The organism is Roseovarius litoreus (assembly GCF_900142765.1).
GTDB lineage: Bacteria > Pseudomonadota > Alphaproteobacteria > Rhodobacterales > Rhodobacteraceae > Roseovarius > Roseovarius litoreus.
This window is the reverse complement of record NZ_FRCB01000002.1, coordinates 167,872-281,261: the sequence shown is the minus strand read 5'-3', so window position 1 is coordinate 281,261 and position 113,390 is coordinate 167,872. Positions and strand designations below refer to the sequence as shown.

The window sequence follows — 113,390 nt, the reverse complement described above, 5'->3', positions numbered from 1 at the left end:
CGATCTCGATTCGTGAATTCGTCCAGGGGAACCCGAAATGCTGCCCGGCAGCGGTTTGACGGTTCAACTCGCCGGGGGGGATATCGTCTCCCATGCCGTCGACCTGGTTGTCGGTCCACCAAAGCTCGCCTGTTGCGGGGTTGAAGTCTTGCCCAACCGAGTTCCGCACGCCGCGGGTATAGACCTCGCGGCCCGTACCATCAGTATTGATGCGGATGATGCCACCGATGCCGATTTCATCATACATCTCGATCTTCTCGACAGGCTGCACATTGTAGGGCTGACCGAGCGAGATATAGAGCTTCCCATCTGGTCCGATATCACAGACACGCGCCGTGTGGTTGAAGCTTTCTTCTTCTACCGGAACCAGCTCACCCTGGGGGACGACGACACCGACTGCCGGGTCTGGCCCTTCGAAAAAGAACTCTGCCGCGGGGAACACAAGCACACGGTTGCGCTCGGCGATGTAGAGAAAGCCGTCAGGTGAAAAGCAGGGACCGTTGGGGATGTCGAAGGTGATCGATGGTGCAAAGTCCATCACCTGGTCCGCCACCCGGTCACGGTCGCGATCGACAATCGACCACACCTTGTCTTTCCGCGTACCTGCAAAAAGAACCGTTCCCTGCGGCGCCATGGCCATCGAGCGCGCATCCGGCACAACGGCATAGAGACTTGCTTCGAATCCATCGGGCAGGTTGATTTGCTCAGCGATTTTCTTGAGCGCCTCCGCCCTATCCCCTTCCTGATCGACGAACGTGAATGTCGCGCCCGTCTTTTGCATATTTGTAAGTTTGTCCATATTGTCTTGGGCCATTGCCGGTCCAACCAGCATCGTTCCAAGCAGAAGGCTCGTAAGCATCTTCTGGTGCATCATATTTCCTCCCATGATCTTCACGGGATCGTTTGACGATCTTGCGCCGTCCACCCCGTGATCAGCAATCATCACTTGAGTTTTGATCACCTGTCAACTTTTTTGACCAATTTGCAGGGGTGCGCCGATTTTGGCTTGGCCGCATCCCTGCACAGCTTCGGCATCTGCGCGCGGGTCGGTTGAGTGATATCACCGCCGCGCCAGCGCCGCGTGCAAGCCGTTTCTGTCAATCGGGCGACGCCACGACCCACGGGGCTGCGATTGCGATCTGCACCACGTCAGCGATCCTCAGCCCGCGCAGTCCAACCGTAATCGACATAGTCCCAGTCGATCCGATCCCCCCTCAGGGTGATCGAGTTGAACCCTTCCGCCGTTTCGAAATACGCGCCGTTCCACCAATTTCCGCACACGGCCCCACCGGTCAGAAAGGTGGTGCCGCGCCAATGCAAGGCCTCGGTGACATGGAGATGCCCCTGAAGCACAAGGATCAGATTGTGATCCGCGAAAAGCTTCAGAACCTCGGTATTGTTGATCACCACACGGTTGGGCGGCGCCTCAAAGGTGGCGCCCCGGGTTGCGCCGAAGAACGACGTCAGAAGCGGCATGTGGAGGACAAGCACGATCGGGGTAGCCGCGTGTATGGACGACAGCAACTCCCGGAGCCATGCGATTTGCTCGGATGACACCCAGCCATGGTACTGGTGCGTGTCATCGGACACGCGCAGGGAATCAAGCAAGATGAAGCGATAGCCAAGCGCGTCGAACGTGCCATGACTTTGCCTCAGGCCAAGGCGCTGTTTGAAGTCCCGGCGCGGGTCGGCCAGCGCGTCAGAACCGTCCGATGGCCGCACGCCCACGAGATCGTGGTTCCCGATCACCGCGTGATGCTCGGCCTCGATCGCGCGCACCATATCCATGTAGGCGTCCCATCGCGGTGCCGCCTGCTCGGGACGTAAGCTGGCACCGCCCGCGATCAGATCACCACCGCACAGGACCAAATCCGCCCTTTGCGCATTGATCGCCATGGCAGCCATCGCCAGTGCGTGGGATGTCTCGGCCGTGCCGTCGGCATGAATGTCCGTGTAAAAAACCAGCCGAAGGTCCCCCCTGTCAGAGCCCCGAATGCGCCATGACGTGCCCGCAAGGCCTGGCGACCCGATCAGGCTGCCTCCTGCAGCGATCGCCTTCAGAAAACCGCGTCGCGACATTCCCGACATCATCCGACCCCGCGCTGGCGCAATGCCCGTGTGCAGGCGTACCCCCCAAAAAGGAAGGCACCCACAGCTCCTGCGAACAGCAACGCCATCTGCATTGGGCTGAACCGGACGATCAGGTGTTTGCTGACCGCGCTGTGGTAAGGCTTCGAGAGGTCGGCGGCCGCCTTCACATCAGCTTCGTTCTGGGCGGACCATTCATAACTGGAGCCGCGGATCACCCCGCCGAAATAGTCCTGAAGAATGCGATTTTCCCAGTATGCCGTCGCGAAATAACGCGCTTGCCTGTCGCGTTGCTCGGTGTTCGAGGCCCGCCTCATATGGCTGTCTCGTCTGACCAGATGAACCCTTGCCTCGTGCAGAAAAGGATCCGCCAGAGGCGAATAGAGCGTAAGAAATTCCTGATACCTTTCCCGCTCGCGATACTGGTCGAGTATGCGCCTGCCCTCGTCTGCGCGCTCCATTGACGCGCGGCGCAGATCTTCGACTTTCAGCCTCGAGCGAAAAAAACCATTGGTCGCATCGCCATGAAGATACCCGTACTCGACCATGATGCTGCGATCCGGATCGATCCCCCCCAGCCCCGGCACATTGGACGCGTACCAAGCGATCCGATCCGGGGTGTTTTGCAGGCAAAGGCCCAGATAACCCAGCATGACCGCGCTGAGATAGCAAAGGCGTCTCACGCTCACCAAATCAGGCCAGCCTGAAATCATCCTTGGCCGAACGCCCGCCGCGATGCCGATCTGCACCAGCACCACGGCCTTCATGTTCAGCACGATATCTCTCAGGTCGAAGTAACGCCCGGGCACCAGCCACTGCAGGGTTTCGTCCATCATCCCCACCAGCGTTCCCACGATCGCGGCGGCCAGATAGATGCTGTAATCACGGACCCGATGGCTGAAGGCCCGGAAAAGCAGAAGCGACAGAACACCGTATTGAACATAGTGTATCGCTTCTTCCGGGTTGCCATCCGCAAGGCCGAACGTGAGGTAGATCACCAGACCCGCGATGCCGAAAAGCCAGACAAATGACGACAGCGACCACCGCCTGCGCGTGGCGTAAAGCGCCGAAACCGCCGCCAGAAGGACGCAGGCCGCAACGACATAGGTAAAGACCTCGCTTCCCCATCGCTGCTTCACGAACGTAACCCCGTAACGCACGAACGGAATGGTCACGAATGTCAGCGCGGACCAGAGCACCACATAGCCCCAGGACAGGGCGGCGCGTTCTTTGGGGGGATGGTCTAACATAATGGACTGAAGGTCGAACTCACATCGGGAAAAGGTCAGTCAAAAAAGATGCCGGAGCATGTCCAGCCTGAAACTGTCTCAGATCGGGAAAGGCGTGTCGTCGGATGCCGCCCTTGCCGGTTTTCGAATGTCGTCTTTGATATGGCAAAAGCGTACCCAGCCAGACCAGGTGTGGCAAGTGAAACCGGTCGCGCGATGGCAGTCGCGTTGGCAGGCGCTTTGCCAACCAAGGGGTAACATCACGACAGGCGATCATGGTCTCGCGGCAGCCCGGCTGCGCCCTTGTTCGCTTTGCGCCAACTTATGCCGCGGCGCATCGGAGCGCGGTATACCTCACCGATAGCGCGCCACGATCCGCGTCAGGTTGACCCGCGCACTCAACCGCGCCGCCAGAAGATAGGTGCCCGCGACCTTGCGCTGCACCAAAAGCGTATCCGTGGCCGGCACATGCCAGAACTCACGCTCGGTGCCGATCTCAAGCCCCATGTCGCGCAGCCGGATCGCCAGATCGCTGGTGCCGAAATCAAAGGGCGCATCGTGGCGCAGCGCCTCCATGCCGGTATCCATCATCGCGAAGATCACATCCCGATGATGCGCCGGCGTGCCCGCATCGAAAAGACGCAGCTCCAAAGCGGCGGCCTCGGCCCGCGCGCGGTCGCGTACCAGCCCTGCGGTCATCAACCGGTGAAACGCCCCGCGCAACTCCGGCGAGAACCAGCGCGCCGCGCCAAAATCCAGCAACACCACCTGCCCCGTGCGCGCATCATATCGATAATTGGCGAAATTCGGATCGGTCTGCATCGCGCCGAACTCGAACAGCTCGCGCAGCACCAGATCGATCAGCAGACCCGCCACCCGGTCCCGCAACTCTTGCGGCGCCTCGGTCAATCCGGCGATGGGACGGCTGTCCATGTAGTCCATCGCCAGCACATTGGGCGTGCACAGCGCCTCGTGCCGGCGCGGCACCAGAAAATCGGCGGAACTAGACAGAAACCCGCCGAACGCCTCCAGCGCATCGGCCTCGCGCAGATAATCCGCCTCTTCATGCAGCTGGCGCTTGGCATCCTCCATCAGCGGGCGCAGATCCAGCCCGCGCGGCACAGCGCCGGAATAGCGCATCAGCGCACTGACATTGTCCACGTCGCTGTCGATCGCCGCACGGATGCCGGGATACTGCACCTTGATCGCCAGATCCTGCCCCTCGCGGGTGCGCGCCCGATGCACCTGACCGATCGAGGCCGCCGCGATCGGGCGCACATCGAACCGCTCGAACCGGCGCAACCAATCGCGGCCCCATTCCGCATCCAGCACGCGGCGCAACTGTTTGGGCGGCATGGGATCTGCGTCTTCGCGCAGCCGGTCAAGGATCGCGGCGATCTCGGGTGGCAGCACATCACCAGCATCCATCGACAAAAGCTGGCCCACCTTCATCGCCGCCCCGCGCATTCGCGACAGCTCCTGCGCGACGCGCCTTGCATTGGCCGGGGTCATCAAGAGATCGGCGGCGCGCGGGCGGCGTCCGGCGGCCATGTGCTGCACACCACTGGCCAGCATGCCACCCGCGATACCCCCGGCCATGCCCCCCATCCGCAACAGCCGTGCCACACGGCCCGATGGCACGGCCAAACCGCGCCCGTCATCGGAAGCAGCACTATCAGGGCGCCAGACCGCAGGAGGATCGGAGGGTTGGCTCAATGTCGCATCCTTGGCTCGAAAGCTTCTGCCCCACAAAGGCGAGCGTTTTTTATCTTGCCCTTCCAGATAGGCGCATCCGGTCGTTTGCCCAGAAAGAAATTCCCGAGGCGTGGCAAGGCGATACCCGGATCCCGACCGGCAAACAGCGCGCATGGGGCGGTATTGTCGCTCTGTCCCGCCATCAGCGGACTATTGTTAAGACTCAGTAGCACGTGTACCATCGTATGCTGGTGAAGGAGAAAACCATGGATGATAACGGGAACGTCATCCTTGATTTGGACCTCTTCGCGCAAACAACCGAACTCTTCGAGCGCAAGAAGAGCAGTTTTGCGGCAGAGGTTCTGCAAGGGCTCGCACATAGCGTCATCAGCAAAGCTGTCAGCCTGACCGCATCCACACCGGTCGGCGACAAATACATCGCCCCGGCCGAGCGCCTCGAGCTGTTCTGCACCCATCTGCTCAACGACGATCCGGACGCAGCATTGGCCCTGATCCAGAAAGAGCGCCGTGACGGTCTGAGCGCGCGCGACATCTATTTCGGATATATCTCGGGCTCGGCGCAACGGCTTGGCCGGATGTGGGAAGAGGACGAAGCGTCCTTTTCCCAAGTCACCAGCGCCTCGGGCTATCTCTATGCGCTGATGCGTGCGCTGCGCCCCGTGAGCCGGGATGCCACACCCGGCGCACCGGGTCGAAAACATGCGTTATTCTGCACCGTTCCCGGCGAGAATCACAGCCTCGGCGTCAGCATGGCGGCCGATCTCTTCCGGCGGCAGGGCTGGGATATCGATCTGAAACTCGGCCTCAGCCATAACGAATTGCTGGATCAGATCGCGGTCGGCAAGCCGGAAATCGTGGGCCTGTCCTTCAGCAACCCCGAACGGCTCAGCGATCTGACGCAGCTTTGTGTCTCGATCCGACTGTCGCTGCCCCATACGCTGATCGTGGTCGCGGGGCCCGGGGTGGTCGACCCGGACCAACTGCAGCAGGTGACCGATGTGGATATGGTGTTCACCGATGTGGACGAGGCCGAACAGCAACTCGCTCGTCTGATGCATATGCGCGGACGCGATTGACAGCCCCGGCACGCCACGGCGCCGGGTCGATGAACCCTAGCCCAGGCAGCGGTCCAGAAAATCCAGAACCGGCGGCGTGAAACGCCCCGGTTGCTCGAGCAGCCCCAGATGGCGCAGCCCCGGCACGATCACCGTCTCGGCGCCTTCGATCTCCGAGGCGATGGCATGGCTCATGGCCGGGGTCGATCCGCTGTCCTGCTCGCAGGTCATCACGAGCGTCGGATGGGTGATGGGCGGTTGGGGGCGGATCAACTCCGTCACGCCTTCCGCCAGCACCCGGCGATGCGCAGCATAGCTGGCAGGATCGCTGGCCAGAACCGTTGCGCGAACTTCATCCACCAAGTCACTGGAATTATTTTTGAATTCCGGTGTGAACCAACGCTCAAGCGCGGCCTCTATCGTTGCCGCCGGCCCGCCTGTGCTGCTGTCGCGAGCGCTGGCCTCGACCATTTTCTGTGCCTGGTGGTCGCGCTCATGCGGCGAGTTGAGGATCGCCAACCCCGCCACCCGCTCGGGATGATCCATCGCGCAGCGCCGGTTGATCATGCCGCCAAGCGAAAAGCCCACCAATGCCGCGCGCGCAATGCCGAGCGCGTCCATCAGACCGATCACCTGCGCGCTCAGCGCGCTGAGACTCACCGGCCCCTCCGGCGGGGCCGTCTCGCCATGTCCCGGCAGATCATAGCTCAGCACCCGGTAGCGCTTGGCCAGAACCGGCGCGATCGCCCGCCACGTCACCCCCCGCGCAAGGCCAAGCCCATGGATCAGCACCACCACCGGCGCGCCCTCGGGACCGGTCAGGTCATAGGCCGTGCCCTGCCCCGTCACCGCCATTCAGACCCCCGCCGGATTGTCGACATCATGCCCCATCTCGCGCAGATCGGCATAGCGGTCGCCGATCCGGTGGTTGGGATGCCCGCCGACCGACCCGCCAAGCGCCACGATGATCTCGTCATCGGCGGGCGCGTCGGGCACACAGGTATGGATCGTCTGGTAATGCGAACGCCGCCCGCCATCATCCTTGTCCATCAGCGGGATCATCAGCGCACAACCCGCCGCCCCCCGGGTATTCGAAAACGCCAGATAGCTTTTCGCCTTGATCGCCTCGCGCAGCTGATTGCCGAACCAAAGCGTATGGGTCAGCGCCTGTGCGTGCTCGATCTCGCCGCCCATGCCGACGACGCTGGCCTTGCCGCAGCCTTCCAGCGCCTCGCCCGTCTCCTTCAGCAGCATATCGGTAAGCAATCGGCCCAGTTCGGGACCGTGCTCGCGCACCTCGGGGCCAAGATCCTCGACATGGCCGCGCCCGAACCACGGATTGCGGATGATCGCCATCGCAGTCACCAACCGTGTCGGCTCGGCCACCTTTTTCCAGCCTTCCAGATAGGTCGTCTGCGTCAGCGTCAGGGTGCGTCTGATTTCAACCGGCATCCACCAGCTCCTTTTGTGCGAATTCGGGCATCACCCGGTCAATGAACAGCGCCAGCGAGCGCTTCTGCTGCGCCATGTCCATACCCATCGAGGCATAATAGACAAAGGCATCCACCCCGATTTGCTCATACATGCGCAGCTTTCGGGCCACCTCTTCGGGACGCCCGAACATCAGGTTTTCCTCCAGCATCTCGGGATCGACCCGCACATTGCCATCCAGCTCCTCCAGCGGCACAGGCTCGGGGAATCCGTTGATGACCTCGCCTTTCTGCATCATCAGGTTCCCGAACTGGCCCAGCACACCCCGCACCGATGCGATGGCGCCCTCCCGGTCTTCCTCGGTCTCGTAGACCGCCGCGTGGCGCATCACCGCCCATGACCCGTCATAACGCCCGCCATTGCGCTCGATCGACGCATCCAGCCGCGCGCGATAGGCCTCGGCCTCGGAAAACGGCATGGTCAGCGGCCAACTCAGGATGTTGCAGCCATGCTCGACCGCGTAATCGAAGGTGATCGGCGCGCGTGCCGCCACCCAGACCGGCACCTGCGCCTGCAGCGGCTTGGGACAGGACGTGGCCGTCGGAAATTGCCAGAACTCGCCGTCATGGGCATAATCGCCCGCCCACAGCTTTTGCACCACCGGCAGCATTTCCTGCATGTAGCGCCAGCTGTCGCGCTGATCGAGCCCCGGCTTCATCCGGTCGAATTCGCGCTGATACGCGCCCGATCCGATGCCGAATTCCAGCCGCCCGTTGCTGGTCAGGTCCAGAAACGCCGCCTCACCCGCCAGGTTGATCGGATGCCAATAGGCCGCATTCACCACGCCCACGCCAAGCCGGATATTGGGCGCGTGCTCGCCCCACCATGTCAGGATCTGGAACGGGTTGGGCGCAATCGTCATCTCCAGCGCGTGATGCTCTGCCGCCCAAACGATCTCGAAGCCGGCCGCGTCGGCCATGCGGACCATATCGAGCGTGTGATCGCGCACCGCGATCATGTCGGTCTCGGGCGTCATCCGCTCGAGATTGATGGCAAGATGAAACTTCATGTCGCTTTGCTCCTCATCGCATCTGGAACGGGTTGGCCACAGGATCGTCCGAGCTGTTCATCCAGACGGTCTTGGGCCGGGTGTAATCATAAACCGCCTGAAAGCCGCTTTCGCGACCATAGCCCGAGGCTTTCATCCCCCCGAACTCGGCCACCGGCGAGATGGCGCGATAGGTATTGACCCAGACGATGCCCGCCCGCACAGCACGGCTCATGCGCAGGGCGCGGGCGCCGTCACGGGTGAAAATGCCCGCCGCCAGCCCGTGTTCGGTGTCATTGGCCAGCGCCAGCGCCTCTGCTTCCGTGCGAAACCGCAGCACGCACAGAACCGGGCCGAAAAGCTCGGTATCCACGATCTCCATGTCGGGACGCGGGCAATCTATGATGGTGGGCTGAAAGAACTGCCCGCCCGCGCCCTCGGCGCGCTTTCCGCCGCAAAGCACCCTGCCGCCCTCTTCGACCGCGCGGGCGATCTGCGCCTCGATCGTCTCGATCTGCCCCCTGGTGCAGAGCGGACCCATTTCGGTCTCCTCCGACATCGGATCCCCGATGCGGATCCCCGTCGCAAGCCGGATCATCCGCTCGAGAAAGGCATCCGCCACATCCTCATGCACGATCAGCCGCGAGCCCGCGACGCAGCTTTGTCCCGAGGCTCCGAAAATGCCCGCCACCGCGCCATTCACCGCGCTTTCAAGATCGGCATCCTCGAACACGATGACCGGCGACTTGCCCCCAAGTTCCAGACTGACCTCCGCAAAATTTCGGGTTGAATTCATCAGCACATGCCGCGCCGCCACCGGCCCTCCGGTGAACGAGATCCGCGCCACCAGCGGATGCTCCGTCAGCGCCTTGCCGCAAGGATCGCCATGGCCGGTCACGATGTTGACCACCCCATCGGGAATGCCCGCCTCGGCGATCAGCGCGCCGAACTCGAGGATCACCGCCGGCGCATGTTCCGAGGTTTTCAGAACCACCGTATTGCCCGCCGCCAGCGCCGGCCCGATCTTGACCGCCGTCAGAAACAGCTGGCTGTTCCACGGCACGACCGCCGCCACCACACCCAAAGGTTCGCGCTGCGTGAACACGAACATATCGGGCTTGTCGATGGGCAGCGTCTCGCCACTGATCTTGTCGGCGGCCCCTGCATAGAAATGCAGGAACTCGCTGATATATTTCGCCTGCCACCGGGTTTCGCGGAACATCTTGCCGGTGTCGCGCGTCTCGGTCTCGCCCAGGGCCTCGGACCGTTCGGCCAGCAGATCGGCCAGACGGCGCAGGCAATGCCCCCTCTGGCTTGGCGTCATGCTGGACCATGGCCCCTCATAGCAGGCCCGGTGTGCCGCGCGCACAGCGCGGTCCACATCTTCGGCCGTGGCCTCGGGCACCCTCGCCCAGACCTCGCCCGTGGCCGGGTTGCGGGTCTCGAACGTCGCCCCGTCCGACGCCGGAACCCAGGCGCCATTGATCAGCATGTCATAGGTCTTGGTCATCCTGCCTGCCCCCTTATCGCGCCGCCTGGCATGCGGCCTCGGCGGCCTGCGGCACCACCCGGTGATAGCAGCCCTCGCGCCATGCCAGCGGCTTGGCGCCGCCCTCGATCACGTCACCGACCTGCCCGATCACGATCAGATGCGTGCCCGACAGGACGGATTGCTGCACAGTGCAGGAAAATCCCGTCGCCCCGTCGATCAGCGGCGCAGTGCCCGGCTTGCCGTGACACTCGATTCCCGAAAACCGGTCCCCGATCCAGGCATCATGCCGGCCCGCGAAACGATCCGCGATCTCGGCGCTGGTCTCAGGCAGCACATTGACGCAGAACCGTCCATTCGTGGTGACCGCGCGCGCGATCCGGCTGTCGGCATGCAGACAGACCAGCACCGTGGGCGGATCGGCTGAAACCGATGAAAAGGCACTCACCGTGGCGCCATGGCGCCCCGCCAGCCCATCCGTCGTCACCACCGTGACCGAGGCCGCAACCCCGCGCATCGCCTCGATGAACCGCGCGCGCGGCACCAGATCGTTTTTCATGTCCTGCATTCCTCATCCCTTCCGCATTTCCAAAGCCCCGGAAGGCATGCGCGAAGCTGACACAGAAGTTCACTTGTTCAAAATGAATTGTTTTGCTCTACAAATGCAAAATATTCGAATTGAGGTTCCCATGAACATCACCTCCCTGCGCACCTTTCTGGCCATCGTCGATACCGGCAGTCTTGTCCGGGCCTCGCAACAGCTCAACGTCACGCAATCCACCGTCACCGCGCGCTTGCGCACGCTGGAAGAAGAGCTGGGCCAGCAATTGCTGAACCGTCAGAAATCCGGCGCCACGCTCACCCCCGCAGGCACCAAGCTGCTGCGCTATGCGCGCATCATCACCGGGCTGTGGCGTCAGGCGCGCTATGAAACCGGCCTGCCCGCCGGGCTCAGTTCGGTCTGCACCTTCGGCTGCGACCGCGAGCTGTGGCACGGGCCGGGCCGGGCGTTTTTCGACGGAGTCGTGTCAGGCCATCCCGAAATGGCCGTCTCGGTGCAACAGGGATCGGCCCGCGATCTCGAGGAATGGCTGGCCTCGGGGCTGGTCGATGTGATCCTGACCTACGATTCGGTCGCGCGCGGCCCTCAGACCGTGCATGCCCTGCCGCCCGAGGAACTCGTGCTCTACTCCGACCGGCCCGGCAGCTCGATCAAGGCCGATCCCCAGTATGTCTTTGTCGATCACGGCGAAGACTATCGCCGCAGCCATGGTGAAAGCTATCACGACGCCGGCATCGCACGGATCAGCTTCGACAGCTCATGGTGGGCGCTGCAATTTCTGCTGGACCGGGGCGGCTCGGCCTATCTGCCGCGCGCCCTGGCATCGCCGCATGTGGCCGAGGGGCGGCTTCATGAACTCACCGAGGCGCCGGTCTACACCCGCAAGAAATACCTGATCGTCAACGACACCGCCGCACTGAGCTGGGACTGGTTCGCGCCGCTGGTCGCACAGCTGTCGCAACCCGCCTGACCGCAACGGCCATCGGTCCGCAATCGGGTGACTTTTCCGGTTGCATCGGTCGTTTTTCTTCTAAAGCGTTCCGCCTTTAACCTGAGGCATCAGCTGAAGGCGGAACGCGTGCAACGATTGAACAGAGCACTGCATTTCGCGAAAATCTGTGATTCAAGTTTTTCGCGAAACGCTTTAGAGGTGCGGCATGGGTTTGTAACACTATTGTAAAACCCTACGTGCAACCCGGTCGCATCAGGCAGGTGATCTTGGCGGAATACGATTACATCATCATCGGCGCAGGTTCGGCCGGTTGCGTTCTGGCCGACCGTCTCAGCGCCTCGGGTCGCCACAAGGTCCTGCTGCTCGAAGCCGGGGGACGCGGGCGCAGCCCCTGGATCGCGCTGCCCTTGGGCTATGGCAAAAGCTTCTATGACCCACGGGTGAACTGGAAATACCAGACCCAGCCGGATGACGCACTCGACGGGCGCGCAGGCTACTGGCCGCGCGGCAAATGCGTCGGCGGATCGGGGGCGATCAACGCGATGGTCTATGCGCGCGGCCTGCCCCATGATTTCGACGACTGGGAAGCGGCGGGCGCGACGGGCTGGGGCTGGGACAGCGTCGCCCCGGTGTATGAGTCACTGGAGACGCAAGTCTCCCATGACGGCTCCCGCCACGGCTCAGGCCCGATCCATGTGCAGGACGTGTCCGACCAGATCCACCCGGTCAATCGCCATTTCTTCGACGCCACAGCCCAGCTTGGCCTGCCGCGCACCGACGATCTGAACGGCCCCTTGCCCGAAGGCGCCGCCGCCTACCGGATCAACACCTCCGGCGGGATGCGCCATTCCTCGGCCCGCGCCTGCCTGGCACCTGCGCTGCGCCGGCCCAACCTGCGGCTGGTGACCGGCGCGCTGGTCGAGCGGATCGGCTTTGACGGAACATGTGCCATCAGCGTCACCTACCGCCACGGCGACCGCTCCCATACGCTGCGCGCCGGCGCCGAGATCCTCCTCAGCGCGGGCAGCGTCACCTCGCCCCGGATTTTGCAACTGTCAGGCATCGGACCTTCGGAGATCCTCGGACAGCATGGCATCACCCCGCTGATCGACGCACCGCATGTGGGCGCCAACCTGCAGGACCATCTGGGCATCAGCTATTATTTCAAGGCCACGGAACCCACGCTCAACAACCAGCTCGCCCCGTTCCACGGCAAGGTTCTGGCAGCGCTGCGCTATGCGCTCACCCGGCGCGGGCCTCTGGCGCTGTCGGTCAATCAATGCGGCGGGTATTTCCGCTCGCAAAGCGGCCTCGATCGCCCCGACCAGCAGCTTTATTTCAACCCGGTGACCTATACCACCGCCCCCGAGGGCACCCGCACCGTGATCCGCCCCGATCCCTTTCCGGGCTTCATCCTCGGCTTTCAGCCCACCCGCCCCACCAGCCGCGGCCGGATCGACATCAGCGCGCCGGACCCGTCCGCCCCCCCTCTGATCCGCCCCAATTCTCTGGCCACGGACGAGGACCGCGCTCAGGTCATCGCCGGCGGCAGGCTCTGTCAGTCGTTCCTTGCCACCTCTGCGCTGCGCGGGCTGGTCGCCTCGGCCATGGGAGCTGACCTGCGCGAGATGGATGATGCCGCGATCCTTGCCGATTTCCGTGCGCGATGCGGCACGGTCTTTCATCCGGTGGGCACCTGCCGGATGGGCCGCGATGCCGCGCAATCGGTGGTGGATCCGCGTCTGCGGGTGCATGGGATCGCAGGGCTACGGGTGGTGGATGCCTCGGTCTTTCCCAACCTGACCTCCGCCAATACCAACGCGCCCACCATGATGCTCGCGCATCGGGCCGCCGACCTGATCCTCGAAGATGCCCGCGCGCCCTGAGCGGGCACGCGCCTTAACCGCTCACTCGGGCGTGTCGCTGCGCACCGGCGGGTCGTCATAGATCGACCAGCCATAGTCCCGGCCCGTCTCGGGCAGGTCCGTGGGGCGCGTATTGGCCTGCAGATAGGTCTTGGCGATGAAATTCGCGCTGATCGGCGCCGTCAGGAACAGGAACAGCGTGATCATCAGCTCGTGAAACGAGAAATCCCCTTTCACGAGAAAGAAATACAGCATCGACGCGATCAACACGCCCCCCACCCCAAGCGTGGTCGCCTTGGTCGGCGCGTGCAGCCGCTGCATGGTTTCCGTCAGCTTGATCATGCCGAAGGATCCGACGATCCCGAAAAGCCCCGCGATCACGAGGAAAAAGGCGATCACACCCTCGATGATGATGCTCGTTTCCATGGTCCTGCCCTCCTCACTCGATGATGTCGCCGCGCAGCACGAAGCGGCAATAGGCGACCGTCGACACGAACCCCACCATCGCCACGAGCATCGACGCCTCGTAATAGACCGCCGTGCCCTGCCAGATGCCGTAAAGGATCAACAGCGCGATGATATTGATGACCATCGTATCCAGCGCCAGGATCCGATCCGCCGAATCCGGCCCCGTCGCGATACGCCACAGGTTCAACACAAGGCCAAGGCCGAAACAGGCGAAGGCAAAGGTAAGCGCCATGGTAATCATTGGAAAATCTCCATCAGACGGCGTTCATAGCGGCTCTTGATCTGGTCGCGCACGCCATCGGGGTCATCGGTATGCAGGCAATGCACCAGCAGGCTGCCGCTGTCCGCCGACAGCATCGCCGACACGGTCCCCGGCGTCATGGTGATCGTACCCGCCAGAACCGTGATCGCCTCGGGCGACGTCAGCTCGAGCGGCACCATGATCCATTGCGACCGCAGATCGCGGTTGCGCTTGAACAGGATGATCAGCGCCACCTCGACATTGGCCACGACAATGTCCCACAGCACGATCAGCACATATTCGATGATCTTCAGGGGGTTCTTCACCTTGGCACGGTGCGGCCAGTAAGGCGCGGTCAGGATCGGGACGACCACACCAAGGATCGCACCAAGCAGCACATTGCCCGGCGTCACCTTGTTGACCAGCGCCAGCCAGATCAGGGTCAGCGCCACGCTCAGCAGAGGATGCGGAAAGATGAACCGGATCATTGCCCTGCCTCCCCTTGGCCGCCAAGCACAGCCGAAACATAGCCCGCCGGATCGAACAACTGCCCCGATGCCGCCTCGAGATACTGCGCCACAGGCCCAGCCCCCGCCGCCAGAACCACCAGCATCGCAAGCGCCAGCACCGTCGGCGCCACTTCCATCGCCCCAGCGGGGCGTTTCGCGGCATCCTCCCCAGCGGGGCGTCTTGCGGCATCCGCTTCGGCGTTGGGCTCGGCGGCGGCGTCAGCCTCTTCGCTGGCGTCCGGCGCCATGGCCGTGGCCTTCCAGAACAGGATGCTGCCCGCCCGCGCAAAGCCCACGATGGTCACGAGCGAGCCCACAAGGATCGCGACCCATGCGGTTACCATCTCGGGCGTCGGTTTCATCGCATCGAGGATCATCAGCTTGCCCAGAAACCCGCTCAGCGGCGGCATCCCGGCCATGCCGATCGCGCCGGCAAAGAACAGCGCCGCGAAAAGCCCGTTCTGCACCGTGGGCGGCTCGGCCCTCAGCAGATCGCCGCCCTGTCGCCGCGACACCACCAGATCCGCCAGCAGGAACAGCGCCGCCGCCGAAAAGGTGGAATGCACCAGGTAATAGAGCGCCGAGGTCATCGCATAGGGCGTGAACGCCGCCACCGCGATCATCATCGTACCCATCGACCCCACGACCGCAAAGGACAAGAGCGGCATCAGGCGCCGCGCGCCCAGAACCCCCACGGCCCCCACCGCCAGCGTGATCACGGCAGCAGGCATCAGCCACGTCGCCGTCAGCCCGTCGGTCACCGCCACATCGGGGCCGAAGACGATCGTGTGCACCCGGATGATCGCATAAGCGCCCACCTTGGTCATGATCGCAAACAGCGCCGCCACCGGCGCGGGCGCGTTGGAATAGGTCGCAGGCAGCCAGAACTGCACCGGGAAAAGTGCCGCCTTGATCGCGAAGACCATCATCAGCAGCACGGCGGCAACCCGCACCAATGCGGCATCCTCCACCGGCAGCGCGCGGACCTTCTCCGCCAGATCGGCGATGTTCAGCGTGCCGGTGGCCGCATAGACCGTACCAAGCGCGAACAGGAACAGGGTCGAGCCGGCAAGGTTCATCACCACGTATTGCAGCCCCGCCTTCATCCGCACCCGGCCACCGCTATGGATCATCAGGCCATACGAGGCGATCAGCAGAACCTCGAAGAACACGAAGAGGTTGAACGCATCCCCCGTCAGGAACGCGCCCATCACGCCCATCAGCTGGAACTGGAAGAGCGCATGGAAATGCCGCCCCCGCGCGTCCCAGCCCGTTGCAGTGGCATGCAGCAGCACCACGATCGCCAGAAGCGCCGTGAGCAGCAACATCACCGCCGCCAGACGGTCCAGCACCAGCACGATCCCGAAGGGCGCGGGCCAGTTGCCAAGCTCATAGACAAAGGTCTCGCCGCCCGCGGCCATCACCGTCAGACCGACCGAGATCGCCAAAAGCGCGATGGTCCCCGCGAACGAGGCCGCCCGCGCCAGACCGATGTCGTGGCGCATGACAAAACCGATGATCGGGGCAAGCAGCGCCGGCAGGATGACCGGCGCGATGATCCAATGCGTCATGCTCCGGTTTCCTTCTTCGCTGTCGTCTCCGCCTGCGCCTCTTCGTCGGGCTCAAGGTCGATCCGGTCGTCATCGGCCTCGAGATACGCGCCAAGCGCCACCATCACCAGAACGGCGGTCATCCCGAACGAGATCACGATCGCCGTCAGCACCAGAGCCTGCGGCAGCGGATCGGTATAGCTCGCCTCGCCATAAAGCTGCAGGACGGGTGGCGCGTTGATCGCAAGCCGCCCCGTCGCGAACAGGAACACGTTCACCGCATAAGACAGCAGCGCCAGCCCAAGGATCACCGGAAAGGCGCGCAGCCGCAGGATCAGATAGACCCCGCCCGCCGTCAGCACGCCCACCGAACTCGCCACGACAAGTTCCATCTTATTCCGCCTCCGGCTTTTTGTCCTGGACCCGCAAGGACGGATCGTAATCCATGGGCTCGACATTCACCGTCTCGCCCGCATGGCGCGCGATGCGCGACAGGCTGTAGAGCATCAGCATCACCGACCCGAGCACCGTCAGGAACACGCCCAGATCGAAGGCAAAGGCCGATCCCAGCCCGAACTTCTCGATCAGCGGCAGCTGGATATAGCCATAGATGCTGGTCAGGAAGGGCGCGCCGCCCAGCCATGCGCCCACACCCGTCAGACCCGCGATCAACGCGCCCCAGCCGATCATCGAATGATACTCCATCCGCTGCCGGCCTTGTGTCCAGGCAAAGCCCGACGCCATGTACTGCATCAAAAGCGCGATCGAGATCACCAGCCCCGCCACGAAGCCGCCGCCCGGCTGGTTATGGCCACGCAGGAAGATATAGACGCCCACCATCACCACGATCGGCAGCATGGCGCGGGTCGCCACCACCATCATCAGCGGGTGCCGGTCCCGCGAGCGGTCCGGCGGCACGGGTGCGGCCTTCAGCTTGCGCCCCGCAGGCCCGTTCAGCAGCGCCTCCATCAGCGCATAGATCGTCAGGCCCGCGATCCCCAGCACGATGATCTCGCCATACGTGTCATAGCCCCGGAAATCCACGAGGATCACGTTGACCACATTGGTGCCGCCACCGCCGGTATAGGAATTGTCCAGATGGAAGGTCGAGATCGACGAGAAATCGCGCATCAGGAACGTCATCGCCAACGCCGCGACCCCGCCGCCCGCCGCCACCGCGATCACCCCGTCGCGCAGACGGTGCCGCGCCGTGCTTTCCTTGGGCGTGGTCTTGGGCAGGAAATACAGCGCCAGAAGCAGCAGCATGATCGTCACCGTCTCGACCGAGATCTGCGTCAGCGCCAGATCTGGCGCGGAAAGATACACGAACCCGCTCGCCACCATCAGACCGATCACCCCGATCAGCACCAGCGCCCGGAACCGGTTGCGATGGTTGATGACCACCAGCGCCGTCGCCACGATCAGCAAGAGCCACCCCGCAGCCGCCACAGGCGGAATGGGCAACAGCTCGCGCGTGGGCGGGCTCATCCGCCCCCCCGTGAAGGCCGCATAGCCAAGCGCCAGCGTCGCCGCCACGAAAATCGCCAGATACCGGCTCATCGACCCGTTATGCAGACCCTCGGTCACCCGGCGCGTCACCGCCACCAGACTGTCCACCAGCGCATCGAAGATCGCCTTGGCCTCGGGGCGCGGCGCAGCCAGCCATGCCCGGTCCAGCGGACGGTGCAGCGCCAGAAGGATCAGGCCGCCCACGACCGCGATCACCGACATCACCAGCGCCATGTTCACGCCATGCCAGATCTTGAGCGAATAATACGGCAACTCGCCCCCCGTCACCGCGGCACCCGCCATCGCCACAACCGGCCCCACCAGCTTGGGATAGATACCGATCAGGACCACCATCACCACCAGCAGCGCGGGCGCGGCCCACATGCCAAAGGGCGGATCATGCGGCTTTGCGGGGTAATCGTCGCGCTTCGGCCCGAAAAAGACATGCACGATGAAGCGGAACGAATAGGCCACCGACAAGAGCGCCCCAAGCGTGGCCAGCGCGGGCACCGCCCATTCGCTCCCGGCCCATGCCGTGTCCGAGGCCGCGTCCAGCATCATTTCCTTCGACAGGAAGCCATTGAAGAACGGAATACCCGCCATCGACAGCGCCGCCGCCGTGCCGATCAGCGCGGTGATCGGCATCAGATGCCGCAACCCGCCAAGCCGCTTGATATCGCGGGTATGCGTCTCGTGATCGACGATCCCGGCAGTCATGAACAACGCCGCCTTGAAGGTCAGGTGATTGATGATGTGAAACACCGCAACCACCGCGGCGAATTTCGTTCCGAACCCCAGAAGCATGGTCAAAAGGCCCAGATGACTGACCGTTGAAAACGCCAGAAGCGCCTTCAGATCATCCTTGAACAGGGCGATCAGCGCGCCAAGCACCATTGTGATCAGCCCCGTGGTGCTCACGATATAGAACCACGCATCGGTCCCCGACAGCACCGGCCACATGCGCGCCATCAGGAACACGCCCGCCTTCACCATCGTGGCCGAATGCAGATAGGCCGAGACCGGCGTCGGCGCGGCCATCGCATGCGGCAACCAGAAATGGAACGGGAACTGCGCCGATTTGGTGAACGCCCCCAGCAGAATCAGGATCAGCGCCGGCAGATACCATTCCGACGCCCGGATCGCATCGCCCTGCTGCAAAATATCCGTCAGGTTATAGCTGCCCGCGATAGTGCCGAGGATCAGCATCCCCCCGATCATCGCCAAGCCGCCCGCGCCGGTCACCGCAAGCGCCATCCGCGCGCCTTGCCGGCCTTCGGGCAGATGCTTCCAATAGCCGATCAGCAGGAAGGACGAGAGGCTCGTCAACTCCCAGAAGATCAGCAAAAGCAGGATGTTATCGGACAGAACGATGCCCAGCATCGCGCCCTGGAACAGCAAGAGATACGTATAGAACTGCCCCATCGGGTCTTCGCTGGCGAGGTAAAAGCGCGCGTAAAGCGTGATCAGCAAGCCCACGCCAAGGATCATCATCGCAAACAGCAGGCCCAGACCGTCCAGAAAGAAACTCGCCGTCAGGCCCAGTTGCGGCAGCCACGCGATCTCGGCGGTCAGCACCTCGCCGCGCAACACCGCGGGCGTCATCGTGCCCAGCATGACGATCGCCGCGATGGTCGGCACGGCGGTGAAACTGGCGCAGGCCGTGCGCCCCGCACGGATCATCAGACCCGGAACAAGCGCCCCCAGAAAGGGCAAAAGCGCAATGATAGGTAAAAGACTGCCGCCGTTGCTCATGTCTGCCCCGTTCTAAACGTTCGTCGCGCGTTCTGAAAGCAAGGTCGCCACATGATCTCGGCCATGTCTCATACCTGCCCCTGTTGGTCCGGTCGTTCTGGGCCATCGAAACGACCCATACGCCAGCGTTTCTTATAGATTTTGTCAGATTGGCGTCAAGTCAAGGCGGCGCCCGAAGTTTATGCTGCGTCAAAAGATACACCTGCCCCCAAAAGGGGACGGTACAGACGGCGATCTTCTCGTTCCGCACCGGGCCAAGCCCGCATCGCATGGCATCTTGTCAGTAATTGCCCGCCACGTATTTCGCGATGGCAGCGCCGCGCGAATTCACGTCCAGCTTCTGATAGATCGCCTTGAGGTAATACTTGACCGTATTCTCGCTCAGCCCCAGCCGGGCGGAGATCTGGAAATTGGTCAGCCCGTCCACCAGCAGCGCCAGAATCTCATGCTCGCGCCGCGACAGCGTGTCCGTATTGTCCGAGGTCAGCCGCTTGAGGATATCCGACGGCACGATCGAATGCCCCTCCACCAGCTTGCCGAGGATCTTCGGCAGGCTGGTCAGGATCTGGCTCATCATGCAGACCGAATTGGCGCCCTGCTTGATCGCGGTGCGAATGAAGGCGAACTCGGTCTCGTCGGCCACCACCACGACCATCACATCGGGGTAATCCTTGCGCACCTGCTCCAGCACCTGCGTCAGATCGCCATCCGCCAGCCGCACGCCGAGGATCAGGATGGTCTTGCCCTGCGCCGCCGCAAGAAGCTTCTTCAGACTGGCCTTGTCGGTCGCGAACGCCCCGAGGCTGACCTCGGGGATCTGCGCCACGAGCGAGCCGATACCCTGACAGACGATCACCTGCCGGTCGGCCACGATGACGTTGGGCGCAGCTTGCGCGTCAGGGGCGTCGGCCACCCCCTCCAAGGGCGCCTCCGCGATGGGTTGTGTCTCCTCCATCTGACGATCTTACACCAGCTCGGACAAAATCCCATGCATTGAATTGCGACATTTCACCGTCAGAAACCGATGATTTTAAACAGAAATTCGGCATACCAAGGCATACCCTGCCGAATCCTTCCCTTGCGTCACCCAATCGGGTGGCCGCCCCCTACCCGTTCGGTGGCGCGGCTCCGCCTTCGGTCCGCTTGACCATTCCTTCGGGCATATCGCGGCAGGGATCCTGCGCCGATACATAGGTCAATCATCATTCGGAGAGACCCCATGAACGGCTATCAGCACCTTTTCATTCCCGGGCCGACCAATGTGCCCGAGCCCGTCCGCCAGTCGATGAACATCCCCATGGAAGACATGCGCGCGCCCGATTTCGGCGATTTCGTGAGCGGCCTTCTGAGCGACCTCAAGAAAGTCTACCGCCTGCAGAACGGCCGCGTCTTCGTGTTCCCCGCCTCGGGCACCGGCGCCTGGGAATCGGCCATTTCCAACACGCTCAACACCGGCGACAAGGTTCTGATGTCGCGTTTCGGGCAGTTCTCGCTTCTCTGGGTCGACATGGCCGAACGGCTGGGCCTCGATGTCGATGTCTGTGACGTGGAATGGGGCAAGGGCGTCCCGGTCGAAGACTATGCCGCCAAGCTGCGCGCCGACAAATCCCACCAGATCAAGGCCGTCTTCGCCACCCAGAACGAAACCGCGACCGGCGTGACCTCGGATATCGCCGCCATCCGCCGCGCCCTCGATGACGCGGGCCACCCCGCGATGCTCTTCGTCGACGGCGTCAGCTCCATCGCCTCGATCGAATTCGAAATGGAAGCCTGGGGCGTCGATCTCGCCGTCTCCGGCTCTCAGAAAGGCTTCATGCTGCCCGCGGGCCTCGGCATCCTCGGCGTCTCCGACAAGGCTCTGGCCGCCCATGCAAAGGCCACCATGCCGCGCTGCTATTTCAGCTTCGAGGACATGATAAAGCTCAACGACACCGGCTATTTCCCCTATACCCCCGCAACCCAGCTTCTGCGCGGTCTGCGCTGTTCTCTGGATCTTCTGCTCGAGGCGGGCATGGAAACCGTCTGGGCGCGCCACAAGCGCCTGGCCCAGGGCGTGCGCGCCGCCGTCGCCGCCTGGGACGGCTGCGAGCTGGTCGCGCGTGGCCCCGAATGGCACTCCGATACCGTCTCCGCGATCTATGCGCCGCCCGGCATCGACGCGCGCGACGTGATCTCGACCGCCTATTACAAATACCAGACCTCGCTCGGCTCGGGTCTCAACAAGCTGGCGGGCCGCGCCTTCCGCATCGGGCATCTGGGCTCGCTCAATCCGGTGATGCTCTGCTCGGCGATCTCGGCCGCCGAAATGTCCCTGCGCGACGCCGGCGCCCAGATCGTGCCCGGCTCGGGCGTGGCCGCCGCTCAGGAGCATTTCCGCGTCACCACCCCGGACATGATGCAGCACACCACCTCCAAGGCCGCCTGAGCGCATGACCAGACCAAAGGTTCTCGTCACCCGCGCCTGGCCCGCGGACACCGAAACCCGTCTCGGCCAACTGGCCGAGACGACATTGCGTCACCCCGACACGCCGATGACCGCCGACGAGTTCATGGCGGCGGCCACCATCTATGACGCGATCCTGCCCACCGTCTCGGATACCATCCCCGCGGCCTTCTACCCCGCCGCCGCAGGCCGGGTGAAACTGCTGGCCAACTATGGCGTGGGCTACAATCACATCGACATCGCCGCCGCCCGCGCCGCCGGCATCGCGGTCACCAACACCCCCGGCGTGCTGACCGATTGCACCGCCGATCTGGCCATGGGGCTTCTGCTGGCCGCAGCCCGCCGCATCGGCGAGGGCGAACGCGAACTGCGGGCCGGTCAATGGTCCGGCTGGCGCCCCACCCATATGATCGGGCGCAAGGTGGCGGGCGCCACCCTGGGCATCGTCGGCTTCGGCCGCATCGGTCAGGCCATGGCCCGCCGCGCCCATCACGGCTTCGGCATGAAGATCGTCGTCTACAACCGCTCGCCCGTCGATCAGGACACTTTGCGCGCCTATCACGCGATCCAGCCCGACACCTTGCACGAGGTCGCGGCCCGGTCCGACATCCTGTCGCTGCATTGCCCCGGCGGCGCCGAGACGCGCCACCTGATCGACGCGGGCGTGTTCGCGGCGATGAAACCCGGCGCCCTTCTGGTGAATACCGCGCGCGGCGACGTGGTCGACGAAGACGCGCTCTTCGCCGCGCTCGACAGCGGCCATCTGGGCGGCGCGGGTCTCGATGTGTTCCAGAACGAACCCGCCCTCGATCCGCGCTTTCTCGCCCATGAAAATTGTGTGCTCGCCCCGCATCTGGGCAGCGCCACCGACGCCACCCGCTCGGCCATGGGCCACAAGGCCATCGACAATCTCGTGGCGGTCCTGCGCGGCGATACCCCGCCCGATCTTGTCACCGCCTGAGCCCTCCCCATGACCCTCCCCATGACCTGCCCCATACCCCTCCGCAACCCAAAGGTGATCCACCCCCGCCACGGCCTGCCCGGTTCACCACGGCATCCCGCCGCCCCCGCACCGGGTAGGGCCGCCCTACCCGATCAGGCCCGGCCCCCATCCCCCGCACCACATTGCCACCCATGCGAAAGTGTCCTCGCCCCCCGATCCGGGCGAGGCTGAACCCAAGCAGCGCCGTCACCCCGACCGCGCCTGCCCGGAAGGAAGACCACCATGAGCTACACTCTGCACCCCCTGAAGAAACAACGCCTCCAGCGCTCGGAACTGGCCGTGCCCGGCTCCAACCCCTCGATGATCGACAAGGCCGCCGACAGCGCCGCCGATTACATCTTCTTCGATCTCGAAGACGCCGTGGCGCCCCCCGACAAGATCAAGGCCCGCGCCAACATCATCCAGGCGCTCAACGACATCGACTGGAAGGCCAAGGGCAAGACCATCTCGATCCGGATCAACGGTCTGGACACGCATTACATGTATCGCGATGTGGTCGAAGTCCTGGAACAGGCAGGATCCCATGTCGATACGATCCTCGTGCCCAAGGTCGGCGTGCCCGCCGATCTCTACACGGTCGAAACGATGATCTCCCAGATCGAAGAGGCCTGCGCCCTGCCCCATCGCATCGGCCTCGAGGCGCTGATCGAAACCGCTCTCGGCATGGCCAATGTCGAAGCCATCGCCGCCGCCCCCGGCCGGCTCGAGGCGCTGCATTTCGGCGTGGCCGATTATGCCGCCTCCAACCGCGCCCGCACCGTGGTGATCGGCGGGCTGAACCCCGACTATCCCGGCGACCAGTGGCATTTCGCCCTGTCGCGCATGACCGTCGCCTGCCGCGCCTATGGGCTTCGGGCGATCGACGGGCCGTTCGGCGATTTCTCCGATCCCGACGGCTATATCCTGTCGGCCAAGCGCGCTGCTGCCCTCGGCATCGAAGGCAAATGGGCGATCCATCCCAGCCAGATCGCGCTGGCCAACGATGTGTTCTCGCCCCCCGAAGCCGAAGTGACCCGCGCCCGCCGCATTCTCGAGGAACTCAAGAAGGCCGAGGCTCAGGGCAAGGGCGCCGCCAGCCTCGACGGCAAGATGATAGACGCGGCCAGCGAACGCATGGCCAACAACGTGATCACCGTGGCCGACGCCATCGCGGCGCAGCACGGTTAACCGGCAAGGGAGGACCGATCATGGATATCCACGAATACCAGGCCAAGGAGCTGCTCAAGCGGTTCGGCGTGCAGGTGCCGCGCGGCGGCATCGCCTACAGCCCCGAACAGGCGGTCTACCGCGCCAGTGAATTGTCGGGCGAACGCTGGGTCGTCAAGGCCCAGATCCATTCCGGCGCGCGTGGCAAGGCAGGCGGCGTGCGCATCTGCTCCACCGAAGAGGAAATCTCGGATGCCGCGCATTGGATGCTGGGCCGCAAGCTCGTCACCCACCAGACCGGCCCTCAGGGCAAACTGGTCAGCCGGCTCTATGTCGAGGAAGCCACCAATATCGCTCAGGAAATCTATCTCGGCCTCGTGATGGACCGCAAGCTCGAGCGCGTGGTCGTCGTGGCCTCGGCCCAGGGCGGCATGGAAATCGAGGAAATCTCGGCCAATGAACCCGACTCGATCATCCGCTCCGTCGTCGATCCCGCCGTCGGCATGCAGGCGTTCCAGGCGCGCGAAATCGCGTTTTCGCTGGGGCTCGAGCCGTCGATGATTGCCCAGGCCGTCAAGACCATCCTCGGATGCTACGCCCTGATGAGCGAGATGGACGCCAACATGGTCGAGATCAACCCGATGGTCGTCACCCGCTCGGGCGAGATCGTGGCACTCGACGCCAAGATCAGCTTCGACGACAACGCGCTGTTCCGCCGCCCGGAAATCTCGGAACTGCGGGACAAGAGCCAGGAAGACACCCGCGAAACCTTCGCCGAGGATCGTGGCCTGTCCTATATCGGGCTTGATGGCGAGATCGGCTGCATCGTCAACGGCGCGGGCCTCGCGATGGCGACGCTCGACATGATCAAGATGGCCGGCGGCGAGCCTGCCAATTTCCTCGACGTGGGCGGCGGCGCCAGCCCCGACCGGGTGCTGATGTCCTTCAAGGCCGTGCTCAACGACCCCAATGTCGAGGCGATCCTCGTGAACATCTTCGCGGGCATCAACCGCTGCGACTGGATCGCCGAAGGCGTGGTGCGCGCCATGCGCGAGCTCGATCTGCACATGCCCGTGGTCGTGCGCCTGTCGGGCACCAATGTCGAGGAAGGCCGCAAGATCCTCGCCGAAAGCGGCCTCGCCGTGATCCCCGCCGAAACGCTGGCCGATGCCGCCGACAAGGTGGTAGGAGCCTGGAAAGACGCCAAATTCAAGGAGGCTTCGTAATGGCCATTCTCATCGACAGCGACACGAAGGTGCTGGTGACCGGCTTCACCGGGCGGATCGGCACTTTTCACACCCAGGACATGATCAACCACGGGACCAACGTGGTGGGCGGCGTAACACCGGGCAAGGGCGGCAGCACCCATCTGGGCCTGCCCGTGTTCAACACCGTGAAGGGCGCCGTGGCCGAAACCGGCGCCGAGCTGGTCATCAGCTTCGTGCCCCCGCCCTTCGCCGCCGATTCGATCATGGAAGCGGCCGATGCCGGCATCAAGACCTGCGTCTGCATCGCCGACGGGATCCCGGCGGCCGACATGATCCGCGTCAAACGCTACATGCGCCGCTACAAGGCCGACCGCCGGATGCGCCTGATCGGCCCCAACTGCGCCGGGATCATCACCCCCGGTCAGGCCTTCGCGGGTCTTATGCCGCCGCATATCTACATGCCCGGGCGCGTGGGCATCGTCGGACGCTCCGGCACATTGGGCTACGAGGCCGCAAGCCAGATGAAGGCCAAGGGCATCGGCGTGTCGTCCTCCATCGGCATCGGCGGCGACCCGATCAACGGCTCGAGTTTTCGCGACATCCTCGAGCTCTTCGAGGCCGACCCCGACACCGACGCCGTCGTGATGGTCGGCGAGATCGGCGGCCCGCAAGAGGCCGAAGCCGCCGAATATATCGAAACCCACATGACCAAACCTGTGGCCGCCTATGTCGCCGGTCTCTCGGCCCCCAAGGGACGGCGCATGGGCCATGCCGGCGCGATCGTCTCTGCCTTCGGGGAATCGGCTCAGGAAAAGGTCGAGATCCTCAAAAGCTCCGGCGTCACCATCGTGCCCACCCCTTCGGCCTTCGGCGAAACCGTGGCGAAGATGCTGCACTGATCGCAAACCGTCGCCGCGCGCCCCTGATCGCGCGGCGCGGGTCTTGACTGCGGCGCGGGCGGCTCATCCCCCCGCGCCGTTTTTTTCGCTGACGTGGACTTGGGGGCTCTGCCCCCAAACCCCCGGGATATTTCCGGCCAGAAGAAACGCGCGCGCAGGCCCTCTTTCATCGTTCTCCAAATACTCCCGCCGGAGGCATCCGCCCCCGGCCAAAGGCGCCGGCGCCCGATCAGATGTCGAGCGTGTTGTCCTTTTCCCAGCGGCTGAAATGCGACACGAAGGAATTCCATTCCTTCATCTTCATGTTGATGAAGGCTTCCGAGAACTCCTCGCCCATCGCCGCCTTGAGCACCTTGTCGCTGTCATAGGCGCGCAGCGCGTCGAGCATGTTGAGCGGCAGGCGCGGCGCGCCCTTCACCTTGTGGCCCTCGGCATACATGTCGATCTCGTAGCGCTTGCCGGGATCGGCCTTGGTGCGCACCCCGTCGAGCCCCGCCGCCAGCGTGACCGCCTGCAGAAGATAGGGGTTGGCCGCGCCATCGGGCAGGCGCAGCTCGAACCGGCCGGGGCCGGGCACCCGCACCATATGGGTGCGGTTGTTCGAGGTCCAGGTCACCGTGTTGGGCGCCCAGGTCGCCCCCGAACTGGTGCGCGGCGCATTGATCCGCTTGTAGCTGTTGACCGTGGGGTTGGTGATCGCCGCCATGCCGGTGGCGTGTTTCATGATCCCGCCAAGGAAGTGCCGTCCCTGATCCGACAGGCCCAGCTCCTTGCTGTCGTCGGCGAAGACATTGACCTTCGACGCCGCCCCCGGCGCATCCCAGACCGAGATATGCAGATGCGCGCCATTGCCGGTCAGCCCCTCGATCGGCTTGGGCATGAAGGTGGCGCGGAAGCCGTGCTTCTCGGCGATCGACTTGGTCATGAACTTGAAGAAGGAATGCCGGTCGGCGGTCACCAGAACGTCGTCGAATTCCCAGTTCATCTCGAACTGGCCATTGGCGTCCTCGTGGTCGTTCTGGTAGGGGCCCCAGCCCAGCTCCAGCATGTAGTCGCAGATCTCGCGCACCACGTCATAGCGGCGCATCACCGCCTGCTGGTCGTAGCAGGGCTTTTCGGCCGTGTCATAGGGATCGCTCAGCGCGTTGCCATCGGGGGTGAGCAGGAAATACTCGGCCTCGACGCCGGTCTTGACATGCATCCCCTCAGCGGCCGCCTCCGCGATCAGCCGCCGCAGCACGTTGCGCGGAGCTTGTGCCACGTCCTCGCCTTCCATGATCGGGTTGGCCGCGACCCAGGCCACCTCGGGCTTCCAGGGCAGCTGGATCACGCTGTCGGGATCGGGCACCGCCAGCATGTCGGGATGCGCCGGCGTCATGTCGAGCCATGTGGCAAAGCCCGCGAACCCCGCCCCATCGGTCTGCATGTCGGCGATCGCCTGTGCCGGCACCAGCTTGGCGCGCTGCCCCCCGAAGAGGTCGGTGAACGAGATCATGAAATACTTGACGCCGTTTTCGGCGGCATAGGCGGCCAGATCCTTTGTCATGGTCCTTTTTTCCTTTCCCTGTTGGCATGAAAGGGGGCGGTTGACCCGCCCCCGATTATATCTTGATCCTCAGAATGTAGCGCCGGGCTTGCCCGGCCACCAGTTGGTTCCCGCCAGGGGCACCTGCGCCATCGCCGCGGCCTCGAGCGTGAGCGCCACCAGATCCTCGGGCTCGAGATGCTGCACATGGTTCTTGCCGCAGGCCCGCGCCAGCGTCTGGCATTCCAGCGCCATCACCTTGAGATAGTTGCGCAAGCGCCGCCCGGCCTCGACCGGATCGAGCCGCGCGGCCAGTTCGGGGTCCTGCGTCGAGATGCCCGCGGGGTCGCGCCCCTCGTGCCAGTCGTCATAGGCGCCCGCCGTGCTGCCCAGCTTTTCGTATTCGGCCTCCCATTTGGGATCGTTGTCGCCCATCGCGATCATCGCCGCCGTGCCGATGCTGACCGCATCCGCGCCCAGCGCCAGCGCCTTGGCCACATCCGCGCCCGAGCGGATGCCGCCCGACACGATCAGCTGCACCTCGCGATGCATGTTGAGATCCTGCAGCGCACGCACCGCATCGCGGATGCAAGCCAGCGTCGGCTGGCCCACATGCTCGATGAACACATCCTGCGTCGCCGCCGTGCCGCCCTGCATCCCGTCCAGCACGACCACATCCGCGCCCGCCTTGACCGCCAGCGTGGTGTCGAAATAGGGCCGCGCGCCGCCGACCTTCACATAGATCGGCTTCTCCCAGTTGGTGATCTCGCGCAGCTCGAGGATCTTGATCTCAAGATCGTCCGGCCCCGTCCAGTCGGGATGCCGGCAGGCGCTGCGCTGATCGATCCCCTTGGGCAGGTCGCGCATTTCCGCCACCCGGTCCGAGATCTTCTGACCCAGCAGCATGCCGCCGCCGCCGGGCTTGGCGCCCTGCCCCACGACCACTTCGATCGCATCCGCCTTGCGCAGATCGTCGGGGTTCATCCCGTAGCGCGACGGCAGGTACTGATAGACCAGCGTTTTCGATTGGCCGCGCTCTTCGGGGGTCATGCCGCCATCGCCCGTGGTGGTCGATGTGCCCGCAGCCGACGCGCCCCGGCCCAGCGCTTCCTTGGCCTGCGCGCTCAGCGCGCCAAAGGACATGCCCGCGATGGTGATCGGGATCGCAAGCTCGATCGGTTTCTTGGCAAAGCGCGTCCCCAGAACCACGTTCGTGTCACAGCGTTCCCGATACCCCTCCAGCGGGTAGCGGCTCATCGAGGCGCCCAGGAACAGCAGATCGTCGAAATGCGGCACCCGGCGCTTGGCGCCACCGCCGCGAATGTCATAGATGCCGGTGGCCGCCGCACGGCGGATCTCGGCATTCACCTCCGGTGTGAAGGTGCTGGAATAGACCGGCATGGTGCGCGGCACATGTTTGTCGTCCTTGGCCATGTCAGGTCTCCTCAATAGGCGTTGTCGATATCGAAGGTGTAGAGCTGCCGGGCCGACCCATAGCGGCGGAACTCCTCGGGCCTGGCATCCACGCCCGACCGCTCCAGCAGATCGCGCAAGGTCTCGAGGTGCTCGGGGCGCATCTCTTTCTCGATGCAATCCGCGCCAAGGCTTTTGACCTGGCCGCGCACGAAGAGCCGCGCCTCGTAGATCGAATCGCCCAGCGCGTCACCCGCGTCGCCGCAGACCACAAGATTGCCCTTCTGCGCCATGAAGGCCGACATATGCCCCACATTGCCCTGCACCACGATGTCGATCCCCTTCATCGAGATCCCGCAGCGCGAGCTGGCATTGCCCTTGATGACCAGAAGTCCGCCATGCCCGGTGGCCCCGGCATATTGGCTGGCGTCGCCCTCGACGATGACGGTGCCGCTCATCATGTTCTCGGCGACACCCGGCCCGGCGCTGCCCTTCACATGGACCGTGGCCTGCTTGTTCATGCCCGCGCAGTAATACCCGGTCGAACCCTTGACCGTCACCTCGATCGGCGCATCCAGCCCCACGGCGATGGCATGGCTGCCGCGCGGGTTGACGATCTCCCAGGCGGTCTCGTTGGTCTGCTGGCTCTGGGCCTGCAGCGTCTCGTTCAGGGCGCGCAGCCCTTGAGCTTCAAGATCGAATGTCTGCATGTCAGTGCTTCCAGAAATAGACGGTTGCGGGTTCGGGCTCCCAGACGCGGGCATCTTCGATACCCGGCAGGTTGACCAGCGCGCGGTATTCGCTGCCGAAAGCCACGTATTGATCGGTCTCGGCCATCACGGCGGGCTTGCAGGCGATGGGATCGCGCAACACGCCGAACCCGTCCTTGGTCCCCACCACGAAGGTGTAGAACCCGTCCAGATCCTCCAGCCCCGATTCCAGCGCCTCGCCCAGCGAATGACCCTGCTGCATCTTCCATGTGAGATAGGCGGCCGCCACTTCGGTGTCGTTCTCGGTCTCGACCCTCACACCCTCGCGCGCCAGCTTGCGCCGCAGCGAGTTGTGGTTGCTCAGCGACCCGTTATGCACAAGGCACTGATCCGGCCCGGTCGAGAACGGATGCGCGCCCAGCGTGGTCACAGCACTCTCGGTCGCCATCCGGGTATGGCCGATGCCATGGGTGCCCTGCAGATGCGGGATGTCGAAGCGCTTGGCCACATCCCCCGGCAGACCCACCTCCTTGTAGATCTCGATCACCTCGCCCGCGCTCATCACCCTTGCCTCGGGGCGCAGCTCCTTCAGCGCCTCTCGCGCCGGGGCAAGCTTGTCCTCGGGCAGATCGATCACCGCATGGGTGTCCTTGGCCCTCAGCGTCACATCGCAGCCCAGCACTTGCGACAGCTCATCATCCAGCCCCGCAAAGCGTGCCGGGTCATCCGCCTGCACGGTCAGCTTGGCAAAGCCATCCCGGTCCGTGCCATAGACCGCGATGCCCGCACTGTCCGGCCCGCGATCCGACATGGTAATCAGCATATCCGTCAGCATTTCACCCAGCTTGGGCTCAAGCGACTTGTCCTTCAAAAACAGTCCGACGATTCCACACATCGACGCCTCCATGATCCTTCAATCGGAAGGCTAGCGCCGAACCGCGCCTATTTCAATATAAAGAATTTAATATTCCTCACAGGAATAACACCTCAGCCGCCGCTCGTCATCAGATAGCCCTTGCCGCGTACCGTCTTGATCTTGCTCCCGCCGCTGCCATCGGTGAACAGCTTGCGCCGCAACCGGCTCACCAGCCCGTCGATCGCGCGCTCGCTGCCCGCCCAATCCCCGCCGCGGATATTCTCCATGATATGCCGGCGTGACAGAACCTGATCGGGCCGCGCCAACAGAACCTCCAGAACATCGAATTCCAGCGTGGTCAGCCTCACCTCTTGCCCGTCGATGCGCCGAACGCTGCGCGACGGCCCATGCACCCTCAGCCCATGCAGCTCTTGGCGGGCCGTATCCGGCGCATCCTGCGAACGCCCCCTCAGGGCCGCGAAGCCCGAATTCCGGCGCCTGAGCGCATTCACCCGGGCGCGCAACTCGCGCATCCGAAACGGCTTGGTCATGTAATCATCCGCACCCAGTTCCAGCCCCAGCACCGTGTCCACCTCGTGGTCCTCACAGGCCAGCAGGATGATCCCCACATCCGAGCTGCGCCGCACATCCTGCACAAGGCCGATGCCGTCGCCATCCGGCGGCCGTGCATCGAGCAGCAGAATATCGAAATCATGCCGGGCAAGATGCTGCGACAGCGCCTTGATCGTCTCACATTGATACACGATATATCCATCTTCCTGCAGGTCGGCCTCGATGGCCGCGCGCAGGTCTTTTTCTTCGTGCAGGACAATGATCTTGCCGTCACTCATGACATGCCTCCCTTCGGCTGGGATGTGAATCGGCCCCTGCCCTTTCGGGCGCAGAGCTCGGCGTTCGGGAAAATATCACTCTCTACCGCATCGGCCCCGACCCCCGCACCGCATCGGGAGGGCCAAAAGCAAAAGGTGCAGCGAAAACAAGCGCCGCAACCAAAGGCAGAGTAACTTGATTGTTCTCAATTTGCAAAATTTTGAAAAATACCGCCGCCAACCAGCCATCTTCCGCCCATAGCAAGGAAAAATCAGGCCATTGAAAGAAACACCTTATGTCCATCCAGCTCTTTGCAGATCGCGATCCCGGAAACGCTCTCATCAAACTGCCTATCAGCGCGCGCCGCACCGTGCGCTGGTTGCCCCGGATCGGGGACAAGTTTCCCGATTTTTCCCTCGACACCACCCAGGGCGAGCTGCGCTTTCGCGATTGGGCGCTCGGAAGCTGGACACATCTCTTCAGCCATCCCGCGGCCCTGACCCCGGTCTGCACCACCGAAATCGCCTCTCTCGCCTCGCATGACGAGACCTGGAAACGGCTCAATGTGAAACATCTGGGCATCAGCGCCTCCCCGATCGAGGACCAAAGGCTCTGGCACGAGCATGTCGAGGACATCTTCGAGGTCGATATCGGCTTTCCCATCGGTCACGACCCGATGCTGACCCTCAGTCAGCTGTTCGGAATGATCCACGACGAGGAAGCCACCGGCCACGCGATCCGCAAGAGCTTCATCCTGACCCCCGAATTGCGCATCGCCGTCATGATGGAATATCCCGTGCATATCGGCCGCAGCACCGCGGAACTGATCCGCGTGATCGAGGCGCTGCAACTGGTTGACGCAACCGGCGCCGCGACGCCCGCCGACTGGATGCCGGGCGATGTGGCGCTCGTGCCGGACGAGCGCAGCGAAACCGAGGTGCTTCGCCAATTCGGCGCGCTCTCCCGTCGGATCATATCCTATCTGCGCGTCGTCGATCCGGGTCCCTAAAGCGGTCCGCTCACACGCCTGAGGCGCACACCCTCTCCCCCGCCCGCGACATCCCTCCATATCCGTCGCGCCGCTGCCTGCCGGGCCAAGCCTCATCCCGGCAGATGGCATCATGGGCGGGGCATCGCCGCATCGCATGCCCTCTCGCATGACGGGACCGGCGATAGGCAGGTTGGGGCGCGGACCAAAGACGGACCGCGCCCCGCCTCAGCCCTCCCGGCTTCTGCCCTGCGGATACGAGATCACCGACAGATACCGAATCGGCAGCCGGATCAATTCATCCGGTCCGTGCGGCGCGTCGGCATCGAAGAACAGGCTGTCACCGGGACGCAGGTGAAAACTCTGATCGCCATGCCGGTATCCCACCTCGCCTTCCAGAATATAAAGCAGCTCCACCCCGTCATGCTGGAAGATCGGGAACACATCCGACTCCTCGTTCAACGTGATGAGATACGGCTCCACCACCACACCCGAATTGTTGGCGCCCAGATGTCCCAGCAGATTGTATTGATGCCCGGCCCGCGTGCCGGCCCTCTCGATCTCCAGCGCCTCACCCGCCTTCACATGCACCGCTTCGCGCCGCTCCTCGAAGCGCCGGAAGAAGGCCGTGACCGGAACGCTCAACGCGCTCGACAAGGCCTGCAGCGTGGTCAGCGACGGCGAGGTGACGCCGTTCTCGATCTTCGACAGCATCCCCACCGACAGGCCCGTCGCATCGGCCAGATCGGCCACGGTCATGCCCCTTGCATGGCGCACCTCGCGCACCTCGCGCCCGATCGCCGTCTCCAGGTTCTTCTCTCGCGTCTCCCGCAGCTTGTGCGGGTCCTGGCTCAGCTTGGTTTGCGGCATCTCGTGTCTCGTCGTGATCACCGCGTCCGGGCGGCGCTTCAGGATGGAAAATCCCGTCCCCGAATTCAAGCCCGCAGGCCGCTATTGGCGGGTTTGCGTACGGGATGGACACAATTTGTCGCTGGCGGATCCGATTTCGTCCTGATCGCGTGTAGGTTTCGTACGATCTGTACGGAAATCCGCCGATTGACCCCGGTGCGACGCAATTTTGTCGCGAACCGGCATTGTAACGCGGCGCTACTCCTATATGTGGGCGTCGCAACCTTGCGGAACCCCTATGACTTCAGTCGCTTACCCCCGTGTTCTCCACCTCCCGGCCCACCGCTGCGGCGGTCTCGGCTGTGGCGTCACGGCCATGATCGGCAGGGATGCATGACCCGCGCCTCATTCCAGCCACATTTCGCCACCACCCTTGGGGGAAAACCCCCGGCGGCAGACGCGCGCCACGCGTCTCGCCCGCCTCACAAACCGGAGCAGACAATGGCACAGACCCCCAACCAAACCGCGCGCGCAGGCAGCGCCAATCAAACCCCGACCCCGGCGCAAGCGCCTTCGGGAAAAACGATTTCCAGTAGTGTTTTCAAGGATTTCGCCAGCATCTGATGGGCGAATGACAGCCTGAAAATCAGACGCTCGACAGAAGCAGGGCCGCGCTCGGGATCACCGGCACGGCCCTTTCTTTTAATGTCTGCGCAGGTCTCGCAGGTCTTACCCGACCAGTTCGAGACCCGAGAAGAAATACGCGATCTCGACCGCCGCGGTTTCCGGCGCGTCCGACCCGTGAACCGAGTTTTCGCCCACGGACTCCGCGAATTCCGCCCGGATCGTCCCCGGCGCCGCATCCGCAGGGTTGGTCGCTCCCATCACGTCACGGTTCTTTGCGATGGCGCCTTCGCCTTCCAGAACCTGCACCACGACCGGTGCCGATGCCATGAATTCGCACAGCTCGTCATAGAACGGACGCTCCTTGTGCACGGCATAGAACTCTCCGGCTTGCGCCTTGGTCAACTGGATGCGCTTCTGCGCAACGATGCGCAGGCCCGCATCCTCGAACTTGGCGTTGATCTTGCCGGTCAGGTTCCGGTTGGTTGCGTCGGGTTTGATGATGCTCAGCGTGCGTTCGACAGCCATTTCAGCCTCTTTCCTCTGGAAAAGGGGTGCAAGCCCCTGCCCGCACCCATTGAATATCGCGGCCCCGATAGCATGGGGTCATACGATTGAAAAGCCGCGATTGACGCCCGCCGGGCTTTGCGTCACACCGCAGCCATGCTGCATATCGACGATATCTCCTACTCGGTCGCCGGCCGCCCCCTGATCGAGCATGCCTCGGTCTCGATCCCCGATGGCCACAAGGTCGGCATCGTGGGCCGCAATGGCACGGGCAAAACCACGCTGTTCCGCCTGATCCGAGGCGAACTGGCGCTTGAAACCGGTCAGATCAGCCTGCCCTCCCGCGCCCGCATCGGCGGCGTCTCGCAGGAGGTGCCGGGCAATTCGGTCTCGCTCATCGACACGGTTCTGGCCGCCGACACCGAACGCGCCGCCCTGCTGGCCGAGGCCGACACCGCCACCGACGGCGCCCGCATCGCCGAGATCCAGATGCGCCTTGCCGATATCGACGCCTGGTCCGCCGAGGCCCGTGCCGCCTCGATTCTCAAGGGGCTTGGCTTCACCGACGAAGAACAGGCCCAGCCCTGCAGCGCCTTTTCGGGCGGGTGGCGGATGCGCGTGGCGCTGGCGGCGGTGCTGTTTTCCGCCCCTGACCTGCTGCTCCTCGACGAGCCGACGAACTATCTCGATCTCGAAGGCGCGCTCTGGCTCGAAACCTATCTGGCGCGTTATCCCCATACCGTGCTGGTCATCAGCCATGATCGCGGGCTGCTGAACCGGGCGGTCGGCGCGATCCTGCATCTCGAAGACCGCAAACTCACGCTCTATCAGGGCGGCTATGACCGCTTCGCCGAAACCCGTGCCGCCCGTCTTGCCGCGGCGGAATCCGAAGCCAAGAAACAAGACGCCCGCCGCGCCCATCTGCAATCCTATGTGGATCGGTTCCGCTACAAGGCCGACAAGGCGAAACAGGCCCAGGCCCGCATCAAGGCGCTGGCCCGGATGCAGCCCATCACCCGCCCGCAAGAAGCCGCACTGCGCCGCTTCACCTTTCCCGAACCCGAAGCCTTGTCACCCCCCATCCTGCGGCTTGACGGCGCCTCGGTGGGCTATGACGGCAAAGCGGTGCTGTCGCGGCTCGACCTGCGCATAGACCAGGATGACCGCATCGCCCTTCTGGGCCGCAACGGCGAAGGAAAATCCACGCTTTCCAAGCTCTTGGCAGGCAAACTTGATCCTATGAGCGGACAAGTGCACGCCTCCTCCAAGCTGCGTGTGGGCTATTTTGCCCAACATCAGGTCGAAGAGCTGCATCTCGATGAGACACCGATCGACCACATCCGCCGCCTGCGCCCGACCGAACCGCCCGCCAAGCTGCGCGCCCGCCTGGGCGGCTTCGGCATCGGCGCCGAACAGGCCGACACGCTGGTCGGCAAACTCTCCGGCGGCCAGAAGGCCCGCCTAAGCCTGATGCTGGCCACGATCGACGCGCCGCATATGCTGATCCTCGACGAGCCGACCAACCATCTCGACATCGAAAGCCGCGAGGCTCTGGTCGAGGCGCTGACCGCCTATACCGGCGCTGTGATCCTTGTCAGCCACGACATGCACCTGCTCAGCCTCGTGGCGGACCGGCTCTGGCTGGTCAAGAACGGGCATGTGGCGCCCTATGACGGCGATCTCGACAGCTACCGCACGATGCTGCTGCAGGGCGATGCCCCGCCACGGCCCTCCGATGCGCCCAAACCCGCGGCGCCCAAACGCCCTGCGCGCGACGCGCTTCTGGCGCTGCGTGCCGAGGTCCGCAAATGCGAAGAGCGCGTGGAAAAGCTGAACGACATGCGCGACCGGATCGCGCGGAAACTGGCGCATCCCGACATGTATCACGACACCCGCATCCAGGAAGCTGCCGAATGGCAGAAGAAATATGCCGAAGTCATCGACGGGCTCGAGCGCGCCGAAACCCTGTGGATCGCCGCGCTGGAACGTCTGGAACAGGCCGGCGGATAGCCCCCTGCTCACCGCGCCCTCGCGCCCATCTTCCCGAACGCGCCCCGATAGGCTAGACCAAGACCCGTATGGACGCCGCTTTTCTCATAACCGCCTTCGTCACGCTCTTCGTGATCATCGATCCGATCGGCATGACGCCGCTCTTCGTGGCGCTGACCCAAGGCATGAGCCCGGCCCGGCGCCGCGCCATCGCGCTGCGCGCCTGCGTGACATCGGCCCTGATCCTGATCGTGTTCGCGGCTTTCGGCGAACAGGTGCTGGGCTTCATCGGCATTTCCATGCCCGCCTTCCGCATCGCCGGCGGCATCCTGTTGTTCCTCACTGCCCTCGACATGCTCTTCGAGCGGCGCAGCAAGCGCCGCCAGGGCCAGGCCGAAGAGGCCGAGGAAGACGATTTCAACGACGATCCCTCGATCTTTCCTCTCGCCATTCCGCTGATCGCCGGCCCAGGCGCGATCGCCTCGGTGATCCTGCTGGCCGGCCAGCGCCCGGGCCTCGAAGGGCTGGCGCTTGTCAGCGGCGTCATGCTGAGCGTGATCGCGATGGTGTTCGTGCTGTTCCTCACCTCCGGCCTGCTCGAACGCGCGCTCGGGCGCGTGGGCATCAACGTGGTCACCCGGCTGCTGGGGATGCTGCTGGCCGCGCTCGCGGTGCAATTCGTGCTCGACGGTCTGCGCGGTTTCGGACTGGCCGGGTGATCTTTCCAACGCCCCGGCGCGCGCCTATATCCCCCCCATGACGGATTTCGACTATGCCAGGCTGATCTATCTCGTGCTGCTCGGCGGCGCGATCCTGATGTGGTTCTTCGCCCAGAACCGCGCCTCCTTCGGCAAACTCACCCAACAGGCGCTGGTCTGGGGGCTGATCTTCGTGGGCGTGATCGCCGCCGTCGGCCTTTGGGACGACATCCGCCAGACGGTGCGCCCCACCCAGACGATCCTTGCTCAGGACAACCGGATCGAATTGCCCCGCGCGCCGGATGGTCATTACTACCTCACTGCCGAGATCAACGGCACGCCGGTTCGCTTCGTCGTGGACACCGGCGCCTCTCAGATCGTGCTCACCCGATCGGATGCCGCCCGTGCCGGGATCGATACCGCCGCCCTGGCCTATATCGGCCGCGCCAACACCGCCAACGGCACGGTGCGCACCGCCCCCGTGCGCCTTGACAGCATCGCCATCGGCCCGATCCGCGACACCCGCGTGCGCGCCGTGGTCAATGAAGGCGCGATGGACCATTCACTGCTCGGCATGGACTACCTGCAAACCTTTTCCAGTGTCGAAATCGGAGGCGGCAAGCTGGTTCTCACACGCTGAGACCCGCTGGTTTCTTCTGGCCCCAAATATCCCGGGGAGCGCGAGGGGCTGGCCCCTCGCATTCCGACGATCCGGACCGGGTTCAGGCTTCGGCCTTTTTCTCCCACCGGCCCGACTCCTCGGACCAGTATTGCGCGGAACAGCCCGCCGATGTCAGCGCCTTCCACTGGCCCCGTGCCCTTTGCAGCGCGGCATCGTCATGCCCGTCGAACAGGATGCAGACCCGCTCCAGCCGGCTCACCTCATCGGGCGCCACCTCGGCCCCGTCCACCGCCATCAGGCACAGCGCGCCATTGGGGATCTCGTCCGATACGGTCAGCAGCACCGGCTGATCGGCCTCATGGGGTCGTCCCGCCAGCCCATGCGGCAAAAACCCCTCCTCCGGGCCAAGCCAAAGCCTCTCGTCCAGCCATTCCATCCGCGCCGCATCATGCCCGCGAACGATCACGCGCCAGCCCGCCTGACGCGCCTTGCCCAAAAGCATGGGAAGCGTCGTCTCCAGCGGGTTCCGGGTCAGATGATAGAAAAAGGCCGCCCCCATCAATCCTTCTCGAACATATCCGCAACCAGCCGATTGAGCGCCATGACCCCCCATCCCGACGCGCCCTTGGGGGCATAGCGCGTCTCGGACTTGACCGAGGTGACGCCCGCGATATCGAGATGGATCCACGGCACGCCGTCCTTGACGAAACGTTGGATGAACTGGGCCGCCGTGATCGACCCCGCAGGCCGTCCACCGATATTCTTGATATCCGCGATGTCGGATTTCAGCATGTCGTCATAGGCTTGGGCCAGCGGCATGCGCCAGGCCGCTTCATCCTCGGCCTCGGCGGCCTTGAGAAACGCGTTGCACAGCGTGTCGTCATTCGAAAACACGCCTGCCTTTTCATGCCCGAGCGCGATGATCATCGCACCGGTCAGGGTGGCCAGATCGACAATGCCTGCCGGTTTGAACGTCTCCTGCGCGTACCAAAGCACATCGGCCAGTACCAGCCGCCCCTCGGCATCGGTGTTGATCACCTCGATCGTGTCGCCCTTCATCGACGTGATCACGTCGCCGGGGCGCGTTGCGCGATCCGAAGGCATGTTCTCCACCAGCCCGACAAGACCCACCACATTGGTCTTGGCCTTGCGTTTGGCGATCGCGTGCATCGCGCCGCAGACGACACCCGCCCCGCCCATATCCATGGTCATGTCTTCCATGCCGGCCGCAGGCTTTAGGCTGATACCGCCGGTGTCGAACACCACGCCCTTGCCGACCAGAGCCAGCGGAGCCGCCTTGTCCGCACCCCCGCGCCATTCCATGATGGCCAGTTTCGAGGGGCTGGCGCTGCCATGGCCCACCGACAAAAGAGCACCCATGCGCAGCTTGCGCATCGCCTCTTCCTCCAGCACGGTCACCTTCAGGCCCAGCTTCTCCATATCCTTGATGCGATTGGCGAATTCCGTCGTTGTCAGGTGGTTCGCAGGCTCACTGATCAGATCGCGCGCGAAGATCACCCCTTCGGCGACAGCGGCCAGAGGCGCGAAGGCCGCTTCGGCCTCATCGGGTTTGGCGGTCATGACCCGCACAGCACCTTCCACATCCTTGGCCGTGTCGGTCTTGTGTTCGGTGAACCGATAGCAGCGCAGCGCCATCCCGAGCGCCAGGTCGGCGGGCCGCCGCACCGACCCCGCCAGCACCAGAAGCTCTTTTCCGGCTTTCGCGCGCGCCAGCGCCACGCCCGCACGGCGTGTCTCGGCCTGCTTGGCCCCGCGATCAAGGCACAGAACATCCAGCGCCTCGGCCTTCATGCCGACCGGCCAGGCCAGCGTGCGCATCTCGCCCGACTTCACCTTGCCCCAGGCGTCGCTGTCGGTCAGCCGCTTCAACGCTCCCTTGGTGAGACGATTGACCCGGCGCGCGGCGGTATCGAGCTTGCCATCCGGTGTCACGATCACGGCCACGCGGCCCTCGGCTTCGGCGATTTTCTCGATATCGGTCTCTTCGAAGGTCACGCGCACGGGTGTCGTCATCTGTCGGCTCCTGTCTTTGCTCTGCGTCAAGTCCTAGCGCAGCCATGCCGGGTTGACCAGTTAGCAGTTTTCCATCCCGTTCAATTCCGATAGGTTTCCCCAAAGTGCTGCTTTTTGGGGGGACACGTGACCAGATTCGACAGATACATGCTGTCGCAATTCATGGTTCTGTTCGGTTTTTTTGCGCTCGTTCTGGTGTCCATATTCTGGATCAACAAGGCCGTGCGCATGTTCGACCGTCTGATCGGTGATGGACAGCCTGCCTGGGTGTTTCTTGAATTCACCGCGCTCACGCTTCCGGGCGTGATCGGCGTGATCCTGCCCATCGCGGCGTTCGCCGCAACGGTCTATGTGACCAACCGTCTGAGCACCGAAAGCGAACTGACCGTGATGCAGGCGACCGGCTATTCACCCTGGCGGCTGATGCGTCCGGTGATCGTGTTCGGCATCCTCATTGCGCTGATGATGTCCCTGCTCACGCATTTCCTCATTCCATCCAGCCTCAGTCAATTGCGCCTGAGGCAGGACGAGGTCAGCCAGAACATCACCGCGAAACTGCTCACCGAGGGCGAATTCCTGCACCCGGCCCCCGGCATCACCTTCTATATCCGCGACATCACGCCCGACGGCGAATTGCACAATGTCTTCATGTCCGACAGGCGCGACAGCGAAAGCACGATGACCTACACCTCCAATCGCGCCTATCTGATCCAGGACCCCGAGGGCGGCACGAAGCTGCTGATGGTCGACGGTCTTGCCCAGACTGTGCGCCGCGATGGAAACCGTCTCTTCACAACGCATTTCAACGATTTCTCCTACGATATCAGCACGCTCATTTCATCCGACGCGACAAGCCTCGACAAGGTGACCTTCGCTCATACCCTGGACATGGCGCGCGACCCTCAGGCCGTGGCCGATCGCACGCTTTCGGCACTGTCGCAGGTCATCTTCGAGCTGAACAACAGGTTCAGCCAGCCGCTCTTGTGCATAATCGCCGCGATGATCGGTTTCGCGTCACTTTTGCTGGGTGGATTCAGCCGTTTCGGCGTGTGGCGGCAGATCCTGCTGGCCTTCACGCTGCTGATCCTGATCAAGCTGGTGGAAAGCCGGATGACGGGACTCGTTCTGGCACATGCTGATCTTTGGCCGCTGATGTATCTGCCCGCCGCCCTTGGCGCGCTGATCACCGGTGTTTTGCTGCATCTTGCAGCGCGTCCCGCCTTTGGCCGCAGATTGCTTGACCGGTTCCGGCGCCGCCCCCTTCCCGAGCTCGAGGACGGCGCCGCATGACCTTGCATTTATATCTCGCGCGGCGGTTCCTGTTGACCTTTCTGGCGATCTTTTCGGTCTTTGTGATCCTTCTGTTCCTGATCGATCTCGTTAAGGAAATGCAGGATTTCCCGGCGTTCCCCTTCAGCGAGATCCTCGAGATCGCGCTGCTCAAGGCACCGAGCGCCAATTACGAGATCCTGCCCTTGATCGTCATCCTGGCAACCGTGGCGCTGTTTTTGCGGATGTCTCGCAATTCCGAACTGGTGGTCGTGCGCGCTTCGGGGAGATCTGCGATCCGCGCGCTGATCGCACCTCTTGTCGTGGCGGGGCTGATCGGCGTGGTGTCCGTGACCATGCTCAACCCGATCGTGGCCGCATCCGCCAAGCGGCATAACGATCTGATGAATTCCTATCTGGGATGGAGCATCAACATCATGGCCATCGCCCCCGAAGGGCTTTGGCTCCGGCAGGGAAGCGAAACCGGCCAGACGGTGATTCATGCCGAACGCGCCAGCTCGGATGTCAGCACGCTTTACAACACCACCTTCATCGCCTTCGGGCTGGATGGCACACCACAGCGCCGGATCACCGCCGCAAACGCCACGCTTGGCGATGGCGAATGGCGCCTCACCGATGCCAAGCTCTGGGATCTGTCCAGCGGCATCAACCCGGAAAGCACCGCCCAGGAACTGGACAGCTATTCGGTCCCCTCCGCCCTCACCCAGGACCGGATCATCGACAGCTTCGGAAAGCCCGAATACATCTCGATCTGGGATCTTCCGAAATTCATCGGACAGCTCGAGGAGTCGGGCTTTTCCGCGCGTCGCTACGCCGTCTGGATGCAGACAGAGCTGGCGCGCCCGCTCTTCCTGATTGCTCTTGTCATGGCGGCGGCGGCCTTCACGATGCGCCATTCGCGACTTCACAACACCGGCGTGTCCGTGCTGACCGCAATCATGCTGGGCTTCGGTCTGCATTACATCCGGAACTTTGCCCAGATCCTTGGGGAGAACGGCCAGATACCCGTCATGTTGGCGGCATGGGCGCCCCCTGTCGCCGCATTTCTGCTGGCGCTCGGCATCCTTCTGCACATGGAGGAAGGATGATCCGAAGCCTGCCTGCCCTCATCTTGAGCCTTGCGCTCGGCCTGTGGCCGGCGACCGGCATCACACAAGACGCAAGCCCACCGCAGCAAGGCGCGATCCTGTTGGCCGATGACGTGCGGCTCATGGCCGATGATCGGCTGGTTGCCTCCGGCAATGTCGAGGCGATGTATGGCGATCAGCGGCTGCAGGCCAAGTCCATCACCTATGATCAGAAGACCGACACTCTGACGATCGAAGGCCCAATCATCCTGCGGCAGGGCGACAGCACACTCGTGCTGGCCGACGCTGGAGAGCTGGACCGCAAGATGCGCAACGGACTGTTGACCGGCGCGCGCGTCGTGCTGGAAAGCCAGGTGCAGCTGGCCGCCAACGCGATGGTGACGGTCGAAGGCCGATATTCGCAACTGTACAAAACCGCCGTGACCTCGTGCCGGATCTGCGAAACAGGGCGCCCGCCCCTGTGGCAGATCCGCGCGCGCAAGGTCGTCCATGACCAGCAGGAGCGGCAGCTCTATTTTTCGGATGCCCAGCTTCGCGTGCTGGACATGCCGGTATTCTACCTGCCGCGCCTGCGCCTTCCGGACCCGACCCTGGAACGCGCAACCGGCTTTCTTCTGCCCTCGATCATCAATTCCTCGCTGCTGGGATCAGGGCTGAAATTGCCCTATTTCATCAAGATCGGCGATCACCGGGATCTCACGCTCACACCGTTTCTCACCAACAAGAGCCGCACACTGGAATTCAGGTACAGGCAGGCTTTCCATAATGGCGATCTGTTGATCCGCGGCGCGGTCACTGATGATGACGTCGGGCTCGAGTCGACGCGCGGCTATCTGTTCGCCATTGGCCGGTTCGATCTCAAACGGGATTTCGAGCTGACATTCGATGTCGAGGTCGCCAGCGACGACGCCTATCTGTTCGATTACGGCTATTCCTACAAGGACTGGCTGGACAGCGAGATCGCCATCGAACGCGCAAGGCGCGATGAATTCATCCGGGGTGCGCTGACATATTATCACTCCCAACGGCTCGGACAGTCAAATTCGACCCTCCCCACCATCGTTGGAAATGCCCAATACGAAAAACGCCTCTTTCCCGAACGGATCGGCGGGGAATTGCGGTTCGGGGCGCAGGCGCATGGCCATTATCGCTCATCCGATCTGCGCACCGACGGGGCGGACCTCGACATATGGGCCGATGGTCGCGACATGCTGCGGTTCACCGCAAGTGCCGACTGGCTGCGCAACTGGGCCTTGCCCTCGGGCGTCCTTGCCGAGGTTCAGGCAGGGCTGGCGATCGACCATTTCGACGTGACCCAAGGCGGCGGGCTCGGCCTGTCCTCGGCGACCGAAGTGACGCCCTCCACCTCGGTTCAACTGCGCTGGCCGCTCGTCAAGTCTTCGGCCAACGGTGTGACGCAGGTGATCGAACCGGTGGCACAGCTGTCCTGGGTCGGCGGCTCCAACCCGGCAATACCGAATGACGAAAGCACGCAGATCGAGTTCGACGAAGGCAATCTTTTCAGCCTGTCGCGCTATTCTGCACCAGATCGCCGTGAACGTGGCCTGAACGCCGCCTACGGCGTGCAATGGACACGTTTCGACCCCGATGGCTGGGAGGCCTCACTGGCCTTCGGTCAGGTGTTCCGCAATGAGCGCGAGATCGAAGCGACCGGCGTGCCCTCCCTCACCGACAGTTCCGGCCTGCAGGACAGGTTCTCGGATGTGCTGTTTGCCGGTCAGTACAAGACGCAAAACGGCCTGACCTTAACCGCCCGCGGACTGTTTGACGACGGGTTCAGGGCCACCAAGGCCGAGGCCCGCGCCAGCTGGTACAATGACCGCACCAGCCTCTCGGGCACGTATATCTGGCTGCGCAACGATCCCGCCGAACAGCGCCCCGACAACGTCTCGGAATGGAGCTTCAGCGGCAGCTACCGGCTCGCGCGCCATTGGACAGGCCGGGCGAACTGGCGCTATGACGTGGCCCGTGACATTCCTGTGTCCAGCGGCCTTGGCCTGACCTACACCAACGAATGTGTGGAACTGTCGGTTAATGCCTCGCGTTGGTACAGCTCTTCCTCTATCTTGCAAGAGACCACGAATATCACGTTCACAGTCGCGCTGTTGGGCTTTACAACCAAGACCCAGGAAAACAGCTACACGCGAACATGCAAAAACTAGGCAGTATGAGACCCAGAATGCGCCAATTTCTCGCAGCACTTGTCCTCCCCGCCGTAATGGCCACGTCCATGAGCTGGGGGATCGCCGCACCTGCCTCTGCGCAGAACCTGTTCGCGCCGGTGGTCAAGGTCAATGATCAGGCCATCACCGGCTATGAAATCCAGCAACGCGCACGCATGCTCACCCTGTTCCGGTCGCCCGGCAACCCCGTGGAGCTGGCCCGCGAACAGCTGATCGAAGAACGCCTCAAGGTGGATGCCGCGCGCGCCGCCGGGCTTGTCCTCGAAGATGCCGATATTCGTGTCGGCATGGAGGAATTCGCGAGCCGCGCCAACATGACGGCCGAAGAGTTCATCGGCGCCCTCGAAGGCGCCGGGGTTTCGGAACAAAGCTACCGTGAATTCGTGCGCGCCGGCATGACATGGCGCGAACTGGTACGCGCGCGTTTTGCACCGCGCGTTTCGGTCAGCGATGCGGATCTCGAACGCGCCCGCGCCGCCCTGACCGAGGACAGCGGCGTGCGTGTGCTGCTGTCCGAGATCATCATGCCGATCACACCGCAGGACGCCGAAGAGGTACAGGATCGCGCCGCCCGCATATCCGAGCTCGACTCGATCCCCGCGTTCTCGGCCGAAGCGCAGCGATATTCCGCATCCGCCACCGCGGCGCGTGGCGGGCGGCTGGACTGGATGTCGATCACCAACCTGCCCCCGCAACTGCGCCCCGTGATCCTCGCCCTCGGACCCGGCGATGTCAGCGATCCGCTGCCCATCGAAGGAGCCGTGGCCCTGTTCCAGCTGCGTGACATCGAAGAAACAGACACCCCGGAACCTGACTACGCCGCCATCGAATACGCGACCTATTACATCGCCGGCGGCCGCAGCGAACAGGCGTTGGCGCGTGCCGCGCGGGTGCGTGCGGATATCGACACCTGTGACGATCTCTACGGCATCGCCAAGGGCGAACCCGCCGAGGTTCTGGATCGTGGCTCCTACGCCCCCGACGAGCTGCCCCAGGACATCGCCATCGAACTGGCCAAGCTCGATCCCGGCGAGGTCTCGACGAACCTGACCCGCTCGAACGGGCAAACCCTCGTCTTCCTGATGCTCTGCGGCCGGACCCCTGCCCTCGAAGGCGAAGGGCCCTCGGCAGAGCAACTGACCAACCTGATCCGGAACCGTCGGATCGACTCCTTCGCCGACGGCTATCTCGCGCAGCTGCGCGCCGAAGCGCGCATCATCGAGCTGGAATGACCGGCCCTGTCGCGCTGTGCTGCGGCGAGCCGGCCGGGATCGGCCCCGAACTCGCGGCCAAGGCCTGGCGCGCGCTCGGATCTGACCTGCCCTTCGTGCTGATCGGCGACCCCTCGCATCTGCCGCCCGGCACGCCCGTGGCCGAAATCACCGACCCGGCCCTCGCCGCGGATGCGGCGCGGCGCGGCGTTCCCGTGCTGCGCCATGATTTTCCCGGCCCGGCCACACCCGGCACCCCCGAGCCGCGCCACGCGCAGACGGTGATCGACGTCATCGCGCGCGGCGTCGATCTGGTGCGCTCGGGCCAGGCGCGCGCGCTCTGCACCGCCCCCATTCACAAGAAGGCATTGCAGGACGGCGCGGGCTTTCGCTATCCGGGCCATACCGAATATCTGGCCGCGCTTGCCGGCACCGCCCGTGTCGTGATGATGCTCGCCTCGCCGGCACTTCGCGTGGTGCCAACGACCATCCATATCCCGCTGGCTCAGGTGCCGCGCGCGCTGACCGCCGAGCTTCTGCAGGACACGCTGCGCATCACCCACCAGGCGCTGATCCGCGATTTCGGCATTCCACGCCCCCGCATCGCCGTGGCGGGCCTCAACCCGCATGCCGGCGAAGGCGGGGCGATGGGCCGCGAAGAGATCGACCTGATCGCGCCCCTGCTCGAGCGGATGCGCGCCGAAGGCTTCGACCTTCAAGGCCCGATATCGGCGGATACGATGTTTCACGAGCGTGCGCGCGCGACCTATGATGCCGCGGTCTGCATGTATCACGATCAGGCGCTGATCCCGATCAAGACACTGGATTTCGACCGCGGCGTGAATATCACCCTCGGGCTGCCCTTCATCCGCACCTCGCCCGACCACGGCACTGCCATGGACATCGCCGGGCGCGACCTGGCCAACCCCTCTTCGATGATCGAGGCGCTGAAGATGGCCCATACCATGGGCGCGGCGCGCGCGGCGGCCACGCCATGAGCGCCATCGACACCCTGCCCCCCCTGCGCGACGTCATCGCCCAGCATGGCCTCAGTGCGCGCAAGGCGCTTGGCCAGAACTTCCTGCTCGATCTCAACCTGACCTCCAAGATCGCGCGCGCGGCCGGCGATCTGACAGGCTCGGACGTGCTGGAAATCGGCCCCGGACCCGGCGGGCTGACGCGCGGCCTGCTGGCCGAAGGGGCGCGCCACGTGCTCGCCATCGAAAAGGATGCGCGCTGCCTGCCCGCCCTCGACGAAATCGCCCAGGCCTATCCCGGGCGGCTGACCGTGCTCAACGCCGATGCGCTGCAGGTCGACCCCCTGGCCCATCTGACACCCCCCATCAAGGTGGTGGCCAACCTGCCCTACAATGTCGGAACCGAGCTGTTGATCCGCTGGCTCACCCCCGCAGATTGGCCCCCTGTCTGGGACAGCCTGACGCTGATGTTCCAGCGCGAAGTGGCCGAACGCATCGTGGCGCAGCCCGGATCGAAAGCCTATGGCAGGCTCGCCCTTCTGGCGCAATGGCGCTGCGAGGCGCGGATCGTGATGCACCTGCCCCCCTCGGCCTTCACCCCGCCGCCCAAAGTATCCAGCGCCGTGGTCCATATCACCGCCCTGCCCGAACCTCGCTACCCCGCCGATCCCGTCCTTCTCGAGCGGCTGGTGGCAAAGGCGTTCAATCAGCGCCGCAAGATGCTGCGCGCCGCCCTCAAGGGCCTCGCCCCCGATCTCGAAGACCGGCTGCTCGCCGCCGGCATCCAGCCCACCGACCGCGCCGAAACCGTCGGGCTCGAGCAATTCTGCGCGCTGGCCCGCAGCCTCAAATCATAGGGGCAAACAGAAAAACAGGGGCCGAAGCCCCCGTTTCATCGTTCCATAAATACTCGATATCCCGCCGCGATCCTAAAGCGTTTCGCCTTTAACCTGAGGCTTCAGCTAAAGGCGAAACGCGCCCCACGATTGAACGGAGCCCTGCATTTCGCGAAACTCTGTGGTCCAAGTTTTTCGCGAAACGCTTTATTCAGCGGCCTCGGCAGCATCAGATCCACTTTCGGCCGCGGCACTCGCTTTCTGGCCATCGTCACCGGCCTCCGGCTGGACTTTCTTGGCCCGGGGCTTGCGGGGCCGTTTCGGCTTTTCGGCCTTCTGGCTTTCGGGGGTCTCCACAAGACTGCTTTCTTCGCGCTCCTGTGCCGGCTCCAGATCCGGTTGCGGCGCGTTGGCCATGTCGACCGCCTCGGCCGGCTCATGATCCGGGCGCTTCGGCCGGTCGGGACGCTCTGCGCGGTCGCGCTCGGCCTGACGGTCGCGGTTTTCGCGCTCCTGCTGCTCGCGGCGGGCATCCTGTTCCTTCTGGGCCGCGCCCAGCATCCTCAGGTAATGTTCCGCATGCTGCTGGAAATTCTCGGCCGCGACGCGGTCATTTCCCAGTTGCGCATCGCGTGCCAGCTGGTTGTACTTGTCGATGATCTGTTGCGGGGTGCCGCGCACCTTGCCCTCGGGCCCCGAACTTTCGAAGACCCGATTGACGATGTTCCCCATCGAGCGGTTGCGGCCGGTTTTGTTCCGCGAACGTGACTTGGATGATCTCATTGGTTTAGCTGTTCAGCCCTGTGCTCAAAGTGTCGCTCGATCCGATTGGCGCCCTGTGCGCCACATTATTCGACCGGATCCGACATGTATTGGCTTGGGTCAAGCGCAACGCCACTCGTAGCGTGTGATACATCTTGACTGCTCTCCACTAAACACGCTGCGGCGCACGTTACAAGTGCTATCCGGAAAATTATCTGCAATTGAGCGGATTTTGCCGTGTTTTCAGGGCTCAACCGGGCCAGACAGCCTCCACGACGCGGTCGCGCCCATCAAGATCGGGCCGAACGCAGACCTCCGCGAATCCCTGCGACCTCATCAGATCGGCCACATCCGACCCCTGCCGCCAGCCGATTTCGACCATCAGCCGTCCGCCCTCGACCAGGCACGCGCCAGCCCCCGCCACGATCGCGCGATAGGCGCTCAACCCGTCACCCTCGTCGGTCAGGGCCATGCGCGGCTCGTGTCGCAGCTCTCGCGCCAGACCGCTCATCTCCTGCGCCGCGATGTAAGGCGGGTTCGACACGATCAGATCGAAGGCGCCACGCACCGCCGCAAACCAGTCCGAGACAAGGAACTCGCAGCGCGCGCTCAGATTGAGCTGCGCCGCATTGCGCCGCGCCACCTCCAAGGCATCCTCCGACAGATCCGCACCCACACCCGTGGCATCCGGACGTTCCGCCAGCAGGCTCAGCAGAATGCAGCCAGACCCTGTCCCGAGATCGAGAACCCGGCTGAACGCCACGCCAAGGGCGCGTTCCACAAGGGTTTCCGTCTCGGGCCTCGGGTCCAGAACCCGGGCATCGACCGCAAAGCGCCGCCCGTAAAATTCGCGGTATCCCAGAAGATGCGCCATCGGCTCGCCCGCAGCCCGACGCTGCGCCAGCCCCGCAGCCGCCGCCAGATCGCCCGCCAGCAAGGGCTCGGGCGCCAGCATCGTCATCCGGCCCGGCGCCACATCCAGCACATGGGCAAGGATCAGCCGCGCCTCGCGCGCCGGATCATCCACCCCGCCCTGCGCCAGATCCCGGGTCAGGCGTCTCAGCCCGTCCTGAACCGATCCGCTCACCCGCCCATCTCCGCCAAGAGCGTGGCCTGGGCATCCGCGCGCAAGGCGTCGATCACCTCGTCCAGATCGCCCTGCATGACCTGATCCAGCTTGTAGAGCGTCAGGTTGATCCTGTGGTCGGTCATTCGCCCTTGCGGGAAATTATATGTCCGGATGCGCTCGGACCGATCGCCCGTCCCCACCTGCGCCGCACGGCTGGCCGAGCGTTCGTCGGCCGCGCGCTGGCGCTCCATATCGAACAGCCGGGTCTTGAGCACCTGCATCGCGATCTCACGATTGCGGTGTTGCGATTTTTCCGAACTGGTCACCACGATCCCGGTGGGCAGATGGGTGATCCGCACCGCCGAATCCGTCGTGTTGACATGCTGACCGCCCGCGCCGGAACTGCGCATCGTGTCGATCCGCAGATCGCCCGGATCGATCTGCACATCCACATCCTCGGCCTCGGGCAGAACGGCAACGGTCGCGGCGCTGGTATGGATACGTCCGCCGCTTTCGGTTTCCGGCACCCGTTGCACCCTGTGCACACCGGATTCGAACTTCAGCCTTGCGAAAACATGATCGCCCGCGACACGTGCGACCACCTCCTTGATGCCGCCCAACTCGGTCTCGCTTTGCTCGATGATCTCGAAGCTCCAGCCCCGGCTCTCGGCATAGCGGTGATACATCCGCAGAAGATCGCCCGCGAAAAGCGCCGCCTCCTCGCCGCCCGTTCCGGGCCGGATTTCAAGGATCGCCGGGCGTGCATCGGCCTTGTCCTTGGGCAACAAGGCCAGTTGCAGCTGCTCTTCCATCTTGGGTTTGCGCGCTTGCAGCGTGGCCAGCTCTTCCTCGGCCAGATCGCGCATTTCCGGGTCCGCCAGCATTGCGCGCGCCGCCTCGAGATCGTCGAGAACCTGCCGATAGGCGCGGATTTCCTCGACCACCGGACGCAGCTCGGCATATTCGCGGCCCAGCTTGGCGATATCGCCTCCGCCCGCAGACATCTGAGCCTCGAGATACTCGAAACGTTGCAGGATCTCGTTCAATCTGTCCAAGGGTACCATGGTCATCGCATCTGCCGCGTTCGCGGGGTTTGGTCAAGGCGAAAGCCTGTGCTATTCTCGCCGCCATGAGGATCGTGATCGCATTGTTTCTGCTGGCACCCCCCGCACTTGCCGACCAGACGCTCGGCGGCAAGACGGTGGATTGCTACTGCACCGACAGCAACGGCAAACGCGTGGAAATGGGCGAAATGATCTGTCTTCATGTGGGCGGGCGCAGCTTCATGGCGCAATGCCAGATGTCGCTCAACAATCCGATGTGGCGCGAAATATCCCAAGGTTGCCTGTCATCATCCCTGCGCGAACGCCTGCAGCCAGCCGTCGATGCGGGCGGCATTCACTCCAAGATCTGACTTGCCGAAGCGCAACCGCCCGTGAAGTTCCAGCTGCGGGCCGGCTTGCCGCACGGTGATGTAATCGGGAAAACCGAACACCCGCGACCGGCTCACATAGGTGATCATCCCTTCATCGGGCGATCCGGCAAGAACCTTGGTGCGCGGTGACCGAAGGATGATCTCGTGCAGCCGCTCGAGCCCGTTCTCACCCGCTCCGATCACGCGCATCGCTCCGCCATCATAATCGCGGTTGGTGATCCCGTCCGGCATCTGGTGCCAGCGCGCCGGATCCGAAGGCGCGATCCGCACATAGACCCCAAGCGCCACCACCAGCGCCAGAACGACACAAGAAGCCACCAAACCCCATTTCATCGACACGACCTTTCCCGTCCCATGCATCACTGGCGTGATGGATATGGACGCCCGCCCTCATATACAAGCCGCCGTTTTGCGTGCCATTCCGCCACGCAACCCGGCGTTCCGGCCCACACCGACCACCGCGGCGCGCACTTGGTTTATCGAAAGTAGCAACGCGCACCCCTTAGATATACTTACATGGCCCAGCTTTTGCCGTTGGCAATGTCATGGTGCAACGAGCGGAGCCCAAAAGCCGCATCCGCGCGCCGCAACAATGCTGTGGTGAAAATATAATGTCTGAAAATCAACGCAAAACCGATACCTGGAAGCCGGCCGATCCGCTCGAAGCGCTCGATCACCTGTCGAACCCGGTGATGATCGCCGATCAGGACATGGTCATCCGATACGTCAACAAGGCCGCAATCGAGATGTTCCGGTTGATCGAGGCGGATATCCGCAAGGACCTCCCGCATTTCAAAGCCGATGACGTCGTCGGCAAGGCGATCGACGTCTTCCACAAGAACCCGTCCTATCAGCGCAACATCATGGATAATATGCGCGCCCCGCATGACGGCGCCTTCACCGTGGGTGGCAAGCGTCTGGCCTTCAAGGCAACACCGCGTTTCGACAAGAACAACAAGGCCACCGCCATCATCGTCGAATGGCAGGACAATACCGCTGCGGCTGAATATGCGCTCCAGCTCGACAAGCTGGTCGGCGGTTTGCGGCAGATGTCCTCGGCCCATGTGGAGGGCTATATCAGCCAGCGCATCGCCGCCGAAGACCTCTCCGGTGATTTCGCGGATGTCGCAAACCTCGTCAATGCCATGGTCGAGGGACACATCTCTCGCAAACGTCTTATGGTTTCCTGCCTCAAGTCGCTGGCCGAGGGCGATTTCGAATTCGTGATGGAAAAACTCCCGAACGAACAGGCCTTCCTCAACGACGCGGTCGAATCCGCGCGTGATGCGTTCCGCAATGTGACCAGCGAAATCGAGCAGGTCGCGCTTGCAATGGCGCATGGCCAGCTGGACCGCCACATCGACCCGAACAAGTTCCAAGGCAGCTACCGTGCGATCATCGACGCGATGGCAACGGCCTATGGCGGGCTGAACTCGACGCTGGCGGATATCAAATCGCAGGCCGGCCAGATCGTCAGCGCCACCAACGAGGTCAATGCATCCGCACGCAACCTCGCGGCCACCTCGCAGGTCCAGTCCAGCGCGGTCGAGGAAATCTCGTCCTCGGTCGAGGAAACAGATGCCGTCGTGCGTGCAAACGCCGATGCAAGCCAGACGATGCTCAAGGTCGTTCAATCGGCCGATGAAATCGGCACACGCGGACTGAAGACCGTCGATGACATGGCCGAAGCGATGCAGTCGATCCGCAATTCCTCTGTTGAAATCGCCAAGATCATCAAGGTGATCGACGAAATCGCCTTCCAGACGAACCTGCTGTCGCTCAACGCCGCCGTCGAAGCGGCACGCGCTGGCGAACATGGGCGCGGCTTTGCCGTCGTGGCGCAGGAAGTGCGCAACCTCGCACAGCGCTCCGCCAAGGCAGCCCGCGAAACCGCGGACCTGATCGAAGCGGCCACCGCCAATGTGGAACGCGGCGTGAAAGGCTCGGAAGCCTCCGAAGACGCCTTCAAGAAGATCAGCGCCGAGGTCAAGAAGATCGAGGAAACCGCCCATCAGATCGCGCTGAGCAGCCGTGAACAGGCCGAAGGCATCGCCCAGATCTCGCAAGCCGTGGGCGAATTGTCCAAGACCGGCATGGAAGTCTCGGCCCAATCCGAGGAACTGGCGACAGCCGCCTCGCAGATGGAAGCGGCAACGGACGGGGTAAACAATCGCCTCAGCCGGTTCAGCCTGCGCGAACGTGCCGACGCAGCCGGCGGTTCCGCGGATCTGATGGCAGGCCTCAGCACCCAGGCCCGTCACGCCCTCTCTAGCATGACATGACGCCCCAGGGTTGCGTGCATCCGACGGCATGGACCCGTCTTTCGTTGACCCGCCTTTGTCAAAAGTGTGATCCCGAAGACGGGCCGCGCGTCAGGCCTCGGCCAGCTCGATGCACATATGCGTGCCCACATTGCTCGGCTTGAGGTGCAGCCCCGCGCCCATGACCTCGGCCGAGCGATGCGCGATGGACAGGCCGATGCCCGCACCAAGCCGTGTGCCCTGCGCCTCGGCCAACCGCTCGAACGGCTGAAATGCCTTGCTGATCTTGCCCGGCGGAATGCCCGGCCCTTCATCCTCGATCAGGATCTGCACTCTGCCCTCGGCGCCGCGCTGCGCGCGCATCGTGACCGTGCTGCCCTCGGGCGCAAAGCGCACCGCATTGTCCAGAAGCTGTGCCAGCGCCTCGCGCAACAGCCTCGGGTCGGCCTGTACCTTGATGACCGGGTCCGCCTCTATGACGATGTTCTGGTTCTTTGCCTTGCGTTTCATCTCGATGTCACGCGACAATTCCTGGAACATCTTCGAGACACGCACCGGCAGCAGCCTCGCGGTGCCATACGAGGACAGCTCGGAATAGGCGATCATGTTGGTGATCCCCGACTGCAGCGTCTCCGCCGCGTTCTCGATCAGGTCCAGCCGCTCCACCAGCGTGTCATTCGCCGGCGTCTGCCCCGCTTCGCATTCGGATTTCGTCAAGCTGGTATAGCCCGCGATCACATTGAGCGGCGTGCGCATCTCGTGACTGATATTCTTGAGAAACAAGGTCTTGGCCGCACTCGCCCGTTCGGCCTGCCGTCGCGCCTTCACCAGTTCCGCGGAATCCTTGTTCATGGCCAGGACGAAATATCCCATGATCTGCAACAGATGCAGGCTACAGGTCACGGCGACGCCGGGGGCCAGATACAGCGCGGCATCATGCGCGGAAACTTCGTAGACCGCATCTTCCAGGAACAGCATCCGGAACGACGCCAACCACAGAACCAGGGGCAAGGCCGTCATGCCCCAGAGCATCAACCGCTGACGCCGCAGCGAATAAAGCAGAAAAGGCAGCACCGCGAGCGGCACGAAAATGAACGGCAAACCGCCCGCCGGATCAACCGCCGTCGCGCCATAGGCAAGCGAGCACGACGTGCCCCCCAGCCATACCAGCTTGGCGATCTCATGACGCTCGATCATATGCAGACCGTAGCCGATCAGACAGCAGAACAGGATGAGGCACGACCCGATGGTCAACGTGACCGAGCCGATCAACCACGATGCGACAACCCAAATCGCCGCCGAGGGCAAGGCAAACCGCAGGGTGATGATCGAAAGGGCCACAAAACGCCGCTGTTCGCGGCTCAATGCCGGACTGTAACCGATGGCGGGCACGCCACTGGGCAGCAGAAAATGTTTCACAACAGGCACCACGGTCACCAATCCACAGATGGGGTTAGGGAATACTGCTCAAGCCCGCGCCAATGAACACAATTTTGACAAAATCTACGAAGGACACAGCAGCATATCTTTAGATAGCAACGGGAAGCTGTAGGCCGTGATTGCACTACAACTGCCAACTTAACCCAGTCAGCGGAGTGTCGCACCGGAAGAGTTCCTCGTACCACGCCCCGCCACAGGTTTTCGCAGGGTCGGCTCAGCCGACCACAACGATATCCTTGCTGCCGCGGCACATCATGTAGCCGCCGCCATAGACGCTCGACAGGAACCCCGCATCGCAGCCCGCATCGGCGATCTTGCCGCGAATGCGCTTGATGTGGCTGTCGATGCCGCGCACCGACCCGTTGAACCCGGACTGCCGGAGCGCACCAACCAGCGTTTCGCGACTGACCAGAGTGCCGAGCCGTGTGGCCAGCTCCCGCAGAAGACAGATCTCCATGCCGGTGAACACCACCTGGCGGCGCCCGAAAAACATCGAATAGTTGCTGGCATCGACCTGCACCACCGATGCGTCCGCGGTTGCGGCTTCCGCACGCGGCGCACTGTTCTGCTCATGCGCAGCAGGGCGCATGTTCATCGTCCAGCGGCGATGCACGGCGGCGATACGCTCGGTGATCGCCCGCGCGGGCTGTTCCGAATAGACCACGTCCTGTGCACCCAGTCTCAGCGCCAGCGCCTCGGCCACCTCGTCATAGGCCTCGAGATGGATCAGGACCGGGAAGCGCGTCTCTTGCGCGATCCAGCCGCCATGGCCCAGATCGAACGCGGTATGCGTCGGGACCGACACGATCACCACATCCGGGTATTGCAGACCGCCACGACCAAGCGGACCTTCCGACACGTCGATGACAAGCACCGTACAGGGACAGGCCTTCACAGCCGCCTTGAAGCCGCCATTCCGCTCGGAAGCGTCCCGTGCCGCGATCTTTGTCACGCCGTTTATCAGCTCACGTTTCATGGTCTCGCCCTCACATGGAACAAATGTTGAAACCATCATGGGCATAGGCACAGGGCCTTGTCGCGCTATCTCTAAGCCTCTCGCCCGCACTGAGGATGCTTGCCTCGCACCGAAAGGCGCCCCTGCTCGGCGTAAGAGAAATGCGCACTCCAAAGCGGATGTATCGGCGCGATTTCGAATCCTGACCGGATCGAAAGATACAATACCCGCCGCTTTGGACACCACAGCTCCCCCAAGGCCACACCCCGGGACAAAAGAGGGTGATCGCCCCCCCTTTGCACGCAAGCCAGCCGGACCTTCACCGATTAAGATGGAGCATCACTTTGAAATCGGCTATTCTGAAATTTGAGGATTATTGAATGGTTTACCAGTTGACTGACTTGAAAGACGCGCGTCGCGTCTCGACCCCTCGCCTTGACGGCCGCTCGATCGGCATCAAGCCTCGTGATCCCAAAGCCGGTTCAGAGTTGTTCTCCGGACAGCCAATGCCCGACGGGCATGTGCGCGACAGTGGCAACTGGCCCTCGGGCTGGTGGATACTGCCCAGCGTGCTTGGTGGTCTGGTGGTCTGGATCATGATTTTCCGTGCGCTTTTCGGCTGGCTCTTCTAGGCCACCCCCTGCGGCCTGACCCTCTGGCCGATCCAAGAGATGCGCATGGCTACGGCCCCGGGTTCAACCTGCCGCCTGTTCCCGGGGCCGACCTTCATGCCCCCCCATTGCCCCCCGGTTCCGCACCTGCCCAAGCCCGCCTCAGCCCAGTGGCTGCGCGCGTTCGACCAGCCGTGCAAAGAACGACGCCCCCACCGGCGCCACACGGTCGTTGAAATCGAAGCCCGGATGATGCAGCCCCGGGCCTTCACCCTGCCCCAGAAACAGATAGGCGCCGGGACGCGCCTCCAGCATGGCCGCGAAATCCTCTGATCCCATCTGCCGGTCCTGATCGGCGAAAACCGCCGTCTCGCCTGCCACCTCCCGGGCGACCTGCGCGGCAAAGGCGGTCTTTTCGGGATCGTTGATCGTCGGCGGATAGCCCTCTTCATAGCGCAGCACCGCCCGCACCCCATAGCTTGCGGCCTGTCCCGCCACGATCTGCTCCAGCCGCTCGCGCACCATGGCGCGCACCGCCCCGTCGAATGTGCGCACCGTCCCGTTGATATAGGCGGTGTCGGGGATCACGTTGTCGGCGCTGCCGGTGTGGATCTGCGTGATCGAGATCACCAGATCATCGAGCGCATAATGATTGCGGCTGACAATGGTCTGGATCGCCTGCACGATGCCGCAGGCCGCGACCACCGGATCGCGCGTCTCATGCGGCATGGCGCCATGCCCGCCCTGCCCGGTGATGTCGATATGCACCGTGTCCACAGACGCCATGATCGGTCCCGGCGTGGTGTGAAACGTCGCCTCCGGCACACCCGGCGCGGTGTGCAGCGCATAGACCTGGGCGATGCCGTAGCGCTCCATGATCCCGGCCTTAACCATCAGCTCCGCGCCGCCCGGCCCTTCCTCGGCGGGCTGGAAGATCAGCGCCACCTGCCCCTTGAAATTGCGCGTCTCCGCCAGATAGCGCGCCGCCCCCAGAAGCATCGTGGCATGGCCGTCATGCCCGCAGGCATGCATCCGCCCCGGCACCGTCGAGGCGTGCTCCGCCCCCGTCGCCTCATGGATCGGCAGCGCGTCGATATCGGCCCTCAGCCCGATGGTCGGCCCCTCGCCCTGCCCCTCGATGATCGCCACAAGGCCCGATTGCGCGATCCCCTCCTCGATCCGGGTGATCCCGAACTCGCGCAGCCGTTGGGCGATGAAGGCGGCGGTGTCGTGACATTCCAGCCCCAGCTCCGGATGCCGGTGCAGATGCCTGCGCCATGCCGTCATGTCCTCGGCGAACGCGGCAATTCGGTTGATCACGGCCATCGGCTGGACTCCTTTGTCGATCGGCGTCAGGCTTTCCTTGAACCGCAGAAAGGACCCGCCTGCAATGCCGAACGACCCGGCCCTCCCCACCGACGCTCAGGACGGGCTTGCCCGCCTGCTCGAGATCATGCGCCGCCTGCGCGATCCCGACACCGGCTGCCCCTGGGATATCGAACAGGATTTCGACACCATAGCGCCCTACACGATCGAAGAGGCCCATGAGGTGGCCGACGCCATCGCCCGCGCCGACTGGACCGATCTGCGCGACGAGCTGGGGGATCTGCTGCTGCAGGTGGTGTTCCATGCCCAGATCGCTGACGACCGCGGGCTCTTTACCTTCGACGCGGTGGCCAGCGCCATCGCCGACAAGATGGTGGCCCGCCATCCGCATGTTTTCGGGTCCGAAAGCCGCGACAAGACCGCCGCCCAGCAGACCCGCGACTGGGAGGCGATCAAGGCCGCCGAACGCGCGGCCAAGGCCCAGACCGGCGTGCTCGACGGGGTGGCTGCGGGCCTTCCGGCACTGATGCGCGCCGTCAAGCTGCAGAAACGCGCGGCCCGCGTCGGCTTTGACTGGCCCGACACGGCGCAGGTGATCGACAAGATCACCGAAGAGGCCGCCGAGCTGCGCGAGGCCGCCGAAACCCTGCCCCATGACAAGGTCGAAGAGGAATTCGGCGACCTGCTCTTCGTCATGGCCAATCTGGCGCGCCACATGAAGGTCGATCCCGAATCCGCCCTGCGCGCCGCCAACGCCAAGTTCACCCGCCGCTTTTCGCGCATCGAAGCCCTGCTGGCCGAGGCCGGCAAACGCCCCGAAGACAGCGATCTGGCGGAAATGGACGCCCTGTGGAACCGCGCCAAGGCCGAGGAACGCGGCACCGGCTGAACCGGGGGGACGTTTTGGGGGGCCAGCCCCCCGCCGTTGAAATCCCCAAGGGGATTTCAACGACTCCCCCCGGGGGTATTTGGGCCAAGAAGAAGCACGCAACGCCCGCTCAGGTAACACGCGGCGCGCGCTGCCCGATACCGACGTGATACCGACGCGATGCCGCAGCGGGTTTCGCCTGTTAACCAAGGGCTTTGGGCCGATTCGGGCAAATCCGCGCCGATCGGCACAGATGCAAGGTGGACATTCCGGCCCATCCACACCACGGTCTGGGCCGACACTTGCAATGGAACCCGACCCTTGACCCAACTGACCCTTGCCCGCGCCGACGACCTGGACCGCCTCAGCCGGCTGGTGGGCGATTGCCATGCCGAACGCGGCATCGACCAGACCGAGGAAGGGCGCCGCGCCGCGCTTGCCCCGCTGATGGAAGGCTCGCCGCATGGCGCGGTCTATCTCATCGGTCCGGGCCGGGCGCCGATCGGATATGTGGTTCTGGTGTTTGGCTGGTCGGTGGCGCAAGGCGGGCTCACTGGCACGGTCGAGGAGATCTATATTCGTCCCGGTGTCCGCCAGCGCGGCATCGGCAGCGAGGTTTTGACAAGCCTTCCCAAGGCCTTGGCCGGTGCGGGCCTGATTGCACTGCATGCCGAGCCGGATCGCGGGGACGAGCGGGCGCTTCGCTTCTTCAGCCGGCTGAAATTCGTGCCCGGCCCCGGATCCGAGCGGATGACACGCGCCCTCTAGCGTTTCGGGCAGCAGTGATTATGTTTGCGCCATGAGCTTGTATATCCCCTTCGACAACAGCTACGCGCACCTGCCCGACAGGTTCTTCACCCGGCTTGACCCGGTGCCGGTCAAGGCGCCGCGCCTCGTTGCCTTCAACGCAGGCCTGGCCGCCGAGATGGGCATCACCCCCGGCACGCCCGAGGATATGGCGCAGGCCTTTTCCGGCAACCGCCCGCCCAAAGGCGCGGCACCGCTGGCGCAGGCCTATGCCGGGCATCAGTTCGGGGGATTCTCGCCGCAACTGGGCGACGGGCGCGCCAACCTCTTGGGCGAAGTGGTCACACCGGGTGGCCAACGCCTTGATATTCAACTGAAAGGCTCCGGCCCCACCCCCTATAGCCGGATGGGGGACGGGCGCGCATGGCTGGGACCGGTGCTGCGCGAATACGTGCTGAGCGAAGCGATGCATGCGCTTGGCATCCCCACAAGCCGGGCCTTGGCCGCCGTCACCACCGGCGAAAGCGTCTATCGCGAAACCGGCGCCCTGCCCGGCGCGATCCTCGCCCGGGTGGCCCAAAGCCATATCCGCGTCGGCACCTTCCAGTATTTCGCCGCGCGCCGGGATGTCCCGGGGCTGCAGGCGCTTTTCGAGCATGTGGTGGAGCGCCATTACCCACAGGCCCAAAATCCCGCCGATCTGCTTGAGGCGGTGATCGAGGCACAGGCACGTCTGGTGGCGCACTGGATGTCGGTGGGCTTCATTCATGGTGTGATGAACACCGACAACACCACCATTTCCGGGGAAACCATCGATTACGGCCCCTGCGCCTTCATGGACATGTTCCACCCCGACACGGTCTACAGCTCGATCGATGCGCATGGGCGCTATGCCTTTTCCAACCAGCCCAATGTGATCGTGTGGAACATGGCGCAACTGGCCACGGCGCTGGTTGCGCTGATGCCCGATCAGGACGCCGCCATCGAAGACTTCACGCGGCTCGTTCACGCCATGCCCGACCGCATACATGCGCATTGGCTACAGGCCTATGGGCGCAAGATTGGCCTGCCCGCGGCCACCGCCGAGGACGCGCCGCTGATCACCGGACTGCTGCAGGCCATGGCCGAGAACCGCGCCGATTTCACCAACACATTCCGCGCCTTGAGCGATGGCGGGGCGCGCGATCAGTTCCTCGACCCTGGCGCCTTCGACGCCTGGGAGGCAGGCTGGCAAAAGCGGATCGCGACCGAGGATGACCCGGCACGTGTCATGCGCCAGGCGAACCCTGTCTATATCCCGCGCAACCACCGGGTCGAGCAGATGATCGCGGCCGCCGTGGCGGGCGATTTCGCGCCCTTCGAGCGGCTGCTGAGGGTGCTCGCCGATCCGTTCACGCCGCAGGAGGGCGCCCGAGATCTGACCCACCCGCCTCAACCCGCCGAGGTGGTGCACCAGACATTCTGCGGCACCTGAAGCGTTTCTTGGTCTCAACTTTCCAGGGCAACGATCTGGAATTGTTTATTTCTTCCAGCGCCGGAACAGCCGTGGATTGCGCTGCACGAACTCGTCGATCACCGCGGCCAATCCGCCGCGCGCCTGCCCCTTGAGATAGCCGAAACCCGCCGCCGCGCCGATCACGGCACCGCCGGTATTCACGATCAGATCGCCCATCGTGTCCATCAGCCCGGATTTCTGCATGTTCAGACCGAAAAGCTGATCCATCGCGAATTCGAACACCTCCCACATGGTGCCGATGGTGACCGCAAAGCACAACGCGAACACCGCCACTCCCACCGGCGGCGCGGCAAAGCGGTCGCCCTGAAACATCATGAAGACCAGCACGAAGCCGATCAGGCCAAAGCCGATGGCCGAACTGGCATGCATCGCCATGTCCCACCACCAGAGCCGCTCGTAGAAATCGAACACCTCGCCCAGAAACAACGTGCCGCCCACGAAGATCGCCAGCGCCGCGATAAAGCTGGGGGGCACGAAGACATCCGCCCATTTGGCCACGAAGACCGGCGCCATCGACAGGGCCAGCGTCGCCAGCGCCACGAAGGACAGCTCGAACTGTCGCTGCCACATGGCCCAAAGCATCACCGCCGCGAGGGCCGACCAAATCAGCCGCGCAAGCCATGTCTGATCCGAAAACACGTTGAGCAAGCCCCCTTTTTCATGGCTTTATTCCAATCATGACCGCAGCACCCTTCAGGATTGCAACCTATAATCTGCAAAAATGCGTCGGACTGGACCTTCGCCGCAGGCCGGACCGCACTCTGCGGGTGATCAACGCTCTGGCGGCCGATGTGGTGGTTCTGCAGGAGGCAGACAAGCGCATGGCGCCCCGTCCGGCCGCTTTGCCGCATGACATGGTCGAAGAGGAGGGCTGGCACATCCTGCCCTTCGGCCAGCCCGGCGGGTCGCTTGGCTGGCATGGCAATGCGATGCTGGTGCGGGCCGGCGTGCGCACCCTGCAGACCGCGCATATAGAGCTTCCGGGTCTCGAGCCGCGTGGCGCGATCCGCGCCGATCTGGACACACCCATCGGAGCGCTTCGGGTGATCGGGCTGCATCTGGGACTGGTGCGGCGCTACCGGCTGCTGCAACTGGGCGCGATCAATCGCGCGCTGCGGCAACTGCCGCCGATGCCCACCGTCTTTGCGGGGGATTTCAACGAATGGGGCAAGGGCGCGGCGCTGGATGCGGCGGTCAAGCTGGTACGCTTCCTGCCCGCCTCGGCCTCCTATCCGGCGCCAAGGCCCGTCGCGCCGCTGGACCGGATCGCACTCAGCCCCGATCTGTTGGCGCTGTCATCGGGCGTGCATCGCGGGCGGCCTGCGCATATCGCCTCGGATCATCTGCCGGTCTGGGCCGATCTGGCCACTCTGCCGCAAAAGGGCCGGGAGTGATCCCGGCCCTGTCGCTGTCTTTGCATGGATCGTAGGGCGATCACGCGGCCTGCTTGCGCGCGCCACCGCCACCACCACCGCGCCTGCGCCGGCGCGGACGTCCCTGGGCCTGATCCGGCTGGCCGGCGCCATGACCATGGGCCTGCCCCTGACCGCCGCCGCCCTTGGCGCCACCCCGGCCACGGCGTGGACCACCGCGGCCCGAAGGGGCCGCTTTGGGATCGGGCAGCTCTTCCCATGCACGTCCTGACAGGACCGGAATGGTCATTTTCATGACCTTCTGGATGTCCTTCAATTCGCCCATTTCGTCAGGCGCACAAAAGGCCACCGCCGCGCCGTCGCGCCCGGCCCGCGCGGTGCGGCCGATCCGGTGCACGTAATTCTCGGGCACATTGGGCAGATCGAAATTATAGACATGCTTGACGTCGGGAATATCCAGACCCCGTGCCGCCACATCCGTGGCCACCAGCACCCGCACCTCTCCGTCGCGGAAGGCGCGCAGCGCGCGTTCGCGCTGACCCTGGCTCTTGTTGCCATGGATAGCGGCCACGGCATAGCCGGCCTGCTCGAGCTTGCGCGCCAGCTTGTCCGAGCCATGCTTGGTGCGCGCAAAGACCAGCGCCAATTCCTCGCGGTGCTTGTCCAGCAATTCGACCAGCAGATCGCCCTTGGCCGCCTTGGCGATGAAGTGCACGCCTTGGGTGACCTTGTCGGCGGCCTTGCCCGGAGGGCTGACCTGCACCCGCTTGGGATGGGTCAGATAGCTGCCGGCAATCTCTTCCATCTGCTTCGGCATGGTGGCCGAAAACAGCATGGTCTGACGGGTCGAGGGCAGCAGGCCCGCGATCTTGCGCAGCGCATGGATGAAGCCCAGATCGAGCATCTGATCGGCCTCGTCCAGCACCAGAAAACGCGTGTCCGACAGGCTGAGCGCGCGACGATCCAGAAGATCCAGCAAGCGGCCCGGCGTCGCGACGAGCACATCGGTGCCCATCTGCATCCGCTTGATCTGCGCGCCGATCGACGCGCCGCCGACCACAAGCGCCACCTTGATCGGCGTATCCTTGACCAGCGGCAGCAGCGTGTCGCGGATCTGGCCGGCCAATTCGCGCGTCGGCGCCAGGATCAGGCTCCGCACGGCTTTGGGCGCGGGCTTGCCCGGCTCTTCCATCAGCTTGGCCAGAAGCGGCAGGCCAAAAGCCGCCGTCTTGCCGGTGCCGGTCTGCGCCAGCCCCATGACATCCTCGCCATCCAGCGCGAAGGGGATCGCATGGGTCTGGATCGGTGTCGGTTCGGTAATGCCCATCAGTGCCAGTTTCTTTACCAGCGGGCCGGGCAGGCCCATTTCCTCGAACAGGTTCAAGTCGTATCCTTTCTAGCACAGGCCTTGCAGGCCAAATGCCATTGCCGGGCCCAGAGGGCACCGGACTTTCGCGGTGTCACCCGACCCCATCCGCGGCCTCATGCCCCGGATCGGTCAAATGGTTCGGACCCACGCGTGATTTTGGGAACTTTCCGCGACATTTCATATGGGGACCGGTCAATCACGGTCTCTCTGCTCACGCGGCAGGAAATGTCGGTTGACCTGCACATGCGCCTTCAGCGGCGATAAGTCAACCTTTGGACGCAAAACGGGTGGATTCATTTTGAACGAGAAGCTATCCAACGCCCCGAAGACGCATATCGGGGGCGGCCATGTCCGACACAATCACCGACCGCTGCGAGGCCAAGGGCCTGCGCATGACCGACCAACGCCGGATCATCGCCTCGGTGCTCGAAGATTCCGACGATCACCCCGATGTCGAGGAACTCTATGCCCGCGCCTCGGGCCGGGACCCGCGGATTTCCATCGCGACGGTCTACCGAACCGTCAAGCTCTTCGAAGAGGCGGGCATTCTCGACAAGCTGGAATTCGGCGACGGGCGCGCGCGCTATGAAGATGCCGAGCGCGAACATCACGACCACCTGATCGACATGCACTCCGGCGAAGTGATCGAATTCGTCGATCCCGAGATCGAGGCGCTGCAGGAAAAGATCGCCCGCAAACTGGGCTATACGCTCAAGGGCCACAGGCTGGAACTTTACGGCGTGCCGCTGAAAAAGGACTGAGCCACGCCCCCCCGAGTACGCCCCTTGTCTTGCCCCTTCGGCAGGCGTAGGCAGTCCCGACACCACCCTATCCCGAGGCATCCCGATGGAAAACCTGCGCGGCAGCGCGCTTATGGTGCTGGCCATGGCCGGTTTCGCGCTGGAAGACATGTTCATCAAGCGCCTGGCCGATGATCTGCCGGTGGGTCAGATCCTGATGCTGCTCGGCGCGGGCGGCGCGGTGATCTTCGGGCTGGCGGCGCTGTCGCGCGGCCATGCCCTTCTGTCGCGCGATCTGCTGAGCGGGCCGGTCATGCTGCGCAATCTGGGCGAGTTGATCGGCACGATCGGCTTTGTTACCGCCATTGCCCTCACACCGCTCTCCTCGGCCTCGGCGATCCTGCAGGCCACGCCGCTTGCGGTGACGCTTGGTGCGGCACTTTTCTTGCGCGAACAGGTGGGCTGGCGCCGCTGGAGCGCGATCCTCGTGGGCTTTGCCGGCGTGCTGATGGTGATCCGCCCGGGCCTGTCCGGCTTCGAGCCCGCCTCGCTTTTCGCGGTGCAGGCGGTGTTCGGCCTTGCCATGCGCGACCTGGCGACCCGTGCCGTGCCCCACACCGTCACCTCCATGCAATTGTCGAGCTACGGCTTTGCCACCATCGTCCCTGCCGGAGCACTCCTGCTGTGGCTGTCGGGCGGCGCGGTCAGCCCCAGTGCCGCCAACTGGCGCGACATCGCCTTCGCCCTGTTGCTTGGGGTGGCGGCCTATTACGCCATCGTCGCCGCCATGCGCGTGGGCGAAGTCAGCTTCGTGACACCGTTCCGCTACACCCGCCTGATCTTCGCTCTGGTGATCGCCGTGCTGATCTTCGACGAACAGCCCGATGCGCTGACCCTCATGGGCGCCGCGATCATCATCGCCTCCGGGCTCTACACCTTGCTGCGCGAACGCAGGCTCCGGCGCAAGGCCCAAAGACAAGCCCGGCACAACGCGGCGATGCGTTAGCCCTATCAGCGTTGTATTCCCCGGCAGAGTTGCTATGCCAGCCCCGACACACCGGTTCTAGCCTTGAGGGACATCCATGAGCATCATCATCGACATTCACGCCCGCGAAATCCTCGACAGCCGGGGCAATCCCACCGTCGAGGTGGACGTGATCCTGGAAGACGGCACCATGGGCCGCGCCGCCGTCCCTTCGGGCGCATCGACCGGCGCGCATGAGGCGGTCGAGCGTCGCGACGGCGACAGCGCGCGTTACATGGGCAAGGGCGTGCTCGAAGCCTGCGCCGCCGTCAACGGCGAGATCGCCGAGGAACTGGTGGGCATGGACGCCACCGAACAGGTCGGCATCGACCTCGCGATGATCGAAATGGACGGCACCCCCAACAAGGCCCGCCTTGGCGCCAACGCCATCCTCGGCGTGTCGCTCGCCGTGGCCAAGGCCGCCGCCGATTTCACCTCTCAGCCGCTCTACCGCTATGTCGGCGGCACGTCGGCGCGGATGCTGCCTGTTCCCATGATGAACATCATCAATGGCGGCGAACATGCCGACAACCCCATCGACATTCAGGAATTCATGATCATGCCGGTCAGCGCGGGCAACATCCGCGACGCCGTGCGCATGGGCGCCGAAGTGTTCCACACCCTCAAGAAGGAACTGACCGCCAAGGGTCTGTCCACCGGCCTTGGCGACGAAGGCGGCTTCGCGCCCGAGCTTGGCTCGACGCGCGAGGCTCTGGACCTCATTCTCGCCTCCATCGAAAAGGCGGGCTACACCCCGGGCGAGGATATCCACCTTGCCCTCGATTGCGCCGCGACCGAGTATTTCAAGAACGGCAAATACGAATTCTCGGGCGAAGGTCTCAGCCTCAGCAGCGCCGAGAATGTCGAGTATCTCAAGGCGCTCTGCGCCGATTATCCGATCATCTCTATCGAGGACGGCATGTCCGAGGATGACTGGGACGGCTGGAAGATGCTGACCGACGCCATCGGCGACAAGGTGCAGCTGGTGGGCGACGATCTGTTCGTGACCAACCCCGCCCGTCTGGCAGAAGGCATTTCGCGTGGTGCCGCCAATTCCATGCTGGTCAAGGTCAACCAGATCGGCACCCTGACCGAAACGCTGCGCGCCGTGGACATGGCGCATCGCGCCCGCATGACCAACGTGATGTCGCACCGCTCGGGCGAAACCGAGGACGCCACCATCGCCGATCTGGCCGTCGCCACGAATTGCGGGCAGATCAAGACCGGCAGCCTTGCGCGCTCGGACCGGCTGGCCAAGTACAACCAGCTGATCCGCATCGAGGAATCGCTTGGCGACACCGCAGAATACGCGGGCCGCTCGATCCTGCGCTGATCCATGTGCCAACGTCCCGCGCCCAATCCCCGCGCCCAATCCCCGCGCCTTGACACGTATCAAGTCACGGCGCGGGCGTCCCTGCTAAACCCGAAGGGCCATCAACGGGCCTGAATGGCCCGCTTCAAGGAGTTTGAGCAATGGACGCATTGATGAAAGTTTTCCTGACCCTCGCCGCAGCCCTGTTTCTTGCCGCCTGCGTCAATGAGGATCGCTACCCCGTCTCCGGCGAAGAATGCACCGCCGAAGACCCGGTCAAGCAGATCGACAGCTCCATGGTCGATTGCGTGCCGGCCAGCGGAATGTAACCCAGACCATGATGACCGCCGACGAGATCATAGCCAAGCTGAACCTGGCCCCGCATCCCGAAGGCGGTCATTACCGGCAGACATGGGCCGCTGACAGCATGACCAGCAGAGCCGATGGCCGCCCCACCGCCACCTGCATCTATTTCCTGTTGCGCGACACTGAGGCCAGCCATTGGCACCGCGTCGATGCCGCCGAGCTTTGGCTCTATCACGCCGGCGCGCCCCTGATCCTGTCGCTGGCGGCCACCGAAACCGGCCCTGCCCGCGATCACATCCTCGGCCCCGATCTGGCCTTGGGCGCACAGCCCCAGCTGATCGTGCCCGACGACCATTGGCAGATGGCCCGCAGCACCGGCGACTGGACATTGGTCAGCTGCGTGGTGTCCCCGGGCTTCACCTTCGACGGCTTCACCCTCGCAGCCCCCGGCTTCGACATCCCCCGCGCCGACCCGACGGCGTGACGCCCCACCCGCTCATTTCAGGATCGACAGCAGGTTGGCGTAATCATCCGTCCACAGCCGCCCGCCATCGCTGCCAAGGCTCTGCCATCTGGGATCATCCGCCAGATCGCCCAGATCCGCCCGGTCGCGCGCCATGATCACCACTTTCGAGGGCGAATCTCCGGGGTCGCTGGCGACATTGCCGGCGTAGTCCTGAAGAAGCGCCACCAGCCCCTGCGCCTCGGCACTGCGGCCAAGCGGGCGCTCGATCTCGTAATAGCGGTTGGAGATGTGGAAAACCAGCACACCCCCTGACGCCAATCGGTCCATATAGAGCGCGATCGCCTCGTCGGTGGTCAGATGCACCGGCACCGAATCCGAGCTGTAGGCGTCGATCACCAGAATATCATAGCGATGCTCCGTCTGATCCTCGAGCACGATGCGCGCATCCCCCAGATGCGTCGGCGCCTCCGGCGCGCAGTCCGAAACGAACCGGAACAGATGCGGCATGCGGGCCACCATGTCCACCATCGGGTCGATCTCGTAGAACTGCCAGTCCTGATGCGGCTGCCGGTAGCAGGCCAGCGAGCCGACCCCCAGACCGACAATACCCACGCTCTGCGCCTGCTGACCCCGCTGCGAGGTCATGACCTGCGCCATCGGCCCATTGCGATGATAATAGAACAGCGGCTCGGGCGCCGCGCTCTGCGCGTCATCCGACAGGCGCTGCGCGCCATGCACCGTCGTGCCGTTGCCATAGATGCGCATGCCATCCTCATTGGCGACGATATGCGTGCCGAAAAAGCTGCGGTCGCGGAACTGCGCCGTATCCGGCCAGACCGACAACGCCGCGATCAGCAGCGTCACCGCAGCACCAAACCCCGCCACCCGGTCCTGTCCCAGCCACAAAAGCGCGATCAGCCCCGGCACCGCCAGGAGCGCCAGAAGGATCTTCACACCCTCGATCCCCAACACCGCCCACGCCGCCAGCGCCGGCACCGCCGCAAGGCCCGCCACCGCCGCGCCGCGCAGCAACGCACCCGGCACCTGCGCAATGCGCTCGCGGACACCCAGCATCAGCAAGCGCGCCACCAGAAGCGTGGCAACACCTTCATAAAGCCCCGAAAACAGCACCGGCCCGATGATCGAATTGAACAAGCCCCCAAGCGCCCCGCCCACCGACATGGTCAGGTAGAACGCGGTCAGATGCGCGCTCGCGGGCCGCGCCTCATAGAGTTTGCGATGCGCATAAAGCGCAACAAGGAAAAACCCCACGATCAGGACGGCCACGCTCAGCCAGCTCAGATGCTTGCCCGATGTGCCCCCCAACAGCACCAGCATCACGATCAGCACCACCGTCATGCCCGTCTCGGCATGGGGCAGCGCCCGCCACGTCCGGTTCGAGAAGGTGACGACGAAACTCATCAGATAAAGCGACAGCGGCACGACCCATACCAGCGGCACCGATCCCACATCCAGACTGACCTTGGATGTGACCGCCAGCATCAACGACGAGGGCACGAACGCCAGCAGCGCCCACCAGACGATATCGCCCGCCTTGGGCCGGTCCGCTGCGGCTTGGGCCGCCCTGACGGGCCGCGCCACCGCGCCGCCCTCACGCGCCTGCAGCCCGCTGGCCAGAAGAAACGCACCAAGCGCCACAAAGCCGCAAGCCCAGCCCAGACCGATGCTCGCCGCCCCCAGAAACGGCGCTGCCAGCAGCGGAAAGCCCAGCAAGGCGGTCAGCGATCCGAGATTGCTCGCGCCATAAAGAAAATAGGGGTCGGATGCCGATGGCCCGCCCGATCGCGCATACCAGAACTGGATCAGCGGCGCATTGGCCGAAAGCGCGAAGAACGGCAGCCCCACCCCTGCCGCGAAAAGCAGGAGCGTCTGCCACGCCACCGCGCCTGCCGGATCGAACTGCCAGTCCTGCGGAACGGTCAGCGGCAAAAACAGAAGTGCCGCGGCCCAGACCCCCAGATGCACGATCAGCTGCGCCCGCACCGAAAGATGCCGCGTCAGCAGATGGGCATAGAGATAGCCCGCGATCAGAACCAGCTGGAAAAACAGCATCGCGGTCGTCCAGACCGCGGGCGAGCCTCCGATCCTCGGAAGCACGATCTTGGTGAACAGGGGCTGCACGAAAAACAGCAAGGACGCCGACAAGAAGATCGTGGCCGTGAACAAGACAGGCGCAAGCGCGCGGCTTTGCGACACTGCGGAGATGGGGGACGACTGCATGGGACTGCCTCAACACAAGATTACGTAGCGGGACAAAACCACATCTAAACGGAAAAAATGAGGCAGCCTTGGCCGCATTACCGTCAGATTTGGAAACCTCCCCCAACCCCGCGCCCTCCGCCCCGTCGGGGGCGGTCTCGGCGATCTCGGCTGTCACGAAAAAATCACGCCGAGGTGAAACCAAACCGGCGGCCCTTGCGTGTCTGCGCCTGTCCCTGCCGGAACCCGGGCTGTCGCTCTGAGCGGCGCATTTCGCACGCCTCATCGAATCCCTGGCCTGTCCGGTGTCCGGAGGCGCAATTGATCTGCGCCCGGGATAGCCCGGCCCGCTGCGTTCCGGCGGCTTTCGTCGTTGAGGGACGTCCCCTGGCGGGCCGGGCGTTACCCTTCGGCGCAGCCGCGCACGAACGCCACCAGCGCGCGGGTCGATCCGTCCTTTTCCTCGGCGGAGGCCTCGCCGGTCAGGATCGGCTCCAACTCTCCCGCCAGCACCTTGCCCAGTTCGACCCCCCATTGATCGAACGAGTTGATCCCCAGGATCACCCCTTCGACAAAGACCCGATGCTCGTAAAGCGCGATGATCTGCCCCAGACGCCGCGGCGTCAGCCGGTCATAGATCAAGGTGGTCGAGGGCCGGTTGCCCGGAAATACCCGGTGCCGCGCCTGCCGCTCCAGCGCATCGTCTGTCAGGCCCGCTGCGGCAATCATCTCGCGGGCCTGCTCCAGCGATCGGCCCACCATCAGCGCCTCGGACTGCGCCAGGCAATTGGCCACCAGAAGGCGGTGATGATGCGCAAGCTCAGGCTCGTGCCCGGTTGCGGCAACCATGAACTCGCACGGCACCACCTGCGTGCCCTGATGGATCAGCTGATAGAACGCGTGTTGCCCGTTGGTCCCCGGCTCTCCCCAGACGATCGGGCCGCATGGTCCCTGCAGATCGTCGCCCGCCATCGTGACGCGCTTGCCGTTCGACTCCATCTCGAGCTGTTGCAGATAGGCCGGCAACCGCGCCAGACGCTGATCATAGGGCAACACCGCGCGGGTCGGATAGCCGCAGACCTGATGATGCCACACCCCCGTCAGCGCCAGCATGACCGGCATGTTTTCAGACATCGGAGATTTGCAGAAATGCGCGTCCATATCGGCACCCCCGCTTAGGAATGCCCGAAAATCTGCAGGACCTACCGCGATCATGAGCGGCAAACCGATCGGCCCCCAGAGCGAATAGCGCCCGCCGACCCAATCGGCAAAGCCAAAGACCCGCTCGGGCGCGATGCCGAATTCCGCCGTGCGATCCAGCGCGCTCGAGACAGCGACGAACTGCTCTGCCGGCGCGTCCACCGCACCCGCCATCCAGTCGCGGGCGGTGCGTGCATTGGTCATCGTCTCGATGGTGGTGAAGGTTTTCGAGGCCACGATCACAAGCGTCCTGCCCGGATCGAGCCGGGACAGCACATCATGAATATCGGCACCATCGACATTGGACACGAAATGACAGCGCGGCCCGTCGTGATAGGGCGCCAGCGCCCGTGTCGCCATGTCAGGTCCCAGATGCGAGCCGCCGATCCCGATATTGACCACATCGGTGATCGCCCCGCCCTGCCCCTTGATGCGACCCGCGCGCAGATCCTCGGCAAAACGCTCCATCCGCGCGAGCGTTTCCAGGACCTCCGGCATCACGTCGCGCCCCTCGACCAGAACCGGCCTCGCCTCCAGATTGCGCAGGGCAGTGTGCAGCACGGCGCGGCCTTCGGTTTCGTTGATCGCCTGCCCCGCAAACATCGCGTCCCGCCGCGCCGCCACCTGCCGCGTCTCCGCCAGATCGATCAGGCCCGCGCGCACCGCATCGGTGATCCGCGTCTTGGAATAATCCAGCAACATCCCGTCATGGCGCACCGAAAACGCGCTTGCCCGTCCCTCATCTTGGGCAAAGAGCGTGACGATATCCTGCGCGTTCAGCGCCTCGGCCAATGCCTTCAGCCTGTCATACATGCCCTCTCACCCCTCATGCGGCCCAATGCACCACCATATCCTCGAGCACCGCGCGCACCGGCGCCTGCAGCGCCGTGCTACTTTGCGCCCGGTCCAGCGCCGTGCGCTTGGCATTGCCGGTGATGACCAAATGCTTGCTCAGCGCCCCATCCAGCACACGTGCCGAAAGGCTCACCCTCGGCTCCGGCAGGCCCGGCGCGCGCATCGCCACCAGAACCGGCGCATCATGGGCCAGCGCCGCCTCCAGATTGTCCGCCCCCGGAAAAAGCGAGGCGGTGTGCATATCGTCGCCCATCCCCAACAACAGCACCGAGATCGGCAGCCGCGGGACGATATTGGCCTCCAGTTCCGCCAGCACCTCTTCGGGCGTGTCGGCCTTGGCGTAAAGCGGCAGGAAACGCGCCTCGGCCGCGCGCCCCACCAACAGACGCTCGCGGATCAGACGGGTGTTCGAGCGCACATGCACCTCAGGCACCCACCGCTCGTCGCTCAGCATCACATCCACCCGGCTCCAGTCCAGCCGCACATCACAAAGCGCATCGAAAATCGGCCCCGGCGTCGTGCCGCCCGGCACCACGAAAAGCGCCCGCTCCTCATGCTCCAGCGTCGCGGTCAAATCCCCCGCCAGCCGGTTGGCCACGTCGATCGCCAGCATCTCCTGATCGGCATAGTCCTGAAATATCATGGCTTTATCTCCCTCCAGCGGCGCCCGTCGCGATGCATCAGCATCAGCGAATCATCCGGCCCCGCACTTCCCGAAGCATAGGGCTGCGGTGCCTCGCCCCGCTCCTCCCAGCCTTCGATGATCGGATCGGTCCAGGCCCAGGCCGCCTCGACCTCATCGCCGCGCATGAACAGCGTCTGGTTGCCGCGGATCACATCCATGATCAACCGCTCATAGGCATCGGGGAAATCGGCGCTGTCAGGCCCGAGCGCCTCGGCAAAGGTCATGTCCAGCGGCACATCGATCAGACGCATGCCCCCCGGTCCCGGCTCCTTGATGGTCACGCCCAACTCGATCCCCTCATTGGGCTGCAGCTTGATCGTCAGGATATTGCGATGCCGCCCGGCCCCGGCGCCGAAAATCGAATGCGGCGCCTCCTTGAAGACCACCGCGATCTCGCTGGCGCGGTCCTTCAGGCGCTTGCCCGTGCGCAGATAGAACGGCGTGCCCGCCCATCGCCAGTTCGAGATATGCGCCTTGAGCGCCACGAAACTTTCCGTCCGGCTGTCGGGATTCTCGACCTGGGTGCAGTAATCGGGCTTGTCGCCCTCGGCCTGATACTGGCCGCGCACCACATTGTCCGGCGCCACCGGATCCAGCGCGCGGATCACTTTCAGCTTCTCGTCGCGCACCGCGTCCGGGTCGAACTTGGCGGGCGGCTCCATCGCGATCAGGCACAAGAGCTGCATCAGGTGATTTTGCATCATGTCGCGCATCGCACCGGCGCGGTCATAGTAATCGCCGCGCCCGCCGACACCCACGCTTTCGGCCACGGTGATCTGGATGTGATCGACATACTGGCTGTTCCACAATGGCTCGAACAGCATGTTGCCAAAGCGCACCGCCATCAGGTTCTGAACCGTTTCCTTGCCCAGATAATGATCGATGCGGTAAATCTGATGCTCTTGGAAATGCTGCGCCAGACCCCGGTTCAACGCCCGCGCACTGGCCAAATCGCGGCCAAAGGGCTTTTCCACCACGATCCGGCTGTCGTGATCGGCCATGCCGTAATCATGCAGCCTCTGGGCCAGATCACCGAACAGGCCCGGCCCGACCGAGAAATAGAACGCCCGGATGCGCCCGGCGCTCACCTCGCCCGCCAGCTTGTCCCAGCCCGCCGTGCCCTTGGCATCCAGCGCAACATAGCTCAGCCGCCCCAGAAACTCCTCCAGCGCGGCGCTGTCACTGGCCGCCTGCGGGTCGAACTCCTCGATCGCCGCGCGCACGAAACCGCGATAGGCCTCCGCGTCCATATCCGAGCGTGCCGCCCCGATCACCCTCGAGCTTTCGCCCATCTGCCCGGCCTGAAACCTGCGGAACAGCGCCGGCAGGATCTTGCGCCGTGCCAGATCGCCCGTGCCGCCGAAGACCACAAGATCGAACGGATCGACCGGGATGACGCGCGATACCATTGGACCCCTCCTGCCGCTGTGCGGCCAGTCGATGTTAGCGTTAACAGGCACCGTTTAACTCCCGAACCGGTTGAAGTCTACCACGCACACCCGCGTTCACAATGGCGTCAAAGCGGGTGCGCCCGGTTTCTTTCGTCGCCACACTGGGTTAGCACCATGAGCACCAAAGGTAACGGATCGAATACATGATGGACGTCAGTCTCCCGCAGGCCAATTCCGGCAAGTTTCAGGACCCCGCGCGCACCGCGGACGGGCAACCACGGGCGACGGTGCCGCTGTCCCATCCTGAAACGCTCTGGTTCAACACCGGCACGCTGTGCAACATCACTTGCGCCAATTGTTACATCGAAAGCTCTCCCACCAATGACCGGCTGGTCTATATCACCGCCGACGAGGTGATCGACTACCTCGACCAGATCGCCGAACGCGGCTGGCCGATCCGGGAAATCGGCTTCACCGGCGGCGAGCCATTCATGAACCCCGAGATGATCTCGATGACCCGCGCGTGCCTCGAACGCGGCTACGAGGTGCTGATCCTCACCAACGCCATGCGCCCGATGATGCGCAAAAGCGTCAAGGCCGGACTGCTGGATCTGGCCAAGACATGGCGCGACACGCTCACATTGCGCATTTCGGTCGATCACTGGTCCCAGGAGCGTCACGACGAAGAACGCGGAAAAGACGCGTTCAAGCGCACCATCGAGGGCATGTGCTGGCTGCGCGATGCGGGCATTCGCATGGCGGTCGCGGGCCGCACCGTCTGGGGCGAAACCGACGCGGCCTCGCGCGCGGGCTACGCCGCGCTTTACAAGACGCATGGCTTCGATATCGACGCCCATGACCCCGGCCAGACCGTGCTTTTCCCCGAAATGGACGACAGCGTCGAAGTGCCCGAAATCACCACCGCCTGCTGGGATATCCTCGGCAAAACACCCGACAGCGTGATGTGCGCCTCCTCGCGCATGGTGGTCAAGCGGCGGGGGGCAGCAAAACCCGCGGTGCTGGCCTGCACGCTTCTGCCCTATGCGCCCGAATTCGAGCTGGGCGCCACCCTGGCCGAGGCCGAACGCGACGTGGCACTCAACCATCCGCATTGCGCCAAGTTCTGCGTCTTGGGCGGCGCCAGCTGTTCGGGGTGATCGCGCCATCATATGGCATCTGCCGTGGACAGGCCATCTTGCCGCTCCCGGCATACCGCCCCATATAGGCACCATGATCCGTTTCACGCCCATCCTGCTGGCCATTCTCTACGCGGTCGTCATGTACCGGTTCTCGGTCTGGCGCACCCGGCGTGAACTTGACGCGCGCTCGACGGAACTGGCCGATCCGCGCCTCAAGCAGATGACCGACAGGCTGGCCAACGCCCTCGATGTGCCGCGCATTCGTGTGCATATCTATGAAATCGACCCGGTCAATGGCCTCGCCGCCCCTGACGGGCGCATCTTCATCACCCGCGGCTTCTATCGCAAGTTCCAGAATGGCGAGGTCAGCGCCGAAGAGCTTGCCTCGGTCATCGCGCATGAGCTGGGCCATGTGGCGCTTGGCCATACGCGTCGCCGGATGATCGACTTTTCGGGGCAGAACGCCCTGCGCACGGCGATGGCGATGATCTTGTCGAAGTTTCTGCCCGGAATCGGCATCTGGATCGCCAACGGGCTGACCACGCTTCTGGCCGCGCGCCTCTCGCGCGGCGATGAATACGAGGCCGACGCCTATGCCGCCGCCCTGCTCACCAAGGCCCAGATCGGCACCGAAGCGCAGAAATCGCTGTTTCGCAAGCTCGAAGCTCTGACCGAAGCCCGCGCCGGTGCGGTGCCCGCATGGCTGATGAGCCACCCCAAGACCGAAGAGCGCATCACGGCGATCGAAAAACTCGAAGCGAAATGGGCGATCGAGGGCTGAGCATATACATCCCACGCCTGTCTTGGATTTTTCGCAGAAAAATCCCCCCACCCCAAAACCCAGATTTTTCGCAGAAAAATCTCAGCCCGCCGCAACCGCTTTCGCCAAACGCGGCAGGCGCGCTTTTTTCAGCAGCGCGCGCATCTCCCATGTCCTGCCCGAGAGCCGGTTGGCCTCGGCCAGAACCTCATCGGCCACCGCCTGCACCAGATCGGGTTGCGCCTGCCAGATGCCGTGCAGGAAACTGTCCGGATCGGCGCGGCTGATGCCCTCGTCGGCCAGCACGTTGCGCGGAAAATCCTTGACGTTCAGCGTCACGATCACATCCGCCGATCCCGCAACCGCCGCCGCCAGAACATGAATATCCGCCGCATCCGGCAGCCAGAGCCGCGCCTCCAGTGACATCGGATAGCTGACTTCGGCCTCGGGCCAGCTCGCTGCCAGCATCGCCGCCTCGGCGCGCGCCTGTTCTGCCCCTTGGACCCCGAGTTTTTCCGCCGCGCGCAGCCATTCGCCAACGATCCGCCCGGACCAGAGCGGCGTGTAAACACCCCGCGCCGCGACCCCCAGAAGCATCTGGCGCATCACCGTGGGATAGATCACGCAGGTATCCAGTACGACCTTCATCACAGCCGGAAGAACAACGCCTTGAGGTAGCCCGATTCCGCCAGTTGCGGATGCAGCGGATGATCCGGCCCCGCAAATCCGGTATGCACAAGCTGCCCCTCGCGTCCCGCCCGCCCGATGCCGCGCACGCAAGCCCCCCGGAACTTGCCCAGATCGGCCGCGTGCGAGCATGAGCACAGCCCCAGGAACCCGCCCTCTTCGACCAGCACCGCCGCCATCCGCGCGACGCGCTCATAGGCGCGCAATCCCGCCTCCAATGCCTTTTTCGACGGCGCGAAAGCGGGCGGATCGCAGATCACCACGTCAAATCGCGCGCCCTCCTCGGCCAGGGCCGCCAGCACATCGAACGCATCGCCCCGGCGCGTGGCAAACCGCGCCTCAAGCCCGCTCCGGCGCGCGCCCTCTTCCGCCAGCGTCAGCGCCGGGGCCGAGCCATCGACCGCCAGCGCGCGGGCCGCCCCGCCTGCAAGCGCCGCGAGCGCAAAGCCCCCCACATGCGAAAACACATCGAGCACCTTCGCCCCCCGGCTCAACCCCGCGGCAAAGGCATGGTTCGGACGCTGATCGAAGAACAGACCGGTTTTCTGCCCGCCCTCCAGATCGGCCATGTAGAGCGCCCCGTTCATCGGCACCGCCACCGGCGCACCGGGCGCCGTGCCGATCTCGACCCGGCTCACATCGTCGAGGCCCTCAAGCCCCCTCGCCCGTCCGCCCGCATTCTTCAGAACGGTGCTGACGCCGGTCACCTCGCTCAGCGCCGCCACCAGCGCCGGCAGATGCACCTCCGCCCATGCCGCATTGGGCTGGATCACCGCGATATCGCCGAATCGGTCGATCACCACCCCCGGCAGACCATCCGCTTCGGCATGGACCAGCCGGTAGAACGGCGCATCATAAAGCCGCTCGCGCAAGGCCAGCGCCCGCACCAGCCGCGCGCGCAGCCAGCCCTCGTCGATCCGGGCGCGACTGTCGCGATCCAGCACCCGCGCCATGATCCGCGAGCCGGGATTCACCGCGACCAGCGCGATCGGCGTGCGCTCGGCATCCTCCAGCACCGCGATCGTGCCCGGCGCCAGCGACCGGCTGCGCCGGTCGGTCACCAGCTCATTGTCATAGATCCAGGGAAATCCGTGCCTCACGGCACGGGCGGCCTGCGCCTTGGGTTTCAGGCGCACAACAGGATAAGGGGACAGCGTCATGCTGTCCCCATAAGCCCTTTGCGCGTCCTGGAAAAGATCAGAGTTGACCGCTCAGGCCACCCAACCACAGATTGGCCGCAACATAACCGTCCGGACCGCTCAGTTCCTGCCGGATCACATTGGCCAGATGATCGGTGATGCGCACCTTCTGGGTCTGGCCGATGCGGTCCGCCTCGATCGCGGCCTGCCCGCCAAAGCCCCGCAGATTCGCCTTGATCAGCTCCGGCTTGCCGACAAGCGCACCGGTCTCGGCATGGCGCAGTTGCATGACGAAATGCAACCCGTGCATGCCCCCCACGGTATAGCGGGCCTTTTCGGTCAGCGCATGAAAGCGCGCAACCTCGACCTCGACCACCACGGGAAGATGCCCCGAGGTCATCGTCGCCGTTCCGCGCTGCAGCGCCTCCTCGAAGATCGCCTTCACCTGCTCGTAACGGTTGCCCGGCGGATCGCCACGCCACACGATGTCACCCGCCGGCAGATAGGCATTGGCCTCGGACACCCTGAGCGTTTCAGGGACCGAAACCCTGATATCGCGCACATCGACACTGACCGCCGGCGCCTCGAGGCTACCGACCTCCAAAGGCGCGTTCCGCGTCGCCGTTTCAATCGAGGCACATCCCGAGACAGTCAGTCCCAGCAGAAGCACCGAAAACATACGAATTGCTACCATTTCTTCCTCCTGAGCGCTTTTCGCCCTGCGTTATCCAGGATGAAGATGACCGGGAATTAGGGCTGAAATTCGTCAGCTCTGGCGTTTTTGCGTGATGAAATGGCGGCGCAATCGGCCAATTGGGCCTGAAATGCCCTCAAAACGCCACGTTATGACGCACTCTTGGCCCGTTAAACCCGGCTTTTGCCGCAGCACTCAGGACTTCGGGTCACGGTCGCGCGCACGCCAGCCGCCGCGCCGCCGCGCCGGCCCCGCCGAGGCAAGCCCGTCTTGCAGCACACGCGTCATCGGATGCTCCGGCGCATCCTGCCCGTAGCGCTCCAGCATCGCGCCGATCGCCTGCGCCTGATCGGTGTCATGCGGCAGCGACAGCGCCCAATCCAGAAAGATCGAGCGGCATTCCGGCGGCCCGATCCCGTCGATATGGTATGCCTCCCGGATGAGGCCCTTGTGGTCCATCGGATCGCGCTTCATCTCACTTCTCCCCTGACGGCTCGCTCAGCGCCCTGTCGATGACCTGTGCTGCCTCGCCTGCGGCAGCCTCCAGATCGGCCTGCAGATCGGCCAGCGTCTCGTGGCCGGTTTCTCGCAGCACGAAAGCCGTGCCCCCCTCACCGATCCTGCCCGGATCAAGCGGGCGGTCGCTCAGCAGCTTGGACGCCTGCAACACACGCCAGAAAAGCCCGTATGCCCGCAAAAGCGCATGGCCGCCCGCGTCATCCAGCCAGCCGATCGCGACACCGGCGGCCACACCCGCCGCGACGCTGCGCTGCGTTTCGCCGGCCATCAGGCTGCCCGCCTGCGCGATAAGCTCGATCTCCTGCAACCGCCCCGACCCCAGCTTGGGATCCCACGGACCCTCGGGCCGCTTGGCATCGGCGACCCGGGCGCGCATCGCCGCGGCCTCCCGGATGACACTCTCCGTCTTGCCCTTCTCGGCCAAAAGCGCCGCGCGGAACGTCTCGACATCCTCGGCAAGATCCTGCGGCCCCGCGATCACCCGCGCACGGGTCAGCGCCAGATGCTCCCAGACCCAGGCTTCGGTCTGCTGATAATCGCGAAACGCGCTCCAGCCCGTCGCCACCGGCCCCTGATTGCCCGAGGGACGCAGCCGCATGTCCACCTCGTAAAGCTTGCCTTCCGCCATCGGCGCGGTCAGCGCGGTAATCATCGCCTGTGTCAGCCGCGCGTAATAGGTCCGTGTCGCCAGCGGCCTGCGCCCCTCCGAGCCTTCGACCCCGTCCGCATCATAGATCACGATCAGATCCAGATCGGATTCGGCATTCAGCCGCTCGGCGCCAAGCGATCCCATTCCCAGCACCACAGCGCCGCGCCCCGGCCAATCGCCGTGCTTTTGCGCGAACTGCGCCCGCACGACGGGCCAGAGCGCCCCGATCACGGCCCCTGCCAGATCGGCATATTGCAGCCCCGCCGCATCCGCATCCACCAGCCCCCGCAGATGGTGGACGCCCACCCGGAAATGCCATTCCTTTTTCCAGCGCCTTGCCGCATCCAGCTTGCGCTCGTAATCGTCCTCGGCCTGCAGGCGCGCCGTCAGATCCGCCTCCAGCGCCGCGCGCCCCGGCCATGCGGCAAAGAAATCCCCCGCGATCACCGCATCGAACACCCCCGCATGACGCGACAGATGCCCCGCCAGCTTGGGCGAGGTGCCCGCGATATCCACCAGCAGATCGACAAGCTGCGGATTGGCCTCGAAGAGCGAAAACACCTGCACCCCCGCAGGCAGACCCGCCAGAAACCCGTCAAAGGCCAGCAACGCCTCTTGCGGATGGGCCGTGCCTGCCAGACGCGTCAGGATATCGGGCTTGAGCCTGCGGAATATCTCCCCCGCCCGCTGCGAGCGCAGCGCCGGATAGGACGGCCAGCGCCCGATGATCTCGTCGTCGAACAGCGCGTCGGCCTCCTGCGACACAGGCTCGGGGCCCTCGGGAGCGAAAAACCCCTCGATCAGCTCGTGGACCTCGTTCAAACGCTCCAGCAATTCGGCCTGCAATCCGGACGTGTCGCGCCCCATGAAGGCCGCCAGCCGGTCGAACTCGTCCTGCGACTGCGGCAGATCATGGGTCTGCGCATCGCGCAGCATCTGCAACCGGTGCTCGACCTCGCGATGAAACCGGTAATGCGCGGTCAGCACATCGGCCGCATCCCTTGGCACCCAGCCCTTTTCAGCCAGCCGGGCCAGCCCCTCGACCGTGCCGCGCACCCTCAGATCCGGGTCGCGCCCGCCGGCGATGATCTGGCGGGTCTGGGTAAAGAACTCGATCTCGCGGATGCCGCCGCGCCCCAGCTTCATGTTATGCCCTGGCAAGGTCAGCCGCCCGCCAAGCCCCTTGTGCTCGCGAATGCGCAGCCGCATGTTGTGCGCGTCCTCGATCGCGGCGAAATCCAGATGCTTGCGCCATACGAAAGGCCGCAGCACCTCGAGAAACCGCGCCCCCGCCTCCAGATCGCCCGCGCAGGGCCGCGCCTTGATATAGGCCGCGCGCTCCCATGTGCGCCCCAGACTTTCGTAATAGGTCTCGGCGGCGGCCATCGCCATGCAAACGGGCGTGACACTCGGATCGGGACGCAGCCGCAGATCGGTGCGAAACACATAGCCCTCGGCGGTGCGGTCGTTCAGCATCGCCGCCATCTTGCGCGTGGCCCTCACGAACGAGGCGCGCGCCTCGTGGTAGTCGCCTTCGGAAAACCCCGTCTCGTCGAACAGGCAGATCAGGTCGATATCCGAGCTGTAATTCAGCTCCCCCGCCCCCATCTTGCCCATCGCCAGCGCCACCATGCCGCCCGCCGCCCGCAGATCGTCCTCGGTCTTGCCGGGCAACTTGCCGCGCCGGATCTCGGCGCCGACACAGGCTTTCATCGCCAGATCGCAGGCCAGATCGGCAAAATCCGTCAGCCGCCCCGTCACCTCCTCGAGCGGCCAGACACCGGCCAGATCGGCCAACCCGATCATCAGCGCCACCCGCCGCTTGCCCTGTCTCAACGCGCCGGGCAAGAGGTCAGGCGCCGTGTCGCGCAAGCTGTCGCGCAGCGCATCCAGCGCCACCTCCGGCGCCTCCAGCGCCTCGGGCAGCCAATCGCGCTCGGCCTCAGCCAGCGACTTCAGATACGGGCTGCACCCCGCCGCCCCCTCGACCAGATCGGCAAGCGGCGCAGAAAGCCCCGGAAACAGCGCGCGCGCCTCGGCCCCCTGTTCGGGGTCATGGGCGCGGGGAAGGCGGGTGATGCGAGCGGCGAAATCCATGCCTCAGTGATACAACCCCGCCGCACCGGGTCAATGGGGTGTCACCTGCGCATGTCTTGGGGCTGGCAATTCGGCGCGCCCCTTGGAATAGTGCCCCGAAAAACAGGACACCCCACATGAGCAAAAGCCTCAAACGCGTGACCCAGGCCCTGCTGGACGCCGGCTGCACCGCCCTGCCCGTCGAAGTGGGTCAGGCCACCACCGCGCAGATGGCCGCCGATCTGGTGGGCTGCGCGCTCGACCAGATCGCCAAGTCGATCATCTTTCGTGGCGAGATGTCGGGCGAGGCGGTGCTCTTCATCACCGCCGGCGGCAATCAGGTCGAGGCCGACCGCGCCTCGACCCTTGCGGGCGAGCCTCTGGGCAAGGCCGATGCCGGGCTGATCCGGGCTCAGACCGGCTTCGCCATCGGCGGCGTATCGCCCGTGGGCCACCTGACACCGCCACGCGCCTTTTTCGATCCGCGCCTCGACGATTTCGAACAGGTCTGGGCCGCCGCCGGCACACCGCGCCACGTGTTCCGAATAGCCCCTGCCGAATTGCTGCGCATCTCGGGCGCGCAGCGCGCGGCCTTCACGACCTCTGCGGCACCGTTCTAGGCCGCCAGCGCCACGGGGGCGATCAACGCCATCGCCGCCTTTCACCACAAAACCCGGGCGCTTTCGGCGTCGCGGGTCTTCCGCAGGGGCACCCCACGCCTTATATCCCCGCCATCATGACCGAGTATTCCTGGCATATCCCCGACCCCGTCACGCAGCCCGAGTTTTATCGGGATGTGCCCCTCAAGCGCCTGATTGCCTGGATCGTGGACACGATCCTGATCCTGTTGATCTGCCTTGCGATTCTGCCCTTCACCGCCTTCACCGGCCTGCTGTTCTTTCCGGCGCTGCTGCTGTTCGTCGGCTTCGGCTACCGCGTGGTGACCATCGCGCGTGGATCGGCGACATGGGGCATGCGGCTGGTGGCGATCGAATTTCGCACGCTGGATGGTCGGCGATTCGACCTGACACTCGCTTTCCTGCACACGCTTGGCCTAACATTCTCCTTCGCCCTGCCGTTTCTTCAGGTGATTTCCGTGGTGCTCATGCTGACCACAGCACGCGCTCAGGGCCTGACAGATCACGTGCTCGGCACGGTCGCCCTGAACCGTCGCGCCACAAATTGACAACTCGTCTTTACCCCCTTGGCGCAAGCTATCGGGCTTGATACCGTGCCCTCCGGAAGGATAGACACCCGCGATGCGCCATACGCTGCCGATAGCGCCCCAATTCTACGTGACGGCCCCGCAGCCCTGCCCCTATCTCGAGGGGCGGATGGAACGCAAATTGTTCACCGCACTGCAAGGCGAAGGCGCTCAACGGCTCAATGACAGCCTGTCGAAACAGGGGTTTCGTCGCTCGCAGAACGTGCTCTACCGGCCCGCCTGCGCGGAATGCTCCGCCTGCCTCTCGGCACGGGTGAACGTGGCCGATTTCTCCATGTCGCGCAGCCAGCGCCGCACCTGGAATCGCAATGCCGGGCTCGAACGCCGCGCCACCTCGCCCTGGGCCACCGAAGAACAGTACAATCTCTTTCGCCGCTATCTCGAACACCGGCACGCCGATGGCGGCATGGCCGATATGGACACGTTCGAATTCGCCGCCATGATCGAGGAAACGCCGATCCGGACCCGTGTCGTGGAGTATACCGACACCGAAACCGGCGATCTGGTGGCCGTCTGCCTGACCGACGTGCTCGATGACGGGGTCAGCATGGTCTATTCCTTTTACGACCCCTCGCGCCCGCGCGCGAGCCTCGGCACCTATCTCATCCTCGATCATATCGAGATTGCCCGCGAAAACGGCCTGCCCCATGTCTATCTCGGCTATTGGGTGCCCGGCAGCCCCAAGATGGGCTACAAGGCCGCCTTCACCGGGCTCGAGATCTATGTGAACGGCGCGTGGGAGCGGATGCGCTCGCCCGAAGAATACAGCGCGCAACTCCACCCTCTCTCGAACGATCCGATCTCCGAACAGGTGGCCAATATCTCGCTGCCCGACGGCAAGCCGCTGCGCGCGCGCTGATCGCTGCGGATCAGGCGCGCCGCCGCATCCCCGCCAGCACGGCGGCGAACCCCACCAGCAGAACCGCGACGCAGATCACCAGAAGCTGCTCGTATTTATGCGCCTCAGGCAGCAGCGCCGCCACCAGCGCGGTCTCGCGCGCGAAATAGGCCAGCGCCCCCAGCATCGCCGCCGCAAAAGCGGCCAGATACGCCCAAAGCGCCACATCCCGGCCCATCACCAGCCCGACCACCAGAACCGGCGTCAGGAACATGCTCGCCGTGCCGCTCACCGCGACCGCATCGAACAGCGTCTGGTTGCCCCACAGCGTCAGCACCGTGCCCAGCGCCATGAACACCACCATCGCCAGACGCCCCCCGGTCAGGCTGCGTGGCACGAGCCGCAGCTCATCCACCACCAGCCGCGCCGCCGAGGCCAGCGCCGAATCGAGCGTGCTCAGCGCACTGATCAGCAGCGACACCAGCAGCGCGCCGAACACCCAAGGCGGGAACATGCCCGCCCATGTCCCCAACAGCTCGCCCTCATATGCCGCGCCCACCAGCCCCGCCTGCACCCCGAAAAGGCCAAACGCGATGATGCAGAGCGACGAGATCCAGAACGCATGCAGGAACGACGCCCGCGTCGTGGCCCGGTCCGCAATAAAGCCGCGATCCATCATCACCGGATCATGCGCCGGATAGGAAAACACCTGCAAAAACGCCACCAGCAGCAGAACCTGCCCGTTCCACGCCCCCGCCGTGCCGGGTGCCGTCAGCACCGCGCCCAGATCGAACTCGGGACTGGTCAGCAGCGCCACGAAGGCCGCCGCGAAAACCCCAAGAAACACGATCATCTGCAACACATCCGTGCGCAGCGACGCGCTCAAGCCCCCCCATGCGCTATAGGCCAGCCCCAGCACCGCCACCGCAAGGATCGCCAGCGTGTCGGCCCCCGCCGATGCGGGCAGCGCGGCGCCAAAGATCAGCCCCACCACCAGCAGGTTGGCAAACACCTCCGACAAGAGCCGCAGCGCGATCACCAGATTGTAGCACCCCGTGCCCGCCGCCCCGAAACGCGCCTCCAGCCAGTCCTGCACCGACCCCGCGCCGCCCTCGCGCAAGCGGCCCACGATGAACCCGCCCGTCAGGAACGACCCGTAATAGGCCGCATAGGCAAGAACGCCCCAGATGCCATAGAAATAGCCAAGGATCGCGGCATTCATCAGCGACCGGGCGAAAATCCATGTGGTGACCTGACTGAGCACCAGGGTCCACAGCCCCGGCGCGCGCCCCTCGACACTGGTGCCTCCGAAAAACCCCTCGATCGTGGCGCGGCGCGGCGCCACCACGAGGCTGGCGAGGATAACACCGCCGAACACGGCGATCACTGTCAGTGTCTGCATGAAAACGGGCCCTTTGATCCTGATATGTCACAGGGGTATCCCGCGCCCGCCGCCCGCGCCAGCCGCCGCAAGCTGCGAAAACGCAAACGTGAACCCCGGTGACGCGGCGCGCGCACCGGTGTTAAAGCGTGGCGTTCACCCCGCCGCCATCCAGCAGGATGTTCTGCCCGATGATGAACCCCGCATGCTGGCTGCACAGGAACGCACAGGCCGCGCCGAACTCTTCCTTGGTGCCATAGCGCCCCACAGGCAGCGTGGCCGCGCGCTTCGCGCGCGCCTCCTCAAGGCTCAGCCCCTCTCGTTCGGCCACACCGCGATCCAGCGCATCGGCCCGGTCCGTGGCATGAATGCCCGGCAACAGGTTGTTGATCGTGACCCCCTTGCCCGCTACCTGCCGCGCGGTGCCGGCCACATAACCCGTAAGGCCCGCGCGCGCCGAATTCGACAGGCCCAGCACCGCGATGGGCGCCTTCACCGATTGCGAGGTGATGTTGACCACCCGGCCCCAGCCGCGCTCCATCATGCCCGGCACCAGCGCCTTGATCAGCGCGATCGGCGTCAGCATGTTGGCATCCAGCGCCTTGATGAAATCCTCGCGCTCCCAGTCGGTCCACATGCCCGGCGGTGGCCCCCCGGCGTTGTTCACCAGAATATCCGCCGCTCCCGCCGCCTCGATCACCTGCGCCTGACCCTCCTCGGTGGTCACATCGCAGGCCACCGTGGTGACCTGCACGCCAAATTCGTCGCGGATCGCCTGCGCCTCTGCCTCCAGCGCCTCGGCGCCGCGCGCGTTCATCACCAGATCCACACCCGCCTCGGCCAGCGCCCTTGCGCATCCCAGCCCAAGCCCTTTCGACGACGCGCAGACCAGCGCGCGCTTGCCCTTCAGCCCAAGGTCCATGTCGATCCTCCCGATATAATGCCGTTATTCTCCGGCCGCCTGCATAGCACCGCGCGCCCCGCATTGACCAGCCACACGTCAGGGCGTTGACCCCACGCCCCCATCAGCCTATTTTCAACGCCTCAGCGGCCGCGCAAAACCGGGCGCCTCACCAGTACGATCATCATGTCCAACAGTTCCCTGAAGCCCGCGCAATCCATCCCCGTCTACAAGGCCCGCGACTTCACCGTCGTCAACGGGGCCAATCTGGGTGATCCGATCTCCTTCGCGGCCGAGCTCGATCTCGACGACACCTATGAGCTGAACAAGACCGCGCAGCCCTACCGCCTGTCGGTGCTGGCCCATGACGATGGCCGCTTCACCATCGCCGAGAACACCACCACCGGACAGCCCGGCGCGCCGCTGCATCTTGATTCCTGTCTCACGCTGATGTCCGCCTCGGGCCAGACCAGCGAACTGCTGGTGCTGGTGGAAACCGACGATGCCGGCAATGTCGCGGGCGTCTATGCACTGCCTCTGGCGCAACTGACCCCGCGCACCGGCTATGCGCTCGTGGGCATCGACCGCGACAACCCGCGCCAGAAATTCGCCGAAGTGGCCTGCGTGTCCTTCTCGCGTGGCACCCATATCACGCTGGCCTCGGGCCGCCAGGCCCCGATCGAGACGCTCAAGGTGGGCGACATGGTCCTCACCCGCGACGACGGCCCCCAAGCGGTGCGCTGGATCGGGCATTCGACCGTGCGCGCCGTGGGCGACTTCGCCCCGATCCGCATCAAGGCGGGCACGCTGCACAACGAAAACGACCTCCTGCTCAGCCCCGATCACCGCCTGTTCATCTACCAGCGCTCCGACGCTCTCGGCGCGGGCCGGGCCGAATTGCTGGTGCGGGCGCGCTATCTGGTCAATGGCGACACCGTGGTGCACGAAGACGGCGGCTTCATCGACTATTTCCAGCTGCTCTTCGACGAGCATCAGATCATCTATGCCGAAGGCATCGCTGCCGAAACCCTGCTGGTCGATACCCGAACCCGCCCGGCCCTGCCCGACGATCTGTGCGAGGCTCTGGCCAATTCGCTCACCGGCCACGGTCCGCGCGCCCATCTCGACTTCGAGGTGAGCGAGAAACTTCTCGACCATCCCGACGCCGCCGCCATCCTGCGCCGCGCCTCCACGCGCTGATCCTTCGGCTCTTACGCGCGGCACTGGCGTATTGCACCGCCTCCCGCGCGCCTCTATATGCGCATCCATGCTGGACATGACCCCCAACCGCCCCGATCTGCCGCCCGAAATCGCGCGGCGCCGCACCTTCGCGATCATCTCGCATCCCGATGCGGGCAAGACGACCCTGACCGAGAAATTCCTGCTCTATGGCGGTGCGATCCAGATGGCCGGGCAAGTGCGCGCCAAGGGCGAGGCCCGCCGCACGCGCTCGGATTTCATGCAGATGGAAAAGGACCGGGGCATTTCCGTTTCGGCCTCGGCCATGTCCTTCGATTTCAGCGGCTTCCGCTTCAATCTGGTGGACACGCCCGGTCACTCGGATTTCTCCGAAGACACCTATCGCACGCTCACCGCGGTGGATGCCGCCGTCATGGTGATCGACGGCGCCAAGGGCGTCGAAAGCCAGACGCGCAAGCTTTTCGAAGTGTGCCGCCTGCGCGATCTGCCGATCCTGACCTTCTGCAACAAGATGGACCGCGAAAGCCGCGAGACCTTCGACATCATCGACGAAATTCAGGAAAACCTCGCCATCGACGTGACCCCAGCCTCGTGGCCGATCGGCAAGGGCCGCGATTTCATCGGCTGTTACGACATGCTCAACGACCGGCTGGAACTGATGGACCGCGCCGACCGCAACAAGGTGGCCGAAAGCATCAAGATCAACGGTCTGGACGATCCCGCCCTGGCCAAGCATGTGCCCGCCGACCTGATCGGCCAGCTGCGCGAAGAGGTCGAGATGGCCCGCGAACTGCTGCCCGCCCTCGACCCGCAATCGGTGCTCGAAGGGCATATGACCCCGATCTGGTTCGGCTCCGCGATCAACTCCTTCGGCGTCAAGGAACTGATGGACGGGATCGGCACCTATGGCCCCGAACCACAGCCGCAATCCGCCGAACCGCGCCAGATCGCCCCCGAGGAAACCAACGTCACCGGCTTCGTCTTCAAGGTTCAGGCCAATATGGACCCCAAGCACCGTGACCGCGTCGCCTTTGTCCGCCTTGCCTCGGGCCATTTCCGGCGCGGCATGAAACTGACCCATGTGCGCTCGAAAAAGCCGATGACCGTATCGGCCCCGGTGCTGTTTCTCGCCTCCGACCGCGAACTGGCCGAAGAGGCATGGGCAGGCGATATCATCGGCATTCCCAACCACGGCCAATTGCGCATCGGCGACACCCTGACCGAAGGCGAAAGCCTCCGCGTCACCGGGATTCCGTCCTTTGCGCCGGAACTCCTGCAGACCTGCCGCGCGGGCGACCCGATGAAGGCCAAGCATCTTGAAAAGGCCCTCATGCAATTCGCCGAGGAAGGCGCCGCCAAGGTGTTCAAACCCTCCTTCGGCTCGGGCTTTATCGTCGGTGTGGTGGGCGCGCTGCAATTCGAGGTTCTGGGCAGCCGGATCGAGCTTGAATACGGCCTGCCCGTGCGCTTCGAGCCGTCGCAATTCACCTCCGCCCGGTGGGTCGCAGGCCCGCGCGACAAGGTCGACGCCTTCGCCGCCGCCAACAAGAGACATATCGCCCACGATCATGACGGCGACATCGTTTACCTCACGCGCCTGCAATGGGACATCGACCGCATCGAACGCGATCACCCCGACGTTAAACTGCAGGCAACCAAGGAAATGATGGCCTGACTTCAGCCGATCGCACCGCGGCTTGCGCATCGCGAAACGCGACCGGCAGGGCGCATCGCTGATCTCGATGACGACAGTTTGAAACTGCGACAGCGATCTCGCGACTTGCGTGATCCGCGAATCGCTGTAAGCTTAAGGTGCATTTTTAACGATTACACTTTTAGGGAGTACGCGTAATGAGTATCCACTCTATTGTCTCATCCGGCGTTATCGCCACGATCCTTTCCACCACAGCAGCCCTTGCAACCACGGTCAGCACCGCCACGGTGACATCCGCCAATCAAGGATGCTGCGATCCCGTCACCATCACGACCGATACGCAAACCGTGTCCGATGGCACCGCGACGGCAACGCTCGGCGCCAGCAGCGCCATCCAGAACGCCGACGGCACATCCGCGGTCAGCGCGGTGATCGATCCCTTCAGCCGCAACAGCGGCTCCACGCGGGTCACCTCCGAAGCACAGCTCGATTTCAGCGAAACCAACGCCACCAACGGCACCCGGACCTATACGCTCGACTTCACCCTGTCGGGCCTGTCCACCGAAATCTCGACCAGCCGCCAATACGGCGCGAACCTGACAAACCCCTTCGCCAACCCGGATCCCGGCGTTGTCGACACCGAAAGCGCCTATACCGCCGCGTCCTTCGAATACGCGATCCAGATCAACGGCACCGAAATCTTCAACGCCCGTGCCGACGTGCTGGGGCTGGCCACCTTCAACGCCTCCTTCGATCTGGTCCAGACCTACATCTTCGACAACGTCCAGAACTTCACCCCCTCGATCACCCCGCTCGGCCTCGGCGGCGGCTTCATCGAAGCCTTCGAATTCTCGGTCGATGATTTATCCGGCAGCATCGCCCTCGGGGATTTCGGCGCCGGCGAAACATTCGACATCACCTCGACCCTGACCGCCCGCGCCTTTGCCACGAATTTCGAAGGTGAAAACGCCGTGGGCGCCTTCGTGCAGGACCCGATCACGATCTCCAGCTTCGGCCTGAGGTCCCAACCCACCGTTTCGGCCCCGATCCCGCTTCCCGCCGCAGGCTGGCTCCTGCTCGGCGCGCTTGGCGGGCTGGCCGCAATGAAACGGCGCAAGACCGTCTGAGAACCCAAGCTGGACTCTTGCGTCAAAGCCCCCGGCCCCCCGGGGGCTTTCATTTTGCATTCAGCACCTTGCGCCCCGCCCCGCCCCGCCGCATCCTGTCGCCATGAGCACGCCCACATGGGGCCTTGTCGCAACGATCAAGGCCGACACCACCGCGATCCTGAATTTCGCCGCCCATCATCTCGATCTGGGCGCGCACCGTGTGCATGTCTATCTCGACGCCCCCGCCCCCGACGCCTTCGCCGCCCTCAAGGCGCATCCCAAATGCCGCGTGACGCTCTGCGACGCCACCTATTGGGACCGTCGCGGCAAGCGCCCCGACACCCATCAGCCGCGCCAGTCGATCAACGCCACCCATTGCCTGCAAAAGCGCCCTCAGGTCGACTGGCTCGCCCATATCGACGTGGACGAGTTCCTCTGGCCCTCCCGCCCCCTGCCGTCGCAACTCGCCGCCCTGCCGCCCGACGCGATCAGCGCCCGCATCCGCCCGCTCGAGGCGATGGCCCCCGATCCCTCCGATCCGCCGCCGCCCGGTGTCACCTGGTTCAAGGCCTGCGCGCCCTTCCCCGGTCAGCGCCGCAACGAAACGGCCGAGATCTATCCCACCTATGGCCCGCATCTGAACGGCGGCTTTCTCAGCCATGTGGCGGGCAAGATCTTCGTGCGCACCGACCGCCCCGATCTGAGCCTGCGTATCCACAACGCCTTCATCGACGGCGACAAGGACCCATCGCCCGCCACGCTCGACGAGACCGAGCTGTGCCACCTCCACGCCCCCGACTGGGACCGCTGGCGCGAGGCCTACCGCTTCCGGCTGGCGCAAGGCTCCTATCGCGCAGGGCTCAAACCGCCCCCCGCCTCCGGCCCCGAGGCGCTCACCATGAACGCGCTCTTTTCGCTTCTGGAAGAGGACCGGGGCGAGGCCGCCCTTGCCGATTTCTTCGCCGAGGTCTGCATCGCCACCCCAGATCTGCGCGCCCGGCTCGACGCATACGGCCATCTGCGCCGCATCGCGCTCGATCTTGACGCCAAACGCGCCCGCCATTTTCCCGACCACGGGTGACTGTTGCTATTTCGGCAACGATACCCATGTTCAAGGGCAGATTATCACCTAAATGACCGGCTCCATTGACCATACCCCCCAATATCCGGTAAACGCCGCTTCAAGGGTCACTGACGTGATGCGCCACGGGACCAGACGGGTCCGACCCTGACATGACGTGCGGGCCAGGATAGTGTCCGCAAACCACGGACACACATGACAAAATTTTCCGATCTCAATCTGAACCCCAAAGTCCTTAAAGCCGTCGAAGAAGCAGGCTACACAGATCCGACGCCCATTCAGGCCGGCGCGATCCCCCCTGCCCTCGAAGGCCGTGACATCCTCGGCATCGCCCAGACGGGCACCGGCAAGACCGCCAGCTTCACCCTGCCCATGCTATCGCTGCTGGCGCGGGGCCGGGCACGGGCGCGCATGCCGCGCAGCCTTGTGCTCTGCCCGACGCGGGAACTGGCCGCACAGGTGGCCGAAAACTTCGACACCTATTCCAAGAACCTCAAGCTGACCAAGGCGCTGCTCATCGGCGGTGTCAGCTTCAAGGAACAGGACAAGCTGATCGACAAGGGCGTGGATGTTCTGATCTGCACCCCCGGTCGCCTGCTCGATCATTTCGAACGCGGCAAGCTCTTGCTGACCGGCGTTCAGATCATGGTCGTGGACGAGGCCGACCGCATGCTGGACATGGGCTTCATCCCCGATATCGAACGCATCTTCAGCCTGACGCCCTTCACCCGGCAAACCTTCTTCTTCTCGGCCACCATGGCGCCCGAGATCGAACGCATCACCAATACCTTCCTGCAAAACCCGGTGCGGATCGAAGTGGCGCGTCAGGCCACCGCCTCCGAGACGATCGAACAGGGCGTGGTCATGTTCAAGCCCTCGCGCCGCGAACGGGCCGACTCTGAAAAGCGCGACATCCTGCGCGCGCTCATCGACGCCGAGGGCGAGGCCTGCACCAACGCCATCGTCTTCTGCAACCGCAAGGTCGATGTGGATATCGTCTCCAAGTCGCTCAAGAAACACGGCTACGACGCCGCCCCGATCCATGGCGATCTCGATCAGTCGCAGCGCACCCGCACCCTTGACGGCTTCCGCGCGGGCGACCTGAAAATTCTCGTGGCCTCCGACGTGGCCGCGCGCGGGCTCGATGTGCCCTCGGTCAGCCACGTGTTCAACTACGACGTGCCCGGCCATGCCGAAGACTATGTGCACCGCATCGGTCGCACCGGCCGCGCCGGCCGGTCCGGCAAGGCGATGATGATCTCCGGTCCGCGCGACGAAAAGAACCTCGATGCGATCGAACGGCTGATCCAGAAACAGATCCCCCGGCTCGAAAACCCCGTTGCCGGCACCTCGCCCAGCGACGAGGACAGCGCCGCATCCCCCGATGCACGGCCCGAGGCCAAGTCCGACGACAAGCCCGCCCGCAGAAGCCGGAGCCGCACCTCGCGCTCCAAATCCGACAAGACCGACAAGGCACCTGCCCCGCAGGCCGACGTCGCCGAGGCGCCGCAGCAGCCTGAACCGGTTCAGGCCGCGCCCGAGCGCCCCTCCGAGCCGCGCCGCGACGACAGATCGCAAGACAGCGCGCGCTCCGGCTCTCGCCGCGGTGGCGGCGGCGGCAGCGGTGGTGGTCGTGGCAGGTCCGGCGGCGGCGGCAACGCGGTTGTCGGCATGGGCGATCACATGCCCAGCTTCATCGCTCTCAGCTTCGAGGAACGCCGCACCGATTGAGGCGCGCAGCTTCGCGCAGACTCAAGACACCGAATTGAAAAAACCTGCCTCCACCCCTCGGGCCAAGGCAGGTTTTTTTGGTGTTTGCGTACAAGATGGACACAATTTCCGGGATTGAAGCCCGGTTTCGTCCTGAACGCGCGTAGGTTTCGTACGGATCGTACGCCGCTACTCGGCCAAACGGCTGATCACCACGGTCACTTCCGGGCGCTTGCCGATCTCGTTCTGCGCCGATTGCCGCGCGATCTTGCGCAGCGCGTCTTCCAGCTTCTCGTCATCCGTCAGAACCTTCGCCCCGGCGCGTCCGAGAAACTGGCCAAGATCCTCTTCGAGCACATCCACAAGCGGCGCGCGGCTGTTGCCCGTCTCCGGCAAACCCTTGATTTCACACCAAGGTTCGCCCAACGGCTCATCCTCTTCATCAAGGATCACATTGACCGTGACATGCCCGTTCAGCGCCATGCGGATACGATCCCGCACGATCCCATCCAGCGCCCCGATCTTGACCGAGCCATCCAGATAGGTCCGGCCCGTCTCGACATAGTCGCAGATTTCCGCGCGGTTCCCCGTCAGGTCCACCATCGTTCCATTCACAGCAAGAACGCCCTGCATCCTCTTGGAATTGGCCAATTTTACGTGCTCGCGCAAATGCCGGTGCTCGCCATGCATCGGCACCACGATCTGTGGTTGCAGCAAGTCGTGCAGCTTTTCGAGGTCCGGTCGGTTGGCATGACCCGAGACGTGATACTTGCCGTCTGAGTCGTCCACAACATCGACGCCCATCTCACTGAATTGGTTCATGATTTTGATGACGCCGCGTTCATTTCCGGGGATCGTCTTGGATGAAAACAGGAACATGTCGCCCTCTTTCATCGACAGCCCCAGATAATTCCCCTGTGCCAGCTGCGCACTCGCCGCGCGCCGCTCACCCTGACTGCCGGTGACGATCAGCATCAGGTTTTCGCGCGGAATATCCTTTGCTTCTTCGGGACTTACGGTTTTCGGGAACGAGGTCAGAACCCCCGTTTCCACAGACGCCTCGATCATCCGCCGCATCGCGCGCCCCAAAAGACAGACCGAGCGTCCCGCCCGATCCGCCGCCTCGGCCAGCGTCTTGAGCCGTGCCACGTTGCTGGCAAAGGTGGTGGCCACCACCATCCCCTTGGCGCCCGCGATCAGGGCCTGGATATCCTCGGCCAGACTACTTTCAGAACGGCCCGCATGTGTATTGAAAACATTGGTAGAATCGCACATCAGCGCCTTGACGCCGGGCTTGGCCAGACTGGCCCAAAGCTCAGGATCGAACGGCTCGCCCACCACGGGGTTGGCGTCGATCTTGAAATCCCCCGAATGCACCACGCGGCCCTTGGGCGTGTCGATGACCAGCCCGGAACTCTCTGGAATCGAATGAGAAATCGGCACGAACCCCACCGTGAACGGTCCTACCTTGGTTACCTCGGGCCAGGGTGACACGACCCGCACGGCCTTTTCGGAATAGCCGAACTCTTCCATCTTGCGTCGCGCGATATTGGCCGTGAACGCCCGTGCATAGACCGGCGCGCCCAACTGCTCGTAAAAATGCGCCACCGCACCCACGTGATCTTCGTGCGCATGGGTGATGAAGACCGCCTCCAGCTGTTCACGTCGGTCCGCAAGCCATTGAATATCCGGGAAAATAAGGTCGACACCCGGCGAGCTGTCCATGTCCGGAAAGGTCACCCCCAGATCGACGAGGATCAACCTCTCCTTACCCTTCGGCCCATAGCCGTAAACATAGGCGTTCATGCCGATTTCGCCGGCCCCGCCAAGGGGCATGTAGATCAGTCTATCGCTGCTCATGAGGTTTGTGCCTTCTTGTTGTAATCATGAATCACGGTCAGCCCGTGCATTGTCAAATCGTCTTCGATCGCGTCGAACAGCATGTCGCCCTGCGCGAAAAGCGAGGCCAGACCGCCCGTGCCGATGATCCGCATCGGGCGATCATACTCGGCCCTGATGCGCTCGCACACACCATTGACCAGCCCCACATAGCCCCAGAACACACCCGACTGCATACAGGCTACCGTATTGGTTCCAATGACTTTTTGAGGCTTGGTCACGTCCACATGCGGCAAGGCCGCCGCCGCCATGTGCAGCGCCTCGAGGCTCAGGTTCACGCCCGGCGCGATCACACCACCCACATAGGCGCCATCCTGCGCCACCACGTCAAAGGTGGTCGCGGTGCCGAAATCCACCACGATCAGATCGCCGCCATGCCGCTCATAGGCCCCTTCCGAATTCACCAGCCGGTCCGGCCCCACCTGCGTGCCCGGATCGACCCGTGGCGGATGCGGCAACAGGCATTCGGGCTTGCCCACCACCAGCGGCCGGCATCCAAAGAACCGATCGGCAAAGACCCGCAGGTTGAACACAACCCGCGGCACCGTCGACGAGATGATCACATCGGTGATGTTCGCCTCGATCCCGTAATGCTTCACGAGTGTTGAAAACCAAGTGAAATAAGCATCTGCCGTGCGCGCATGATGTGTCGAGGTGCGCAATGTGCACAAGAAGGACCTGCCGTCCCAGATCGAAAACACGGTATTCGTATTGCCGCAGTCAATGGCCAGAAGCATTTGGCGCTCCTTCAGAAAAACACTTCGGCCGCCGGAATGGCGTGCCGGGTTTGCGGCGTAGTTAGAACAAGATTGCCCGCCTCGTCCACCGTCTCGAAAATACCGGTGATCGCATCGCGGCTGGTACGCGCGGTGATCGTCTGCCCGAGTTTCGCCGCCCGCGCCAGCCATTCCCTGCGGATGGGCGCGAAACCATAGGTCGTGAATTTCGCCTCGTACCGGGCATAGGCGGGCGCCAGAAGGTCCAGAAACTCTTCTGGAGTGACCGTTACACCGGCCTCGGACAAAAGCGACACAGGCCGCAGCGCCCCCTCTTCGAGCATGTCGCGGCCCGGCGCCTGCGCAAGGTTCACACCGATGCCGATTGCGAAATACGACAACCCCTCGCGGGTGCCGGCACTTTCCAGCAGGATCCCCGCCAGCTTCCCACCATTCAGAAGCACGTCATTGGGCCATTTGAGGCTCAGCCCGCCGCTCCGCCCGGTCGCGGCTACGAAGGCATCGAACAAGGCCAGAGATGCCACGAAGGACCGCAGCGCCACCTGATCGGGGCTTTCCGTTGGCCGCATGACCAGCGTGGCGGCGAAATTGCCTGCAGGATGCGTCCAAACGCGCCCCCGCCGCCCGCGTGCGGCGGTCTGGTTGAGGGCAAGTATCCATTCCGGACCGGACAGGCCGGGGGCAAGCCGCGCCGCTTCGGCATTGGTGCTGTCCACTTCAGCCAGCACCCGTCGCCCCACGCCCATGGGCCAGGTCGTGTCACCGCGCACCGCCCCCATCATGGACCCACCGCTACCGCAGGACAGCGGCCATCCCAAACGAAGTGACGCGCCATTGGCGCGTCACGGTCAAGGTTTCGTGGGTGAACGCGGTCAGTTGACAAGGGTCGCTGCCGCCGCCTGAGCCATAGCTTCGATCCCGAACATGTTGATAATGCCCAACAACATCAACGCCGCCGAGACCATCAAGAAGCTCCATTGCACAGGCGACCGCGCCGTTTCGAGAGGTTCCCGCTCTTCCCCGAAATACATGAAATACACGATCCGCAGGTAGTAGAACGCACCGATCACGCTGGCGATGACCCCGGCAATGGCCAACCAGGCCAGACCGCCCTCATAGGCCGCGCGCAGCACATAGAGCTTGCCGAAAAAGCCCAAGAGCGGCGGCACACCTGCCAGGCTGAAGAGCAGGATCAGCATGGCCAGCGCACGGCCCGGATGGGCGCGGGAATACATGTTGAGGCTTGCGATCTCGGTGATCGGCTGGCCATCACGCTCCATCGACAGGATGAAGGCGAAGGTGCCGATGTTCATCGTCACGTAGATCGCCATGTAGATCAGCATGGACTGCACGCCAAAGGCCGTCCCTGCGGCAAGCCCCATCAAGGCATAGCCCATATGCGCAATCGAGGAATAGGCCATCAGCCGCTTGATATCGGTCTGGCCGATCGCAGCCACCGCACCGAGGAACATCGACAACAGCGCCAGCACCGCAAGCACCTGCTGCCAGTCGCCGACCACATTGCCGAATGCATCATGCACCACCCGGGCAAAAAGGGCCATTGCCGCCACTTTGGGTGCCGTGGCGAAGAAGGCGGTGATCGGCGTCGGCGCGCCCTCATATACATCCGGTGTCCACATGTGGAACGGCACCGCCGAAACCTTGAAGGCAAGACCCGCCAGCACCAGCACCAGACCAATCAGCAGCCCAACGGGCGCCTGACCGTCCGCCGCTACGATGATGCCGGAAAACAGCGTCGTGCCCGCGTAGCCATAGGTCAAGGATGCCCCATAAAGCAGCAACCCCGAACTCAGCGCGCCGAGAACGAAATACTTCAGACCGGCTTCGGTCGATTTCGCACTGTCACGGCGCAGCGAAGCCACGACATAAAGCGCCAGAGACTGCAGCTCCAGCCCCATGTAAAGCGCCATCAGATCGCCCGCGCTGACCATCAGCATCATGCCGACCGCGCAAAGCGCGATGAGCACCGGATACTCGAACCGCAGGATCTTGCGGCGCATCATGTATTCCTGTCCCATCACCATGACGGCGGCCGTGCTGAGCAGGATCGTCACCTTGGCAAAGCGCGAAAAGGCATCATCGTTGAACATGCCTCCAAACGCCGTGCGCGTGCCCTGCCCCGTCGTGCCGATCCACAGCGCCATCACGGTGAACAGCGCGGCGGTCAGCCACAACAGCATCCCGGCCATACGGTCGCGGCCCGTATAGGCCGTGAACAGCAGCGCGGCGATCGCATAGACCGAGATCACGATCTCGGGCAGGATAACATTCAGATCAGCCTGCATGTCTCAGGGCCTCCGTTAGTGCTGCGCCGCGGCCACCTGGTTGGCGCCATGCGCCTCGACCAGAGCCGTGTCGTAATTTGAAATCAGGGCTTCCACCGAGGGTCCGATGATATCGGTCACAAGGCTGGGATAGACGCCCAGAAGCAGGGTCATCACCACAAGCGGCGCAAAGATCGCCCGCTCGCGCCCGGTCATGTCGTTGATCGACTTCAGGCTTTCCTTGATCAGATCGCCCAGCATCACGCGCCGGTAAAGCCAGAGCGCATAGGCCGCACTCAGGATCACGCCTGTCGCCGCAACCAGTGCCACCCATGTATTGACCTGGAAGACACCGACCAGCGTCAGGAACTCGCCGATGAAACCGCTGGTGCCGGGCAGGCCCACATTCGCCATGGTGAACAGCAGGAAAATGAGCGCATAGGCCGGCATCCGGTTCACAAGCCCGCCATAGGCGTCGATCTCGCGGGTGTGCATCCGGTCATAGATCACGCCGACAATCAGGAACAGCGCACCCGAGATGAAGCCGTGGCTGATCATCTGGAAGATCGCACCATCGATCCCCTGCTGATTGACCGAGAAGATCCCCATCGTGACATATCCCATATGCGCGACCGAGGAATAGGCGATGAGCTTCTTCATGTCCTCCTGCGCCAGCGCCACCAGCGAGGTATAGACGATGGCGATGGCCGACATCCACAAAATGAGCGGCGTCAGCAACTCGGCCCCGACCGGGAACATCGGCAGGCTGAAGCGCAAGAAACCGTAGCCACCCATCTTAAGCAAGATCGCCGCCAGAACGACCGACCCCGCGGTGGGCGCCTGCACATGCGCATCCGGCAGCCAGGTATGCACCGGCCACATCGGCATCTTGACCGCGAAGCTGGCGAAGAACGCGATGAACATCAGCGTCTGCATACCCCCCACGATATGAATGCCCAGAACCGAGAAGCTTTCAGAGCCGAACTGGTGGTTCATCAGGTCCACGATATCCGTGGTACCCGCATCCGAGAACATCGCCACCATCGCGATCAGCATCAGAACCGAGCCGAGGAAGGTGTAGAGGAAGAACTTGAACGAGGCATAGACCCGTTCTTTGCCGCCCCAGATGCCGATGATGAGGAACATCGGAATGAGTCCTGCCTCGAAGAACAGGTAGAACAGCACCAGATCCAGCGCCATGAACACGCCGAGCATGAGCGTTTCAAGAAGCAGGAAGGCGATCATGTATTCCTTGACCCGCTTCGTCACGTTCCAGGACGCAGCGATCGTGATCGGCATGATGAAGGTGGTCAGCATGACGAACAGCACGCTGATCCCATCCACACCCATCTTGTATTGCAGGCCCAGAAGCCACTCACGCTCTTCCACCATCTGGAAGCCGGTATCATTGGGATCGAACCCGGTCAGGATGAAGATCGACACGAGGAATGTCAGCGACGTGGCGCTCAGGGCCACCCATTTGGCGCTGCGCTGTGCCGCGGCGTCCTCGCCCCGCAGGAAGATCGCAAGGATCGCTGCGGCGATGGCGGGAATGAAGGTTGTGATGGACAGAAGGTTATCCATTATTCAGCCCCCCCGATGAAGCTCATCCAGGTGACAAGCACCGCGATCCCGATCACCATCGCGAAGGCGTAGGTGAAGATATAGCCAGACTGCGCGCGCCCTGCGAGGCGGGTGAAGAAGGGGATGATCCCCATCGCCACGCCGTTGATCGACCCGTCGATCACATCGCCGTCGCCTCTCTTCCAAAGCATCTGGCCAAGCGCTTTTGCCGGGCGGACGAAGATAAAGTCGTAGATCTCGTCGAAATACCACTTGTTCAGCAGGAACAGGTAGAGCGGGCGCTGGTTCTCGGCCAGACGGCGCGGCATGGCCGGATCCCAGATGTAGAACCAGATCGCCACGGTCAGACCGATCAGCATAGCCACGAAGGGCGACAGCTTGACCCATGTCGGCACGTAATGCGCCTCATGCAGGATCGTGTTCTCAGGAGCGATATAGATCGCCGCCTCGCCGGGTCCGCTTTCCATGACATAATGCAGCTCCGAGGCTTTCGGGCTGCGTTCCGCCACCGCCTCGACCAATTCATGGGCCGGCTCGCCATAGGTGCCGCCGAAGAACTTCACCACCTCGTTGGTCTTGCCAAAGAAGCTGCCATACCAGATCGCGCCCGCGAACACCGCGCCAAGCGCCAGAACGCCAAGCGGGATCAACATCACCTTGGGGCTTTCATGCGCATGGTCATGCGTGTGCTTGTCGCCACGCGGCGTGCCCCAGAAGGTCAGGAACATCAACCGCCAGCTGTAGAAGCTGGTGAACAGCGCCGCGATGACCAGCATCCAGAACGCATAGCCCATCGGCCCTGCGGCATAGGCGGATTCGATCACCGCATCCTTCGACGCAAAGCCAGCAAAGCCGATCCAGCCGGTAAGCGGGATACCCACCCCGGTGATGGCCAGCGTACCGATCAGCATGGCCCAGAACGTATAGGGCATCTTCTTGCGCAGGCCGCCATAGTTGCGCATGTCCTGCTCGTGATGCATCCCATGGATGACCGAGCCCGCGCCCAGAAACAGCATCGCCTTGAAGAAGGCATGGGTGAAGAGGTGGAACATCGCGACCGAATAAACGCCGACACCCGCCGCCACGAACATGTAGCCAAGCTGCGAGCAGGTCGAATAGGCGATCACGCGCTTGATGTCGTTCTGCACAAGCCCGACGGTGGCCGCGAAGAATGCGGTGGTGGCGCCAAGGAACGTGACGAAAGCCATCGCTTCGGGCGCGAATTCCATGATCGGCGACATTCGGCAGACAAGAAACACCCCTGCCGTCACCATGGTGGCCGCGTGAATGAGCGCCGACACCGGGGTCGGGCCTTCCATCGCATCCGGCAGCCATGTGTGCAGGATCAGCTGCGCCGATTTGCCCATCGCGCCGATGAACAGAAGGAAGGCCACCAGATTGGCCGCGTTCCATTCCGTCCACAGGAAGGTCAGTTGCGTCTCGGCCAGCTCAGGGGCGGCCGCGAAGATATCCTCGAACCGGATCGAGTCGGTCAGGAAATAGAGCGCCATGATCCCCAGGATGAAGCCGAAATCGCCAACCCGGTTGACCACGAAGGCCTTGATCGCCGCGGCATTGGCGCTTGGCTTGCGATAGTAAAAGCCGATCAGCAGATACGACGCCAGGCCCACACCTTCCCAGCCGAAGAACATCTGCGCCAGGTTGTCCGCTGTCACCAGCATCAGCATCGCGAAAGTGAAGAGCGACAGATAGGCGAAGAACCGCGGGCGATAGGTCTCGCCTTCGCGGAAATTCTCGTCATGCGCCATGTAGCCCATGGAATAAAGATGCACGAGCGCCGAGACGGTCGTGATGACGATCAGCATGATCGCGGTCAGACGGTCCAGCCGGATCGCCCAGGAGGAATTCAGCGTGCCGGATTCGATCCAGTCTAGGATATGCACGATCTCGGTCTGGCCGTCATGGCCCAGAAAGACGATCCAGGACAGAAGGCAAGACAGGAACAACAGGCCCGTCGCGACCCATTGTGCGCCCTGATCTCCGATGATCCGCCAGCCGAAGCCTGCGATGATGGCCCCGATGAGAGGCGCAAAGAGAATGGTCAGTTCCATCGGGTCAGCCCTTCATCACGTTGACGTCTTCCACGGCGATGGTGCCGCGGTTCCGGAAGAAGCAAACAAGGATCGCAAGGCCGATCGCGGCCTCGGCGGCGGCGACCGTGAGCACGAAGAGCGTGAACACCTGCCCCACCAGATCCCCCAGATGCGCCGAAAAGGCGACCAGGTTGATATTCACCGCCAGCAGCATCAGCTCGATCGACATCAACAGGATGATCACGTTCTTCCGGTTCAGGAATAAGCCGAATATCCCGATGACGAACAGCGCCGCCGCAACCGTCAGGTAATGTTCCAGTCCAATCATTCGTGTCCCTCCGGGCCGTGCCCGTCCGTCTTTTCGTTGTTGCGCCCCAAAGCCCTGCTTCGGGGTATATCTGTCATCTGTCCGGTCGCGCCGCGCGCGGCCCCGTTCAGCCGGTCAGAGCCCCTGCCCCGGCTTCACATCCTTGAGTTCCATCGCCTTGGCCGGATCGCGATACATCTGCGCCAGAACATCCTGCCGCTTGATGTCCGTGCGATGCCGCAGCGTCAGAACGATCGCGCCGATCATCGCCACCAGCAGGATCAGCCCCGATGTCTGGAACAGCAGGAAATACTTGTCGTAAAGCAGCATGCCCAAAGCGGCGGTATTCTCGACCCCGTCCGGAGTGACCGCCGCGCGCGCGGCTTCGGCGCCTTCCGACATCTGCCAGTTGCCGAAGGCCAGCCCGAACTGCATCAGCAGGATCACCCCGATCAGCAGCGCCAGCGGCATGTAGCGCGCCATCTCGGCCTTGAGGGCGGCGAAATCCACGTCCAGCATCATCACGACGAACAGGAACAGCACCGCCACGGCGCCGACATAGACGATGATCAGCAGCATCGCCACGAATTCCGCCCCCAGCAGAACGAACAGCCCCGCCGAGCTGATGAAGGCAAGGATCAGCCACAGCACCGAGTGCACCGGGTTTCGGCTGATCACCGTGAACAGCCCCCCGGCCAGCGCCGAGATCGCGAACAGGTAGAATGACATCACCGTCATGCTCATGAGTCGGTATCCTTTTCCTCGCTCTCGTCCAGAACCTCGCGGGCGAAATCCATCGCCCGGTTCATGGAGGGGATGCCCGCGAACACCGCCATTTGGGCGATGGTCTCGGCTATCTCGTCTTTGGTGGCGCCCGCTTCCATCGCGTGACGCACGGTCATGCGAATCTGCGTGTCGTTCTGTGCCCCCAGCATGGTCAGCCCCGCCAGCGTCAGCAGCAACCGGGTCTTGGCATCCAGCCCCTTGGCGCTGACGCCCTTGCCGAAGGTCATCTCCATGAGCTCCTTCGGCATGGTCGGCCACAGCTTTTCCATTCCCTTGGGCGAGAACGACTCGAGCGCCGGATTCATGGCCTTCGCCATCTCCTGCGCCTGCGCCATGATCGCCTCGAAAGGGTTCTTGGGGTCGGTCATCTGTAGGGTGCGTCCAGTTCAAGGTTGCGGGCGATTTCGGCTTCCCAACGATCCCCGTTCTCAAGCAGCTTCTGCTTGTCATAGAACAGCTCTTCGCGGGTCTCGGTGGCGAATTCGAAATTCGGCCCTTCGACGATTGCATCCACCGGGCAGGCCTCCTGGCAGAAGCCGCAATAAATGCATTTCGTCATGTCGATGTCATAGCGCGTGGTGCGGCGACTGCCGTCATCGCGGGGCTCGGCATCGATCGTGATCGCCTGCGCCGGGCAGATCGCCTCGCACAGCTTGCACGCGATGCAGCGTTCCTCGCCATTGGGATAGCGGCGCAGCGCATGTTCCCCGCGAAACCGCGGGCTGAGCGGGCCTTTCTCATGTGGATAGTTCAGCGTCGCCTTGGGCGCGAAGAAATACTTCAGGCCCAGACGGAACCCCACGAGGAAATCCTTGAGCAGGAAATAGCCCGCCGCACGTCCGTAATCGATATTCGCCATGGCTCAGCCTCCAATCGCCCAACGGGCCCAGAACCCGCCGAGCACTTCGAATTTCGCAAGAAACGACACGATGACCACCCAGGCCAGCGACATCGGCAGAAAGACTTTCCAGCCGATCCGCATCAACTGATCATAGCGGTAGCGCGGCGTGATCGCCTTGACCATCGCGAAGAGGAAGAAGAAGAACGCCATCTTCGCGATCATCCACAGCACCCCGTCAGGCAGACCCGGAATGGGCGACAGCCAGCCCCCGAAGAACAGCAGCGAGGTCAACGCGCACATCAGGAAGATCGCGATATATTCGCCTGCCATGAACAACAGGAACGGCGTGCTGGAATATTCCACCTGATACCCCGCCACCAGTTCGGATTCCGCTTCGGGCAGATCGAAAGGCGGGCGGTTCGTTTCGGCCAGCGCCGAAATGAAGAACAGGAACACCATCGGCAGATGCGGCAACCAGTACCAGCCGAAGAAGCCATAGGCCGTATCCTGCGCCGCAACGATCGCGCCGAAATTCATCGAGCCGGTCGAGATGATGACGCCGATGATGATGAGGCCGATCGACACCTCATAGGAAATCATCTGCGCCGCAGACCGCAGGCTTCCGAGGAACGGATATTTCGAGTTCGAGGCCCATCCGCCCATGATGACGCCGTACACCTCGAGCGAGGATACCGCGAAGACGAACAGGATGGCCACGTTGATATCGCTCAGCACCCAACCCTCGTTCAGCGGAATCACCGCCCAGGCAAGCACGGCAAGAACGAAACTGGTAAGCGGTGCCAGCATGAACACCGTCTTGTCGGCCCCCGCAGGCACGACCACCTCTTTCACGACATATTTCAGCGCGTCCGCCACCGTTTGCAGAAGGCCGAAAGCCCCCACCACGTTCGGTCCCCTGCGCATTTGCACCGCCGCCCAGATCTTGCGGTCCCCATACACAAGAAACAGCAGCGAGATCATGACAAAGCCGACTACGGCAAGGCATTGCGCCACGATCAGAACCGCGATCCCGAAAGGGGTTGTCAAGAATTCAGCCATCAGGTCCTCACACCATCGGTATTCCGTTTTCCGCACAGTCGGCGGCGACGACTTCGGCGTCGATTGTCTTCAGCCCTCGGGGCAGGGCCGGCGAGATCGTATAAACCGCATCGCCGCGCCAGATACCACCCGCCAGATCCACATTCGTTCGCAGATGCCGGGCAAAACCATAGCCCCGGATCAGCGTGTATTGCGCGGCGGCGCATTCCGCATAGCGGCTCACGTCCTCACGGTCGCGTGCGCCTACCATACGGACCTGGAAATTCACCAGGTCATCGCCCAGAAACCGGGTCTCCACGCCCTGATAGACGGGCTTGAACTCCACCGTCTGAGGCGCGGTCGACTCGCACCCGGACACCGCGCCTGCCAATAGCAGCGCCAGCGGCGATATGAGCGCCGCGCGCGCCATCACTCGGCGGCCACCGGCGTGTCGCGCCGCGCCTTGGCGTTGGCACTCAGCTCGGCCATCAACTCGCTTGCGCGCGCAATCGGGTTGGTCAGGTAGAAGTCCCGGATCGGCAGCCGGAAATCCGCGTCGCCCAGTTTGCCCTTGGGCAGCGGGGTCCAGTCGGTGTCGATCACCTTATCAACCTTCTTGAGATACGGCACCTCGGCCACCAGCGCCTGACGCAGTTGCACCAGGGAGTCAAAGGGCAACACATTGCCCATCTCACCCGACAGCGCCCTCAGGATCGCCCAGTTTTCCTTGGCCTCGCCCGGCGGGAAGCCCGCGCGCAGCGCCAGTTGCGGCCGACCTTCGGTGTTGACGAACAGCCCCTGCTCCTCGGTATAGGCTGCCCCCGGCAGGATCACATCGGCGCGATGCGCACCCCTGTCCCCGTGGCTGCCCTGATAGATCACGAACGGCCCCTCATGTATGTCGAGCTCATCCGCGCCGAGGTTGTAGATCACCTCCGCCCCGTCGACGGCAGCGGCAAGCCCGCCTTGCGTCGTGCAGCCCGCATCCATCGCGCCGACGCGACCGGCGGCCGTGTGCAGAACCAGCATTCGCCCCGAGATCGCTTGCGCCTCGGCCAGAACCGCCTCGCCATCCGCCTCGTTCAAGGCCCCCTGCCCGACGATGACGATCGCATCGCCGGATACTTTCAGCTTGGATAGCGCATCCCGGCCCGTGCCGGCATGGCTGTACTCATAGGTCAGGTCGACAGCAGGTCCGACCAGTGTCACGTTTGCACCATTGATCCACGCCTTGCGAATCCGCGCATTCAGCACCGGGGCCTCAACCGCCGGGTTGGTGCCGATCAGCACGACCTCCTTCGCGGTATCCAGCTCTTCGATCGCCACATTGCCGACATAGCCCGAGCGATTGCCCGCCGGAAGCTTGGCACCATCGGTCCGACACTCCACCTGACCGCCCAGACCCTCGATCATCTGCCGCAGCGCAAAGGCCGCCTCGACCGACACAAGATCACCGACCAGCCCGGCCACCTTGCCCGCGTCCTTGAGCGCCGCAGCCGCCTTGCCAAGCGCTTCAGGCCAGGTGGCAGGGCGCAGCTTGCCATTCTCGCGGATATAGGGCCGGTCCAGCCGTTGACGGCGCAGCCCGTCCCATACGAACCGGGTCTTGTCGGAAATCCATTCCTCGTTCACGCCATCATGGTTGCGCGGCAGGATGCGCATCACTTCGCGCCCCTTGGTGTCCACCCGGATGTTCGATCCAAGCGCATCCATCACGTCGATCGTCTCGGTCTTGGTCAGCTCCCAGGGCCGCGCGGTGAAGGCATAGGGCTTCGAGACAAGCGCCCCCACCGGGCACAGATCGATGATGTTGCCCTGCAGGTTGCTGTCCAGCGTCTCGCCCAGATAGCTGGTGATCTCGGCATCCTCGCCGCGTCCGGTCTGACCCATCTGGTTGATCCCCGCCACCTCGGTGGTGAAGCGCACACAACGGGTGCAGGAAATGCAGCGCGTCATATGGGTTTCGACCAGTGGCCCAAGATCCAGATCCTCACTCGCGCGCTTGGGTTCGCGGTAGCGGCTGAAATCCACGCCATAGGCCATCGCCTGATCCTGCAGGTCGCATTCGCCGCCCTGATCGCAGATCGGACAATCCAGGGGATGGTTGATGAGCAGAAACTCCATCACCCCCTCGCGGGCCTTCTTGACCATCGGCGAGTTGGTCTTGACCACCGGCGGCTGCCCCTCGGGACCGGGGCGCAGATCGCGCACCTGCATCGCACAAGAGGCTGCGGGCTTGGGCGGGCCGCCCACGACTTCGACAAGGCACATCCGGCAGTTGCCCGCGATCGACAGCCGCTCGTGATAGCAAAACCGCGGGATTTCGATCCCGGCCTGCTCACACGCCTGGATCAGCGTCATCGCGCCGTCCACTTCCACTTCCTGATCGTCGATGATGATCTTGCGCAGGTCAGACATGATTTCTCACTTCGTTCTCAGCAACAGGCCGATCTGGCTCTGCTTTTGGATTTCGGCGCGGCCAAGGGCACACAGGCTGGCAGGGTCTCGATTGCTGGCCCCATGCGCCTGGAAATAGGCATTGCGCCGCTCGCGCATCTTCGCCTTTTCCGCGTCGTTGTTGATGTAGGCGTCGATCTCGGCGTCCGAGTATCCTTTCTCGGCGGCCTTCTGCTTGAGCGATACAAGATAGGAGCGCGCATCGAACAACCGCGCCGAGATGTCCGAGCATTCACGGCGGATCTTGTCGGCCACGGCAATGACCAGAAGGCCGGCGTTGATGTCCTTTTCCTTCGACAGTCCGATTTCAGCCGAGGCCTGCGCGGTGGCGGCGCTGGCCACCAGCATGAGCGCCAGAGCAGATGATTTCACAAGACGCATGGGGTAACTCCTTTCAGCGACAGAGCGGGACGACGTTGTGCCGCCCCATCTGCCCTGCAGATGGGCGTTCCGTGGGGCGCTATGCAATAACACCCCTCGGAACGGCCTGTCATGCAATGGAAAGTCACCATATCACGCACCGGCCTTTCAGCATCAGGTTGCCATTCGACATCTGTACCGCGCCGCTTTCGCCATCCGGTCCCTCGCTCCACGCAATCTCGGAGGTTCCGAAATTCTCGATGCAATAGCGGGTTCCTTCATGACGCCCGGCCGCTTGCGCCGCCTCGAGGCTCTGCGACGCACGGCGCACGCTGACCTCGAAATCCAAGCGGTCATCCGACGCCTTCTTGGCCTTCGCCGGAAAATACATGCCGTCGAACAGAACCCGTTCGGACCGCTCGCTGCAGGCGGCCAGCATGAGAGCCGACACCGTCATGAGGATGAGTGCGCGCATATGCCTACTCCGCCGCGACCGCGCTGACGCGGCCCGATTTCTGTGCCTTGATGCGATCCTCGATCTCGTCGCGGAAGTTGCGGATCAAGCCCTGGATCGGCCAGGCCGCCGCGTCGCCAAGCGCACAAATCGTGTGGCCCTCGACCTGTTTGGTCACGTCGAACAGCATGTCGATCTCCTCGACTTCGGCCTCGCCGCGCACCAGACGGTCCATCACCCGCATCATCCAGCCCGTGCCTTCGCGGCAAGGCGTGCACTGACCGCAGCTTTCGTGCTTGTAGAATTTCGACAGCCGCCAGATCGCCTTGATGATGTCGGTGGACTGATCCATCACGATCACCGCCGCCGTTCCAAGCGATGAGCCCTTTTCCTTCAGCGCATCGAAATCCATCACCGCATCGCGCATGTTCTCGCCGCGCACGCAAGGCACCGACGAGCCGCCGGGGATCACCGCCTTGAGGTTGCTCCAGCCGCCCCGGATACCGCCGCAATGCTTGTCGATCAGCTCCTCGAACGAGATCGACATGCTTTCCTCGACCACGCAGGGCGCGTTCACATGCCCCGAGATCGCGAAAATCTTGGTGCCGGTGTTGTTCGGACGACCAAAGCCCGCGAACCATTCCGGCCCCCGGCGCAGGATCGTGGGCGCCACGGCAATCGACTCCACGTTGTTCACCGTGGTGGGACAGCCGTAAAGCCCCGCCATCGCCGGGAATGGCGGCTTCATGCGCGGCATCCCCTTCTTGCCTTCAAGGCTTTCCAGAAGGGCGGTTTCCTCACCGCAGATATAGGCGCCCGCGCCGTGATGCAGGTAAAGGTCGAAATCATAGCCCGACTTGCAGGCGTTCTTGCCGATCAGGCCGGCATCATAGGCTTCGTCGATGGCGGTCTGCAGCGCCTCGCGCTCGCGGATATATTCGCCGCGAATGTAGATGTAGCAGGCATGCGCCTTCATCGCATAGGACGCGATCAGGCAGCCTTCGATCAGGGTATGCGGATCATGGCGCATGATCTCGCGGTCCTTGCAGGTGCCCGGCTCGGATTCGTCGGCATTGACCACCAGATAGGCAGGGCGACCATCGCTTTCCTTTGGCATGAAGGACCATTTCAGCCCCGTCGGAAAGCCCGCGCCACCACGTCCGCGCAGACCGCTGGCTTTCATCTGCTCGATGATCCACTCGCGGCCGTTCTGCAGGATTTTCGCCGTCCCGTCCCAGTGGCCACGCGCCATCGCCCCTTTCAGGGAACGGTCATGCATCCCGTAAAGATTGGTAAAGATACGGTCTTCGTCCTTGAGCATCCGATATCACCCTCGGTTGTCCCGGCGCGCGCGCCAGATTTGCATCGTGACCACCAACGCCCAGAACAGGGCGGCAATGGCGGCCAAATCGAACAGAAAGACGAACCTTACCGGCCAGTCCATTTGCGACCCGACCCACTGAGCGCCCATCCAGACGAGCATCGTCACCGCAATGACCACACCAACGGTGCGGCCCTTGCGTGCCAATTGCATTTCGTCCGGACGGTTGCTCATTCTGTCAGCCTTTCCCTCAATACACGCCGCCGTCTTCGACGCGCTTCGAGAATTCCGTTTCACCGCCCGCCGCCAACACCTTGGCCTGTTCAACCCAGTTGTCGCGGCTTGCGCGGCCCTTGAAGCCCTTCAGATTGGCATCCATCCAAGCCAACTCTTCCGCGCCCCAGCTGGCGATCTGGTCGAAATGATAAAAGCCCATCTCGTGAAGCAGCATTTCAAGTTTCGGACCAACGCCCTTGATTTCCTTCAGATTATCGGCCTGCCCACCCTTTGGCGCCGACAGCGCCGCTGGCTTGGTGCCGATTTGCTCGTCGTCTTTGCCCTCATCCCCCGAGGACGCCGTCGATGTCGATTTCGCTTCGGCCGTGTCGTCGGCCTTGGCTGTGTCCTTCGCCTTGGTCTCGGCCTTGGCCTTGGGTGCCTCAGGCGCCGCCGGCTTGGCCGCGGGTGCGGGCTTTGGCGCTTCCGGTGCCGCTGCAGCTTTTGGCTCGGCCGTCGCGCTTGCAGCCGCTGCCGCCGGCGCTGCCCCTGCCCCTGCAGGTTCGGTGCCCATCAGCTTGCCGATAGCACCCCCTGCAACCGCAGCCGCGACAGGTGCCTCATCCGTGCAGACAAGCCGCGTGAACACCAACCCGAGAAACACCGCCACGGCCACCCCGGCCATCAGTGCACCAATGAACCCGACCGGCTCGATGGTACCCCAAAGAACAGCGATCCCCCCGATCGCCGACAAGGCCCAGCAAACGATCTGGCAGACCGTCCAATTTGCAGAATTCGACATCACTATTAACCCCCTGTTGGTGTCTCAAGAGCGCCTTAGTCGACGCCTCCTTTCCTGGCTCTGGACGAAAACTCGGTGTCCTTGCCCTCGGCCAGCAGTTTCGCTTGTTCGACCCAATGATCACGGCTGACCCGTCCCTTGAACCCTTCGAGGTTCTGATCAACCCATTGCACTTCTTCCTCGGTCCATTTCGCCACCTGGTCGAAATGGAAAAATCCCAGACCGTGCAGCAGCTGTTCAAGTTTGGGGCCAACACCCTTGATCAGCTTGAGATCATCCGCCCCGGCCTTGCGCGGCGCTTTCATCACGCGCGGCTTCTTGCCGGGCGATTGCGACGGCTCTGCCGCCGGTTGCGGCGCGGGCTTGGCCTTGGACTTGGCAGGTGCCTCGCGCTTGGAGATGCCGGTCTCATCGGCCTTGGCGTCCTTGCCGGGCTGCGGCTTGGCGGCCTTGGCGCCCACCTCCTGCGGTGTTTCGTTCAGCTTAACGGCGGGGTCTGCGGGCCGGTGGTTCGCGCCCTTGTCGCGCCATGGCGCCAGCACAGGCACCTCGGTTCCGTCGATCCGCTTGACCGTATCCCCCAGGTCCGTGGCCAGCTGCACGCTCGCGTTATGCGCCATGCGCCCCTTGTCATGCGCCTGAAGGCTGGTCAGCCCCGACACCGGCTCGCTGGCATAGCGGCCATTTTGCGGACCGGGGGCCGGCACCTTGCCCGCCACCAGATCATCCAGCATCTGCGCAAAGCGCTCGGCCGTGAGATCCTCGTAATAATCCTTGCCGATCTGCGCCATCGGCGCATTCGCGCAGGCGCCAAGGCATTCCACCTCTTCCCAGCTCAGCTTGCCATCGGCGCTCAGCTCGTGGGGATTGGGCGCGATCTTTTCGCGGCACACACCAATCAGATCTTCGGCGCCGCAGATCATGCAGGACGTGGTGCCGCAAACCTGCACATGCGCCACGCTGCCGACGGGCTGCAGCTGGAACATGAAATAGAATGTGGCCACTTCGAGCGCGCGGATGAATTCCATGCCCAGCATCTGCGCGACATGCTCGATCGCGGGACGGCTCAGCCACCCCTCCTGCTCCTGGGCGCGCCACAGCAGCGGAATGATCGCGCTGGCCTGCCGGCCCTCGGGATACTTGGTGATCTGTGCCTCGGCCCAGGCCCGGTTTTCGGGCGTGAAGGCGAAACTTTCAGGCTGCTCTTTATGGAGACGTCTCAGCATACCTACGCACAGGCTCCTGTCTTCAATTTCACCCCGCCATTCTCCAACCGTTCGGCTTCGCCCGCGGTCAGCAGGTACGCGGTGATCGCCGTCGACTGCTCGCGGGTCAGTCCGGCCTGCAATTCGACCGGCAGATAATCGGCTTCGGTGACCATCTCGCACCCGATCGAGGCGACGGCCGTTTTGTAATCGTTCAGATCTTCGGGGCTGACCCCCTCGGGCGGCATCGCACAGCCCGCAAGCCCGACAAAACCGGCGGCCATTGCCGCCCAGACACGCATCGTCACCTGTCGATCTCCCCGAACACAACATCCATCGTTCCGATAATCGCCGCCACATCGGCCAGCTGATGGCCGCCCGCGACATGATCCATCGCCTGCAGATGCAGGAACCCCGGTGCGCGCAGCTTGGCGCGATAGGGCTTGTTGGTGCCATCTGCCACCAGATAGACGCCGAATTCGCCCTTGGGCGCTTCGACGGCGGCATAGACTTCGCCCTCGGGCACGCGGAACCCTTCGGTGTAAAGCTTGAAGTGGTGGATCAACGCCTCCATCGAGGTCTTCATCTCGCCCCGCGACGGCGGCGTGATCTTGCCGCGTGCCAGCACGTCGCCCTGCCCGTCGGGTGCCCGCAGCTTGGCGACGCACTGATGGATGATCGACAGCGACTGGCGCATCTCTTCCATGCGCACCAGATAGCGATCATAGCAATCGCCGTTCTTGCCCACGGGGATCTGGAAATCGAACTCGTCGTAGCATTCATAAGGCTGCGCGCGGCGCAGATCCCATGCCAGCCCCGAGCCGCGCACCATGACACCCGAGAAACCCCAATCGAGAATATCCTTCTCGGTCACCACACCGATATCGGCATTGCGCTGCTTGAAGATGCGGTTCTCGGTCAGCAGGCCATCGATATCGGCAAGGACGCGCGGGAACTCATGCGCCCATGTCTCGATATCGTCGATCAGCTCGGGCGGCAGATCCTGATGCACGCCGCCGGGGCGGAAATAGGCCGCATGAAGGCGCGCGCCGCAGGCCCGCTCGTAGAACACCATCAGTTTTTCGCGCTCTTCGAACCCCCACAAGGGCGGCGTGAGCGCGCCCACATCCATCGCCTGTGTCGTGACGTTCAGCAGATGGTTCAGGATGCGGCCGATCTCGGAATAAAGCACCCGGATCAGGCTGGCGCGGCGCGGCACCTCGACACCCGTCAGCTTCTCGATCGCGAGGCACCAGGCATGTTCCTGGTTCATCGGCGCCACGTAATCCAGCCGGTCGAAATAGGGCAGGTTCTGCAGGTAGGTCCGGCTTTCCATCAGCTTTTCGGTGCCGCGATGCAGCAGCCCGATATGCGGATCGCAGCGCTCGACGATCTCGCCGTCAAGCTCGAGCACAAGACGCAGCACACCGTGCGCCGCCGGGTGCTGCGGCCCGAAATTGAGATTGAAGTTGCGGATCTTCTGTTCGCCCGTCAGGGCGTCTTCGAACTTGGAGCCGTCCATCACTTGACCTCCGCTTTCTTCTCGTCGCCGGGCAGGATGTATTCGGCCCCTTCCCAAGGCGACATGAAGTCGAACTGGCGATATTCCTGCACCAGGCTCACAGGCTCGTAGACCACCCGCTTTTGCACCTCGTCATAGCGCACCTCGGTATAACCGGTGGTCGGGAAATCCTTGCGCAGCGGATGCCCGCGAAAGCCGTAATCGGTCAGGATGCGGCGCAGGTCCGGGTGACCGGAAAACAGGATGCCGAACATGTCGAAGACTTCGCGCTCGAACCAGTTGGCCGAGGGATGGATCTCGGTAATCGACGGCACCATGTCCTCTTCGCGCGCCGCCGCACGCAGACGGATGCGGTGGTTCTGATACATGCTCAGGAAATGATAGACCACATCGAACCGCTTGGCCCGGTCGGGATAATCCACCGCGGTGATATCCACCAGAGACGAAAAGCGACAGGTCTGATCGGTTTTCAGAAACTCGACCAGCGCCGCGATATTGGGCAGCGCCACGTCCACATTCAATTCGCCATGGGAAACATCCCAACCAAGAACGCAATCGGGGCGTTTCACCTCGATATAGGCGCCCAGTTCCTTCAGCGCGTTGCTCATCGTCATCGTCCTTTCGCGCGAGGGTCCCGCCCCACGCCTGTAACACAGTGCACCGTCAGCGCACGATCGTCCCGGTCCGGCGTATCTTGCGCTGCAACTGCATGATCCCGTAGACCAGCGCCTCGGCCGTCGGAGGGCAACCCGGCACGTAGATATCCACCGGCACGATGCGGTCGCATCCGCGCACCACCGAATAGCTGTAGTGGTAATAGCCCCCGCCATTGGCGCAGGAGCCCATCGAGATCACGTAACGCGGTTCGGGCATCTGGTCATAGACCTTGCGCAGCGCGGGCGCCATCTTGTTGGTCAGCGTGCCGGCCACGATCATCAGGTCCGACTGGCGCGGGCTGGCTCGCGGCGCCGTGCCGAACCGCTCGAGGTCATAGCGCGGCATCGAGGCATGCATCATCTCGACCGCACAGCACGCCAGACCGAACGTCATCCAGTGCAAGCTACCGGTGCGCGCCCAGTTGATGATGTCCTCGGTCGAGGTGACAAGAAAGCCCTTGTCCTGCAACTCGCGGTTCAGATCCTGGGTGGCGACCTCGCGATCGAACCCGGCTGTGTTGGCTCCGGTCGCTACTCCCATTCCATCGCCCCTTTTCTCCATTCATACGCGAACCCGGCCGTCAGAACGGCCAGAAACGCCATCATCGACCAGAACGCCGTCATCGAGATGTCCTGAAACGCCACCGCCCACGGAAACAGCATCGCGATTTCCAGGTCGAAGATGATGAACAGGATCGACACCAGGTAGAACCGGACATCGAATTTCATCCGCGCATCATCGAAAGCGTTGAACCCGC

Annotated in this window: 110 protein-coding genes (2 of these 110 only partly in view); 41 read left to right on the top strand and 69 right to left on the bottom strand. The window is 63.8% G+C overall.

Features of this window, described 5'->3' with window-relative positions:
• The 4 genes from F3H35_RS05585 to F3H35_RS05570 all read right to left on the bottom strand — a co-directional run.
• Positions 1–874, bottom strand: partial view of a PQQ-dependent sugar dehydrogenase gene (locus tag F3H35_RS05585; protein WP_149778623.1) — the 5' portion only. Its footprint begins 392 nt before the window's first position; 874 of the gene's 1,266 nt are visible here — the first part of the coding sequence; its start codon is at positions 872–874; its stop codon lies off the left edge, out of view.
• 275 nt (positions 875–1,149) lie between these two features.
• Positions 1,150–2,079: a metallophosphoesterase family protein gene (locus tag F3H35_RS05580; protein WP_188129877.1), complete on the bottom strand. Its 930-nt coding sequence runs from the start codon at positions 2,077–2,079 to the stop codon at positions 1,150–1,152.
• Positions 2,080–2,087: 8 nt separating this feature from the next.
• Positions 2,088–3,338 (bottom strand): VanZ family protein, encoded by a 1,251-nt coding sequence (locus F3H35_RS05575; RefSeq protein ID WP_149778622.1) that lies wholly within the window; start codon positions 3,336–3,338, stop codon positions 2,088–2,090.
• A 333-nt stretch (positions 3,339–3,671) separates the two neighbouring features.
• Complete coding sequence (locus F3H35_RS05570) at positions 3,672–5,033, bottom strand: ABC1 kinase family protein (RefSeq protein WP_223228315.1); 1,362 nt, start codon at positions 5,031–5,033, stop codon at positions 3,672–3,674.
• Between the two features lie 245 nt (positions 5,034–5,278).
• On the opposite strand from F3H35_RS05570, the gene F3H35_RS05565 reads away from it, so the two are divergent.
• The gene (locus F3H35_RS05565) at positions 5,279–6,109 is read left to right on the top strand and encodes a cobalamin B12-binding domain-containing protein (protein WP_188129876.1); all 831 of its coding nucleotides are present in this window, start codon (positions 5,279–5,281) and stop codon (positions 6,107–6,109) included.
• A 36-nt stretch (positions 6,110–6,145) separates the two neighbouring features.
• Here F3H35_RS05565 and F3H35_RS05560 read toward each other — a convergent pair whose 3' ends face one another.
• From F3H35_RS05560 to F3H35_RS05540, 5 genes are read right to left on the bottom strand one after another with little or no spacing between them, the layout of a single operon-like run.
• Positions 6,146–6,943: an alpha/beta fold hydrolase gene (locus F3H35_RS05560; protein ID WP_149778620.1), complete on the bottom strand. Its 798-nt coding sequence runs from the start codon at positions 6,941–6,943 to the stop codon at positions 6,146–6,148.
• Positions 6,944–7,540: an amino acid synthesis family protein gene (locus F3H35_RS05555; RefSeq protein ID WP_007815061.1), complete on the bottom strand. Its 597-nt coding sequence runs from the start codon at positions 7,538–7,540 to the stop codon at positions 6,944–6,946.
• A complete protein-coding gene (locus tag F3H35_RS05550; protein ID WP_149778619.1) occupies positions 7,530–8,588 on the bottom strand; it encodes an LLM class flavin-dependent oxidoreductase in 1,059 nt (352 codons plus the stop codon). The genes F3H35_RS05555 and F3H35_RS05550 overlap by 11 nt, the downstream gene beginning before the upstream one ends.
• Before the next feature lie 13 nt (positions 8,589–8,601).
• A complete protein-coding gene (locus tag F3H35_RS05545; protein ID WP_149778618.1) occupies positions 8,602–10,077 on the bottom strand; it encodes an aldehyde dehydrogenase in 1,476 nt (491 codons plus the stop codon).
• 13 nt (positions 10,078–10,090) lie between these two features.
• A complete protein-coding gene (locus tag F3H35_RS05540) occupies positions 10,091–10,615 on the bottom strand; it encodes a flavin reductase family protein (protein WP_317510551.1) in 525 nt (174 codons plus the stop codon).
• A gap of 130 nt (positions 10,616–10,745) precedes the next feature.
• Here F3H35_RS05540 and F3H35_RS05535 point away from each other — a divergent pair, with 130 nt between their 5' ends.
• Together F3H35_RS05535 and F3H35_RS05530 are read left to right on the top strand one after the other, a co-directional pair.
• The gene (locus tag F3H35_RS05535) at positions 10,746–11,588 is read left to right on the top strand and encodes a LysR family transcriptional regulator (protein ID WP_149778616.1); all 843 of its coding nucleotides are present in this window, start codon (positions 10,746–10,748) and stop codon (positions 11,586–11,588) included.
• A 248-nt stretch (positions 11,589–11,836) separates the two neighbouring features.
• Entirely contained in the window at positions 11,837–13,456 is a 1,620-nt protein-coding gene (locus F3H35_RS05530) for a GMC family oxidoreductase (RefSeq protein ID WP_149778809.1), read from the top strand.
• A 21-nt stretch (positions 13,457–13,477) separates the two neighbouring features.
• Here the strand turns inward: F3H35_RS05530 and F3H35_RS05525 are convergent, their stop codons facing one another.
• The 7 genes from F3H35_RS05525 to F3H35_RS05495 form a co-directional block, all read right to left on the bottom strand.
• Positions 13,478–13,861: a Na+/H+ antiporter subunit G gene (locus F3H35_RS05525; RefSeq protein WP_149778615.1), complete on the bottom strand. Its 384-nt coding sequence runs from the start codon at positions 13,859–13,861 to the stop codon at positions 13,478–13,480.
• 13 nt (positions 13,862–13,874) lie between these two features.
• Complete coding sequence (locus F3H35_RS05520) at positions 13,875–14,144, bottom strand: K+/H+ antiporter subunit F (protein WP_007815051.1); 270 nt, start codon at positions 14,142–14,144, stop codon at positions 13,875–13,877.
• Entirely contained in the window at positions 14,141–14,632 is a 492-nt protein-coding gene (locus tag F3H35_RS05515; RefSeq protein ID WP_149778614.1) for a Na+/H+ antiporter subunit E, read from the bottom strand. Before F3H35_RS05515 ends, F3H35_RS05520 begins: the two co-directional genes overlap by 4 nt.
• A complete protein-coding gene (locus F3H35_RS05510) occupies positions 14,629–16,224 on the bottom strand; it encodes a monovalent cation/H+ antiporter subunit D (RefSeq protein WP_149778613.1) in 1,596 nt (531 codons plus the stop codon). Before F3H35_RS05510 ends, F3H35_RS05515 begins: the two co-directional genes overlap by 4 nt.
• The gene (locus tag F3H35_RS05505) at positions 16,221–16,595 is read right to left on the bottom strand and encodes a Na+/H+ antiporter subunit C (protein ID WP_149778612.1); all 375 of its coding nucleotides are present in this window, start codon (positions 16,593–16,595) and stop codon (positions 16,221–16,223) included. Before F3H35_RS05505 ends, F3H35_RS05510 begins: the two co-directional genes overlap by 4 nt.
• Before the next feature lies 1 nt (position 16,596).
• On the bottom strand, positions 16,597–19,464 hold the full coding sequence (locus F3H35_RS05500) for a monovalent cation/H+ antiporter subunit A (protein WP_149778611.1): 2,868 nt from the start codon (positions 19,462–19,464) through the stop codon (positions 16,597–16,599).
• A 280-nt stretch (positions 19,465–19,744) separates the two neighbouring features.
• Positions 19,745–20,419, bottom strand: coding sequence for a helix-turn-helix transcriptional regulator (locus F3H35_RS05495; RefSeq protein WP_149778610.1), 675 nt, complete (start codon positions 20,417–20,419; stop codon positions 19,745–19,747).
• A gap of 264 nt (positions 20,420–20,683) precedes the next feature.
• Between F3H35_RS05495 and F3H35_RS05490 the strand changes: the two genes are divergently transcribed.
• The 5 genes from F3H35_RS05490 to sucD all read left to right on the top strand — a co-directional run bounded on the left by F3H35_RS05490 (position 20,684) and on the right by sucD (position 26,163).
• Entirely contained in the window at positions 20,684–21,889 is a 1,206-nt protein-coding gene (locus F3H35_RS05490) for an aminotransferase class V-fold PLP-dependent enzyme (RefSeq protein WP_149778609.1), read from the top strand.
• A gap of 4 nt (positions 21,890–21,893) precedes the next feature.
• Positions 21,894–22,868, top strand: a complete 975-nt coding sequence (locus tag F3H35_RS05485) for a 2-hydroxyacid dehydrogenase (protein WP_149778608.1) — start codon at positions 21,894–21,896, stop codon at positions 22,866–22,868.
• Positions 22,869–23,132: 264 nt separating this feature from the next.
• Positions 23,133–24,077, top strand: coding sequence for an HpcH/HpaI aldolase/citrate lyase family protein (locus F3H35_RS05480; RefSeq protein ID WP_007815043.1), 945 nt, complete (start codon positions 23,133–23,135; stop codon positions 24,075–24,077).
• A gap of 20 nt (positions 24,078–24,097) precedes the next feature.
• Entirely contained in the window at positions 24,098–25,282 is a 1,185-nt protein-coding gene (locus F3H35_RS05475) for a malate--CoA ligase subunit beta (RefSeq protein ID WP_149778607.1), read from the top strand.
• On the top strand, positions 25,282–26,163 hold the full coding sequence (sucD, locus tag F3H35_RS05470; RefSeq protein ID WP_149778606.1) for a succinate--CoA ligase subunit alpha: 882 nt from the start codon (positions 25,282–25,284) through the stop codon (positions 26,161–26,163). The genes F3H35_RS05475 and sucD overlap by 1 nt, the downstream gene beginning before the upstream one ends.
• 229 nt (positions 26,164–26,392) lie before the next feature.
• Here the strand turns inward: sucD and glnT are convergent, their stop codons facing one another.
• The 5 genes from glnT to F3H35_RS05445 all read right to left on the bottom strand — a co-directional run bounded on the left by glnT (position 26,393) and on the right by F3H35_RS05445 (position 31,518).
• Complete coding sequence (gene glnT / locus F3H35_RS05465; RefSeq protein ID WP_149778605.1) at positions 26,393–27,709, bottom strand: type III glutamate--ammonia ligase; 1,317 nt, start codon at positions 27,707–27,709, stop codon at positions 26,393–26,395.
• Positions 27,710–27,778: 69 nt separating this feature from the next.
• Positions 27,779–29,122 (bottom strand): FMN-binding glutamate synthase family protein, encoded by a 1,344-nt coding sequence (locus F3H35_RS05460; protein ID WP_149778604.1) that lies wholly within the window; start codon positions 29,120–29,122, stop codon positions 27,779–27,781.
• A gap of 11 nt (positions 29,123–29,133) precedes the next feature.
• On the bottom strand, positions 29,134–29,811 hold the full coding sequence (locus F3H35_RS05455; RefSeq protein ID WP_007815034.1) for a GltB/FmdC/FwdC-like GXGXG domain-containing protein: 678 nt from the start codon (positions 29,809–29,811) through the stop codon (positions 29,134–29,136).
• Position 29,812: 1 nt separating this feature from the next.
• Entirely contained in the window at positions 29,813–30,706 is an 894-nt protein-coding gene (locus F3H35_RS05450; RefSeq protein WP_149778603.1) for a class II glutamine amidotransferase, read from the bottom strand.
• 92 nt (positions 30,707–30,798) lie between these two features.
• Positions 30,799–31,518: a response regulator transcription factor gene (locus F3H35_RS05445; protein ID WP_149778602.1), complete on the bottom strand. Its 720-nt coding sequence runs from the start codon at positions 31,516–31,518 to the stop codon at positions 30,799–30,801.
• A 275-nt stretch (positions 31,519–31,793) separates the two neighbouring features.
• Here F3H35_RS05445 and F3H35_RS05440 point away from each other — a divergent pair, with 275 nt between their 5' ends.
• Positions 31,794–32,507 (top strand): peroxiredoxin, encoded by a 714-nt coding sequence (locus tag F3H35_RS05440; RefSeq protein WP_149778601.1) that lies wholly within the window; start codon positions 31,794–31,796, stop codon positions 32,505–32,507.
• 207 nt (positions 32,508–32,714) lie between these two features.
• On the opposite strand, the gene F3H35_RS05435 is transcribed toward F3H35_RS05440, so the two are convergent.
• Positions 32,715–33,356, bottom strand: coding sequence for a helix-turn-helix domain-containing protein (locus F3H35_RS05435; RefSeq protein ID WP_149778808.1), 642 nt, complete (start codon positions 33,354–33,356; stop codon positions 32,715–32,717).
• A gap of 480 nt (positions 33,357–33,836) precedes the next feature.
• On the opposite strand from F3H35_RS05435, the gene F3H35_RS19105 reads away from it, so the two are divergent.
• On the top strand, positions 33,837–33,959 hold the full coding sequence (locus F3H35_RS19105; protein ID WP_262975121.1) for a hypothetical protein: 123 nt from the start codon (positions 33,837–33,839) through the stop codon (positions 33,957–33,959).
• Positions 33,960–34,064: 105 nt separating this feature from the next.
• Here F3H35_RS19105 and ndk read toward each other — a convergent pair whose 3' ends face one another.
• Positions 34,065–34,487 (bottom strand): nucleoside-diphosphate kinase, encoded by a 423-nt coding sequence (gene ndk, locus F3H35_RS05430; RefSeq protein ID WP_007815029.1) that lies wholly within the window; start codon positions 34,485–34,487, stop codon positions 34,065–34,067.
• Between the two features lie 135 nt (positions 34,488–34,622).
• Here ndk and F3H35_RS05425 point away from each other — a divergent pair, with 135 nt between their 5' ends.
• From F3H35_RS05425 to F3H35_RS05415, 3 genes are all read left to right on the top strand, one after another.
• Positions 34,623–36,476 carry an ABC-F family ATP-binding cassette domain-containing protein gene (locus F3H35_RS05425; protein WP_149778600.1) on the top strand — a complete coding sequence of 618 codons (1,854 nt, stop codon included), beginning with the start codon at positions 34,623–34,625 and terminating at the stop codon, positions 36,474–36,476.
• Positions 36,477–36,544: 68 nt separating this feature from the next.
• The gene (locus F3H35_RS05420; protein ID WP_149778599.1) at positions 36,545–37,174 is read left to right on the top strand and encodes a MarC family protein; all 630 of its coding nucleotides are present in this window, start codon (positions 36,545–36,547) and stop codon (positions 37,172–37,174) included.
• 37 nt (positions 37,175–37,211) lie between these two features.
• Positions 37,212–37,793 (top strand): retropepsin-like aspartic protease family protein, encoded by a 582-nt coding sequence (locus F3H35_RS05415; protein WP_149778598.1) that lies wholly within the window; start codon positions 37,212–37,214, stop codon positions 37,791–37,793.
• A gap of 82 nt (positions 37,794–37,875) precedes the next feature.
• Here F3H35_RS05415 and F3H35_RS05410 read toward each other — a convergent pair whose 3' ends face one another.
• Positions 37,876–38,334 (bottom strand): DNA polymerase III subunit chi, encoded by a 459-nt coding sequence (locus F3H35_RS05410; RefSeq protein ID WP_149778597.1) that lies wholly within the window; start codon positions 38,332–38,334, stop codon positions 37,876–37,878.
• Positions 38,334–39,809 carry a leucyl aminopeptidase gene (locus tag F3H35_RS05405; protein WP_149778596.1) on the bottom strand — a complete coding sequence of 492 codons (1,476 nt, stop codon included), beginning with the start codon at positions 39,807–39,809 and terminating at the stop codon, positions 38,334–38,336. Before F3H35_RS05405 ends, F3H35_RS05410 begins: the two co-directional genes overlap by 1 nt.
• A gap of 147 nt (positions 39,810–39,956) precedes the next feature.
• Between F3H35_RS05405 and lptF the strand changes: the two genes are divergently transcribed.
• Genes lptF through rsmA form a run of 6 tightly spaced genes read left to right on the top strand, consistent with a single transcriptional unit; the run spans position 39,957 to position 47,436 of the window.
• Entirely contained in the window at positions 39,957–41,099 is a 1,143-nt protein-coding gene (gene lptF / locus F3H35_RS05400; RefSeq protein ID WP_149778807.1) for an LPS export ABC transporter permease LptF, read from the top strand.
• On the top strand, positions 41,096–42,187 hold the full coding sequence (gene lptG, locus F3H35_RS05395) for an LPS export ABC transporter permease LptG (RefSeq protein WP_149778595.1): 1,092 nt from the start codon (positions 41,096–41,098) through the stop codon (positions 42,185–42,187). Before lptF ends, lptG begins: the two co-directional genes overlap by 4 nt.
• On the top strand, positions 42,184–44,370 hold the full coding sequence (locus F3H35_RS05390) for an LPS-assembly protein LptD (protein ID WP_149778594.1): 2,187 nt from the start codon (positions 42,184–42,186) through the stop codon (positions 44,368–44,370). Before lptG ends, F3H35_RS05390 begins: the two co-directional genes overlap by 4 nt.
• Positions 44,358–45,623 carry a peptidylprolyl isomerase gene (locus F3H35_RS05385; protein ID WP_394852306.1) on the top strand — a complete coding sequence of 422 codons (1,266 nt, stop codon included), beginning with the start codon at positions 44,358–44,360 and terminating at the stop codon, positions 45,621–45,623. The genes F3H35_RS05390 and F3H35_RS05385 overlap by 13 nt, the downstream gene beginning before the upstream one ends.
• Positions 45,620–46,600: a 4-hydroxythreonine-4-phosphate dehydrogenase PdxA gene (gene pdxA, locus F3H35_RS05380; RefSeq protein WP_149778592.1), complete on the top strand. Its 981-nt coding sequence runs from the start codon at positions 45,620–45,622 to the stop codon at positions 46,598–46,600. Before F3H35_RS05385 ends, pdxA begins: the two co-directional genes overlap by 4 nt.
• Entirely contained in the window at positions 46,597–47,436 is an 840-nt protein-coding gene (rsmA, locus tag F3H35_RS05375) for a 16S rRNA (adenine(1518)-N(6)/adenine(1519)-N(6))-dimethyltransferase RsmA (RefSeq protein WP_149778591.1), read from the top strand. Before pdxA ends, rsmA begins: the two co-directional genes overlap by 4 nt.
• Positions 47,437–47,622: 186 nt before the next feature.
• Here rsmA and F3H35_RS05370 read toward each other — a convergent pair whose 3' ends face one another.
• From F3H35_RS05370 to prfA, 3 genes are all read right to left on the bottom strand, one after another.
• Positions 47,623–48,198: a DUF4167 domain-containing protein gene (locus F3H35_RS05370; protein WP_149778590.1), complete on the bottom strand. Its 576-nt coding sequence runs from the start codon at positions 48,196–48,198 to the stop codon at positions 47,623–47,625.
• A gap of 229 nt (positions 48,199–48,427) precedes the next feature.
• The gene (gene prmC, locus F3H35_RS05365) at positions 48,428–49,264 is read right to left on the bottom strand and encodes a peptide chain release factor N(5)-glutamine methyltransferase (protein ID WP_149778589.1); all 837 of its coding nucleotides are present in this window, start codon (positions 49,262–49,264) and stop codon (positions 48,428–48,430) included.
• Entirely contained in the window at positions 49,261–50,310 is a 1,050-nt protein-coding gene (gene prfA, locus F3H35_RS05360) for a peptide chain release factor 1 (protein ID WP_149778806.1), read from the bottom strand. The genes prmC and prfA overlap by 4 nt, the downstream gene beginning before the upstream one ends.
• A gap of 65 nt (positions 50,311–50,375) precedes the next feature.
• Here prfA and F3H35_RS05355 point away from each other — a divergent pair, with 65 nt between their 5' ends.
• Positions 50,376–50,660: a hypothetical protein gene (locus F3H35_RS05355; protein ID WP_188129874.1), complete on the top strand. Its 285-nt coding sequence runs from the start codon at positions 50,376–50,378 to the stop codon at positions 50,658–50,660.
• On the opposite strand, the gene F3H35_RS05350 is transcribed toward F3H35_RS05355, so the two are convergent.
• Complete coding sequence (locus F3H35_RS05350) at positions 50,598–51,014, bottom strand: DUF1499 domain-containing protein (protein ID WP_149778588.1); 417 nt, start codon at positions 51,012–51,014, stop codon at positions 50,598–50,600. The genes F3H35_RS05355 and F3H35_RS05350 overlap by 63 nt on opposite strands.
• Before the next feature lie 278 nt (positions 51,015–51,292).
• Between F3H35_RS05350 and F3H35_RS05345 the strand changes: the two genes are divergently transcribed.
• Positions 51,293–52,963 carry a methyl-accepting chemotaxis protein gene (locus F3H35_RS05345; RefSeq protein ID WP_188129873.1) on the top strand — a complete coding sequence of 557 codons (1,671 nt, stop codon included), beginning with the start codon at positions 51,293–51,295 and terminating at the stop codon, positions 52,961–52,963.
• A gap of 90 nt (positions 52,964–53,053) precedes the next feature.
• Here F3H35_RS05345 and F3H35_RS05340 read toward each other — a convergent pair whose 3' ends face one another.
• Positions 53,054–54,361, bottom strand: a complete 1,308-nt coding sequence (locus F3H35_RS05340) for a sensor histidine kinase (RefSeq protein ID WP_149778586.1) — start codon at positions 54,359–54,361, stop codon at positions 53,054–53,056.
• Positions 54,362–54,596: 235 nt separating this feature from the next.
• The gene (locus tag F3H35_RS05335; protein ID WP_188129872.1) at positions 54,597–55,358 is read right to left on the bottom strand and encodes a response regulator transcription factor; all 762 of its coding nucleotides are present in this window, start codon (positions 55,356–55,358) and stop codon (positions 54,597–54,599) included.
• A 359-nt stretch (positions 55,359–55,717) separates the two neighbouring features.
• Here F3H35_RS05335 and F3H35_RS05330 point away from each other — a divergent pair, with 359 nt between their 5' ends.
• On the top strand, positions 55,718–55,969 hold the full coding sequence (locus tag F3H35_RS05330) for a hypothetical protein (RefSeq protein ID WP_149778584.1): 252 nt from the start codon (positions 55,718–55,720) through the stop codon (positions 55,967–55,969).
• A 141-nt stretch (positions 55,970–56,110) separates the two neighbouring features.
• Here the strand turns inward: F3H35_RS05330 and F3H35_RS05325 are convergent, their stop codons facing one another.
• Positions 56,111–57,274, bottom strand: coding sequence for a M20 aminoacylase family protein (locus F3H35_RS05325; RefSeq protein WP_149778583.1), 1,164 nt, complete (start codon positions 57,272–57,274; stop codon positions 56,111–56,113).
• A 64-nt stretch (positions 57,275–57,338) separates the two neighbouring features.
• Between F3H35_RS05325 and mazG the strand changes: the two genes are divergently transcribed.
• The 3 genes from mazG to F3H35_RS05310 all read left to right on the top strand — a co-directional run bounded on the left by mazG (position 57,339) and on the right by F3H35_RS05310 (position 60,363).
• Positions 57,339–58,163 (top strand): nucleoside triphosphate pyrophosphohydrolase, encoded by an 825-nt coding sequence (gene mazG, locus F3H35_RS05320; protein WP_149778582.1) that lies wholly within the window; start codon positions 57,339–57,341, stop codon positions 58,161–58,163.
• 300 nt (positions 58,164–58,463) lie between these two features.
• A complete protein-coding gene (locus F3H35_RS05315; RefSeq protein ID WP_223228314.1) occupies positions 58,464–58,910 on the top strand; it encodes a GNAT family N-acetyltransferase in 447 nt (148 codons plus the stop codon).
• 31 nt (positions 58,911–58,941) lie between these two features.
• A complete protein-coding gene (locus F3H35_RS05310; protein WP_149778580.1) occupies positions 58,942–60,363 on the top strand; it encodes a protein adenylyltransferase SelO in 1,422 nt (473 codons plus the stop codon).
• 45 nt (positions 60,364–60,408) lie between these two features.
• On the opposite strand, the gene F3H35_RS05305 is transcribed toward F3H35_RS05310, so the two are convergent.
• Entirely contained in the window at positions 60,409–61,044 is a 636-nt protein-coding gene (locus tag F3H35_RS05305; protein WP_188129871.1) for a hypothetical protein, read from the bottom strand.
• 38 nt (positions 61,045–61,082) lie between these two features.
• On the opposite strand from F3H35_RS05305, the gene F3H35_RS05300 reads away from it, so the two are divergent.
• On the top strand, positions 61,083–61,799 hold the full coding sequence (locus tag F3H35_RS05300) for an endonuclease/exonuclease/phosphatase family protein (RefSeq protein ID WP_188129870.1): 717 nt from the start codon (positions 61,083–61,085) through the stop codon (positions 61,797–61,799).
• A 40-nt stretch (positions 61,800–61,839) separates the two neighbouring features.
• On the opposite strand, the gene F3H35_RS05295 is transcribed toward F3H35_RS05300, so the two are convergent.
• Positions 61,840–63,162, bottom strand: a complete 1,323-nt coding sequence (locus tag F3H35_RS05295; protein ID WP_223228313.1) for a DEAD/DEAH box helicase — start codon at positions 63,160–63,162, stop codon at positions 61,840–61,842.
• 332 nt (positions 63,163–63,494) lie between these two features.
• On the opposite strand from F3H35_RS05295, the gene F3H35_RS05290 reads away from it, so the two are divergent.
• The 5 genes from F3H35_RS05290 (at position 63,495) to F3H35_RS05275 (ending at position 67,013) form a co-directional block, all read left to right on the top strand.
• Positions 63,495–63,908 (top strand): Fur family transcriptional regulator, encoded by a 414-nt coding sequence (locus tag F3H35_RS05290; RefSeq protein WP_007814970.1) that lies wholly within the window; start codon positions 63,495–63,497, stop codon positions 63,906–63,908.
• Positions 63,909–63,993: 85 nt separating this feature from the next.
• Positions 63,994–64,893 (top strand): DMT family transporter, encoded by a 900-nt coding sequence (locus F3H35_RS05285; RefSeq protein WP_149778578.1) that lies wholly within the window; start codon positions 63,994–63,996, stop codon positions 64,891–64,893.
• Between the two features lie 76 nt (positions 64,894–64,969).
• Positions 64,970–66,244 carry a phosphopyruvate hydratase gene (gene eno / locus F3H35_RS05280; RefSeq protein WP_149778577.1) on the top strand — a complete coding sequence of 425 codons (1,275 nt, stop codon included), beginning with the start codon at positions 64,970–64,972 and terminating at the stop codon, positions 66,242–66,244.
• Positions 66,245–66,384: 140 nt separating this feature from the next.
• Positions 66,385–66,552, top strand: coding sequence for a hypothetical protein (locus F3H35_RS18785; RefSeq protein ID WP_188129893.1), 168 nt, complete (start codon positions 66,385–66,387; stop codon positions 66,550–66,552).
• 11 nt (positions 66,553–66,563) lie between these two features.
• Positions 66,564–67,013 (top strand): cupin domain-containing protein, encoded by a 450-nt coding sequence (locus F3H35_RS05275; RefSeq protein WP_149778802.1) that lies wholly within the window; start codon positions 66,564–66,566, stop codon positions 67,011–67,013.
• Between the two features lie 12 nt (positions 67,014–67,025).
• Here the strand turns inward: F3H35_RS05275 and F3H35_RS05270 are convergent, their stop codons facing one another.
• The 4 genes from F3H35_RS05270 to zwf form a co-directional block, all read right to left on the bottom strand.
• Positions 67,026–69,236, bottom strand: a complete 2,211-nt coding sequence (locus F3H35_RS05270; RefSeq protein ID WP_149778576.1) for a spermidine synthase — start codon at positions 69,234–69,236, stop codon at positions 67,026–67,028.
• Between the two features lie 381 nt (positions 69,237–69,617).
• On the bottom strand, positions 69,618–71,228 hold the full coding sequence (gene pgi / locus F3H35_RS05265; protein ID WP_149778575.1) for a glucose-6-phosphate isomerase: 1,611 nt from the start codon (positions 71,226–71,228) through the stop codon (positions 69,618–69,620).
• A 13-nt stretch (positions 71,229–71,241) separates the two neighbouring features.
• On the bottom strand, positions 71,242–71,913 hold the full coding sequence (gene pgl, locus F3H35_RS05260) for a 6-phosphogluconolactonase (protein WP_149778574.1): 672 nt from the start codon (positions 71,911–71,913) through the stop codon (positions 71,242–71,244).
• Complete coding sequence (zwf, locus tag F3H35_RS05255; protein ID WP_149778573.1) at positions 71,910–73,364, bottom strand: glucose-6-phosphate dehydrogenase; 1,455 nt, start codon at positions 73,362–73,364, stop codon at positions 71,910–71,912. The genes pgl and zwf overlap by 4 nt, the downstream gene beginning before the upstream one ends.
• A 185-nt stretch (positions 73,365–73,549) precedes the next feature.
• Here zwf and F3H35_RS05250 point away from each other — a divergent pair, with 185 nt between their 5' ends.
• The gene (locus F3H35_RS05250) at positions 73,550–74,503 is read left to right on the top strand and encodes a radical SAM protein (protein WP_149778572.1); all 954 of its coding nucleotides are present in this window, start codon (positions 73,550–73,552) and stop codon (positions 74,501–74,503) included.
• Positions 74,504–74,576: 73 nt separating this feature from the next.
• Positions 74,577–75,266, top strand: a complete 690-nt coding sequence (locus tag F3H35_RS05245; RefSeq protein ID WP_149778571.1) for a M48 family metalloprotease — start codon at positions 74,577–74,579, stop codon at positions 75,264–75,266.
• Positions 75,267–75,347: 81 nt separating this feature from the next.
• Here the strand turns inward: F3H35_RS05245 and F3H35_RS05240 are convergent, their stop codons facing one another.
• The 5 genes from F3H35_RS05240 to F3H35_RS05220 all read right to left on the bottom strand — a co-directional run bounded on the left by F3H35_RS05240 (position 75,348) and on the right by F3H35_RS05220 (position 81,030).
• Positions 75,348–75,893: an RSP_2648 family PIN domain-containing protein gene (locus F3H35_RS05240; RefSeq protein ID WP_149778570.1), complete on the bottom strand. Its 546-nt coding sequence runs from the start codon at positions 75,891–75,893 to the stop codon at positions 75,348–75,350.
• Positions 75,893–77,092 (bottom strand): RSP_2647 family RNA methyltransferase, encoded by a 1,200-nt coding sequence (locus F3H35_RS05235; protein WP_149778569.1) that lies wholly within the window; start codon positions 77,090–77,092, stop codon positions 75,893–75,895. Before F3H35_RS05235 ends, F3H35_RS05240 begins: the two co-directional genes overlap by 1 nt.
• A gap of 37 nt (positions 77,093–77,129) precedes the next feature.
• A complete protein-coding gene (locus tag F3H35_RS05230; protein WP_223228312.1) occupies positions 77,130–77,765 on the bottom strand; it encodes a DUF6778 family protein in 636 nt (211 codons plus the stop codon).
• 195 nt (positions 77,766–77,960) lie between these two features.
• Positions 77,961–78,239 carry a hypothetical protein gene (locus tag F3H35_RS05225; RefSeq protein ID WP_149778568.1) on the bottom strand — a complete coding sequence of 93 codons (279 nt, stop codon included), beginning with the start codon at positions 78,237–78,239 and terminating at the stop codon, positions 77,961–77,963.
• A gap of 1 nt (position 78,240) precedes the next feature.
• The gene (locus F3H35_RS05220) at positions 78,241–81,030 is read right to left on the bottom strand and encodes a [protein-PII] uridylyltransferase family protein (RefSeq protein WP_149778567.1); all 2,790 of its coding nucleotides are present in this window, start codon (positions 81,028–81,030) and stop codon (positions 78,241–78,243) included.
• 116 nt (positions 81,031–81,146) lie between these two features.
• On the opposite strand from F3H35_RS05220, the gene F3H35_RS05215 reads away from it, so the two are divergent.
• The 3 genes from F3H35_RS05215 to F3H35_RS05205 all read left to right on the top strand — a co-directional run bounded on the left by F3H35_RS05215 (position 81,147) and on the right by F3H35_RS05205 (position 83,093).
• Complete coding sequence (locus F3H35_RS05215; protein WP_149778566.1) at positions 81,147–81,629, top strand: YbaK/EbsC family protein; 483 nt, start codon at positions 81,147–81,149, stop codon at positions 81,627–81,629.
• Between the two features lie 116 nt (positions 81,630–81,745).
• The gene (locus F3H35_RS05210; protein ID WP_149778565.1) at positions 81,746–82,195 is read left to right on the top strand and encodes an RDD family protein; all 450 of its coding nucleotides are present in this window, start codon (positions 81,746–81,748) and stop codon (positions 82,193–82,195) included.
• Between the two features lie 73 nt (positions 82,196–82,268).
• Positions 82,269–83,093, top strand: coding sequence for an arginyltransferase (locus F3H35_RS05205; protein WP_149778564.1), 825 nt, complete (start codon positions 82,269–82,271; stop codon positions 83,091–83,093).
• Between the two features lie 10 nt (positions 83,094–83,103).
• Here F3H35_RS05205 and F3H35_RS05200 read toward each other — a convergent pair whose 3' ends face one another.
• Positions 83,104–84,474 (bottom strand): sodium:solute symporter family transporter, encoded by a 1,371-nt coding sequence (locus tag F3H35_RS05200; protein ID WP_149778563.1) that lies wholly within the window; start codon positions 84,472–84,474, stop codon positions 83,104–83,106.
• 121 nt (positions 84,475–84,595) lie between these two features.
• The gene (locus F3H35_RS05195; RefSeq protein ID WP_149778562.1) at positions 84,596–85,375 is read right to left on the bottom strand and encodes an SDR family oxidoreductase; all 780 of its coding nucleotides are present in this window, start codon (positions 85,373–85,375) and stop codon (positions 84,596–84,598) included.
• A gap of 165 nt (positions 85,376–85,540) precedes the next feature.
• Between F3H35_RS05195 and F3H35_RS05190 the strand changes: the two genes are divergently transcribed.
• The 5 genes from F3H35_RS05190 to F3H35_RS05170 all read left to right on the top strand — a co-directional run bounded on the left by F3H35_RS05190 (position 85,541) and on the right by F3H35_RS05170 (position 92,129).
• Positions 85,541–86,554 carry a Hint domain-containing protein gene (locus F3H35_RS05190; RefSeq protein ID WP_149778561.1) on the top strand — a complete coding sequence of 338 codons (1,014 nt, stop codon included), beginning with the start codon at positions 85,541–85,543 and terminating at the stop codon, positions 86,552–86,554.
• A gap of 67 nt (positions 86,555–86,621) precedes the next feature.
• Positions 86,622–88,229 carry a peptide chain release factor 3 gene (locus F3H35_RS05185; RefSeq protein ID WP_149778560.1) on the top strand — a complete coding sequence of 536 codons (1,608 nt, stop codon included), beginning with the start codon at positions 86,622–86,624 and terminating at the stop codon, positions 88,227–88,229.
• 176 nt (positions 88,230–88,405) lie between these two features.
• The gene (locus F3H35_RS05180) at positions 88,406–89,335 is read left to right on the top strand and encodes a VPLPA-CTERM sorting domain-containing protein (RefSeq protein WP_149778559.1); all 930 of its coding nucleotides are present in this window, start codon (positions 88,406–88,408) and stop codon (positions 89,333–89,335) included.
• Positions 89,336–89,438: 103 nt separating this feature from the next.
• Positions 89,439–90,398 carry a glycosyltransferase family 2 protein gene (locus tag F3H35_RS05175; RefSeq protein WP_149778558.1) on the top strand — a complete coding sequence of 320 codons (960 nt, stop codon included), beginning with the start codon at positions 89,439–89,441 and terminating at the stop codon, positions 90,396–90,398.
• Between the two features lie 195 nt (positions 90,399–90,593).
• Positions 90,594–92,129, top strand: coding sequence for a DEAD/DEAH box helicase (locus F3H35_RS05170; RefSeq protein WP_149778557.1), 1,536 nt, complete (start codon positions 90,594–90,596; stop codon positions 92,127–92,129).
• A gap of 168 nt (positions 92,130–92,297) precedes the next feature.
• On the opposite strand, the gene F3H35_RS05165 is transcribed toward F3H35_RS05170, so the two are convergent.
• The 24 genes from F3H35_RS05165 to F3H35_RS05050 form a co-directional block, all read right to left on the bottom strand.
• Positions 92,298–93,968 (bottom strand): ribonuclease J, encoded by a 1,671-nt coding sequence (locus tag F3H35_RS05165; RefSeq protein ID WP_149778556.1) that lies wholly within the window; start codon positions 93,966–93,968, stop codon positions 92,298–92,300.
• Entirely contained in the window at positions 93,965–94,744 is a 780-nt protein-coding gene (locus F3H35_RS05160) for a type III pantothenate kinase (protein ID WP_149778555.1), read from the bottom strand. Before F3H35_RS05160 ends, F3H35_RS05165 begins: the two co-directional genes overlap by 4 nt.
• 11 nt (positions 94,745–94,755) lie before the next feature.
• Positions 94,756–95,526: a biotin--[acetyl-CoA-carboxylase] ligase gene (locus tag F3H35_RS05155; protein WP_188129869.1), complete on the bottom strand. Its 771-nt coding sequence runs from the start codon at positions 95,524–95,526 to the stop codon at positions 94,756–94,758.
• A gap of 90 nt (positions 95,527–95,616) precedes the next feature.
• On the bottom strand, positions 95,617–97,050 hold the full coding sequence (gene nuoN, locus F3H35_RS05150; protein WP_149778554.1) for an NADH-quinone oxidoreductase subunit NuoN: 1,434 nt from the start codon (positions 97,048–97,050) through the stop codon (positions 95,617–95,619).
• Between the two features lie 15 nt (positions 97,051–97,065).
• Positions 97,066–98,613 carry an NADH-quinone oxidoreductase subunit M gene (locus tag F3H35_RS05145; RefSeq protein WP_149778553.1) on the bottom strand — a complete coding sequence of 516 codons (1,548 nt, stop codon included), beginning with the start codon at positions 98,611–98,613 and terminating at the stop codon, positions 97,066–97,068.
• Positions 98,613–100,685, bottom strand: a complete 2,073-nt coding sequence (gene nuoL / locus F3H35_RS05140; RefSeq protein ID WP_149778552.1) for an NADH-quinone oxidoreductase subunit L — start codon at positions 100,683–100,685, stop codon at positions 98,613–98,615. Before nuoL ends, F3H35_RS05145 begins: the two co-directional genes overlap by 1 nt.
• A gap of 4 nt (positions 100,686–100,689) precedes the next feature.
• Complete coding sequence (gene nuoK / locus F3H35_RS05135) at positions 100,690–100,995, bottom strand: NADH-quinone oxidoreductase subunit NuoK (protein ID WP_007814905.1); 306 nt, start codon at positions 100,993–100,995, stop codon at positions 100,690–100,692.
• A gap of 114 nt (positions 100,996–101,109) precedes the next feature.
• Complete coding sequence (locus F3H35_RS05130) at positions 101,110–101,712, bottom strand: NADH-quinone oxidoreductase subunit J (protein ID WP_394852307.1); 603 nt, start codon at positions 101,710–101,712, stop codon at positions 101,110–101,112.
• Positions 101,713–101,714: 2 nt separating this feature from the next.
• Complete coding sequence (locus F3H35_RS05125; RefSeq protein WP_149778550.1) at positions 101,715–102,128, bottom strand: carboxymuconolactone decarboxylase family protein; 414 nt, start codon at positions 102,126–102,128, stop codon at positions 101,715–101,717.
• Positions 102,125–102,619, bottom strand: coding sequence for an NADH-quinone oxidoreductase subunit NuoI (gene nuoI / locus F3H35_RS05120; protein WP_007814898.1), 495 nt, complete (start codon positions 102,617–102,619; stop codon positions 102,125–102,127). Before nuoI ends, F3H35_RS05125 begins: the two co-directional genes overlap by 4 nt.
• Positions 102,620–102,622: 3 nt before the next feature.
• Entirely contained in the window at positions 102,623–103,660 is a 1,038-nt protein-coding gene (nuoH, locus tag F3H35_RS05115; RefSeq protein WP_149778549.1) for an NADH-quinone oxidoreductase subunit NuoH, read from the bottom strand.
• Positions 103,661–103,667: 7 nt separating this feature from the next.
• Positions 103,668–104,069, bottom strand: a complete 402-nt coding sequence (locus tag F3H35_RS05110; RefSeq protein ID WP_149778799.1) for a hypothetical protein — start codon at positions 104,067–104,069, stop codon at positions 103,668–103,670.
• Positions 104,069–106,057 carry an NADH-quinone oxidoreductase subunit NuoG gene (gene nuoG / locus F3H35_RS05105; protein WP_149778548.1) on the bottom strand — a complete coding sequence of 663 codons (1,989 nt, stop codon included), beginning with the start codon at positions 106,055–106,057 and terminating at the stop codon, positions 104,069–104,071. The genes F3H35_RS05110 and nuoG overlap by 1 nt, the downstream gene beginning before the upstream one ends.
• A gap of 6 nt (positions 106,058–106,063) precedes the next feature.
• Positions 106,064–106,477: a DUF5333 domain-containing protein gene (locus F3H35_RS05100; protein WP_149778547.1), complete on the bottom strand. Its 414-nt coding sequence runs from the start codon at positions 106,475–106,477 to the stop codon at positions 106,064–106,066.
• 124 nt (positions 106,478–106,601) lie between these two features.
• Positions 106,602–106,931 (bottom strand): hypothetical protein, encoded by a 330-nt coding sequence (locus F3H35_RS05095; protein ID WP_007814891.1) that lies wholly within the window; start codon positions 106,929–106,931, stop codon positions 106,602–106,604.
• Between the two features lie 4 nt (positions 106,932–106,935).
• Positions 106,936–108,231 (bottom strand): NADH-quinone oxidoreductase subunit NuoF, encoded by a 1,296-nt coding sequence (nuoF, locus tag F3H35_RS05090; protein ID WP_149778546.1) that lies wholly within the window; start codon positions 108,229–108,231, stop codon positions 106,936–106,938.
• Between the two features lie 6 nt (positions 108,232–108,237).
• Positions 108,238–108,465, bottom strand: a complete 228-nt coding sequence (locus tag F3H35_RS05085) for a DUF5337 domain-containing protein (RefSeq protein ID WP_007814887.1) — start codon at positions 108,463–108,465, stop codon at positions 108,238–108,240.
• Positions 108,466–108,481: 16 nt separating this feature from the next.
• A complete protein-coding gene (locus tag F3H35_RS05080) occupies positions 108,482–109,249 on the bottom strand; it encodes an NADH:ubiquinone oxidoreductase (RefSeq protein WP_149778545.1) in 768 nt (255 codons plus the stop codon).
• A gap of 35 nt (positions 109,250–109,284) precedes the next feature.
• The gene (locus F3H35_RS05075; protein ID WP_149778544.1) at positions 109,285–110,475 is read right to left on the bottom strand and encodes an NADH-quinone oxidoreductase subunit E; all 1,191 of its coding nucleotides are present in this window, start codon (positions 110,473–110,475) and stop codon (positions 109,285–109,287) included.
• Positions 110,476–110,477: 2 nt separating this feature from the next.
• Positions 110,478–110,756, bottom strand: coding sequence for a hypothetical protein (locus F3H35_RS05070; protein WP_223228331.1), 279 nt, complete (start codon positions 110,754–110,756; stop codon positions 110,478–110,480).
• Between the two features lie 2 nt (positions 110,757–110,758).
• A complete protein-coding gene (locus F3H35_RS05065; protein WP_149778542.1) occupies positions 110,759–111,976 on the bottom strand; it encodes an NADH-quinone oxidoreductase subunit D in 1,218 nt (405 codons plus the stop codon).
• Entirely contained in the window at positions 111,976–112,584 is a 609-nt protein-coding gene (locus F3H35_RS05060) for an NADH-quinone oxidoreductase subunit C (protein ID WP_149778541.1), read from the bottom strand. The genes F3H35_RS05065 and F3H35_RS05060 overlap by 1 nt, the downstream gene beginning before the upstream one ends.
• Before the next feature lie 55 nt (positions 112,585–112,639).
• A complete protein-coding gene (locus F3H35_RS05055; RefSeq protein ID WP_007814875.1) occupies positions 112,640–113,173 on the bottom strand; it encodes a NuoB/complex I 20 kDa subunit family protein in 534 nt (177 codons plus the stop codon).
• On the bottom strand, positions 113,164–113,390 hold the 3' portion of the coding sequence (locus tag F3H35_RS05050) for an NADH-quinone oxidoreductase subunit A (RefSeq protein WP_007814874.1). The gene runs 139 nt beyond the window's last position; only the last 227 of its 366 coding nucleotides appear in the window; its start codon lies beyond the right edge, outside the window; the stop codon is at positions 113,164–113,166. The genes F3H35_RS05055 and F3H35_RS05050 overlap by 10 nt, the downstream gene beginning before the upstream one ends.

Excerpts from the sequence above, each read along its gene's own strand:
- F3H35_RS05555 (WP_007815061.1), bottom strand. The coding sequence starts at position 7,540 with ATGCCGGTTGAAATCAGACGCACCCTGACGCTGACGCAGACGACCTAT.
- F3H35_RS05325 (WP_149778583.1), bottom strand. The coding sequence starts at position 57,274 with ATGGCCGTGATCAACCGAATTGCCGCGTTCGCCGAGGACATGACGGCA.
- nuoH (WP_149778549.1), bottom strand. The coding sequence starts at position 103,660 with ATGGCTGAATTCTTGACAACCCCTTTCGGGATCGCGGTTCTGATCGTG.
- F3H35_RS05440 (WP_149778601.1), top strand. The coding sequence starts at position 31,794 with ATGTCCATCCAGCTCTTTGCAGATCGCGATCCCGGAAACGCTCTCATC.
- F3H35_RS05460 (WP_149778604.1), bottom strand. The coding sequence starts at position 29,122 with ATGGCCAAGGACGACAAACATGTGCCGCGCACCATGCCGGTCTATTCC.
- F3H35_RS05080 (WP_149778545.1), bottom strand. The coding sequence starts at position 109,249 with ATGTCGAATTCTGCAAATTGGACGGTCTGCCAGATCGTTTGCTGGGCC.
- F3H35_RS05165 (WP_149778556.1), bottom strand. The coding sequence starts at position 93,968 with ATGAGCAGCGATAGACTGATCTACATGCCCCTTGGCGGGGCCGGCGAA.
- F3H35_RS05100 (WP_149778547.1), bottom strand. The coding sequence starts at position 106,477 with ATGCGTCTTGTGAAATCATCTGCTCTGGCGCTCATGCTGGTGGCCAGC.
- F3H35_RS05310 (WP_149778580.1), top strand. The coding sequence starts at position 58,942 with ATGAGCTTGTATATCCCCTTCGACAACAGCTACGCGCACCTGCCCGAC.
- F3H35_RS05390 (WP_149778594.1), top strand. The coding sequence starts at position 42,184 with ATGATCCGAAGCCTGCCTGCCCTCATCTTGAGCCTTGCGCTCGGCCTG.
- F3H35_RS05575 (WP_149778622.1), bottom strand. The coding sequence starts at position 3,338 with ATGTTAGACCATCCCCCCAAAGAACGCGCCGCCCTGTCCTGGGGCTAT.
- prfA (WP_149778806.1), bottom strand. The coding sequence starts at position 50,310 with ATGGTACCCTTGGACAGATTGAACGAGATCCTGCAACGTTTCGAGTAT.
- F3H35_RS05065 (WP_149778542.1), bottom strand. The coding sequence starts at position 111,976 with ATGGACGGCTCCAAGTTCGAAGACGCCCTGACGGGCGAACAGAAGATC.
- lptF (WP_149778807.1), top strand. The coding sequence starts at position 39,957 with ATGCTGTCGCAATTCATGGTTCTGTTCGGTTTTTTTGCGCTCGTTCTG.
- F3H35_RS05425 (WP_149778600.1), top strand. The coding sequence starts at position 34,623 with ATGCTGCATATCGACGATATCTCCTACTCGGTCGCCGGCCGCCCCCTG.
- F3H35_RS05190 (WP_149778561.1), top strand. The coding sequence starts at position 85,541 with ATGTCCAACAGTTCCCTGAAGCCCGCGCAATCCATCCCCGTCTACAAG.
- F3H35_RS05175 (WP_149778558.1), top strand. The coding sequence starts at position 89,439 with ATGAGCACGCCCACATGGGGCCTTGTCGCAACGATCAAGGCCGACACC.
- F3H35_RS05370 (WP_149778590.1), bottom strand. The coding sequence starts at position 48,198 with ATGAGATCATCCAAGTCACGTTCGCGGAACAAAACCGGCCGCAACCGC.
- F3H35_RS05290 (WP_007814970.1), top strand. The coding sequence starts at position 63,495 with ATGTCCGACACAATCACCGACCGCTGCGAGGCCAAGGGCCTGCGCATG.
- F3H35_RS05215 (WP_149778566.1), top strand. The coding sequence starts at position 81,147 with ATGAGCAAAAGCCTCAAACGCGTGACCCAGGCCCTGCTGGACGCCGGC.
- F3H35_RS05495 (WP_149778610.1), bottom strand. The coding sequence starts at position 20,419 with ATGGAGGAGACACAACCCATCGCGGAGGCGCCCTTGGAGGGGGTGGCC.
- F3H35_RS05210 (WP_149778565.1), top strand. The coding sequence starts at position 81,746 with ATGACCGAGTATTCCTGGCATATCCCCGACCCCGTCACGCAGCCCGAG.
- nuoF (WP_149778546.1), bottom strand. The coding sequence starts at position 108,231 with ATGCTCAAGGACGAAGACCGTATCTTTACCAATCTTTACGGGATGCAT.
- F3H35_RS05070 (WP_223228331.1), bottom strand. The coding sequence starts at position 110,756 with ATGCGTGTCTGGGCGGCAATGGCCGCCGGTTTTGTCGGGCTTGCGGGC.
- nuoG (WP_149778548.1), bottom strand. The coding sequence starts at position 106,057 with ATGTCTGACCTGCGCAAGATCATCATCGACGATCAGGAAGTGGAAGTG.
- nuoI (WP_007814898.1), bottom strand. The coding sequence starts at position 102,619 with ATGGCGAATATCGATTACGGACGTGCGGCGGGCTATTTCCTGCTCAAG.
- F3H35_RS05545 (WP_149778618.1), bottom strand. The coding sequence starts at position 10,077 with ATGACCAAGACCTATGACATGCTGATCAATGGCGCCTGGGTTCCGGCG.
- nuoK (WP_007814905.1), bottom strand. The coding sequence starts at position 100,995 with ATGATTGGACTGGAACATTACCTGACGGTTGCGGCGGCGCTGTTCGTC.
- F3H35_RS05385 (WP_394852306.1), top strand. The coding sequence starts at position 44,358 with ATGCAAAAACTAGGCAGTATGAGACCCAGAATGCGCCAATTTCTCGCA.
- F3H35_RS05055 (WP_007814875.1), bottom strand. The coding sequence starts at position 113,173 with ATGGGAGTAGCGACCGGAGCCAACACAGCCGGGTTCGATCGCGAGGTC.
- F3H35_RS05160 (WP_149778555.1), bottom strand. The coding sequence starts at position 94,744 with ATGCTTCTGGCCATTGACTGCGGCAATACGAATACCGTGTTTTCGATC.
- pgi (WP_149778575.1), bottom strand. The coding sequence starts at position 71,228 with ATGTATGACAGGCTGAAGGCATTGGCCGAGGCGCTGAACGCGCAGGAT.
- pgl (WP_149778574.1), bottom strand. The coding sequence starts at position 71,913 with ATGATATTTCAGGACTATGCCGATCAGGAGATGCTGGCGATCGACGTG.
- F3H35_RS05565 (WP_188129876.1), top strand. The coding sequence starts at position 5,279 with ATGGATGATAACGGGAACGTCATCCTTGATTTGGACCTCTTCGCGCAA.
- zwf (WP_149778573.1), bottom strand. The coding sequence starts at position 73,364 with ATGGTATCGCGCGTCATCCCGGTCGATCCGTTCGATCTTGTGGTCTTC.
- F3H35_RS05510 (WP_149778613.1), bottom strand. The coding sequence starts at position 16,224 with ATGACGCATTGGATCATCGCGCCGGTCATCCTGCCGGCGCTGCTTGCC.
- sucD (WP_149778606.1), top strand. The coding sequence starts at position 25,282 with ATGGCCATTCTCATCGACAGCGACACGAAGGTGCTGGTGACCGGCTTC.
- F3H35_RS19105 (WP_262975121.1), top strand. The coding sequence starts at position 33,837 with ATGGCACAGACCCCCAACCAAACCGCGCGCGCAGGCAGCGCCAATCAA.
- glnT (WP_149778605.1), bottom strand. The coding sequence starts at position 27,709 with ATGACAAAGGATCTGGCCGCCTATGCCGCCGAAAACGGCGTCAAGTAT.
- F3H35_RS05330 (WP_149778584.1), top strand. The coding sequence starts at position 55,718 with ATGGTTTACCAGTTGACTGACTTGAAAGACGCGCGTCGCGTCTCGACC.
- F3H35_RS05220 (WP_149778567.1), bottom strand. The coding sequence starts at position 81,030 with ATGGATTTCGCCGCTCGCATCACCCGCCTTCCCCGCGCCCATGACCCC.
- pdxA (WP_149778592.1), top strand. The coding sequence starts at position 45,620 with ATGACCGGCCCTGTCGCGCTGTGCTGCGGCGAGCCGGCCGGGATCGGC.
- eno (WP_149778577.1), top strand. The coding sequence starts at position 64,970 with ATGAGCATCATCATCGACATTCACGCCCGCGAAATCCTCGACAGCCGG.
- F3H35_RS05125 (WP_149778550.1), bottom strand. The coding sequence starts at position 102,128 with ATGACCGACCCCAAGAACCCTTTCGAGGCGATCATGGCGCAGGCGCAG.
- F3H35_RS05445 (WP_149778602.1), bottom strand. The coding sequence starts at position 31,518 with ATGAGTGACGGCAAGATCATTGTCCTGCACGAAGAAAAAGACCTGCGC.
- F3H35_RS05580 (WP_188129877.1), bottom strand. The coding sequence starts at position 2,079 with ATGTCGCGACGCGGTTTTCTGAAGGCGATCGCTGCAGGAGGCAGCCTG.
- F3H35_RS05355 (WP_188129874.1), top strand. The coding sequence starts at position 50,376 with ATGAGGATCGTGATCGCATTGTTTCTGCTGGCACCCCCCGCACTTGCC.
- F3H35_RS18785 (WP_188129893.1), top strand. The coding sequence starts at position 66,385 with ATGGACGCATTGATGAAAGTTTTCCTGACCCTCGCCGCAGCCCTGTTT.
- F3H35_RS05185 (WP_149778560.1), top strand. The coding sequence starts at position 86,622 with ATGCTGGACATGACCCCCAACCGCCCCGATCTGCCGCCCGAAATCGCG.
- F3H35_RS05550 (WP_149778619.1), bottom strand. The coding sequence starts at position 8,588 with ATGAAGTTTCATCTTGCCATCAATCTCGAGCGGATGACGCCCGAGACC.
- F3H35_RS05235 (WP_149778569.1), bottom strand. The coding sequence starts at position 77,092 with ATGACGCTGTCCCCTTATCCTGTTGTGCGCCTGAAACCCAAGGCGCAG.
- F3H35_RS05420 (WP_149778599.1), top strand. The coding sequence starts at position 36,545 with ATGGACGCCGCTTTTCTCATAACCGCCTTCGTCACGCTCTTCGTGATC.
- F3H35_RS05515 (WP_149778614.1), bottom strand. The coding sequence starts at position 14,632 with ATGATCCGGTTCATCTTTCCGCATCCTCTGCTGAGCGTGGCGCTGACC.
- rsmA (WP_149778591.1), top strand. The coding sequence starts at position 46,597 with ATGAGCGCCATCGACACCCTGCCCCCCCTGCGCGACGTCATCGCCCAG.
- F3H35_RS05525 (WP_149778615.1), bottom strand. The coding sequence starts at position 13,861 with ATGGAAACGAGCATCATCATCGAGGGTGTGATCGCCTTTTTCCTCGTG.
- F3H35_RS05200 (WP_149778563.1), bottom strand. The coding sequence starts at position 84,474 with ATGCAGACACTGACAGTGATCGCCGTGTTCGGCGGTGTTATCCTCGCC.
- F3H35_RS05520 (WP_007815051.1), bottom strand. The coding sequence starts at position 14,144 with ATGATTACCATGGCGCTTACCTTTGCCTTCGCCTGTTTCGGCCTTGGC.
- F3H35_RS05085 (WP_007814887.1), bottom strand. The coding sequence starts at position 108,465 with ATGAGCAACCGTCCGGACGAAATGCAATTGGCACGCAAGGGCCGCACC.
- F3H35_RS05285 (WP_149778578.1), top strand. The coding sequence starts at position 63,994 with ATGGAAAACCTGCGCGGCAGCGCGCTTATGGTGCTGGCCATGGCCGGT.
- ndk (WP_007815029.1), bottom strand. The coding sequence starts at position 34,487 with ATGGCTGTCGAACGCACGCTGAGCATCATCAAACCCGACGCAACCAAC.
- F3H35_RS05505 (WP_149778612.1), bottom strand. The coding sequence starts at position 16,595 with ATGGAACTTGTCGTGGCGAGTTCGGTGGGCGTGCTGACGGCGGGCGGG.
- F3H35_RS05435 (WP_149778808.1), bottom strand. The coding sequence starts at position 33,356 with ATGCCGCAAACCAAGCTGAGCCAGGACCCGCACAAGCTGCGGGAGACG.
- F3H35_RS05475 (WP_149778607.1), top strand. The coding sequence starts at position 24,098 with ATGGATATCCACGAATACCAGGCCAAGGAGCTGCTCAAGCGGTTCGGC.
- F3H35_RS05195 (WP_149778562.1), bottom strand. The coding sequence starts at position 85,375 with ATGGACCTTGGGCTGAAGGGCAAGCGCGCGCTGGTCTGCGCGTCGTCG.
- lptG (WP_149778595.1), top strand. The coding sequence starts at position 41,096 with ATGACCTTGCATTTATATCTCGCGCGGCGGTTCCTGTTGACCTTTCTG.
- F3H35_RS05455 (WP_007815034.1), bottom strand. The coding sequence starts at position 29,811 with ATGCAGACATTCGATCTTGAAGCTCAAGGGCTGCGCGCCCTGAACGAG.
- F3H35_RS05170 (WP_149778557.1), top strand. The coding sequence starts at position 90,594 with ATGACAAAATTTTCCGATCTCAATCTGAACCCCAAAGTCCTTAAAGCC.
- F3H35_RS05130 (WP_394852307.1), bottom strand. The coding sequence starts at position 101,712 with ATGACGGTGATGTCATTCTACCTGTTCGCGATCTCGGCGCTGGCCGGG.
- F3H35_RS05335 (WP_188129872.1), bottom strand. The coding sequence starts at position 55,358 with ATGAAACGTGAGCTGATAAACGGCGTGACAAAGATCGCGGCACGGGAC.
- F3H35_RS05350 (WP_149778588.1), bottom strand. The coding sequence starts at position 51,014 with ATGAAATGGGGTTTGGTGGCTTCTTGTGTCGTTCTGGCGCTGGTGGTG.
- F3H35_RS05410 (WP_149778597.1), bottom strand. The coding sequence starts at position 38,334 with ATGGGGGCGGCCTTTTTCTATCATCTGACCCGGAACCCGCTGGAGACG.
- F3H35_RS05060 (WP_149778541.1), bottom strand. The coding sequence starts at position 112,584 with ATGAGCAACGCGCTGAAGGAACTGGGCGCCTATATCGAGGTGAAACGC.
- F3H35_RS05500 (WP_149778611.1), bottom strand. The coding sequence starts at position 19,464 with ATGAGCAACGGCGGCAGTCTTTTACCTATCATTGCGCTTTTGCCCTTT.
- F3H35_RS05155 (WP_188129869.1), bottom strand. The coding sequence starts at position 95,526 with ATGATGGGGGCGGTGCGCGGTGACACGACCTGGCCCATGGGCGTGGGG.
- F3H35_RS05145 (WP_149778553.1), bottom strand. The coding sequence starts at position 98,613 with ATGGATAACCTTCTGTCCATCACAACCTTCATTCCCGCCATCGCCGCA.
- F3H35_RS05205 (WP_149778564.1), top strand. The coding sequence starts at position 82,269 with ATGCGCCATACGCTGCCGATAGCGCCCCAATTCTACGTGACGGCCCCG.
- nuoN (WP_149778554.1), bottom strand. The coding sequence starts at position 97,050 with ATGCAGGCTGATCTGAATGTTATCCTGCCCGAGATCGTGATCTCGGTC.
- F3H35_RS05075 (WP_149778544.1), bottom strand. The coding sequence starts at position 110,475 with ATGCTGAGACGTCTCCATAAAGAGCAGCCTGAAAGTTTCGCCTTCACG.
- F3H35_RS05250 (WP_149778572.1), top strand. The coding sequence starts at position 73,550 with ATGATGGACGTCAGTCTCCCGCAGGCCAATTCCGGCAAGTTTCAGGAC.
- F3H35_RS05225 (WP_149778568.1), bottom strand. The coding sequence starts at position 78,239 with ATGAAGCGCGATCCGATGGACCACAAGGGCCTCATCCGGGAGGCATAC.
- F3H35_RS05345 (WP_188129873.1), top strand. The coding sequence starts at position 51,293 with ATGTCTGAAAATCAACGCAAAACCGATACCTGGAAGCCGGCCGATCCG.
- F3H35_RS05560 (WP_149778620.1), bottom strand. The coding sequence starts at position 6,943 with ATGGCGGTGACGGGGCAGGGCACGGCCTATGACCTGACCGGTCCCGAG.
- F3H35_RS05535 (WP_149778616.1), top strand. The coding sequence starts at position 10,746 with ATGAACATCACCTCCCTGCGCACCTTTCTGGCCATCGTCGATACCGGC.
- mazG (WP_149778582.1), top strand. The coding sequence starts at position 57,339 with ATGCCGAACGACCCGGCCCTCCCCACCGACGCTCAGGACGGGCTTGCC.
- F3H35_RS05540 (WP_317510551.1), bottom strand. The coding sequence starts at position 10,615 with ATGAAAAACGATCTGGTGCCGCGCGCGCGGTTCATCGAGGCGATGCGC.
- F3H35_RS05275 (WP_149778802.1), top strand. The coding sequence starts at position 66,564 with ATGACCGCCGACGAGATCATAGCCAAGCTGAACCTGGCCCCGCATCCC.
- F3H35_RS05110 (WP_149778799.1), bottom strand. The coding sequence starts at position 104,069 with ATGGCGCGCGCGGCGCTCATATCGCCGCTGGCGCTGCTATTGGCAGGC.
- F3H35_RS05480 (WP_007815043.1), top strand. The coding sequence starts at position 23,133 with ATGAGCTACACTCTGCACCCCCTGAAGAAACAACGCCTCCAGCGCTCG.
- F3H35_RS05270 (WP_149778576.1), bottom strand. The coding sequence starts at position 69,236 with ATGCAGTCGTCCCCCATCTCCGCAGTGTCGCAAAGCCGCGCGCTTGCG.
- F3H35_RS05240 (WP_149778570.1), bottom strand. The coding sequence starts at position 75,893 with ATGAAGGTCGTACTGGATACCTGCGTGATCTATCCCACGGTGATGCGC.
- F3H35_RS05245 (WP_149778571.1), top strand. The coding sequence starts at position 74,577 with ATGATCCGTTTCACGCCCATCCTGCTGGCCATTCTCTACGCGGTCGTC.
- nuoL (WP_149778552.1), bottom strand. The coding sequence starts at position 100,685 with ATGGAACTGACCATTCTCTTTGCGCCTCTCATCGGGGCCATCATCGCA.
- F3H35_RS05405 (WP_149778596.1), bottom strand. The coding sequence starts at position 39,809 with ATGACGACACCCGTGCGCGTGACCTTCGAAGAGACCGATATCGAGAAA.
- F3H35_RS05485 (WP_149778608.1), top strand. The coding sequence starts at position 21,894 with ATGACCAGACCAAAGGTTCTCGTCACCCGCGCCTGGCCCGCGGACACC.
- F3H35_RS05180 (WP_149778559.1), top strand. The coding sequence starts at position 88,406 with ATGAGTATCCACTCTATTGTCTCATCCGGCGTTATCGCCACGATCCTT.
- F3H35_RS05095 (WP_007814891.1), bottom strand. The coding sequence starts at position 106,931 with ATGCGCGCACTCATCCTCATGACGGTGTCGGCTCTCATGCTGGCCGCC.
- F3H35_RS05230 (WP_223228312.1), bottom strand. The coding sequence starts at position 77,765 with ATGGTAGCAATTCGTATGTTTTCGGTGCTTCTGCTGGGACTGACTGTC.
- F3H35_RS05490 (WP_149778609.1), top strand. The coding sequence starts at position 20,684 with ATGAACGGCTATCAGCACCTTTTCATTCCCGGGCCGACCAATGTGCCC.
- F3H35_RS05415 (WP_149778598.1), top strand. The coding sequence starts at position 37,212 with ATGACGGATTTCGACTATGCCAGGCTGATCTATCTCGTGCTGCTCGGC.
- F3H35_RS05300 (WP_188129870.1), top strand. The coding sequence starts at position 61,083 with ATGACCGCAGCACCCTTCAGGATTGCAACCTATAATCTGCAAAAATGC.
- F3H35_RS05450 (WP_149778603.1), bottom strand. The coding sequence starts at position 30,706 with ATGTGTGGAATCGTCGGACTGTTTTTGAAGGACAAGTCGCTTGAGCCC.